Origin of the sequence: Streptomyces griseus subsp. griseus (genome assembly GCF_003610995.1) — a bacterium.
Taxonomy (GTDB): domain Bacteria; phylum Actinomycetota; class Actinomycetes; order Streptomycetales; family Streptomycetaceae; genus Streptomyces.
This window is the reverse complement of the sequence record NZ_CP032543.1, coordinates 6817549-6931076: the sequence shown is the minus strand read 5'-3', so window position 1 is coordinate 6931076 and position 113528 is coordinate 6817549. Positions and strand designations below refer to the sequence as shown.

95 protein-coding genes and 8 pseudogenes (2 of these 103 only partly in view) are annotated in these 113528 nt (G+C 72.3%); 49 read left to right on the top strand and 54 right to left on the bottom strand.

Annotation, left to right across the window (positions count from 1 at the left end; genetic code table 11):
• Positions 1 to 897, bottom strand: partial view of an SCO0930 family lipoprotein gene (locus D6270_RS31025; protein ID WP_109162396.1) — the 5' portion only. It extends 63 nt beyond the left edge of the window; the window shows 897 of its 960 coding nt (coding positions 1-897); its start codon is at positions 895 to 897; its stop codon lies beyond the left edge, outside the window.
• Between the two features lie 423 nt (positions 898 to 1320).
• Positions 1321 to 1551 (bottom strand): hypothetical protein, encoded by a 231-nt coding sequence (locus D6270_RS33500; protein WP_204117030.1) that lies wholly within the window; start codon positions 1549 to 1551, stop codon positions 1321 to 1323.
• Between the two features lie 41 nt (positions 1552 to 1592).
• Here D6270_RS33500 and D6270_RS33745 point away from each other — a divergent pair, with 41 nt between their 5' ends.
• The 3 genes from D6270_RS33745 (at position 1593) to D6270_RS31010 (ending at position 3252) form a co-directional block, all read left to right on the top strand.
• Positions 1593 to 1727 carry a hypothetical protein gene (locus D6270_RS33745; RefSeq protein ID WP_018487417.1) on the top strand — a complete coding sequence of 45 codons (135 nt, stop codon included), beginning with the start codon at positions 1593 to 1595 and terminating at the stop codon, positions 1725 to 1727.
• Between the two features lie 13 nt (positions 1728 to 1740).
• Entirely contained in the window at positions 1741 to 2505 is a 765-nt protein-coding gene (locus tag D6270_RS31015; RefSeq protein WP_109162397.1) for a bestrophin-like domain, read from the top strand.
• 183 nt (positions 2506 to 2688) lie between these two features.
• Positions 2689 to 3252, top strand: a complete 564-nt coding sequence (locus D6270_RS31010; protein WP_109162398.1) for a hypothetical protein — start codon at positions 2689 to 2691, stop codon at positions 3250 to 3252.
• Between the two features lie 100 nt (positions 3253 to 3352).
• Here the strand turns inward: D6270_RS31010 and D6270_RS31005 are convergent, their stop codons facing one another.
• A complete protein-coding gene (locus D6270_RS31005; protein WP_109162399.1) occupies positions 3353 to 3835 on the bottom strand; it encodes a hypothetical protein in 483 nt (160 codons plus the stop codon).
• Between the two features lie 348 nt (positions 3836 to 4183).
• On the opposite strand from D6270_RS31005, the gene D6270_RS31000 reads away from it, so the two are divergent.
• Positions 4184 to 4846 carry a class F sortase gene (locus tag D6270_RS31000; RefSeq protein ID WP_109162400.1) on the top strand — a complete coding sequence of 221 codons (663 nt, stop codon included), beginning with the start codon at positions 4184 to 4186 and terminating at the stop codon, positions 4844 to 4846.
• A gap of 67 nt (positions 4847 to 4913) precedes the next feature.
• On the opposite strand, the gene D6270_RS30995 is transcribed toward D6270_RS31000, so the two are convergent.
• Positions 4914 to 5765, bottom strand: coding sequence for a polysaccharide deacetylase family protein (locus D6270_RS30995; protein ID WP_109162401.1), 852 nt, complete (start codon positions 5763 to 5765; stop codon positions 4914 to 4916).
• Between the two features lie 141 nt (positions 5766 to 5906).
• On the opposite strand from D6270_RS30995, the gene D6270_RS30990 reads away from it, so the two are divergent.
• Complete coding sequence (locus tag D6270_RS30990) at positions 5907 to 6368, top strand: universal stress protein (protein ID WP_109162402.1); 462 nt, start codon at positions 5907 to 5909, stop codon at positions 6366 to 6368.
• 63 nt (positions 6369 to 6431) lie between these two features.
• Here the strand turns inward: D6270_RS30990 and D6270_RS30985 are convergent, their stop codons facing one another.
• A complete protein-coding gene (locus D6270_RS30985; RefSeq protein ID WP_109162403.1) occupies positions 6432 to 7643 on the bottom strand; it encodes a CapA family protein in 1212 nt (403 codons plus the stop codon).
• Between the two features lie 268 nt (positions 7644 to 7911).
• Here D6270_RS30985 and D6270_RS30980 point away from each other — a divergent pair, with 268 nt between their 5' ends.
• On the top strand, positions 7912 to 8484 hold the full coding sequence (locus D6270_RS30980; RefSeq protein ID WP_109162404.1) for a sigma-70 family RNA polymerase sigma factor: 573 nt from the start codon (positions 7912 to 7914) through the stop codon (positions 8482 to 8484).
• On the opposite strand, the gene D6270_RS30975 is transcribed toward D6270_RS30980, so the two are convergent.
• Complete coding sequence (locus D6270_RS30975) at positions 8418 to 8615, bottom strand: zf-HC2 domain-containing protein (RefSeq protein ID WP_109162405.1); 198 nt, start codon at positions 8613 to 8615, stop codon at positions 8418 to 8420. The two genes, D6270_RS30980 and D6270_RS30975, sit on opposite strands and share 67 nt — an antisense overlap.
• A 112-nt stretch (positions 8616 to 8727) precedes the next feature.
• On the opposite strand from D6270_RS30975, the gene D6270_RS30970 reads away from it, so the two are divergent.
• Complete coding sequence (locus tag D6270_RS30970) at positions 8728 to 9249, top strand: hypothetical protein (protein WP_109162406.1); 522 nt, start codon at positions 8728 to 8730, stop codon at positions 9247 to 9249.
• A 35-nt stretch (positions 9250 to 9284) separates the two neighbouring features.
• Here D6270_RS30970 and D6270_RS30965 read toward each other — a convergent pair whose 3' ends face one another.
• From D6270_RS30965 to D6270_RS30950, 4 genes are all read right to left on the bottom strand, one after another.
• Positions 9285 to 10511, bottom strand: a complete 1227-nt coding sequence (locus D6270_RS30965) for a sensor histidine kinase (protein WP_109162407.1) — start codon at positions 10509 to 10511, stop codon at positions 9285 to 9287.
• Positions 10508 to 12010, bottom strand: coding sequence for a sodium/solute symporter (locus D6270_RS30960; protein ID WP_109162408.1), 1503 nt, complete (start codon positions 12008 to 12010; stop codon positions 10508 to 10510). Before D6270_RS30960 ends, D6270_RS30965 begins: the two co-directional genes overlap by 4 nt.
• Positions 12007 to 12369: a hypothetical protein gene (locus D6270_RS30955; protein ID WP_109162409.1), complete on the bottom strand. Its 363-nt coding sequence runs from the start codon at positions 12367 to 12369 to the stop codon at positions 12007 to 12009. Before D6270_RS30955 ends, D6270_RS30960 begins: the two co-directional genes overlap by 4 nt.
• A 62-nt stretch (positions 12370 to 12431) precedes the next feature.
• Positions 12432 to 13184 carry a LytR/AlgR family response regulator transcription factor gene (locus D6270_RS30950; protein ID WP_109162410.1) on the bottom strand — a complete coding sequence of 251 codons (753 nt, stop codon included), beginning with the start codon at positions 13182 to 13184 and terminating at the stop codon, positions 12432 to 12434.
• 71 nt (positions 13185 to 13255) lie between these two features.
• Here D6270_RS30950 and D6270_RS30945 point away from each other — a divergent pair, with 71 nt between their 5' ends.
• Positions 13256 to 13888, top strand: a complete 633-nt coding sequence (locus tag D6270_RS30945; protein WP_109162411.1) for a zf-HC2 domain-containing protein — start codon at positions 13256 to 13258, stop codon at positions 13886 to 13888.
• Between the two features lie 51 nt (positions 13889 to 13939).
• Here D6270_RS30945 and D6270_RS30940 read toward each other — a convergent pair whose 3' ends face one another.
• From D6270_RS30940 to D6270_RS30925, 4 genes and pseudogenes are all read right to left on the bottom strand, one after another.
• Positions 13940 to 14800: an Fpg/Nei family DNA glycosylase gene (locus tag D6270_RS30940; protein ID WP_109162412.1), complete on the bottom strand. Its 861-nt coding sequence runs from the start codon at positions 14798 to 14800 to the stop codon at positions 13940 to 13942.
• Between the two features lie 73 nt (positions 14801 to 14873).
• Positions 14874 to 16231, bottom strand: a pseudogene (locus D6270_RS30935) (wax ester/triacylglycerol synthase family O-acyltransferase).
• A gap of 116 nt (positions 16232 to 16347) precedes the next feature.
• Positions 16348 to 18414: a SpoIIE family protein phosphatase gene (locus D6270_RS30930; protein WP_109162414.1), complete on the bottom strand. Its 2067-nt coding sequence runs from the start codon at positions 18412 to 18414 to the stop codon at positions 16348 to 16350.
• Positions 18415 to 18514: 100 nt separating this feature from the next.
• A complete protein-coding gene (locus tag D6270_RS30925; RefSeq protein ID WP_109162415.1) occupies positions 18515 to 19648 on the bottom strand; it encodes a DUF6777 domain-containing protein in 1134 nt (377 codons plus the stop codon).
• A 170-nt stretch (positions 19649 to 19818) separates the two neighbouring features.
• Here D6270_RS30925 and D6270_RS30920 point away from each other — a divergent pair, with 170 nt between their 5' ends.
• The 3 genes and pseudogenes from D6270_RS30920 to D6270_RS30910 all read left to right on the top strand — a co-directional run.
• A complete protein-coding gene (locus D6270_RS30920; protein ID WP_109162416.1) occupies positions 19819 to 20655 on the top strand; it encodes a YndJ family protein in 837 nt (278 codons plus the stop codon).
• On the top strand, positions 20652 to 21164 hold the full coding sequence (locus D6270_RS30915; protein WP_109162417.1) for a DUF1990 domain-containing protein: 513 nt from the start codon (positions 20652 to 20654) through the stop codon (positions 21162 to 21164). Before D6270_RS30920 ends, D6270_RS30915 begins: the two co-directional genes overlap by 4 nt.
• A 29-nt stretch (positions 21165 to 21193) precedes the next feature.
• Positions 21194 to 22219 (top strand): annotated as a pseudogene (locus D6270_RS30910) (lipase maturation factor family protein); the annotation flags it as partial.
• 42 nt (positions 22220 to 22261) lie between these two features.
• Here the strand turns inward: D6270_RS30910 and D6270_RS33495 are convergent.
• Both D6270_RS33495 and D6270_RS30905 read right to left on the bottom strand, forming a co-directional pair.
• Positions 22262 to 22438 (bottom strand): hypothetical protein, encoded by a 177-nt coding sequence (locus D6270_RS33495; protein ID WP_202418667.1) that lies wholly within the window; start codon positions 22436 to 22438, stop codon positions 22262 to 22264.
• Between the two features lie 382 nt (positions 22439 to 22820).
• A complete protein-coding gene (locus D6270_RS30905; RefSeq protein WP_109162418.1) occupies positions 22821 to 24305 on the bottom strand; it encodes an SDR family NAD(P)-dependent oxidoreductase in 1485 nt (494 codons plus the stop codon).
• A gap of 236 nt (positions 24306 to 24541) precedes the next feature.
• Between D6270_RS30905 and D6270_RS30900 the strand changes: the two genes are divergently transcribed.
• The 5 genes from D6270_RS30900 (at position 24542) to D6270_RS30880 (ending at position 29537) form a co-directional block, all read left to right on the top strand.
• Positions 24542 to 25438: an RNA polymerase sigma factor SigF gene (locus tag D6270_RS30900; protein WP_109162419.1), complete on the top strand. Its 897-nt coding sequence runs from the start codon at positions 24542 to 24544 to the stop codon at positions 25436 to 25438.
• Positions 25439 to 25642: 204 nt separating this feature from the next.
• Entirely contained in the window at positions 25643 to 26896 is a 1254-nt protein-coding gene (locus D6270_RS30895; protein WP_225976997.1) for a PP2C family protein-serine/threonine phosphatase, read from the top strand.
• Positions 26893 to 28542: a sensor histidine kinase gene (locus tag D6270_RS30890; protein ID WP_109162421.1), complete on the top strand. Its 1650-nt coding sequence runs from the start codon at positions 26893 to 26895 to the stop codon at positions 28540 to 28542. Before D6270_RS30895 ends, D6270_RS30890 begins: the two co-directional genes overlap by 4 nt.
• Positions 28539 to 28982: a response regulator gene (locus D6270_RS30885; RefSeq protein WP_109162422.1), complete on the top strand. Its 444-nt coding sequence runs from the start codon at positions 28539 to 28541 to the stop codon at positions 28980 to 28982. The genes D6270_RS30890 and D6270_RS30885 overlap by 4 nt, the downstream gene beginning before the upstream one ends.
• A gap of 99 nt (positions 28983 to 29081) precedes the next feature.
• Positions 29082 to 29537, top strand: coding sequence for an ATP-binding protein (locus D6270_RS30880; protein ID WP_109162423.1), 456 nt, complete (start codon positions 29082 to 29084; stop codon positions 29535 to 29537).
• A gap of 81 nt (positions 29538 to 29618) precedes the next feature.
• Here the strand turns inward: D6270_RS30880 and D6270_RS30875 are convergent, their stop codons facing one another.
• Entirely contained in the window at positions 29619 to 30800 is a 1182-nt protein-coding gene (locus D6270_RS30875; protein ID WP_109162424.1) for a PP2C family protein-serine/threonine phosphatase, read from the bottom strand.
• A gap of 86 nt (positions 30801 to 30886) precedes the next feature.
• On the opposite strand from D6270_RS30875, the gene D6270_RS30870 reads away from it, so the two are divergent.
• Both D6270_RS30870 and D6270_RS30865 read left to right on the top strand, forming a co-directional pair.
• Complete coding sequence (locus D6270_RS30870) at positions 30887 to 31402, top strand: MarR family winged helix-turn-helix transcriptional regulator (protein ID WP_109162425.1); 516 nt, start codon at positions 30887 to 30889, stop codon at positions 31400 to 31402.
• A 222-nt stretch (positions 31403 to 31624) separates the two neighbouring features.
• Entirely contained in the window at positions 31625 to 31987 is a 363-nt protein-coding gene (locus tag D6270_RS30865; RefSeq protein ID WP_204117031.1) for an STAS domain-containing protein, read from the top strand.
• A gap of 55 nt (positions 31988 to 32042) precedes the next feature.
• Here D6270_RS30865 and D6270_RS30860 read toward each other — a convergent pair whose 3' ends face one another.
• Entirely contained in the window at positions 32043 to 32747 is a 705-nt protein-coding gene (locus tag D6270_RS30860; protein ID WP_109162426.1) for a (2Fe-2S)-binding protein, read from the bottom strand.
• Positions 32748 to 32990: 243 nt separating this feature from the next.
• Here D6270_RS30860 and D6270_RS30855 point away from each other — a divergent pair, with 243 nt between their 5' ends.
• Positions 32991 to 34127 carry a DMT family transporter gene (locus D6270_RS30855; RefSeq protein WP_225976996.1) on the top strand — a complete coding sequence of 379 codons (1137 nt, stop codon included), beginning with the start codon at positions 32991 to 32993 and terminating at the stop codon, positions 34125 to 34127.
• On the opposite strand, the gene D6270_RS30850 is transcribed toward D6270_RS30855, so the two are convergent.
• Positions 34097 to 35500 carry a peptidoglycan DD-metalloendopeptidase family protein gene (locus tag D6270_RS30850; RefSeq protein ID WP_109162428.1) on the bottom strand — a complete coding sequence of 468 codons (1404 nt, stop codon included), beginning with the start codon at positions 35498 to 35500 and terminating at the stop codon, positions 34097 to 34099. The two genes, D6270_RS30855 and D6270_RS30850, sit on opposite strands and share 31 nt — an antisense overlap.
• A 228-nt stretch (positions 35501 to 35728) precedes the next feature.
• Here D6270_RS30850 and D6270_RS30845 point away from each other — a divergent pair, with 228 nt between their 5' ends.
• Positions 35729 to 36811, top strand: coding sequence for a LacI family DNA-binding transcriptional regulator (locus D6270_RS30845; RefSeq protein WP_109162429.1), 1083 nt, complete (start codon positions 35729 to 35731; stop codon positions 36809 to 36811).
• A gap of 18 nt (positions 36812 to 36829) precedes the next feature.
• Here the strand turns inward: D6270_RS30845 and D6270_RS30840 are convergent.
• Positions 36830 to 38175 (bottom strand): annotated as a pseudogene (locus D6270_RS30840) (ROK family protein).
• A gap of 141 nt (positions 38176 to 38316) precedes the next feature.
• Here D6270_RS30840 and D6270_RS30835 point away from each other — a divergent pair.
• From D6270_RS30835 to D6270_RS30820, 4 genes and pseudogenes are all read left to right on the top strand, one after another.
• Positions 38317 to 39625, top strand: a pseudogene (locus D6270_RS30835) (ABC transporter substrate-binding protein).
• 11 nt (positions 39626 to 39636) lie between these two features.
• Entirely contained in the window at positions 39637 to 40647 is a 1011-nt protein-coding gene (locus tag D6270_RS30830; RefSeq protein WP_109162432.1) for a carbohydrate ABC transporter permease, read from the top strand.
• Positions 40640 to 41533 carry a carbohydrate ABC transporter permease gene (locus D6270_RS30825; RefSeq protein ID WP_109162433.1) on the top strand — a complete coding sequence of 298 codons (894 nt, stop codon included), beginning with the start codon at positions 40640 to 40642 and terminating at the stop codon, positions 41531 to 41533. Before D6270_RS30830 ends, D6270_RS30825 begins: the two co-directional genes overlap by 8 nt.
• A gap of 20 nt (positions 41534 to 41553) precedes the next feature.
• Positions 41554 to 42912: a GH1 family beta-glucosidase gene (locus D6270_RS30820; protein ID WP_151414742.1), complete on the top strand. Its 1359-nt coding sequence runs from the start codon at positions 41554 to 41556 to the stop codon at positions 42910 to 42912.
• Here D6270_RS30820 and D6270_RS33490 read toward each other — a convergent pair.
• From D6270_RS33490 to D6270_RS30800, 4 genes are all read right to left on the bottom strand, one after another.
• Positions 42816 to 43244: a hypothetical protein gene (locus D6270_RS33490; RefSeq protein WP_225976995.1), complete on the bottom strand. Its 429-nt coding sequence runs from the start codon at positions 43242 to 43244 to the stop codon at positions 42816 to 42818. The two genes, D6270_RS30820 and D6270_RS33490, sit on opposite strands and share 97 nt — an antisense overlap.
• Positions 43245 to 43945: 701 nt before the next feature.
• Positions 43946 to 45712 (bottom strand): discoidin domain-containing protein, encoded by a 1767-nt coding sequence (locus D6270_RS30810; protein ID WP_109162435.1) that lies wholly within the window; start codon positions 45710 to 45712, stop codon positions 43946 to 43948.
• 121 nt (positions 45713 to 45833) lie between these two features.
• A complete protein-coding gene (locus D6270_RS30805; protein WP_109167204.1) occupies positions 45834 to 46952 on the bottom strand; it encodes a DUF1996 domain-containing protein in 1119 nt (372 codons plus the stop codon).
• 390 nt (positions 46953 to 47342) lie between these two features.
• Complete coding sequence (locus D6270_RS30800) at positions 47343 to 48488, bottom strand: S1 family peptidase (RefSeq protein ID WP_109162436.1); 1146 nt, start codon at positions 48486 to 48488, stop codon at positions 47343 to 47345.
• A 285-nt stretch (positions 48489 to 48773) separates the two neighbouring features.
• On the opposite strand from D6270_RS30800, the gene D6270_RS30795 reads away from it, so the two are divergent.
• Complete coding sequence (locus tag D6270_RS30795) at positions 48774 to 49805, top strand: SCO7460 family lipoprotein (protein WP_109162437.1); 1032 nt, start codon at positions 48774 to 48776, stop codon at positions 49803 to 49805.
• A 6-nt stretch (positions 49806 to 49811) separates the two neighbouring features.
• On the opposite strand, the gene D6270_RS30790 is transcribed toward D6270_RS30795, so the two are convergent.
• From D6270_RS30790 to D6270_RS32625, 3 genes and pseudogenes are all read right to left on the bottom strand, one after another.
• Positions 49812 to 51326, bottom strand: coding sequence for a carboxylesterase/lipase family protein (locus D6270_RS30790; RefSeq protein ID WP_109162438.1), 1515 nt, complete (start codon positions 51324 to 51326; stop codon positions 49812 to 49814).
• 128 nt (positions 51327 to 51454) lie between these two features.
• Positions 51455 to 52929: pseudogene (locus D6270_RS30785) on the bottom strand (UDP-N-acetylmuramoyl-L-alanyl-D-glutamate--2,6-diaminopimelate ligase).
• A 296-nt stretch (positions 52930 to 53225) separates the two neighbouring features.
• Positions 53226 to 53366: a hypothetical protein gene (locus D6270_RS32625; RefSeq protein ID WP_158650559.1), complete on the bottom strand. Its 141-nt coding sequence runs from the start codon at positions 53364 to 53366 to the stop codon at positions 53226 to 53228.
• 282 nt (positions 53367 to 53648) lie between these two features.
• On the opposite strand from D6270_RS32625, the gene D6270_RS30780 reads away from it, so the two are divergent.
• From D6270_RS30780 to D6270_RS30750, 6 genes and pseudogenes are all read left to right on the top strand, one after another.
• On the top strand, positions 53649 to 54266 hold the full coding sequence (locus tag D6270_RS30780) for a DUF5709 domain-containing protein (RefSeq protein ID WP_109162440.1): 618 nt from the start codon (positions 53649 to 53651) through the stop codon (positions 54264 to 54266).
• 68 nt (positions 54267 to 54334) lie between these two features.
• Positions 54335 to 55777: an NADP-dependent phosphogluconate dehydrogenase gene (gene gndA, locus D6270_RS30775; RefSeq protein WP_109162441.1), complete on the top strand. Its 1443-nt coding sequence runs from the start codon at positions 54335 to 54337 to the stop codon at positions 55775 to 55777.
• Between the two features lie 276 nt (positions 55778 to 56053).
• Positions 56054 to 57124: a Dyp-type peroxidase gene (locus D6270_RS30770; protein ID WP_109162442.1), complete on the top strand. Its 1071-nt coding sequence runs from the start codon at positions 56054 to 56056 to the stop codon at positions 57122 to 57124.
• Positions 57124 to 57921 (top strand): family 1 encapsulin nanocompartment shell protein, encoded by a 798-nt coding sequence (locus tag D6270_RS30765; RefSeq protein WP_109162443.1) that lies wholly within the window; start codon positions 57124 to 57126, stop codon positions 57919 to 57921. Before D6270_RS30770 ends, D6270_RS30765 begins: the two co-directional genes overlap by 1 nt.
• A 51-nt stretch (positions 57922 to 57972) precedes the next feature.
• Positions 57973 to 59349 carry a type III PLP-dependent enzyme domain-containing protein gene (locus D6270_RS30760; RefSeq protein WP_109162444.1) on the top strand — a complete coding sequence of 459 codons (1377 nt, stop codon included), beginning with the start codon at positions 57973 to 57975 and terminating at the stop codon, positions 59347 to 59349.
• A 664-nt stretch (positions 59350 to 60013) separates the two neighbouring features.
• A pseudogene (locus D6270_RS30750) lies at positions 60014 to 60783 on the top strand (PIG-L family deacetylase).
• A 40-nt stretch (positions 60784 to 60823) separates the two neighbouring features.
• Here the strand turns inward: D6270_RS30750 and D6270_RS30745 are convergent.
• From D6270_RS30745 to D6270_RS30725, 5 genes are all read right to left on the bottom strand, one after another.
• Positions 60824 to 61177, bottom strand: a complete 354-nt coding sequence (locus tag D6270_RS30745; protein WP_109162446.1) for a GNAT family N-acetyltransferase — start codon at positions 61175 to 61177, stop codon at positions 60824 to 60826.
• Positions 61178 to 61219: 42 nt separating this feature from the next.
• The gene (gene panD, locus D6270_RS30740; protein ID WP_109162447.1) at positions 61220 to 61645 is read right to left on the bottom strand and encodes an aspartate 1-decarboxylase; all 426 of its coding nucleotides are present in this window, start codon (positions 61643 to 61645) and stop codon (positions 61220 to 61222) included.
• Between the two features lie 63 nt (positions 61646 to 61708).
• Positions 61709 to 62017 (bottom strand): nucleoside triphosphate pyrophosphohydrolase family protein, encoded by a 309-nt coding sequence (locus D6270_RS30735; RefSeq protein ID WP_225976994.1) that lies wholly within the window; start codon positions 62015 to 62017, stop codon positions 61709 to 61711.
• A gap of 32 nt (positions 62018 to 62049) precedes the next feature.
• Positions 62050 to 62409, bottom strand: a complete 360-nt coding sequence (locus D6270_RS30730; RefSeq protein ID WP_151414741.1) for a saccharopine dehydrogenase family protein — start codon at positions 62407 to 62409, stop codon at positions 62050 to 62052.
• Positions 62397 to 62681 carry a hypothetical protein gene (locus D6270_RS30725; protein WP_158650558.1) on the bottom strand — a complete coding sequence of 95 codons (285 nt, stop codon included), beginning with the start codon at positions 62679 to 62681 and terminating at the stop codon, positions 62397 to 62399. Before D6270_RS30725 ends, D6270_RS30730 begins: the two co-directional genes overlap by 13 nt.
• A 695-nt stretch (positions 62682 to 63376) precedes the next feature.
• On the opposite strand from D6270_RS30725, the gene D6270_RS30720 reads away from it, so the two are divergent.
• Entirely contained in the window at positions 63377 to 64402 is a 1026-nt protein-coding gene (locus tag D6270_RS30720; RefSeq protein WP_109162449.1) for a chitinase, read from the top strand.
• A gap of 196 nt (positions 64403 to 64598) precedes the next feature.
• Here D6270_RS30720 and D6270_RS30715 read toward each other — a convergent pair whose 3' ends face one another.
• Positions 64599 to 65012 (bottom strand): MarR family winged helix-turn-helix transcriptional regulator, encoded by a 414-nt coding sequence (locus tag D6270_RS30715; RefSeq protein ID WP_225976993.1) that lies wholly within the window; start codon positions 65010 to 65012, stop codon positions 64599 to 64601.
• Here D6270_RS30715 and D6270_RS30710 point away from each other — a divergent pair.
• Positions 64899 to 65369 carry a DUF1398 family protein gene (locus D6270_RS30710; RefSeq protein ID WP_318780035.1) on the top strand — a complete coding sequence of 157 codons (471 nt, stop codon included), beginning with the start codon at positions 64899 to 64901 and terminating at the stop codon, positions 65367 to 65369. The two genes, D6270_RS30715 and D6270_RS30710, sit on opposite strands and share 114 nt — an antisense overlap.
• A 270-nt stretch (positions 65370 to 65639) precedes the next feature.
• Here D6270_RS30710 and D6270_RS30705 read toward each other — a convergent pair whose 3' ends face one another.
• The gene (locus D6270_RS30705; RefSeq protein WP_109162451.1) at positions 65640 to 66830 is read right to left on the bottom strand and encodes a serine hydrolase domain-containing protein; all 1191 of its coding nucleotides are present in this window, start codon (positions 66828 to 66830) and stop codon (positions 65640 to 65642) included.
• A gap of 167 nt (positions 66831 to 66997) precedes the next feature.
• Here D6270_RS30705 and D6270_RS30700 point away from each other — a divergent pair, with 167 nt between their 5' ends.
• A complete protein-coding gene (locus D6270_RS30700) occupies positions 66998 to 67270 on the top strand; it encodes a DUF3253 domain-containing protein (protein WP_109162452.1) in 273 nt (90 codons plus the stop codon).
• A 19-nt stretch (positions 67271 to 67289) separates the two neighbouring features.
• Here the strand turns inward: D6270_RS30700 and D6270_RS30695 are convergent, their stop codons facing one another.
• From D6270_RS30695 to D6270_RS30680, 4 genes are read right to left on the bottom strand one after another with little or no spacing between them, the layout of a single operon-like run.
• Positions 67290 to 68420 (bottom strand): XdhC family protein, encoded by a 1131-nt coding sequence (locus D6270_RS30695; protein WP_109162453.1) that lies wholly within the window; start codon positions 68418 to 68420, stop codon positions 67290 to 67292.
• On the bottom strand, positions 68413 to 70569 hold the full coding sequence (locus tag D6270_RS30690) for a xanthine dehydrogenase family protein molybdopterin-binding subunit (protein ID WP_109162454.1): 2157 nt from the start codon (positions 70567 to 70569) through the stop codon (positions 68413 to 68415). The genes D6270_RS30695 and D6270_RS30690 overlap by 8 nt, the downstream gene beginning before the upstream one ends.
• Entirely contained in the window at positions 70566 to 71558 is a 993-nt protein-coding gene (locus D6270_RS30685; RefSeq protein ID WP_109162455.1) for an FAD binding domain-containing protein, read from the bottom strand. The genes D6270_RS30690 and D6270_RS30685 overlap by 4 nt, the downstream gene beginning before the upstream one ends.
• Complete coding sequence (locus tag D6270_RS30680; RefSeq protein ID WP_109167206.1) at positions 71555 to 72133, bottom strand: (2Fe-2S)-binding protein; 579 nt, start codon at positions 72131 to 72133, stop codon at positions 71555 to 71557. Before D6270_RS30680 ends, D6270_RS30685 begins: the two co-directional genes overlap by 4 nt.
• Positions 72134 to 72330: 197 nt before the next feature.
• On the opposite strand from D6270_RS30680, the gene D6270_RS30675 reads away from it, so the two are divergent.
• Positions 72331 to 72912: a TetR/AcrR family transcriptional regulator gene (locus tag D6270_RS30675; RefSeq protein ID WP_109162456.1), complete on the top strand. Its 582-nt coding sequence runs from the start codon at positions 72331 to 72333 to the stop codon at positions 72910 to 72912.
• 19 nt (positions 72913 to 72931) lie between these two features.
• On the opposite strand, the gene D6270_RS30670 is transcribed toward D6270_RS30675, so the two are convergent.
• Genes D6270_RS30670 through D6270_RS30660 form a run of 3 tightly spaced genes read right to left on the bottom strand, consistent with a single transcriptional unit; the run spans position 72932 to position 76452 of the window.
• Positions 72932 to 73732, bottom strand: coding sequence for a phosphatase PAP2 family protein (locus D6270_RS30670; RefSeq protein ID WP_109162457.1), 801 nt, complete (start codon positions 73730 to 73732; stop codon positions 72932 to 72934).
• A 1-nt stretch (position 73733) separates the two neighbouring features.
• A complete protein-coding gene (locus tag D6270_RS30665) occupies positions 73734 to 74687 on the bottom strand; it encodes a YihY/virulence factor BrkB family protein (RefSeq protein ID WP_109162458.1) in 954 nt (317 codons plus the stop codon).
• A 37-nt stretch (positions 74688 to 74724) separates the two neighbouring features.
• The gene (locus D6270_RS30660) at positions 74725 to 76452 is read right to left on the bottom strand and encodes a bifunctional phosphatase PAP2/diacylglycerol kinase family protein (protein WP_109162459.1); all 1728 of its coding nucleotides are present in this window, start codon (positions 76450 to 76452) and stop codon (positions 74725 to 74727) included.
• Between the two features lie 315 nt (positions 76453 to 76767).
• On the opposite strand from D6270_RS30660, the gene D6270_RS30655 reads away from it, so the two are divergent.
• Complete coding sequence (locus D6270_RS30655) at positions 76768 to 77481, top strand: hypothetical protein (RefSeq protein ID WP_109162460.1); 714 nt, start codon at positions 76768 to 76770, stop codon at positions 77479 to 77481.
• A gap of 10 nt (positions 77482 to 77491) precedes the next feature.
• On the opposite strand, the gene D6270_RS30650 is transcribed toward D6270_RS30655, so the two are convergent.
• The 6 genes and pseudogenes from D6270_RS30650 to D6270_RS30625 form a co-directional block, all read right to left on the bottom strand.
• Positions 77492 to 78676 carry a cytochrome P450 gene (locus tag D6270_RS30650; RefSeq protein WP_109162461.1) on the bottom strand — a complete coding sequence of 395 codons (1185 nt, stop codon included), beginning with the start codon at positions 78674 to 78676 and terminating at the stop codon, positions 77492 to 77494.
• A 44-nt stretch (positions 78677 to 78720) separates the two neighbouring features.
• Positions 78721 to 79776 carry an MDR family NADP-dependent oxidoreductase gene (locus D6270_RS30645; RefSeq protein WP_109162462.1) on the bottom strand — a complete coding sequence of 352 codons (1056 nt, stop codon included), beginning with the start codon at positions 79774 to 79776 and terminating at the stop codon, positions 78721 to 78723.
• Entirely contained in the window at positions 79773 to 81470 is a 1698-nt protein-coding gene (locus D6270_RS30640) for a phytoene desaturase family protein (RefSeq protein ID WP_109162463.1), read from the bottom strand. The genes D6270_RS30645 and D6270_RS30640 overlap by 4 nt, the downstream gene beginning before the upstream one ends.
• The gene (locus D6270_RS30635; protein WP_109162464.1) at positions 81467 to 83167 is read right to left on the bottom strand and encodes a phytoene desaturase family protein; all 1701 of its coding nucleotides are present in this window, start codon (positions 83165 to 83167) and stop codon (positions 81467 to 81469) included. Before D6270_RS30635 ends, D6270_RS30640 begins: the two co-directional genes overlap by 4 nt.
• Positions 83157 to 92529 (bottom strand): annotated as a pseudogene (locus D6270_RS30630) (amino acid adenylation domain-containing protein). Before D6270_RS30630 ends, D6270_RS30635 begins: the two are co-directional and overlap by 11 nt.
• Before the next feature lie 30 nt (positions 92530 to 92559).
• A complete protein-coding gene (locus D6270_RS30625; RefSeq protein WP_109162466.1) occupies positions 92560 to 93516 on the bottom strand; it encodes a sterol desaturase family protein in 957 nt (318 codons plus the stop codon).
• 611 nt (positions 93517 to 94127) lie between these two features.
• On the opposite strand from D6270_RS30625, the gene D6270_RS30620 reads away from it, so the two are divergent.
• Entirely contained in the window at positions 94128 to 95333 is a 1206-nt protein-coding gene (locus tag D6270_RS30620) for a cysteine desulfurase-like protein (protein ID WP_109162467.1), read from the top strand.
• 21 nt (positions 95334 to 95354) lie between these two features.
• On the opposite strand, the gene D6270_RS30615 is transcribed toward D6270_RS30620, so the two are convergent.
• Positions 95355 to 96374, bottom strand: a complete 1020-nt coding sequence (locus tag D6270_RS30615; protein ID WP_109162468.1) for a MerR family transcriptional regulator — start codon at positions 96372 to 96374, stop codon at positions 95355 to 95357.
• Between the two features lie 170 nt (positions 96375 to 96544).
• Here D6270_RS30615 and D6270_RS30610 point away from each other — a divergent pair, with 170 nt between their 5' ends.
• Positions 96545 to 97210: an RNA polymerase sigma factor gene (locus D6270_RS30610; RefSeq protein WP_109162469.1), complete on the top strand. Its 666-nt coding sequence runs from the start codon at positions 96545 to 96547 to the stop codon at positions 97208 to 97210.
• Positions 97211 to 97307: 97 nt separating this feature from the next.
• Positions 97308 to 97859: a DUF4383 domain-containing protein gene (locus D6270_RS30605; RefSeq protein WP_109162470.1), complete on the top strand. Its 552-nt coding sequence runs from the start codon at positions 97308 to 97310 to the stop codon at positions 97857 to 97859.
• A 4-nt stretch (positions 97860 to 97863) separates the two neighbouring features.
• On the opposite strand, the gene D6270_RS30600 is transcribed toward D6270_RS30605, so the two are convergent.
• Positions 97864 to 98706 carry a DUF1206 domain-containing protein gene (locus D6270_RS30600; protein ID WP_109162471.1) on the bottom strand — a complete coding sequence of 281 codons (843 nt, stop codon included), beginning with the start codon at positions 98704 to 98706 and terminating at the stop codon, positions 97864 to 97866.
• A gap of 531 nt (positions 98707 to 99237) precedes the next feature.
• Between D6270_RS30600 and D6270_RS30595 the strand changes: the two genes are divergently transcribed.
• The 3 genes from D6270_RS30595 (at position 99238) to D6270_RS30585 (ending at position 102812) form a co-directional block, all read left to right on the top strand.
• Positions 99238 to 99816: a fasciclin domain-containing protein gene (locus tag D6270_RS30595; RefSeq protein WP_109162472.1), complete on the top strand. Its 579-nt coding sequence runs from the start codon at positions 99238 to 99240 to the stop codon at positions 99814 to 99816.
• Between the two features lie 107 nt (positions 99817 to 99923).
• Positions 99924 to 100439 carry a MarR family winged helix-turn-helix transcriptional regulator gene (locus tag D6270_RS30590; protein WP_109162473.1) on the top strand — a complete coding sequence of 172 codons (516 nt, stop codon included), beginning with the start codon at positions 99924 to 99926 and terminating at the stop codon, positions 100437 to 100439.
• 249 nt (positions 100440 to 100688) lie between these two features.
• Positions 100689 to 102812, top strand: a complete 2124-nt coding sequence (locus tag D6270_RS30585; protein WP_109162474.1) for an MMPL family transporter — start codon at positions 100689 to 100691, stop codon at positions 102810 to 102812.
• Here D6270_RS30585 and D6270_RS30580 read toward each other — a convergent pair.
• Both D6270_RS30580 and D6270_RS30575 read right to left on the bottom strand, forming a co-directional pair.
• Complete coding sequence (locus tag D6270_RS30580) at positions 102776 to 103228, bottom strand: DUF7144 family membrane protein (protein WP_204117033.1); 453 nt, start codon at positions 103226 to 103228, stop codon at positions 102776 to 102778. The genes D6270_RS30585 and D6270_RS30580 overlap by 37 nt on opposite strands.
• A complete protein-coding gene (locus D6270_RS30575) occupies positions 103225 to 103755 on the bottom strand; it encodes a DoxX family protein (protein ID WP_109162475.1) in 531 nt (176 codons plus the stop codon). The genes D6270_RS30580 and D6270_RS30575 overlap by 4 nt, the downstream gene beginning before the upstream one ends.
• 216 nt (positions 103756 to 103971) lie before the next feature.
• Between D6270_RS30575 and D6270_RS30570 the strand changes: the two are divergent.
• Positions 103972 to 105986: pseudogene (locus D6270_RS30570) on the top strand (FAD-dependent oxidoreductase).
• Between the two features lie 78 nt (positions 105987 to 106064).
• Complete coding sequence (locus D6270_RS30565; protein WP_109162477.1) at positions 106065 to 106595, top strand: PadR family transcriptional regulator; 531 nt, start codon at positions 106065 to 106067, stop codon at positions 106593 to 106595.
• A gap of 215 nt (positions 106596 to 106810) precedes the next feature.
• On the opposite strand, the gene D6270_RS30560 is transcribed toward D6270_RS30565, so the two are convergent.
• Both D6270_RS30560 and D6270_RS30555 read right to left on the bottom strand, forming a co-directional pair.
• Positions 106811 to 107788 carry a DMT family protein gene (locus D6270_RS30560; protein WP_109162478.1) on the bottom strand — a complete coding sequence of 326 codons (978 nt, stop codon included), beginning with the start codon at positions 107786 to 107788 and terminating at the stop codon, positions 106811 to 106813.
• Positions 107785 to 108723, bottom strand: coding sequence for a phosphatase PAP2 family protein (locus tag D6270_RS30555; protein WP_109162479.1), 939 nt, complete (start codon positions 108721 to 108723; stop codon positions 107785 to 107787). Before D6270_RS30555 ends, D6270_RS30560 begins: the two co-directional genes overlap by 4 nt.
• Positions 108724 to 108882: 159 nt before the next feature.
• On the opposite strand from D6270_RS30555, the gene D6270_RS30550 reads away from it, so the two are divergent.
• The 5 genes from D6270_RS30550 to D6270_RS30530 all read left to right on the top strand — a co-directional run bounded on the left by D6270_RS30550 (position 108883) and on the right by D6270_RS30530 (position 113164).
• Positions 108883 to 109512, top strand: coding sequence for a TetR/AcrR family transcriptional regulator (locus tag D6270_RS30550; RefSeq protein WP_109162480.1), 630 nt, complete (start codon positions 108883 to 108885; stop codon positions 109510 to 109512).
• A 265-nt stretch (positions 109513 to 109777) separates the two neighbouring features.
• A complete protein-coding gene (locus D6270_RS30545; protein WP_109162481.1) occupies positions 109778 to 110578 on the top strand; it encodes an SDR family oxidoreductase in 801 nt (266 codons plus the stop codon).
• Between the two features lie 76 nt (positions 110579 to 110654).
• Positions 110655 to 111668, top strand: a complete 1014-nt coding sequence (locus tag D6270_RS30540) for an SPFH domain-containing protein (RefSeq protein ID WP_109162482.1) — start codon at positions 110655 to 110657, stop codon at positions 111666 to 111668.
• Positions 111665 to 112564 (top strand): hypothetical protein, encoded by a 900-nt coding sequence (locus D6270_RS30535; RefSeq protein ID WP_109162483.1) that lies wholly within the window; start codon positions 111665 to 111667, stop codon positions 112562 to 112564. Before D6270_RS30540 ends, D6270_RS30535 begins: the two co-directional genes overlap by 4 nt.
• 84 nt (positions 112565 to 112648) lie before the next feature.
• Positions 112649 to 113164: a nucleotide triphosphate diphosphatase NUDT15 gene (locus D6270_RS30530; protein ID WP_109162484.1), complete on the top strand. Its 516-nt coding sequence runs from the start codon at positions 112649 to 112651 to the stop codon at positions 113162 to 113164.
• A gap of 60 nt (positions 113165 to 113224) precedes the next feature.
• Here the strand turns inward: D6270_RS30530 and D6270_RS30525 are convergent, their stop codons facing one another.
• Positions 113225 to 113528, bottom strand: the end of a protein-coding gene (locus D6270_RS30525; RefSeq protein ID WP_109162485.1) for an ammonium transporter. 1052 nt of this gene lie beyond the right edge of the window; only the last 304 of its 1356 coding nucleotides appear in the window; its start codon lies off the right edge, out of view; it ends in the stop codon at positions 113225 to 113227.

Sequence of the window (113528 nt, the reverse complement as noted above, 5' to 3'; positions counted from 1 at the left end):
CTGGCCGTTCACGTCACCCGGCTTCTCGTCCCCGGCGAACGTATAGACCGGCCAGCAGTCGATGGTCTGCTGCTTGATCCCGTCAGGCCGGTCGAAAGTGACAAATCCCTTCTTCGTCACGCCTTCCACCGAGTTTTTGGACACAGGGGCGACTACCGGCCACTTCTTGAGGCACTCACCGGTGCAGGCCGTCTTCATCGGCCACGCGGAGTCCTTGGTGAACCGGTAAACCGTCATACCGCGCTTGTCCACCACGATGTCGCCGAGTTCCGGGTCCTCGCGGACCGAAAGCCCCGCCGCGTCGGCCGGTTCGGCGCCTTCCGTGCTGTCGGCGTTGGCCGCCGCCTTCTTCCCGTCGGGGGCGGCGGCGAACCACGTACCGCCGACGCCCTGGCCGCCTGTCTGCCCCGGCGAGGTGTCCTTGGCGAACCGGTACATCGGCCAGCCGCCGACGGTCAACTGCTTGGAGCCGTCGGTCCGCACGACCTCGCCGAGCAGCGAGGCATCGGTCCCGGCGGCGGCGGTGGCATCGTCGGCGGGCACCACGGGCCATGCTTTCTCGCACTCGCCGTCGCAGTTCGACTTCGGCGGCTTGGCGGTGTCCTTGTCGAAGCGGTAGAGGGTGAACCCCTCGCTGTCGGTGAGCACCTTCCCGAGCTTCTTGCTGTTCCGCACGGCGAGTTGACCCGCCGCCTTGGGGGCCGCGACATCCGCGCCGGAGCCGTAACCAGCGCCGTCCGAGCCGTAGCCGCCCTCCGCCGGCTGTTGCGCCGGGGCCGCGTTGCCGACCGCCTGGCCGTTGGGCGATGCCGTGCCCTGCTCCTGACCGCACGCCGTCATCAGCGTCAAAAGGGCCGCAGCGGTGACCGCGAGCGAGGCGTTGCGCCAGGTGTTCATGTCGACTCCCGTAGTACGTCGTCGTATCGCTCCGATGGCGGCGCGAGTCCGCGCCGTTCATGGCCCTAGGTACGCGGCGTCACGGGGGTGGCGTTCAACGCGGGCCGGGAAGAATTCGGCGGAGCGCGCACCGGGTCGAGGGCCGGCCATCTGCCGGAGCGTCAACCGTGCGCAAACATGAACGGCCCATTGTCCCACCATCAGGCGAATCCCCGCGGAGTCGCGCGTGTCGCCGGGCGGCGTCGATCAGGCTCCCGGTCGTGTACGGATCCCGCATCGGGCGGCTCTCGGCAGCCGCCGCACTCGTCTGGCTGATAGCCGTACCGCAGCCCGCGACCGCCGACGCCTGCGCGGTGGCCACCATCGGGCAGGACGACGGCAGCACGGCGGTCGCCGTGGCGGGCAGCGGAAACTGCGTGGCGGTCACCATTCCGGAGCCCCCACCACCCCCGCCGCCCCCGAAGCCACCACCTCCACCGGAGCCGCCGCCTCCACCAGCGCCTCCTCCCCCGCCGCCACCGGCGCCGGAACCGCCGCCACCATCTCCGCCACCGCCACCGCCACCTCCACCGGAGCCGCCGTCACCGCCGCCACCACCGCCCCCGCCGAAGGCCGCGCCCGCGCCCGCGCCCCAGCCGGTGCCGAAGCCGTCACCGAGCCCTTCGGTGCGGCCGAAGCCGCCGGAGGCCCGGCGCGTGGCGCTTCCGACGTACCGCAAAGCGACCCGCAAGGAGCCGCGGAGCGGACCCTCGCTGGTGTCCACGACCCTGCTGATCACCGCCCCGGCGGTGTTCGCCGTCGCCGTGCTGCGGCCCCGATCGTCCCGCTGACGAGGAGTCACCCATGTCCGAATGGCTCGTCCTGAGCATTGCCATGGCCTCGGCCTGCGCGGTCGTGCTCACCATCGCGGTCCTCAACAACCGCCGGATCGCCGATGACGACGATCCGTCCCAGACGCCCGACGTCATCGAGTACATGACGATGATGATCGGCGTGGTCTACGCGATCGTGCTGGGTCTGGCCATCGCCGGGGTCTGGGAGGGCCGCAGCGCCGCCCAGGAGTCCGTACGGCTGGAGGCGCAGGCGCTGCACGAGGTGCAGGCCCGCTCCTCCGTCTACCCGGCCGAGGTCCGCGACCGCATCCGCGCGGACGTGGACGCGTACGTCGCCCATGTCCTCGACGCCGAGTGGAAGGTGATGTCGGCGAAGGGCACCCTCACCGAACGCGGCACGGAGCTGCTCGACCGGGTGCGGGCGGACGTCACCGAGTTCGAACCCCGGACGGAACTGGAGGGACAGGCCTACCAGCCGCTGGTGGACCAGGTGGCGGCGGCGGACGACGCCCGCAGCTCACGGGGACAGAACGCGGGGGCGACGATGCCCGGGGTGGTGTGGTTCGGCCTGATCATCGGGGCGCTGGTGACGGTCGGGCTGATCTTCACCCTGCAGATCCGGAGAACGTTCCGGGAGCTGCTGCTGGCGGGGCTCTTCAGCGCGCTGATCGCCTTCCTGCTCTTCCTGATCTGGGACTTCGACGCGCCCTTCGGCCGGGGCATCTCGGCCACCGCCGAGCCCTTCCTCGACCTGTTCCCGCACGCCACCCGCTGATACCCGCTCCCCCGGCCGGTGGACCGCCGAGTGCGCCGGCCGGGGGACTGAATGACCCGTTCGCCGGACCCCGATAGCGGTCGGTCCGCACGCCTCCTAGCGTGTCGCGCATCGAGGTGCATTTTTCCTGCTATGTGGAAATTCATTCCGCAGCTGCCCCTCGGGGAACCCGGAGGACCCACCATGCGCGCGATACGTGTCGCACCCCTCGCACTCCTGGGCGCCACCGCCCTCACCCTGCTGGCTCCGTCCGCCGCCCACGCCGCGCCTGACGGGGCCATCAACACGTTCAACCCGACGATCTCCCCCTCGGTGATCGCTCCGGGGGGCCGGGTGACCCTCGGCGGTGGCGGGTGCACCGGCGAGACGACCGTCACCTCGGGCATCTTCGACACGACCGTCATCCCGAGCGGCAGCACCACCGCCACCGCCACCGTCGACACGGACGCCCGCCGGGGCGCGGTCTACGCGGTGACGTTCGCCTGCGGCTCCACCGGTACCACCCGCAACGTCAACCTCACCATCACCGGGGGCGCCACCACCACCCCGACGCCCACGACCGCTCCGACCACGACCCCGACCGTCAGCTCCACGGCGATCGCGCCCAGCGGGGTGCGCGGCGGGCTCGGCGGCAGCTCCGGCACCATGAACCCGGTGGAGGTCACGGCGGGCGCGGCCCTCGTGCTCGCGGCCGCCACCGGCACCCTCTACTTCGTACGCCGCCGCGGCACCGGCAGCCGGCACTGACGGCGCGAGGTCCGAGGTGGAACGCACGACAGTCGCCCCGGGTCCTGACCGCAGGACTCGGGGCGACGGGCGTATCGGGCCGGGCGGGAGGTCCGACGTCCTAGAAGGCCGCATGGCTCGTCCGCCGGCGCCGGACGAGGAAGACCGCGCCGCCGACGGCCGCAGCGGCCACCAGTCCGCCGCCGACCTGCATCTCGGTGGAGCTCGGGCCCATGGAGCCGCCGAGCCCGCCCTGCGCGCCGTTGCCGGCGAGCACGGTGAACTTGTGCGTCGCGATCCGGTCGTTGTCACTGCACTTCACGGAGAGGTGGTAGTGACCCGGCGTGGTGTTGTCGCGGACGCGGGCGTGGGCGTAGTTGGTGCCGTCACCCGCCGAGAGGCTGGTCGTCGGGAACGCGTTCGACCAGACCGTGCCGCCGTGACCGCAGCCGCGGGCGGTGATCTTCAGCGTGCCGCCCTGGTGGACCGACTGCGGGTTGACGGCGACATTGACCGGGCCGTTGGTGGCCGCGGCCAGGGGGGCAGCGAGCCCGACAGCCGCGAAAGCGGTGACAGTGACCGCGAGAGCGCGTGAAGCACGCATCGTGTGGACCTCCAGCGGGAAACGCCCCGGAGTCCTGTCCTCCGGGAATGGATCGACGTGAACGCCTCCCGTGACGAACACTCACCAGTCGTTCGACGGCTCGCACTTCGGCACTGCTCCACCCCGGTGACACGACACGCCGTACGAAAACCTCTGCGTCCCACGGAGCCGCAGGTCACAGGCCGCCAGAACTTTTATCCGCTCATTACTCCGAAGGGCAGTCACGCCCGGGGGCCTGCTGCGGCCCGCCCGAGGCCCTGATTCGGCCCACCACCCGTTCGCCTCTCCCTGATCGCCGCCCGGCCGCAGCGCCCCTAACGTTCCAAGCGTCGCGACGAAGGGAGCACCATGGGCCGGGACCACGCTGGCGCCGAGCGGACCAGACGCGTGCCGTGGGGTGCCGTCGCCCTGGTCATGCTCACGGGCCTCGCCCTGCTGCGCAACGGGGCGGAGTTCGGGGAGGAGGGCCCGCCGCAGCCCGCGGCCGCCGCCTCCCTGGACCTGAGCGGCGACACCGCCGGCCCGCCGGTGGAGGGCGAACCGGTGCAGCCGCTGCCGTACGCGCCCGCCTCCCGGGTGAAGATCCCGACCATCAAGGTGGACGCTCCGATCATCGACGTCAACCTGGACGCCGACGGCTGGATCGACGCCCCGCCGCCCGAGGACCCCAACCTCGCCGGCTGGTACCAGAACGGCATCGCCCCCGGGCAGCGCGGCACCTCCGTGGTGGTCGGCCATGTGGACAACAACTCCGGGCCCGCGGTCTTCTACGGCCTCGGCTCGCTCCGTAAAGGCCACCGCGTCGAGGTGGAGCGCTACGACGGCCGGGTCGGCGTCTTCGAGGTGTACGGGGTCGAGGTCTTCTCGAAGAACGACTTCCCCGGCGCCCGGGTCTACGGCGACACGGGCCACTCGGAGCTGCGGGTGATCACCTGCGGCGGGGGCTACTCGAAGGCGGGCGGCTACGACGGGAACGTGGTGGTCTTCGCCCGGCTCGTCGGGACCCGCTGACCGCAGCGGAGTCCGTACGAGAGTGCCCCCGGCGGACCGCCGGGGGCACCGTCGTACGCGCGAGGTCTCAGACCCGGTGCGGCACCGTGACGCGGTAGCCCTCGTCGAGCAGCCGGGGCAGATAGCGGCGCAGCGCCTCGACGCTCTGGGACCGGTTGCCGCCCGCGTCGTGCGAGAGGACGACGACACCGGGCGCCGCTCCGTCCAGGACCCGGCGGACGATGGTGCCGGTCCCCGGGGTGGTCCAGTCGAGGGTGTCGACGGTCCAGGCCATCGGCTCCATGCCAAGGTCGGCGCCGATCTCGAAGGAGTTGCGGTTCCACGCGCCGTACGGCGCCCGGTACCAGAGCGGCGCCGCGCCGAGCACCGTCTCGACCGTCTCGCTGGTGCGGCCGAGTTCGCTGCGGATCGCGGCGCGGGAGAGCCCCGGGACCAGCGGGTGCGACCAGGAGTGGTTGCCGATGACGTGGCCGTCGTCCGCCATCGCGCGCAGCAGGTCGGGGTTGGCGTCGGCCATCTCGCCGCAGACGAAGAACATCGCGCGGACCTGGTGCTTGCGCAGGGTGGCCAGGATGTCCGGGGTGTAGCGGGCGTCGGGGCCGTCGTCGAAGCTGAGCACGATCGAGTGGCCGAGGTCGGGGAGCTTCTCGAAGGGCCGGGTGCGCACCGGGGGCCTGGTCGGCCGGAAGCGGGGCGGGGAGCCCGCCGTCATGGGCTGGAGGCGGTACGCGGGCGGCCTGCCCGGTAGTCCGGCGGGCGGCCCGGCGGCCGCGGCGGGCGGGGTGCCCGCGGCCCGTGCGGGGCGGGTGGGCGTCGACGCCGGATCGGCGGCGATCAGATGCACGGCGGTGGCGGTCCCGAGGCCGAGGGCGACCTTCAGCAGGGTGCGGCGGTCGGGCCGGAGGTGATCACTTCTCATGGCCAACTGCTCGCACGGCCGAGCCCCCTCGTCGGCCGACGACACCGAGGCCTGACCGTTTTGTACCCATTCGACGCAGCGATCGGGCCGGGGTGCGGGCCCTCCTCCGCGGCCCTCGGGCCAGCCGATAGCCTCGGAGCCGTGACAGAGCAGCAGCCTCATCAGTTCGAACGCGGCACGGACGGGCCCAAGGTGATCGTCGCGGGACTCGACGGGTCCGACTCGTCCATGCGCGCGGCCGCCTACGCCGCCGGTCTCGCCCGGCGGCAGAACGCCATGCTGGCCCTCGTCTACGTCCAGCCCGTGATCCCCTCGGGGGCCGCGCTGGGCGTGCCCGTCGGCGACACGACGGGCGAGGTCGCCCAGGAGCTGGTGGACGAGATCCGGGAGTCGGCGGAGCGGCTCAAGGACACCTGGGACGTGCGCTGGGAGTTCCACACCTTCCGTGGCGACCCGTACAACGGGCTGGTGACGGCGGCCGACGAACTCACCGCCGACGCCGTGGTGGTGGGGGCGTCGGAGTCGGCGGGGCACCGGTTCATCGGTTCGGTGGCGGTCCGGCTGGTGAAGGCGGGGCGCTGGCCGGTCACGGTGGTGCCGTAGCCCCTCGTGCGGGCGGGGCGCCGATCGGTCACCGTTGTGCCGTAGCCCCTCGTGCGGCCAGGGCTACTCCCCCATCACGAGGCCGTCGGCCGCCGCGCCCCGGCCCAGCACCACGTCGCGGATCCGGTCGCGGACCTGGCGGTGGTGGTCGGCCCCGGCCTTGACGGAGGCGTTGAGGTCGACGACGCGCCCGGCGCCTGTGTCGTACCACTGCGGGACGAACTCGGCCTTCCGCACCGTCCAGCGCCCGCCCTCCCGCGCGGGCGGCGCGAAAGTGAAGCGGCCCATCGAACTCTGGTTGCCGCGCGGGTCCTGGACGCCCTGGTAGTTGATCATCGCGCCGGCGATCTGGTCGCCCATGCCGTAGATCACCCAGGTGCCGTTGACCTTCTCGTACGCCTGCGGGACGTGGGCGTGGGTGCCGATGATCAGGTCGATGTCGGGGCGGCCTCGGTCCTGCGAGGCGGTGAGCCGCCGGGCCAGGTCCAGCTGCCGGGCATCCGGTTCGTCCTGCCATTCGGTGCCCCAGTGCACGGAGAGTACGACGACGTCGGCGCCCGACCGCCGCGCCTTCCGCGATTCCGCCACGATCCTGCTCTCGTCGATCACGTTCACCGTCCACGGCTTCCCGGCGGGCAGCGGGATGTTGTTGGTGCCGTAGGTGTACGCGAGGTGGGCGACCTTGGCCGCCCGCTTGCCCGGGCCCGTCGGCAGGATCGTGGGACGGGCGGCCTCGGCCGCGGAACGGGCCGATCCGGCGTGGCGGATGCCGGCCGTGTCCAGGGCTCCGAGGGTCCGGCCGACGCCCGCGGCACCGGCGTCCAGAGTGTGGTTGGAGGCGGTGGAGCAGGAGTCGTAGCCGGTGGCGCGCAGGGCGGTGGCGACCTCGGGCGGTGACTTGAAGCTGGGGTAGCCGGTGTAGGGGCCACCGTCCTTCCCGTACACCGTCTCCATATGGCAGATGGCCAGGTCGGCGCGGGAGACGACCGGGGCGGCGCCCTTGAGCATCGGGGTGAAGTCGTACCCCTGCCCGCCCGCGTCGGCCGCCGCCCGGTCGATGACGGAGGAGTGCGGCAGGACGTCGCCGGAGGCGATGAGGGTGAAGGGGCGCGGTGCGTCGGCGTGCTGGGCGCCCGCACCCCGGGCGGCGCTCGGGGAGGCGGCGGGCGCGCTCGGGGCGGGCGCCTCGGGCGGCTGCCGGCCGGTGCAGCCGGTGGCCGCGGCGAGCAGGAGGGCGAGGGCGGCCACGGCGCCCGGTCGGATGCGCTGCGTCATCTGCTCGACTCCATGTTCGGATGATTACGACCATCCGACTACACATATCTTCATACCGCTGAAGCAAGGAGCATTGCCGCATACCTAGCTGAACTGGTCGTACCGTCCGACCCCGACGGCCCCTTGACCGTTCGCCGCACCATTCGCCGCACTGAGCGACCGCTCGTCGCACGCCTCGGTGCACCGCCTGTTCCTGCGCCTTGGAATGCGTTCGTATACGCCAGGCGGCAGCGAGGCCGTCGGGGGCCTCCCGCGGGAAAGGACGTTCATGAAGACCACGACGACGACCGATGAGCGGGCCATCGCGGAGTTGCAGCGGGAACACGGCCCCGCCCTCTTCCACTTCCTGCTGGGCCTGACCTTCGGGGACCGGCAGCGGGCCGAGGACCTGGTGCAGGAGACCCTGGTACGCGCCTGGCAGCACCCGGAGGCCTTCGACGCCCCCTACGACTCGATGCGGCCCTGGCTCTTCACCGTCGGCCGCCGCCTCGCCATCGACGCCCGGCGCTCCCGGCAGGCGCGCCCCACCGAGGTCAGCGATCTGGTGCTGGAGAGCACCCCGGCCGTCCAGGACACCGCCGACTCGGCCGTCCGTGCCCTGGACGTCCGCGAGGCGGTGCGCACGCTCAGCCCCGAACACCGTGCGGTGCTGGTGCAGATCTACTTCCGCGGGCTGAGCGTCGGCGAGACCGCCGAGGTGCTCGGCATCCCCGCCGGGACCGTCAAGTCCCGTTCGTACTACGCCCTGCGGCTGCTCTCGCGCAATCTGCCCGGCTACTCACGGAGGTCCTCCGCCCGCAACAGCGCGAGCAGGGCCGAGGCCTCCGCCACCGCCACGTAGTCCCGGGCACAGCCGTCGCAGAGCTGGAGGTGGCGGGCGACCCGCCAGGTCTCCCCCGCGTCCAGCGCGTCCAGGACGTACGCGCCCAGCAGCAGGCGCACATGCGGGTCGTCGCCGGGGTCGGCACTCATTCACAGCCTCGCATCTCCTGGGCGATCCTCCGCTTCTGCCCACGCGGGGCGTCCGCCCCCGGTTCAATGCTGCGTGAAGCCCGGTACCGAGCGAGGAAAGAGGCGAGACGGGATGCGTCCCGAGAATACGGATGGAACCGGTGGGGGCGGGCTGCCGGTGCCGATGGCCTGGCTGTACACCGAGTACATCGCGGACGAACTGTTACGCACCGGCGATCTGATGGAGCCGACGACCCTGGAGTTCCGGGCCGGGCGCGACGCGCTCGCGCTCACGATGTTCCTCTCCGGCCTGCTGAGGGAGACCCCGGTCCCCGGTGCCCTGTCCGAGGCACGGGTCGATGAGCTGCGGCTGCTCACGGCGTACGGCACGGCCTGGCGGAGCTGGGTCTGCGAGCGGCTGGCGGAGTCCGGGCGGCGGGCCGGGCCCGGCGACCCCGATCTGACGCTGGCCCGGGCGGCCTGGCGGTGGCTGGAGGAGACCGAGCTGCTCGCCGCGGACCTCGACGCGATCGTGCCCGCGCCCTGGGAGCCGGTGGCAGGGGGCCCGCACGAGGGAGAGGGCGAGGTCCAGGTGTGGACGCCCGCGTGGCAACTGGGCCTGCCCCTCGGACACTTGGCCGTCCATCTCTGCTGAAGCGGCCGGGCACGGGCCGGGATGGGGCCCGGGCTTCATGAACCGTGCACGCCCGCCCGGTACTTGGGCAGCCGGAGCGTGATCCTCATGCCCGCGCCGATCCCGGTCTCGATGACGAGCCCGTACCCGTCCCCGTAGACCTGGCGCAGCCGCTCGTCCACGTTGAGCAGGCCGATGCCGGTGGAGGGGGTGGTGGCCTCGCCGCGCAGGATGCGGCGCAGCCGTTCGGGGTCCATGCCGGTGCCGTTGTCCTCGATCACCACTTCCGCCTCCGAACCGGCGTCCAGCGCGCTGATGGTGATCCGGAAGGGGGCCGTCGCGTCCTCGGGCCGCGCCCCGGGCAGGGTGACCGCTCCCTCCAGGCCGTGCTTGACGGCGTTCTCCACCAGCGGCTGGAGGCAGAGGAACGGCAGGGCGACCGGCAGCACCTCGGGGGCGACCTGGAGGGTGACGGAGAGGCGCTTGCCGAAGCGGGCCCGGACCAGGGCCAGATACTGGTCGATGGAGTGGAGTTCATCGGCCAGGGTGGTGAACTCGCCGTGCCGCCGGAAGGAGTAGCGGGTGAAGTCGGCGAACTCCAGGAGCAGCTCGCGGGCCTGCTCGGGGTCGGTGCGGACGAACGAGGCGATGGCGGCGAGGGAGTTGAAGATGAAGTGCGGGGAGATCTGGGCCCGCAGCGCCTTGATCTCGGCCTCGATCAGCTGCGTACGGGAGCGGTCCAGCTCGGCCAGCTCCAGCTGTACGCAGACCCAGCGCGCGACCTCGCCCGCCGCCCGGGCCAGCACCGCCGACTCGCGCGGGGCGTAGGCGACGAGGGCGCCCAGGACCCGGTTCTCGACGGTGAGCGGGACGGCTACCGCCCAGCGCAGCGGGCAGTCCAGGTCGGCGCAGCCGCTGTCGAAGGCGGCGCCGCGCCCGCCCTCCAGCAGCTCCTGGATATGGTCCATCACATCCTTGCCGTGATGGTGTCCGGCGCCGTCCCAGACCAGGACACGTTCCCGGTCGGTGAGGCACAGGGCGTCGGTGCCGAGTAGGGAGCGCAGCCGGCGGGCCGAGCGCCGCGCGCTCTCCTCGGTGAGGCCGGCCCGCAGCGGGGGCGCGGCGAGGGAGGCGGTGTGCAGGGTCTCGAAGGTGGCGTGTTCGACGGGGGTGCCGACATCGCTGGGCCGCAGCGGACGGGCGGTGCGGCGCCCCACCAGGAACCCCGTGCCGAACAGCAGCGCCACCAGGACCACGAGCACGGCGGTCCCGGCCCCCGTCATCGCTCCCTCCCGGCGGCCCGTGCCGAGGTCAGCGCCTCGGGGAGGTGGAAGCGGGTCATGGCCGCGTTGGTGCCCGGCGGTATCCGCCCCGGCGTCGCGAGCGAGACGAGGATCATCGCGAGGAACCCCACGGGGACGGACCAGACGGCGGGCCAGGCGAGCAGGGCGTGCGGCCAGCCGGGCGGGCGTACGGCACCGCTCACCGTGATCGCGACGGCGAGCAGCGCCGAGCCGCCGCCGAGGAGGAGCCCCGCGATCGCCCCCGGCGGGGTGAGCCTCCGCCACCAGATGCCGAGGACGAGCAGCGGGCAGAAGGAGGACGCGGAGACGGCGAAGGCCATGCCCACCGCGTCGGCCACCGGCACCCGGCTGACCAGCAGCGAACCGGCGAGCGGCACGGCGATGGCGAGAACGGTGGCGAGCCGGAAGTAGCGTACGCCGCGCGAGGGCAGCACGTCCTGGGTGATGACCCCGGCGACGGCCATGGTGAGCCCGGAGGCGGTGGAGAGGAACGCGGCGAACGCCCCGCCCGCGATCAGCGCGCCCAGCAGATCGCCGCCGAGCCCGCCGATGACCCGGGCGGGCAGCAGCAGGACGGCCGCGTCCGCGTCGCCGCCGTGCCGCAGCTCGGGGGCGTACAGCCGGCCCAGCGCCCCGTAGATGGGCGGCAGCAGATAGAACAGGCCGACCAGGGCGAGGACGGCGACGGTGGTGCGGCGGGCGTCGCGGCCGTTGGGGCTGGTGTAGAAGCGGACGACGACATGCGGCAGGCCCATCGTGCCCAGGAAGGTCGCCACGATGAGCCCGTACGTCGCGTAGAGCGGGTGGTCGGCGCGGAAGACGGCGAACTGGTCGTCGAAGCTCACGCGGGGGCGGCCGTCGCCCTGCCAGGCGAGGACGAGGAAGAGGGCGGGGACGAGGAGCGCGGTCAGCTTCAGCCAGTACTGAAAGACCTGGACGAAGGTGATGGACCGCATCCCCCCCGCCGCCACGGCCACCATCACCACGGTCGCCACGAGGACGTCGCCGAACCAGCCGGGCGCCCCGGTGAGGATCTTCAGCGTCAGCCCGGCGCCCTGGAGCTGCGGGACGAGGTAGAGCCAGCCCGCACCGACCACCAGGACGCTGACCAGGCGCCGGACATGGAGCGATTCGAGCCGCCCCTCGGCGAAGTCCGGCAGGGTGTACGCCCCCGAGCGGCGCAGCGGTGCCGCGACGAAGACCAGCAGCACCAGATATCCGGCGGTGTAGCCGACCGGGTACCAGAGCATGTCCGGTCCGTGCAGCAGGACGAGGCCCGCGACGCCGAGGAAGGAGGCGGCGGAGAGGTATTCGCCGCTGATCGCGGCCGCGTTGAGCCGGGGCCGCACGGTGCGTGAGGCGACGTAGAAGTCGGAGGTCGTACGGGAGATGCGCAGGCCGAAGCCGCCGACGAGGACGGTGGCGAGGACGACGAGGGCGACCGCCACCCAGGACGCCGTGTGGTCGGGGGTGCTCACGGCGTCGGGCGGCCCTCCACCAGCCGGGCGAAGTCGCGCTCGTTGCGCTCGGCCCTGCGCACGTACCACCAGGCGGCCAGCGTCAGCGGCGGGTAGGTGGCGAAGCCGAGCACCGCCCAGACCAGGGCAGCGCTGTTCAGGGCGGCGAAGAGGAGCGGCAGGGTGCCCGTGACGAGGGCCAGCACGGCGAAGACGGTGAGCCCGGCGCGGAGCTGGCTGCGCATCAGCGAGCGGACGTAGGCGCCGCCGAGGGCGGTCTGCTCCTCGATCTCCGCCTGGGTGCGGTAGCGGGGCAGCGGACGCACCCGGCGGGGCTCTCCCGTGACGACTTCGCGCCGGGGTGCGGTCTCCTGGGACATGGGCTCGGAGTGTAGGCGGCGGGGGGTGGTGCTGGGAAGGTTTCCGGGCAGGATGCCCCAGGTCAGCGGCCGCCCTGGCGCATCAGCAGGTCGCGCAGGGCCCGGGTGTGGCGGCGGCTGACGGCCAGCTCCGCCTCCCCGATCCGTACGCTCATGCTCCCCGCGTCCAGCCGCAGCTCGTCGATCCGGCCCAGCGCCACGAGGTGGCGGCGGTGGATCCGGACGAAGCCGCGCGAGCGCCAGCGCTCCTCCAGGGTGGTGAGCGGGATGCGGACGAGGTGGCTGCCCGACGCGGTGTGCAGCCGGGCATAGTCGCCCTGTGCCTCGGCGTACGCGATCTCGTCGATCGGGATGAAGCGGATGACGCCGCCGAGCTCCACCGGGATCTGGTCGGTGGCGGTGTCGTTGAGCGGCGCGGCCCGCTCCCCCACCTGTTCGGCGACGCGGCGTACGGCCTCGGCGAGGCGTTCGCGGCGGACCGGTTTGAGGACGTAGTCGACGGCCTTGAGGTCGAAGGCGTGGACGGCGAAGCCCTCGTGCGCGGTGACGAAGACGATGAGCGGCGGCGAGGCGAATCCGGCGAGGAGCTGGGCGACGTCGAGACCGGTGAGCCCCGCCATGTGGATGTCGAGGAAGACGACGTCGATCGCGGACGGGTCGTCGGGGCCCGCGTCCACGGCGTTGCCGATGCGGCGCAGCGCCTCGGTCGCCCCAGTGGCACCTTCGGCGCTGTGGATACGGGGGTCGGCGCGCAGGAGGTAGAGGAGCTCCTCCAGGGCGGGTGGTTCGTCGTCGACGGCGAGTACGCGCAGCATGAGCCCGGAGTTTAGGTGCTCCGGGGGCCGATGGCTTGAGTGAATCCCGGCTTGTTCCCGTACCGCAGTACATGCAGACGACCGAGCCCCACATCCGGGTGGGGGCCTACGCCCTGGGCGTCCTCGGGAGGGCCGACGCCTTCCGGTTCGAGGAGCATCTGGAGGAGTGTCCGCAGTGCCGTGTCCGGGCGCGCGAGCTGGCCCCGGTGGCGGCCCGCCTGGCGGTGGCCGGGCCGGTGGTGCGGCCGTCGCCGGGGCTCGCGGACCGGCTCGTGGAGGCGGTAACGGCCGGGCGGCGCAGGTCGGGCCGGCGGCGGCTCGCCCTGGTGGCGGCGGCGGTGGTGCTGGCGGTGTGCGGCCCGTTGGCGGTGGCCGGATCGGCGGAGGGTCCGGGGCGTGTGGCGGTGCAGCGGTGGGTGGGGGCGGACCGGGCGTCGGGGGCGGCCGCGGTGGTGACGGCGGCGGGCCATGAGTGGGGTACGTCGGTGGCGCTGGAGGTCGTCCGGGTGCCGGCGGTCGGGGTGTGCGCGCTGATCGCGGTGGGCCGGGACGGCAGCGAGGAGACGGTGAGCAGCTGGTCGGCCGGGGGTGCGGGGGGCGGCCTGGTGGAGGTCTCCGGCGGGGCGGCGCTGCGGCCGGAGGGCATCGACCACTTCGAGGTGCGGACGGCGGACGGGCGGCGGCTGGTGACGGTGGAGCGGTGAGCACCCGGGGCCGGCTTCAGGAACGCGCGGGTCCCTGGTCCGGGGACGTCCCTACTTCAGGAACTTCGACGTTCTCCGGTCCGCCAGCGGTTTGCCGCCGGTCTGGCAGGTGGGGCAGTACTGGAGCGAGGAGTCGCTGAAGGAGACCTCCAGGATGGTGTCGCCGCAGACCGGGCACGCCTCGCCCGGCCGGCCGTGGACCCGCATCCCGCTCTTCTTCTCGGACTTGAGTTTTCCGGCCTCCACCCCGCTGGACCGCTCCACCGCGTCCTTGAGGGTGGTGCGCAGCGCGGTGTACAGGCGGGTGACGTCGTCCTCGTCGAGGTCGGCGGTCCGTTTGAACGGGGACATCTTCGCGACGTGCAGGATCTCGTCGCTGTAGGCGTTGCCGACGCCCGCGATGAGCGACTGGTCGCGCAGCGCGCCTTTGATCTGGCGGCGCGATCCGGCGACGATCGCGGCGAACGCGTCCCGGTCGAAGGTGTCGGCGAGCGGGTCGGGGCCGAGGCGGGCGATGCCCGGGACATCCATGGGGTCGCGGACGAGGTGGACGGAGAGCCGCTTCTTGGTGCCCATCTCGGTGAGGTCGAAGCCGTCGCCGTCGGAGGTCACCAGGCGCAGGGCGAGCGGGCCCTTGCCGGGGCGCGGCGGGGCGGCCGGGAAGGAGTCCTTCCAGCGGAGCCAGCCCGCGCGGGCCAGGTGGGTGCAGAGGTGCAGCCCGTCCGCCTCGATGTCGAGGAACTTGCCGTGGCGGGCCACCGAGGTGACGGTGGTGCCTTCGAGGGCGGCCGGCGGCGGGTCGTACGTCTTCAGGACGCTGATCGCCAGCGGGAGGACGCGGGCGATCTCCTTGCCGACCAGGTGGTCGTCGAGGAAGACCCGCAGGGCTTCGACTTCGGGCAGCTCGGGCATGGGTCCAGCCTGCCGCAGGGCGACCGCGGCTGCCCGTCAGGACGACCGGGCGACGGCGGGTCCCGGCGTCCGCTCAGAGCACCGGCGCGGGCACCCGGCCACCGGTCACCAGCTCCCGCAGCTCCTCGAACTCCTCCTCCACCGCCGCCGCCAGCCGCTCCAGGTCCGCCAGCGCCTTGCCGTCCGCCACCAGGCCCACATGCACCCGGCCGCCGTACGTCGACAGGGCGACGGCCAGCGACTGCCCCCGGGCCAGCGGCGCCATCGGGTACAGCGCGCTCAGCGGGCAGCCGCCGAGGGAGAGCGCGGTGCGCGGCAGGGGCACGCTGGTGACCAGCAGGTCGAAGAGCATCCGGGCGGCGTTCGCGGCGAGCGGTGCGCCGAACCGGTGGGCCAGCGGGTGCAGTTGGTCGGCGAGTACGGCCACGGCCCCGGCGCCCTTCAGCGGTCCGGCCGCCTTGTTACGGTCCATGGCGGCCCGGACCGTCCTGAGCCGCTCCCGGGGGTCGGCCGCGCCGACGGGCAGGTCGAGGAGGTAGGCGGAGAGCCGGTTCCCGTTCACCCCGCCGCCGGGCCTGCGCCGGGAGACGGGGACCAGGGCGCGCGGGTCGGTGGCGGGCGCCTCGCCGCGCCCGGCCATCCAGCGGCGCAGGGCCCCGGCGACGACGGCGAGCAGGATGTCGTTGGCGGTGGAGCCCTCGGCTCGCCGGATCCGCTGGAGGGCCGTGGCGTCGAGGTCCGCGGTGGCCAGCCGCCGGGTGCCGCTGGAGGGTGCGGTGAAGGCGGTGGAGCGCAGGTCTAGGCGGCCCGCGCGGACGACGGAGGCGCCGACGCCCAGGGCCCGGCCGACCTCGCCGATCCGGCCGAGCGCCATGCCCGCCATCTCGCGGGGGTCGGGGAGCCAGGAGCGGGGCGGGACGGCGGGACGGCCGCGGGTGACGGGCCGGGCCGTGGCGGCGGCGATCTCGTCGAAGATCCCGGCGCCGATGGCGACCGCCCGCATCCCGTCGGCCAGTGCGTGGTGCAGCTTGACCAGCACGGCGAAGGGCCCGTCGTCGGCGCCGCCGATCAGATACATCTGCCAGGGCGGCACCCCGCGCCCCAGCGGCTGTTCCATCAGCTCCCCGGCGAGCCGGGTGGCCCCCGCCATGAAGTCGCCGTCCTCCACAGCGACGCGGCGCACGTGCCTGTGGACGTCGAAGTCCTTGTCGACGGTCCAGGCCGCGCCGCCGACGGGCAGCAGGACGTCCCGGACGCACATCCGCAGCCGGGGATGGCGGCGGCCCGGGTGCGGAGGAGGTCCAGGATGTGCGGCGGGGTGGTGCCGGGGGCCGGGGTGAAGACGGCGAGCGCGCCCAGGTGCATGGGGTGGGCGTCGGATTCGAGGTGCCAGAAGGCCAGATCGAGAGGGGCCAGGAGTTCGGTACCCAACAGGGGCCTCATGTCTTCGGGGGGGAACGGCCGTCCCCCCGCAGTCAATCGTTTGCGGTCGGTTACGGTCAAGCACGGACATGTTACGTACTGTTACAGCACGTGGCTCCCGCCCATCACGGCCGCTCGGGGATCAGGAACTCGCACCACACGCACTTGCCACTGCCCCGGGACTCCACGCCCCAGACGTCGGCCAGCCGGTCGACGAGCATCAGCCCGCGTCCGGAGACCCCGTCCTCCCCCGCGTCCCGGCGGCGGGGCAGGGCGCTGGAGCGGTCCTCCACGTCGACGCGCAGCCGGCGCTCGGAGCCGGCCAGCACCCGGATCGTCACGACGGCCCCGCCGTCGGTGTGCATCAGGGCGTTGGTGGTCAGCTCGTCGGCGGCCAGTTCGATCTCGTCGGCCCGCTCCTTCGCGCCCCAGGCGCGTACCGCCGCCCGGATCATGTGGCGGGCCGAGCTGAGCGCCTCGGGGTCGTTCTGGGCGACGTGCTGGCGGAGCCGGCCGCCGGGCTGGGGCGCGTGGGCGGCGCGGCGGCGGAGCAGCAGGAGCGCCACGTCGTCCTGGCCGCCGCGCACGTCGACGGCGTCGCAGAGTTCGTCGGCCAGTTTCTGGAGGCTCTGGGGGCCGTTGGAGACCAGCGTGGTGAGCAGCTGCATGCCCTCGTCGAGGTCGGCGCCCGGCATCTCCACCAGCCCGTCGGTGAACAGGATCATCGTCTGGCCCGGGTCCAGCTCCGCCGTGGAGACCGGGTACTCCAGCCGCCCGAACTCGGCGGAGAGCCCCAGCGGCAGTCCGCCCTCGGCCGGCATCCGGCGGCAGCTCCCGTCCACGTCGCGTACCAGCGGGTCGACATGGCCGGCCCGGACCGCCTGGATGACCCCGGTGGTGAGGTCGACCTCGGCGTAGGTGCAGGTGGCGAAGCGGTCGGTGTCCAGCTCGTGGAGGAAGACGGAGGCGCGGGCCATGACGGTGGCGGGGCTGTGCCCCTCGGCGGCGTAGGCGCGCAGCACGATGCGCAGCTGCCCCATGACGGCGGCGGCGTGGGTGTCGTGCCCCTGGACGTCCCCGATGACGGCGCCGACCCGGCCGCCGGGCAGCGGAATGAGGTCGTACCAGTCGCCGCCGATGTCCCGGCCTAGCCGGGCCGAGCGGTAGCGGACGGCGACCTGCGCGCCCGGCACGGCGGGGATCCGGCGCGGGAGCATCGCCTGCTGGAGCCCTTCGGCGAGGTCGTGCTCCTGCTCGTAGAGCATGGCCCGCTGGAGGCTCTGGGCGATCGAGGTGCCGAGCGCCATGAGGAGGTTGCGCTCGTCGGGGGTGAACCCCGCCTTGTCCCGGTAGAGCAGGCCGAGTGCGCCGATCGGGCGGGCCTGTGCGATCAGCGGCATGTAGGCGGCCGAGGTGATCCCGAGGTGGCTGATGTTGGGCCAGAGGATCGGGTAGGAGGTGGCGAAGTCCTCGGCGGACTCGATGAAGCGCGGGGTGAGGGTGCGGACGACCTCACTCATCGGATACTGCTCGTCCACCCGGGTGAACCGGGTGCCGGGGACGTACGCGCCCTCGGGGCCGTCGGCCACGAGGTGGATGCGGCCGGACTCCAGCAGCCCCATGACGAGGCTGGTGGCTCCCAGATGGGCGAGGCCCTGGGAGTCCTTGAGGACGGCGATGACGTCCTTGACCGTACGGGCGTGGGCCAGGGCCGCCGTGGTGCCCTCGACCAGGCTGGTGCGCTCGCGCCGCTCCAGGTCCAGCTCCTGCCGGGCCGCGGAGTCGGCCAGCTCCTGGGTGGCGTCGCGGACGATCCCGATGATGCGGCGGGGGCGGCCGGTCCCGTCCCGGCGGACGAAGCCCTGGGTGTGGGTCCAGCGCAGGGTGCCGTCGCGGCGCTGGATCCGGAAGTAGGCGCCGTAGTTGGTCAGACCGCTCTTGAGGGCCTGCGAGACCATCCCGTCCAGGCGTACGGCCTCGTCGGTCGGTACGCGCCGCGCGAGGGAGGCCGGCCGGTCGTCGTACTCCTCGGCGGCCAGGTCGAACACGTCGAGGGCGGCCCGGTCCATGTGCATGAGGCCGGTGTCCAGGTCCCAGTCGAAGCTGCCCATACGGTTCAGGGCGAGGCTGAGGTCCGGGTGGGCGGGCCAGTCGTCCGGGAGTGACAGGGCACCCGCTACCCGATCATCCATGTGGGCCACTCTGCCACCATTTGTCCGATTCTTCGAGTGGTTCGTTCCGCCGCCCGGAGCGGTCGCCGCACGGGCTGCAGGCACTCCGGGCGGCGGCCGGTCAGCCGGCGAACGGCTCCGGAACGCGGTCGTCCGCCGGCTCGTCGAGACCGTCGGGGTCACCCGGGAAGACCTGGGTCGGCTCCGGCACCACGCCGGACCCGTCCTCCTCCATCTCCCAGGGCTCGTCGGTCGGCGCGCCGTCGAAGTCGTCCGGCGCCTCGGTACCGGGGTCGGGCTCCATGGGCGGCGGGCAGCCGGGAGGCAGCTCGGCGGGGTCGCCCGAGGGGTCCGGGCACGGCGAGCCCTCCGGCTCGGCGGGGGCCGACGGGGCGGTCTCCGTGGGTCCAGGATCGGTGGGACGGGCCGGGGACGGGAAGAGCAGGTCCTCGCTCGGCTCGAAGGGCGGCGGGTCCTCCGGGTCGCGGTCGCGCGCGACGTCGTCGCCGACGGCCCGTTCGATCCAGGCGTTGTCGGCGGTGTCCACGATGATCAGGCTGCTCGCCGGCCGCGGGCTCGGGTCGACCGCCAGGATCCGTGCGGGGTCGTACCCGGCCCAGCGCTCGCCCCGGTGGGCGACCTGACCCTTCGCGACCACGGGCCGGTCCAGCGGGTTGCCGCAGGCGCAGCGGACCTTCGGCAGCCCCTTGCCGTCGACCAGGACGGCGGTGCCCGCCTGGAGCACGGCCTGGAAGGCGGTGGCGGAGCCGGAGCTGTAGCCGTGGTTGGTGACCTGGGTGTCGGCGCGCAGCACCACCGGGGTGAGCGAGCGCAGATAGCCCGGGATCTGCACGGCCTCGATGCCCGCCTTCTCCGCGAAGGCACGCGCCTTGTCCTGGTCCGCGGTGAGCAGGCGGGCCTGCTGCGCCACATCGCAGGACGCCTCGGACCGGACGCCGCCGTAGAGCCCGGGAACGGCACCCGAGACGCGGTGGACCGCCCGGGGGGCGGAGCCGTCGCCCTCCTGCGGCGAACGGGTGACCGACGGCGAGGGCGCCGGCCGTGCCGTCGGCTTCGTGAAGGGGCCGGGGCCGGGCTCGCCGAGCGGCTGAAGGAGGACGTCCTCGGCATCCGCGGTGCCGGTGGTGCCCTTCGTGGTGCGGTCGGCGGCGCTGTCGCAGCCGGCGGCGGCGAGCAGGACCCCGGCGGCCAGTGCGGCGAGCACAGCGCGTCGGAAACGTCGGGGTGAGCGCACAGAGCTCTCCTGCCTGTCCATGGCGAACGGATGGATCCGTCACCATCTGTGCCGCACCAAAGGACAACCCGCAAGCGGACACCGGACCGGCGAACCCTTCTTGAACACGTTCAAGAAAGCCTCTACTCTCTCCTCAGGAGTTGAACGCGTTCAAACTTAGGGGTGGGGCCGTGACCGTACTGGTCGATGTGATCGTGATGCTGGGCATGCTCCTGGTCGTCCCGGCCGGGCTACGGCTGACCGGGCTGCGGGAGCTGGACGGGATCCGGAGGCTCTGGCCCCTCTTCGCCGTGCCCGGTGCGGTGGCCCTATGGCTGCCGCGCGGCCCTGCCGCCACCGCGCTCGCCTCGTGCTACGCACTGGGAACCGTCCTCCTCGCCCTGCACGGCGCCCGCCGGGCGGTGCGGGACCGGGACCTCTCCCCCGCCGGGATCGCCCTGCTCACCGCGCTCGTCACCCCGGCCGTCGCCGGGCTCGCCCTGGTGGCGGAGCGGTGGGGCCACCAGCTGTTCGGCTTCGAGCTGGGCATCCTCGCCCTGACCGTGCCGCACTTCCACTTCGCCGGATTCGCCGCCGCCCTGGTAGCCGGGCTCGTCTGCCAGGTCACCGAGGGCCCCGCGGGCCGGTTCGCCGCCCTCAGCGTGCCGCTGGGCACCCTGCTCGTCCTCGTCGGCTACTTCATCGGGGACTGGGCCGAACTGGCCGGGGCCGTGGTCCTGACAGCCGGCATGTGGACCGTCGGCCTGCTCACCTGGCGCCTGGGGCGCGAGGAGGGCCGGGACCGGGCGACCCGGCTGCTGCTCCTCATCTCGGCCGGCGTCCTGGTGGCGACCATGCTCCTCGCCCTGAGCTGGGCCGTCGGCGAGGCGACCGGACTGCCCCACCCCACCCTGACCTGGATGGCCGCCACCCATGGCCTCGGCAACGCCCTGGGCTTCGCCCTGTGCGCACTCCTCGCCTGGCGGCGCATCCGCACCACCACCCACTCCGAAAGCAGGACCGCATGAGCACGCTCACCTACCCCGAGGTCGGCGCCACCCGCCTCGGCCCGCTCCCCCGGGGCTACCACCACCTGCACCACCGCACACAGGTCGGCCGGGGCCCGGACGACTTCGCGGCGGCGGGCGCGGCGGTGACCGAGTGGCGGATGCACCGCGCCTCGGGAGCCGGGATCGAGGCCTCGGCCGCACGCGCGGAGCCCGGAGCCTCCGTACGGGTGTCGCTCGGCGTGGGGCCGCTGCGCCTGGGCGTCCCGTGCGAGGTGATCTGGACGGCGTACGGGGAGGAGGGCCGCACCGGGTTCGGCTACGGCACCCTCACCGGCCATCCGGAGAACGGTGAGGAGTGCTTCGTCGTCGACCTGGCGGACGACGGCACGGTCTGGTTCACGGTCATGGCGTTCTCACGCCCCGCCGTCTGGTACGCACGGCTCGCTGGGCCGCTCGTGCCCCCCGTGCAGCGCTGGTACGCGCGCCGCCTGGGCCGGACGCTGCGTCGGCTCGTCGCGGCGGGCTGAACGCCGGCACCGGGCCGATACCGGCAGGGATGGAGTGGCTCTCCGCCGACGGCTACTGGCTGGGCAGGCTGGTCTTCCAGCGGACACCGGCCGTGATCTACCTGGTCGCCTTCCTCTCCGCTGCCCTCCAGTTCCGCGCGCTGATCGGCGAGCGCGGCATCCTGCCCGCACCGGAACAGCTCCGGCGCACGCCCTGGAAGGTGGCACCGGGGCTGTTCCGGCTGCCCTACTCCGACCACTTCTTCGCCGCCGTCGCCTGGGGCGGCTGCGCGCTCCCGGTGGCCTTGATCGCCGGGCTGGACAGCCACCTGCCGCTCTGGGCGGGATGCTGCTGTGGGCGCTGCCCTGGGTGCTGTCTTTGTCGGTCGTCCAGGTCGGGCAGGTCTGGTACGGATTCGGCTGGGAGTCGCTGCTCCTGGAGACCGGGTTCCTCGCGATCCTTCTCGGTACGGGGGACACCGCGCCGCCCGTCCTGGTGCTCTGGCTGCTGCGGTGGCTGCTGTTCCGGCTGGAGTCCGGCGCCGGGCTCATCAAGATGCGCGGCGACGCGTGCTGGTGGAAGCTCACCTGTCCGGATTGCCACCACGAGACCCAGCCGATGCCGGGGCCGCTCAGCTGGTTCTTCCACCATCCGCCCCGGCCGGTCCACCGGGTCGATGTGGCCGCCAACCACATCACCCAGCTGCTGGTGCCCTTTCCTCGGCAAACCGGGCGATGAGCGGCGGCTGCCGCGCCCGTTCGCCCCGTACCACCTGCGACTGGACTGGATGATGTGGTTCGCGGCGCTCTCCCCCGCGTACGCGCGCTCCTGGTTCGGCCCGTTCACCGACCGGCTGCTGCGTGGCGACCGGGACACGCTCCGGCTGCTCGCGCACAACCCGTTCCCGGACGCCCCGCCCCTGCATGTGCGCGCCCGGGTCTTCCACTACCGGTTCACCGGTCTCCGGCGGCTGCGGGCCACCGGCGCCCGGTGGGACCGCACCTACGTCCGGGAGTTCATGCGGCCCGTGTCCCGGCCGCTCCCGCCGGAGCGGGAGGACCGGGACACGGGCCGTGGTCGTGCTGAGCCAGCCTGCGGTAGAGGCGTGCCGAATCGGTCAGTCGATGCCTGGCAGGATGTGCGGCTCGGCGAGGTCGTCCTCGTAGCCGGCCAGCCGGATCGGCGCGGACCTGGCCCACACCTCGATGTTCCGGAGCTTCTCGGGCCGTGCGGTCCGTTCCCCGTACCGTTCGGCGGGGCGCTTCTCGCGCCTGGTCAGTTCTGGTGTCGTCACCGCGCACTCCTCTGTGTCGCGTCACCCGGGGCGGAGCCGACGCTCCGGCTGCGGCGCCGGAGATCGACCGCCCCGGAGTGGGGCAGGGACTTGAGATATGTCGGTCGCGGTGGCGCCGGGTCGGGGCGGGACGGCGGTCGGGTTGCAGACCTGTCCCGGGACGGTCGGGGAACCTTCGTGGGCTCCTCGATGGCGTCCGTTCGCCTCAGAGTAACCAAATGAGCGGCTCCGCGCTCTATAGAACGTGTGCAGTGGGTCACTTTCGGCCACTTCGGGCAACAGAGAACCCGGCCCAGAATCCATCCTGGGCCGGGTTCTCGGCCGCCGCACGGAAGATGCGGTTCCGGTTGGTCCGGCTGGGTTACGCCGATCGAGGCCGGGTCTACCAGTTCGCGGGAGCGTAGTCCTTGAGGAAGCAGCCGTAGAGCGCCTCGCCGCCCTCGCCGCGCACGATCGGGTCGTAGACCCGGGCCGCGCCGTCGACGAGGTCCAGCGGGGCGTGGAAACCCTCCTCGGCCAGCCGCATCTTGTCCGGGTGCGGCCGCTCGTCCGTGATCCAGCCGGTGTCCACGGCCGTCATCAGGATGCCGTCCTTCTCGAACATCTCCTGGGCGCTGGTGCGCGTGAGCATGTTGAGCGCGGCCTTGGCCATGTTGGTGTGCGGGTGGCCCGCACCCTTGTAACCCCGGCTGAAGACGCCTTCCATCGCGGAGACGTTGACCACGTACGCGTGCTTCGCGGCGGTCGCGGCCATCGCCGGGCGGAGCCGGCTGATCAGGATGAACGGCGCGGTGGAGTTGCAGAGCTGGACCTCCAGCAACTCGATCGGCTCCACGTCCTCCACCGTCTGGACCCAGCTGTTGGTGTCGTGCAGGTCGGGGACGAGCCCGCCCGCGTCGATCGCGGTGCCCGCGGCGATCCGGGCCGGGGAGGCGGAGCCGGTGACCAGCGCGAGGTCGGTGACCTCCTGGGCGCTGAGGCCTTCCTTGCGGGCGGCGGGCAGGGCGGCCACCCGGTCGACCGTGCCGCTGCCGAAGGTGCCGATGACCTCGGCGGCGGGCAGCTCGCCCGTCGGCAGCGGTGCGGACTCGGCGGCCACGAGCTCACTGTAGGCCCCCGGTGAACGGCGCACCGTCTGGGCCGCGTTGTTGATCAGGATGTCCAGCGGGCCCTCGGCGGCGACGGAGTCGGCCAGCGCGACGACCTGGGCCGGGTCACGGAGGTCGATGCCGACGATCTTCAGCCGGTGGATCCACTCGTCGCTGTCCTCCATCGCCTTGAAGCGGCGGATCGCGTCGTTGGGGAAGCGGGTGGTGATGGTGGTGTGCGCCCCGTCGCGCAGGAGGCGCAGCGCGATGTACATGCCGATCTTCGCCCGGCCGCCGGTGAGCAGTGCCCGGCGTCCGGTGAGGTCGGTGCGGGCGTCGCGGCGGGCGCGGTTCTCCTGGGCGCAGGGCCGGCAGAGCTGGTGGTAGAACGCGTCCACCTCGACGTACCGGGTCTTGCAGATGTAGCAGGAGCGGGGGCGCTGGAGTATCCCCGCGATCTCGGCCTGCGCGGAGGAGGAGGGCAGGACGCCCTGGGTCTCGTCGTCGATGCGCTCGGCCGAGCCGGTCGCGGTCGCCTCGGTGACGGCCCGGTCATGGGCGGTCTTGGCGGCGCGGCGCTCCTGGCGGCGGCGCTGCTTCACCGTGCGGTAGATCCCGGCGGTGGCCCGGCGTACGGCGATGGCGTCCGGGTGGTCGACCTCGATGCGGTCGAGTTCGTCCAGCACGCTCAGGCAGACGGCCAGCCGCTCCGGGTCGATACCGGGACCGAACTCGTCGATTCCGGGAGCGAGCTCCGGGCTGTCCTCTGTCACCGTCATTGCCGTTCCTCTGTCACCTGTCATTGCCGCGGGTCAGGGGTCACCGCGGGCCGAAACACCCCGCTCAAGTTTGCCATGCGCGCGAGGCTGCTCCGTTCGGGCGGGCCGGGCGGGCGACGGCCCGGACGAGGACCCGAAAACAGGCGCCGGAAAACTTTCTCGAAAAGGCAGGCATGACTTCGGAACGACCGGGAAGGCGACGGTCCGACACATTGGGTGACAGGGAGGGTGACACCATGACGGCGATGTCTGTGCGAGCCACCGGAGCGACGGCGCCTCTGAGCGACGACCTGGTCGGCGCGCGGACCGACGTCGGCGCCGAGGAACTGCCCTGGGTCGAGGACGCCGGAAAGGTCGCCCCCAAGGACGCGCGGGCCCTGTCCAAGGTCTTCTTCGACCGCCTCCAGGTTCTGGAGGAGGGCACCCACGAGTACCAGTACGCCCGCAACACCCTGATCGAGATGAACCTCTCGCTGGTCCGCTTCGCCGCGTCCCGGTTCCGCAACCGCGGTGGCGATGACACCGAGGACATCATCCAGGTCGGCACGATCGGGCTGATCAAGGCGATCGACCGCTTCGACCTGTCGCGCGAGGTCGAGTTCGCGACCTTCGCCGTCCCTTACATCGTGGGCGAGATCAAGCGCTTCTTCCGGGACACCACCTGGTCCGTGCACGTCCCGCGCCGCCTCCAGGAGCTGCGGGTCGACCTCGCCAAGGCGAAGGAGCAGCTCTCCGCCGAGCTGGACCGCGACCCCACGGTCAAGGAGCTCGCCGCCCACCTCGACCTGCCGGAGGAGGAGATCATCGAGGGGCTGGTGGCCGCCAACGGCTACTCCGCCGGCTCCCTCGACACCCCCTCGGCCGACAGCGACTCCGGGCAGGAGCAGCGCGCGTACGCCGATGTGCTCGGCGAGCCCGACCCGGCCATGGAGACCGTGGAGAACCTGCACACCCTGGCACCGCTGCTGGAACAGCTGGACGACCGGGAGCGCCGGATCGTGCAGATGCGGTTCGGGGCCGAGATGACCCAGGCGCAGATCGGCGCGGAGCTGGGTGTCTCCCAGATGCATGTGTCGCGACTGCTGACCCGGATCGTCAAGCAGCTGCGCAAGGGCATGAGCGTCGAGGCGTGAGTCCGCTCACTTCCTGACCTGATCGGGGTTTCCCCGGCACCCGCCGTTCGTCCGGTCGGGCACCTCCTGGGTGCCCGGCCGCTTCCTGTCAGAGCGGCGGCCGCGGCATCTGCCGGGGCCGCCGATCACATATGCTTCCCGACGATCGGCCGGATGGTCTGATGCTGGTCGTCCGAGGGGGTGGAGGGGTTGGCCGAGTCACCCATGGGCATGTCTCTGAAACCTGTGGGCACCGTCGGCATCCCCGCCCAGCAGGACATCACCGGCGACCCCTCCCCCAGCAGCCTCCTGTGGAGCGTCGACGCCACCATCCTCCTGGTGGAGGACGACGCGGGCGACGCGCTGCTGGTCGAGGAGATGCTCACCGACAGCGAGCTGGACTTCGCCCTCACGTGGCGCAAGACCCTCTCCGAGGCCCGCGCTTTCCTGCGCACCTGCACCACCCCCGTCTGTGTGCTCCTGGACCTGCACCTCCCGGACGTCCACGGCCTGGACGCCGTACGCCAGATCCTGGAGTCCGACAGCGACGCCGCGATCGTCGTGCTGACCGGTCTCGACGAGTCCGGCACCGGGCTGCGCGCGGTCGCCGGTGGCGCCCAGGACTACCTGGTCAAGGGGCGGCTGGACCCCGAGGTGCTCTCCCGGGCGATCCGCTACGCCCTTCAGCGCAAGGCGGTGGAGCGGGCGGCCGCCGCACTGCGGTCCAATCAGCTGATCGCCCAGGAAAACGCCCGGCTGGAGCGCGGCCTGCTGCCCGTGCCGCTGCTGCGGGACGACCGGTTCCAGGCGCGCGCCCGGTACGAGCCGGGGCGCGTCCACGGGCTGCTGAGCGGTGACTTCTACGACGTCGTGCAGACCGCCGACGGCGCGGTCCACGCGGTGATCGGCGATGTCTCGGGGCACGGTGCGGCGGAGGCCGCGCTGGGTGTCTGTCTGCGGGTGGCGTGGCGGACCGCCGTGCTGTGCGGCACCCCGCACCTGGAGCAGATCGAGCTGCTGGAGGAGATCCTGGTCGCCGAGCGCTCGGACTCGCATGTCTTCGCCACGATGACCTCCCTGTCCTTCGCACCCGACGGACGGAGTGTGCAGATCGTCCGGGCGGGCCACCCGGGCCTGCTGCTGCGCCGGGGCGAGGAGGTCCACTGGGTGGAGCCGGAGGGCGGTATGGCGCTCGGGCTGCTGCCCGGGATGGGCCGGTGGCACACGGTCGACCTGCCGCTGGCACCCGGTGACGGTCTCGTACTCTTCACCGACGGACTCTTCGAAGGGCGCACCGGCCCCGACAGCCGCCTCGGTGAGGAAGGGCTGCTGGAGATGGCGCGGGCGCACGGGCGGCTGCCTGGCCGAAGATTCGTCGACGCGCTGGTGGGCGGAGCCGCCGAGGGAGCCGCCCCCTACGGCGGTCTTGCGGACGATGTGGCCGTCCTGCATCTGGGCTGGGGATCGGAACTTTCATGAGCACGGAACAGTCCACGCGTACGGACACGAGGAAGGCCCCGGCACGCTCCGGAGCGGCCGCCCGGCTCACGGTGCAGAACTGGGTGCACCTGATCCTCGCCGGCTTCATCCTGGTCGTCTGCGGCTGCCTCGTCGTCGGCGGGCTGGTGCTGGCCCGGATGTCCGACCACACCACCGATCTGGTCGACCGAATACAGCCCGCGCGATCGGTCTCCTTCCAGTTGCAGAACGCGCTGCTGGACCAGGAGACCGGGGTCCGCGGTTTCGCCCTGACCGGCGACGACTCGTTCCTCGAACCGTACGAGGCCGGCCAGGCCGCCGAGCGGGAGCGGCTGGCCCGCGCCCGGCAGCTGATCGGCGGACAGAAGCGGTTCGCCGACGATCTCGACGCGATCGAGACCGCCGCACGGCAGTGGCGTGAGGGCAAGGCCGAGCCGCTGCTGAAGCTGGTCCGTGAGCAGGGGCCGAACGAGGCCGGCGCCTCGGCGCAGCTACAGAGCAGCAAGGCGGGTTTCGACGCGTTGCGGCGGGCCTACGGCGCCCAGCAGGACCACCTCTCCGAGGCCCGGGACACCGTGCGGGCCGACCTGAACGACGCCCGCACCACCCGAGACCAGGTGCTGTTCGCCCTGGTGGCCGTCTTCATCCTGACCGTGGTGGCGCTCAGCGTGCTGCTCCACCGGGTGGTGGGCATTCCGCTGAACCGGCTGCGCACCGCCTCGGACCGCGTACGGACGGGCGCCTTCGCCCTGCGGATCGAGGCGAAGGGACCCTCCGACGTCCAGGCCGTGGCCGAGGCCGTGGAGGACATGCGGCAGCGGCTGGTCGACGAGCTGGACGCGGCGCAGGGCCGTGAGGCGTTGCTCGCCGCGCAGACGCAGGAGCTGCGCCGCTCCAACTCCGAGCTGGAGCAGTTCGCGTACGTCGCCTCGCACGACCTCCAGGAGCCGCTGCGCAAGGTCGCCTCCTTCTGCCAGCTGCTGGAGAAGCGGTACGGCAAGGAGCTGGACGACCGGGGCAAGCAGTACATCGCCTTCGCGGTGGACGGCGCCAAGCGGATGCAGGTGCTCATCAACGACCTGCTGACCTTCTCGCGGGTGGGCCGGGTCCACGACAGCTGGAAGCCGGTCGATCTGGGCCGCTCCCTGGACCGCGCGCTGGGCAACCTGACCGTGGCGATCGAGGAGTCCGGGACCGTGGTCGAGCGGCCCGAGGAGCTGCCCGAACTGCTGGGCGACGGTACGGCGCTCACGATGGTCTGGCAGAACCTCATCGGCAACGCGGTCAAGTTCCGCCGGCCGGACGTCGAGTGCCGCATCACCGTCACCTGCGAGCGCGAGGACGAGAGCTGGCACCTGACCGTCGCGGACAACGGGATCGGGATCGCGCCGGAGTTCGCGGACAAGGTTTTCGTGATCTTCCAGCGGCTGCACGCGCGCGACGAGTACGACGGAACGGGCATCGGTCTGGCGCTCTGCCGGAAGATCGTAGAATTCCACGGTGGCCGGATCTGGCTGGACGCCCAGCCGGATGAGGGCACCCGCATACACTTCACCCTGCCTGCAGCGCCGGAGGCACCTCAGCACACCACGGCGGAGTTCCCCGCTCCGGCCCTGACCGCCAGCCAGCCGGGAGACCCTTCGTGAACAGCCCCGTACAGCCCATCGAGGTCCTTCTGGTCGAGGACGATCCCGGCGACGAGCTCATGACCCGTGAGGCGTTCGAGGACAACAAGATCCGCAACACCCTCCACGTCGTGCGCGACGGCCAGGAGGCGCTGGACTTCCTCTACCGGCGCGGCGAGTACACCGACGCGCCCCGCCCCGACCTGGTGCTCCTCGACCTGAACCTGCCCAAGTACGACGGGCGGCAGGTCCTGGAGCAGATCAAGGGCGACCCCGAGCTCGCGCTCATCCCGGTGGTCGTCCTCACCACCTCCTCGGCCGAGGAGGACATCCTGCGCAGCTACAAGCTGCACGCCAACGCCTATGTGACCAAGCCGGTGGACCTGGATCAGTTCATCGCGGCGGTGCGGCAGATCGACGAATTCTTCGTGACGGTGGTACGGCTGCCCGGTCGTGCGTAGGATCGGTCCTGATCGCCTGGAGTGGGATCTCTCGACTCGGGTAGACGAATGGCGGAATAGGGTCCTCGACGACCTTACAGCGGCGCCTGGCTGGAGCACATGAACAAAGAGGTCACCTCACCACCGGAGGACCCCGACCAGGGTCTGCGGTCTCCTGAGGTACTGCTCAGCGCCGAGGTCTTCGACGGCGAACCGGGCTGCATCGCGCTCGCCCGCGCCCTGGCGGACCGTTTCCTCACGCGACTCGCGGTGGAGTGCCTGGCCCCGATCAGTGAGCACACCCGCAGCGATCTGATGCTGGCCGTCAGCGAGCTGGTCACCAACGCCGACCGCTACAGCCACGGTCCGTACCTCCTGGAGCTGGAGGGCAACGCACAGACCATGAGCGTCACGGTGTACGACAGCAGTACGGCGATGCCCGTGCTCTACGGCCCCGACCCGTCCCGGCTGGGCGGGCACGGCATGGAGATCGTGGTGGCCCTGTGCGACCGGCTCACGGCCGAGCGGGTGCCGGTCGGCAAGCGGATTCGTGCGGAGTTCCAGCTCTCCACCTGACCCGGACACGACGATGCTCCCGGGGGCACTTCACGCGCCCCCGGGAGCATCGTGTCTCCCGGCCTCGACGGTGCTCCGGTCTCAGCCGTCGCCGTCGTCGGCCTGGCGGCCGAACCAGTCCAGGCAGACCACCAACGCGTCGTCGAGTGTCTCCGTGACGCGGTATTCGGCCAACTCGCCGAGGATGGCGCGCGGCACGGTAGCGGCCGGAAGCAGCCGCGTCGACTGGATGGCCCGGGCCAGCGCCTTCTCCCCGTACGTCTCCCCCGCCGGGGACACCGCCTCGTACACGCCGTCGCTGAGCAGCAGCAGCCGGTCGCCGGGCTCCACATGGAACTCCTGGACCGTGTAGTGCGACTCCTCGAACATGCCCAGCGGGAGCTGCGCGTCCAGCTCCATGCGCCGGACCGTGCGGCCGCGCTGGAGCCACAGCTGCGGCGATCCGGCGTCGACGACACCGACCCGGCCGGTCGCCAGCTCGAAGCGGAGCAGCAGCGTGGAGACGTGCGAGGCACCCCGGTGCTGGTCGTACAGCGCCTGGTCGGCCAGGGCCGCCTGGTCCGCGATGCCGATGCCGGCCCGGCGGGCGTTGCGCAGGGCGTTCACCGCGAGGTTGGTCAGCAGCGAGGCCTGTATGCCCTCGCCCATGCCGTTGGTCACCGCGAGCGTGAGCTCTTCGGCGTCGGCCGCCCAGTCGAAGTTGTCGCCGTGTATCGAGTACGCCGGCTCCAACTGGGCTCCGATGGCGAACTCGGCGGCGGTGCAGGCCCGGGCGGGCAGCAGTTGCCACTGCATCTCGGCGGCCAGCGTGAGCCGGGTGGTGCGCCGGGCGCGCTGGTAGACGTCGGTGTCCCGTTCGGCGACCAGGATCTCGTGGCCCAGCAGATCGGCCACATGGGTCAGCTCGCCCACCATGTCCGGGGTCGACCGGGCGGCGGGCAGCCGGACGGTGAGGATGCCGAGGCGCTCGCCGCGCACCGTCACCGGGAGGTAGTGGTCGACCGCGTCGCCGTGCCGGACCTGCTGCTCGCGGGGCTCCTGGCTGCCGAAGGCCCGGCCCTCCGCGCTGTTGTGCAGGGAGAGCGGCTCCTCCTCGCCGTCCGGGTGGTCGAGGCGCTTGAGGACCCTCAGACCGTAGTCGGCGAGATGCAGCTCCACCGCCAGCGCCCCGTAGGCGTCGGCGAGCAGGGTGCGCAGCGTGGTCAGCAGCGCGTGCGGAGCGGCGGCCCTGACGGCCGTCTCGATGTCCGGTCTTCTGTTCACGGTCTCTCGTGCATTCTTCGTCCTGCGACGTGGTAGGGGCCGAAGCCGGGCTGACAAGTAGGGCTGGCGGATGACAGAGTGGACGGATGCCCCACCGTGCCCGCCGCCCGCGCACCCGCGCAGAGGTGTCCGCCGACGCCTCCGCAGCCTCGGAGCTGCTGGAGGTGCTCTGGGGCCGTGGTCAGGAAGCGGCCGCTTCCGGAACGGTATCCCCCTCCCAGCTCCGGGCCCTGCTCGTGATCGAGAAGCAGGAGGGCACCAATCTGCGCTCGCTGGGCGAGGCGTTGGGCTCGCGTGCGCCGTCGGTCAGCCGGCTGTGCGACCGCATGGAGGCGATGGGGCTCGTGCAGCGCGCACCGAGCCCGACGAGCCGACGGGAGGTCGTGCTGCGGCTGAGTCTGCGCGGCCGGGCCCTCCTTGAAGAGTACCGGGCGCTGCGTGCCCGGGAGCTGAGCGCCGTGCTGGAACGGATGGAACCGGCCGCCGTGGCCGCGCTGGCGGAGGGCCTGACGGCCTTCCACGTGGCCGCTTCGGAGAGGCTCTCGCCGGAAACGGGTGCGGCGGACCCCCTGCTCCGCGATGATGTCGCCGACAGCGCCTAGCCTCATCCAGCCCCTGCTTCCGCTTCTCTCGGTACGTCACCGTCGACGGCTGATCCTTCAACCGTTGCGGATCAGATTGTTACCCAATGGAGAATGTTGTCAAATGGCAACTGTTCCTTCTATCGTTATCCTCGTACCCCGCCGTGAGCAGGGACGGAACGAGGCCGACCCGTCCGACATACCGGCTCATGACGTCCGCCCGAACCGCCCGAGGTGCCTTCCGTGCAACCACCGCCCAACGAAGACAGAGCAGTCAGAATCATCACCCGTCAGGAACGGGGTGCTCTGGTCCTCACCGTGTCGGGTGACCTCGATATCGACAGCGTGCCGCCGCTCGGCCGGGCACTCGACGCAGCGACCACGGAAGGCTTCGGCCCCGTCGTCGTGGACCTCTCCGGGGTGGGCTTCGCGGACTCCACCACGGTCAATGTGCTGCTCCAGGGTCAGGCCGCGCTGGGCGGCCGGCTGCGGATCGCCGCGCCCTCCCCGTTCGTCCAGCGGCTGATCGGGATGATCGGCCTCGACAGCGCGATCCCGGTCCTGCTGGATGTCGACGAGGCCATAGACGCGGCCCTGCCCTCCTGACACCCCCGGCCCGGTGACCACGCGGGGTGCGGCCGGGCCGGACCGGCCCCGTCGGCTACCGGGCCGCCCCGGCCGCACCCGGCGGATGGTCGAAGACGCAGTCGCCGCAGAGCCCGCCGCCCGGACAGCGCCAGTACAGGCAACAGCTCCGCCGTCGGAACGCCGGGCCGTGCGGGGTGCCGGTGGAGCGCAGGTCGGGGTGGTCGAACAGCTCGGCCCCCAGGGCGCGGGCCCGCCGCGCCACATCCGGGCGGCCCTGCCCGCGCGACCAGGTGACCAGCTCGCGTACGGCCCCGGCGAGCGCCGACCCGGCGTTGCCCCACAGCAGCTGCGGGGAGATGTTGCCGTCGCGCCGGACGGCCTCGGCCAGCGGCACCAGATGCCCGTACTGGACCTGCTCGCGGATCAGGCCGGCCGTCCCGGGCAGCTCCTCGGGGTCCGCGAGCCACAGATCGTCCGGCGAGGTGCTGAGCGGGTCCCAGTGCAGGGTGTCCGGTGCGAGGCCGGGGAACCGCCCGAAGAGCGCGGCCGGGCCCAGCGCGATCGACCAGAGCCGGGCCGCGAGGCCGAGGTGGGCGATGGAGGCGGCGACCCGGCGTTCGGGGGCGCCCAGCCTCTCCGCGACCCTGTCGACCCGGGCGGTCAGGGGCGCCGTACCGCCCGCGTAAAGCTCCGCCAGCGGCCGGTGGCCGCCCCCGGGGCCCGGCGTCGTCCGCAGCGCGAAGAAGCCTCCCACCGACGCCGCCTGTGCCAGGTCCATGCCCCGCTCCTCACTCACCGCGGTCACCGGGTCGGCGCCGGGGCGCGGCCGGGTCCCGGCGACCGCGCGTACCGGCCTCGCGGCTCACCGTATCCGCCGGTCCACAACTTCTGACGCCCGGGCCCGGCAGGACTACCGTCGAGGGGAGGACCTCGGTCCGACGTCCGTACTACTGGGGCAGTACGCGCAAGTGACCTCTCAAGGACGATGACGCGGCACCCGGACAGGGACAGGGTGGTGTACATGAGCTCCCTCGCGCTGTCTGTGCTGCTGTCACTGATCTCCGCGGTCGCGTACGCGGCCGGGGCGATCGTCCAGGAGCGGGTGGCCGCGCGCCGCGACAACTCCCCGCACGCCCTGGTGCGCAACGCGGTCTGGTGGGTGGCCGTGCTGCTCAACGGGGTCGGCGCGGTCCTGCACGTGGTGGCCCTCGCCTACGGCCCCCTCAGCCTCGTCCAGCCCCTCGGCGCGCTCACCATCGTCTTCGCCCTGCCGATGGCCGCCCTCTTCGTCGGACGCCGGGCCGGGGCGACGGCCTGGCGCGGTGCGCTCATGGCAACGGCCGGTCTCGTCGGGCTGCTGGCCCTCACGGGCAGCACCGACCCGCACACCCTGCGCGGCCCCGAGCAGCTGGCCCTGGCCACGGTGACGTTCGGGGCGGTGGGCGCGCTCATGCTGCTGGCCCGGGCGCTGCGCCGTCCGGTGCTGCGGAGCGCGGTGCTCGCCACGGCCGCCGGTGGGGCGTTCGGTATGGCCTCGGTGTTCACCAAGACCGTGGCCATGGAGTGGACGTCCGGCTCGGTGCGCTCGGGGCTGCCGACGCTGCTGGTGATCGCCGGCCTCGCGGCGGCGGGCCTGCTGCTCTCCCAGGCCGCCTACCGGGGCGCGGGGCTCGCCGCCCCGCTGGCGACGGTGACGGTGGTCAACCCCGTGGTGGCCGCCGCGATCGGGATCACGCTCTTCGGCGAGCACTTCCGCCACGGCGTGGCGGGCGCGGTCCTGGCGCTCTTCTGCGGGGCGCTGGCGGCGGCCGGCCTGGTCCTGCTGACGAGGGAGCGGCTGAGCGCGGAGCAGACCGGGGAGGGGCGCCTGAGGCGCCGGGGCCCGGTGGCCCCGGCACCGGGGGACGGCGGCGGTACGGAGGGCACGACCGCGCGGCCCGACGGGGCACCGGTCGGGCTCGGTTCGCCCCGGGAGGCACCGGTCGCGGTCGGGGCGACGTACGTTCCGCCGCGGCCCCTCGTGCCGGGTGACGCCGTGCCGCGCGTGGGGTTCGGCGGTCCTCGGCGGGCCGGGCACGACCGGCGGGGTGCGGCGTCAGCCGCGGCCCCCCGGTCGGACCGGACGGTTCAGACGCTGACGCCGCCTGCCCTGAGGTAGGCCAGCGGGTCGATGTCCGACCCGTAGCCGGGGCCGAGGCGGACCTCGAAGTGCAGGTGCGGGCCGGTGCTGTTGCCGGTGGAGCCGGAGCGGGCGATCCGCTGGCCCCCGGAGACCGACTGCCCCTCCTTCACATGGAGCGCGGAGAGGTGCGCGTACTGGCTGTACCTGCCGTCCTCGTGGCGGATGACGACCTCGTAGCCGTACGCCCCCGCCCAGCCGGCCGAGACGATCCGGCCCGCGGCCACGGCCTTCACCGAGGTCCCGGTGGGCACGGGGAAGTCGACGCCCGTGTGGTAGCCGCTGGACCAGGAGCCGGCCTGGCGGTAGGCGGTGCCGGTGGAGGCGGCGACGGGGGCGCTCATGCCGGAGTGCTTCACGGCGCGTTCCGCCGATGCCTGCTTCTGCTGGGCCTTCTTCTCCTCGGCCCGCTTCTGCTCGGCCTTCCTCTGCTCCGCCCGCTTCTCCTCGGCCCGCTTCTGCTCGGCCCGCTTCTGCTCGGCCCGCTTCAGTTCGGCCCGCTTCAGTTCGGCCTTCGACGCGGCCGCCAGCTGCTCGGCCTTGCGCTGCTCGGCCTTCTTCGCCTCATCGGCACGGGACCCCGCGGCCTGCCGCTCGGAAGGTTCGGGCCGGGGGGCGGCCTGCCGCTTCTGCGGCTCGGGCGGCGGTGCGGGCTTGCGGGCACTCGCCCCGTCCCCGCCACGCGGCACGAGGCTCAGCCGCTGGCCGGGGAAGATCAGATCGGGGTTGTCGCCGACGACCGCGCGGTTGGCCGCGTAGAGCTTCTGCCAGCCGCCTCGCACCCGCTGGGCGTCGGCGATGCCGGAGAGCGAGTCGCCGCTCGTGACGGTGTACGCGTCGCGTTTTCCCGGTACGTGCGTCGGTGTCGCCGCGGCGGGTAACGTCCTCGGCTGCCGGGGCGGGGCGCTCTGCGGCGCCGGGGCCTGGACAGGCCGGCTGCCCGCGCTCTGCGGGGCGGTGCCGGGCGTCTCCCCGCCCCGGGTGAGACCCGCCTTCACGGAGCAGGCGGGCCACGCTCCGGGGCCCTGGCCGTCGAGGACCCGCTCGGCGATGGCGATCTGCTGGTCCCGGGTGGCGAGGTCGGCGCGCGGCGCGTACTGCGTACCGCCGAAGGCCGCCCAGGTCGGTCCGCTGAACTGCAGTCCGCCGTAGTAACCGTTGCCCGTGTTGACGGCCCAGTCGGCGCTGGACTCACAGGCGGCGACCTTCTCCCACACCTCCCCCGGGGCGGCTCCCGCCGAGGCCGCGGTGATGAGCGGGAGCGCTATGCCCGCACCGCCCGCGGTCACCGTGAGCGAGGCACGGTTGATCCGGCTGGGCTGGTATCTGCGATGCCGACCGTTTGCGGCCATGACTGGGCTCCCCCACTGGCGTTGGGACACGTCGCAAGCGGCAAACGTAGGTCGGCGCGAACGCTGATCACAAGGGAATCGGGAGAGTCGGCCGCCTTGGCCGGGTCTGTGGCCGGATTCCGCCCCCTGAGCCCAACCGGCCGCGCTCTCCCGCCCCTTGGGCAAGGGGCGGGAGAGCGCGGCCGGTTGCGATGGAGAGCGCTCTCCGCAAGTGCTATAAAGGCGCTCATGACGGATGATCTGCGGTCGGCCGGAGCACCAACCCTGGAGGACGTGGCACGGGCGGCCGGTGTCTCGCGCGCCACCGTCTCACGGGTCATCAACGGTGTGCGCAACGTCGATCCGGCGATCCAGGAGGTCGTGCGGCAGGCGGTCTCCGTCACGGGGTACGCGCCCAACCGGGCGGCCCGCTCCCTGGTCACCCGGCGGGCGGACGCCGTGGCGCTGGTGGTGTCGGGGGCGGGCGTCGAGCCGGGGCAGGGGGGCTCGGGCTCACAGGCGGCCGGGGACGACGGCTCGTTCACCGCGCAGGTCTTCGCCGACCCGTTCTTCGGCCGGGTGGTGACCGGGGTGGTCAACTACCTGCGGCCGCGCGGGATGCATCCGGTGCTGATGTTCGCGGAGACCTCGCGGGCCCGCGACGAGGTGGTGGCGTACCTCCGGCAGGGCAGTGCGGACGGGGCGCTCGTGGTCTCCACACACGCCGAGGACCCGTTGCCCGGCCTGCTCACGGAGGCGGGGCTCGCGGCGGTGCTCTACGCGCGCCCCGCGCGCCCCGTCCCCATCAGCTACGTCGACCTCGCCCACCAGGACGGCGCGCGACTGGCGGCCGAGCATCTGCTGGCCCGGGACTGCCGCCGGATCGCGACGATCAGCGGCCCGCTGGACGTGCCGGCGGGCCAGGCGCGACTGGCCGGTTTCCGGGACACCATGGCGCGCCACGGGCACCCGTACACCCCCATCGTCGAGGGGCAGTTCACCCAGGAGAGCGGTGAGGCGGCGATGGAGCGGCTGCTGGCGGAGCACCCGGATCTGGACGGGGTCTTCGCCGCCAACGACCTGATGGCGATGGGGGCCTGCCATGTGCTGCGGGAGCACGGCCGCCGGGTGCCCGAGGACGTGGCGGTGGTCGGCTTCGACGACAGCAGCGCGGCCCTGGCGTGCCGCCCGCCGCTGACCACGGTCCGCCAGCCGGTGGAGGAGATGGCCGCCGAGATGACCCGGCTGCTCCTGGACCGGATGGCCCGCCCGTCCTCCCCCGCCACCTCGGTCATCTTCGAACCGGCTCTGGTGGTGCGGGGGTCCGCGTAGCGGCGGGGTCTTCCGTGCTCAACCCGCCTTCGTACGGCTGCGGTTGCGTACGGTCTCGGTCGCCGTCCGGGGTGGTGTGCCGGTGCCGTCCGGCCGGGTGCCGGGGGCCGGGCGGCTGCCGCCCCGGGTCAGGAAGTCGGCCAGCGGGAGCGTGGCGGCGCCGACCGTGACCGCGTCCGGGCCGAGGCGGCCCATCTCGATGGTGGTGCGGGCCGCCGCGTGGCGCAGCGCGTACTCGCCGGCGTACCGGCGGATCTCGGGGAGCAGGTGGGGGCCGAGCAGCAGACCCGCCCAGCCGCCGAGCAGGATGCGTTCGGGCAGGAAGAGGTTGACCAGGTCGGCGAGGGCGGCGCCCAGGCATTCGGCGGTCTCGTCGAGGAGGGAGAGCGCGATCCGGTCCGGGGCGGGCCCGCCGGGCGGGGGGTAGGCGGCGGCCAGGAGGGCGGCCAGCGCGGTCTCGTCGTCGGCGTCCTCGGGAGCGGGCCGCCCGCCTCGCGCCAGCGCTCGCGGAGCGCCTCCGCGCCGGCGTACGCCTCCAGGCAGCCGATGGAGCCGCAGCGGCACCGGCGTCCGCGCAGCTGGATGGTGGTGTGGCCCCATTCGAGGGCGAGGCTGGTGCGGTCCTCGGCGAGGATGTCGCCGTGGTCGACACAGGCCCCGACCCCGGAGCCGATGAGCGCGATGGCGGCGGCGCCCGCGCCCCGCCCGCCGCCGAACCACATCTCGGCGCGGCCGAGCGTCTTGGCGCCGTTGTCGATGAAGAGCGGCACCTCGGGCGGTACGTCGACGGCCTCACGCAGCAGCTGCTCGAAGGGGACCGCCTGCCAGCCGATGGTCTGGCCGTGGACGACGGCGGTGCGCCTTCCGTCGGGACCTTCGGGGCCTTCGCGTTCGATGATGCCGGGGACCCCGACGCCGATACCGAGCAGCCGGTGCGGGTCGGCGCCCGCGTCGCGCAGGACGTCGGCGACGCCCGTACGGACGTGGGCGACGATGCGGTCGACGTCGTACCCGTGCTGGGCCAGCAGCCTTTCGGTGCGGGCCAGTTCGGTCAGGGAGAGGTCGAAGAGCTCCACCCGTACCCGGGTCTCCCCGATGTCGATGCCGATCAACAGGCCGCCGTCCGGGGCGACTCTCAGCAGCGTACGGGGGCGGCCGCCGTCGGAGTCGACGATGCCGGCCTCCTGAAGGAGCCCCTCCGCGGCCAGTTCGGCGACGACGTTGCTGATGGAGCCCGAACTCAGCCCGGTGGCGGGTCCGAGCTCCTGGCGGCTCAGCGGACCGTCGAAATACAACCGTTGCAATACCCTCGCCCGGTTGCCCCGTCGCAGGTCACGCACGGTTCGTCTGTTGCGCTCGGCCATGGTGCTCCTTCCCGTCCAGGAACATACCCGGTCGCAGGCCTTGACGCGACCTTCCCTCACCTCTTAAATCACGGCATAAATTAAGTCATGGAGGCCGTTCGGTTCCCGAACGCAGCCACCCCCGGAAAGGGGCCACCTCTCATGCGTCACCTCAGAGCCGCAAGCGCCGTCACCCTCGCCATCGCCATCACCGCAGCCGCCACCGGCTGTGGCGGCGGGTCGACCGACTCGGGCGGCAACGGGTCCCGAAGACCCTCACCTACTGGGCGTCCAACCAGGGCCCCAGCATCGAGGCCGACAAGAAGATCCTCACTCCCGAGCTGAAGAAGTTCGAGAAGGAGACCGGGATCAAGGTGAAGCTGGAGGTCGTGCCGTGGGCCGACCTGCTGAACCGGATCCTCGCCGCCACCGCGTCCGGTCAGGGCCCGGACGTCCTGAACATCGGCAACACCTGGTCGGCCTCGCTCCAGGCGACCGGCGCGCTCCTGCCGTGGGACGACAAGAACTTCGAGGCGATCGGCGGCCGGGACCGCTTCGTCGACTCGGCGGTCGCCTCGGCCGGCAAGGAGGGCGAACCGCCAGCCGCCGTGCCGCTGTACTCGCTGGCGTACGCCCTCTACTACAACAAGAAGATGTTCGCCGAGGCGGGCATCGACGGGCCGCCGGCGACCTGGGACGACCTCGTCGCGACCGGCAAGAAGGTCTCCAAGGACGGCAAGTGGGGCCTTGGCGCCGAGGGCGGCAACCTCTCCAACAACATCCACCAGACCTTCGTGCTGGGACAGCAGCACGGCGCCGACTTCTTCGACAAGGACGGCAAGGCGACCTTCACCTCGGACGGTGCCGTCGCCGCCGTGAAGCAGTACATCGACTTCATGGCCAAGGACAAGATCATCGCTCCGGGCAACGCGGAGTACGCCCAGAACCAGTCCCTCACCGACTTCGCCAAGGGCAAGACCGCGATGGTCCTGTGGCAGGCGGCCGCCTCCACCTTCGCCGCCCAGGGCATGAAGCCGGAGGACTGGGGCGCGGCCCCGGTGCCGGTCCCTCGGGCACCCCGGGTACGGGCAAGCAGGTCAACTCGATGGTCGCGGGCATCAACATCGCGGTGTTCAAGAACAGCAAGAACCTGGACGGCGCGAAGCAGTTCGTGAAGTTCATGACCAGCGACGCGGAGCAGAAGCACCTCAACAAGACCTACGGGTCGATCCCGCCGGTCAAGGAGGCCCAGGCCGACGAGGCCTTCGGCGCCCCCGACCTGAAGGTGCTGCGCGACACCCTGGCCACCAGCGCCGCCCCGCTCCCCCAGGTCCCCAACGAGTCGCAGTTCGAGACGGCCGTGGGCACCGCGGTCAAGGAGCTGTGGGCGGACGCCGCCGCCGGACGTCCGGTGACGGAGGCATCCGTCAAGGAACGCCTCGAAAAGGCCCAGCAGACGATGCAGCAGTGAGGCCCTGACCCATGACCGCCACCGTCACCAGCCCCGAGGCCGAGCAGTCGGCCGACGGGGGTACGAGCCGGGGCACCGGGGGTGCGCGCAGGAGACTGCCGCGCATCCCCGACCGGATCCGCCAAGGCGGACTGCCCTATCTCCTGCTCCTGCCCGCCGTGCTGCTGGAACTCCTCATCCACATCATCCCGATGGTCATCGGGATCGTGATGAGCTTCCGTCAGCTCACGCAGTTCTTCATCAACAACTGGGGTGCGGCGCCCTGGATCGGCCTCGACAACTACCGCATCGCCGTCGACATCGACGCGCCGATCGGCGAGGCCCTGCTCCACTCCTTCTTCGTGACCTGTGTGTTCACGTTCTTCTCGGTCGGGTTCGCCTGGCTGCTGGGGACGGCGGCGGCGATCCTCCTCCAGGAGAGCTTCCGGGGCCGGGGCATCCTGCGGGCGATCTTCCTCGTGCCGTACGCCCTGCCGGTCTACGCCGCCGTCATCACCTGGGCGTTCATGTTCCAGCGGGACAACGGCCTGATCAACCATGTGCTCCACGACCAGCTGGGGATCACCGACGAGCCCTCCTTCTGGCTGATCGGCGACAACAGCATCTACACGCTGATCATCGTCTCGGTCTGGAAGGGCTGGCCGTTCGCCTTCCTCATGCTGATGGCGGGCCTTCAGAACATCCCGCGTGAACTGTACGAGGCCGCCTCGATCGACGGCGCCGGCATCTGGCAGCAGATCCGCAAGATCACGCTGCCCTCGCTGCGCCCGGTCAACCAGGTGCTGGTCCTCGTGCTCTTCCTCTGGACGTTCAACGACTTCAACACCCCGTACGTCCTGTTCGGGAAGTCGGCACCGGAGAGCGCGGACCTCATCTCGATCCACATCTACCAGTCCTCGTTCGTCACCTGGAACTTCGGCACCGGCTCGGCGATGTCCGTCCTGCTGCTGCTCTTCCTGCTGCTGGTGACGGCCGTCTATCTGATCCTCACCTCGCGCGGAAGGAAGGGCGCCGATGTCTAGCCTCACGCGGACCCCGGGCGCCGCCCGCTCGCGCTCCCGCTCCCCCATGGCCGCCCCGCAGTCCTTCCTGTGGACCCGCCGCGTCGTCCTCACGCTGCTGGCCGGCTTCGTCCTGCTGCCGGTCTACGTGATGGTCAGCAGTTCGCTGAAGCCGCTCCAGGACGTGTCGGGGAAGTTCCAGTGGTTCCCCTCCACCCTGACGGTCCAGCCGTACTTCGACATCTGGAAGACCGTTCCGCTCGCCAAGTACTTCGTCAACTCGCTGATCGTGGCGAGTTCGGCGACGGTGCTGTCGGTGACGATCGCGGTGTTCTCCGCCTACGCGGTGAGCCGCTACAAGTTCCGGGGCAAGCGGGTCTTCACCGTCACGGTGCTCTCCACGCAGATGTTCCCGGGCATCCTCTTCCTGCTGCCGCTGTTCCTCATCTTCGTCAACATCGGCAGCTCCACCGGCGTAGCCCTCTACGGTTCACGCGGCGGCCTGATCCTCACCTATCTGACGTTCTCGCTGCCGTTCTCCATCTGGATGCTGATCGGGTACTTCGACTCCATCCCCAGGGACCTCGACGAGGCCGCCCTGGTGGACGGCTGCGGACCGGTCGGCGCCCTCTTCCGCGTCGTCGTGCCGGCCGCCGTGCCGGGCATCGTCGCCGTCTCCGTCTACTCGTTCATGACGGCCTGGGGCGAAGTCCTCTTCGCCTCCGTGATGACCAACGACGCGACCCGCACCCTCTCCGTCGGCCTCCAGGGGTACGCGACGCAGAACGACGTCTACTGGAACCAGGTCATGGCCGCCTCGCTCGTGGTGAGCGTGCCGATCGTCGCCGGGTTCCTCCTCCTCCAGCGCTACCTCGTCGCCGGACTCACCGCGGGAGCCGTCAAGTGACCCCCGCAGAAAGGCAGCACGTGACCGACCTCGACTCCCTCCCGGCCGACTTCACCTGGGGCGTCGCCACCGCCTCGTACCAGATCGAGGGAGCCGTGGCCGAGGACGGCCGCTCCCCCTCCATCTGGGACACGTTCTCGCACACCCCGGGCAAGATCGACGGTGGTGACACCGGCGATGTGGCCTGCGACCACTATCACCGGGTCCCCAAGGACATCGGCCTGATCAAGCAGGTCGGCGCCGGTGCCTACCGGTTCTCGGTCGCCTGGCCGCGCGTCGTGCCGGGTGGCGACGGGCCCGTCAACAAGGCGGGGCTGGACTTCTACGACCGGCTGGTGGACGGGCTCCTGGAGGCCGGGGTCACCCCGTTCGCCACGCTCTACCACTGGGACCTGCCGCAGGTGCTCCAGGACCGGGGCGGCTGGACCGTACGGGAGACCTCGGAGCACTTCGCCGCGTACGCCGCCCAGGTCGTCGACCGCCTGGGCGACCGGGTCAAGGACTGGGCGACGCTCAACGAGCCGCTCTGCTCGGCGTGGATCGGGCACCTGGAGGGCCGGATGGCCCCGGGGCTCACCGACCTCACCGCCGCCGTGCGCGCCTCGTACCACCTGCACCTGGGCCACGGCCTGGCCGTGCGGGCGATCCGCGCGGCCTCCTCGGACGCCCGGGTCGGCATCGTGAACAACCTCAGCCCGATCGTGCCGGCGAGCACGAGCGAGGCCGACCTGGCCGCCGCCCGCCGCGCCGACGGCCACATCAACCGCTGGTGGCTGGACCCGGTCCTCGGGCGCGGCTACCCGCAGGACATGGTCGAGACGTACGGGGTCGAACTCCCGGTGCGGCCGGGCGACCTGGAGACCATCGCGGCGCCGCTGGACTGGCTGGGGCTCAACTACTACTTCCGCCAGATCGTCACCGCCGATCCGTCCGGCCAGGCGCCGGGCTTCACGCAGGTCCCCGTGGCCGACGGGCGCCACACGTACATGGACTGGGAGGTGTACGCGGACGGGCTGGAGCAGCTGCTGCTGCGGCTCACCGAGGAGTACGGCGTGGAGCGCATCTATGTCACCGAGAACGGCTCGGCCTACCAGGACACCGTGGCGGCCGACGGCTCGGTCCACGACCCGGAGCGTGTGCGCTACCTGGAGGAGCACCTCGCCGCCTGCGCCCGTGCGGTCGCCAAGGGCGCACCGCTGGCCGGATACTTCGCCTGGTCGCTGCTGGACAACTTCGAGTGGGCGTACGGCTACGACAAGCGGTTCGGCCTGGTCCACGTGGACTACGCGACCCAGCGCCGTACGGTCAAGAGCAGCGGTCGCCGGTACGCGGCGCTGATCCGGGAGCACGCGGGACGCCGCGCGGGGCTGGCCGTCTGAACCCACTCCCCGCACGCGAAGGCTCCCGGCCGTGGTGGTAAGCCGCCACGGCCGGGAGCCTTTTCACCGGGCGAGGAGCACGTCCCGCAGCCGGGCGCCGAACGCCCGGGGTCCTCGGTGAGGCCGATGTGCCCGCCGGGGACCTCCACCACCTCGGCGTCCACGTTCCGGGCCAGCCGCTCGGCCGCGACGGCGGGCAGGAGGGCACGGGAGTCCCGGCCGACGCCGACGACCAGCCGGGCGGAGGCGGCTCTGAGGGCCACGAGGTCGGGGACGTAACCGCTGAACGGACAGAGGACGTGCTCCAGGAAGACGGGCAGGTTGGCGTGCATCCGGCGGAAGGTGGCGGCCTGGGCGGGGGGTTGGGGGCTTTCCCCTCTCGGCCGCCCGCTCCGGGTCAGGGCTCTGCTCCCGGGTGGCGGCCTGTTCCGCGTTCCGCTCCGGGGTGCGAGCCTCCTCCGCGGTGGCGGCGGCCTGCTCCCGGTCCGGGGCCGCCCGCTCAGGACCTGGGGGCGCCGGCTCAGGGCCTGGGGCCGCCTGCCCCTCCTCCGGCGCGAGCCCCGCCGCCATCGTGGCCATCGCCGCCGGCACCCCGTCCCGCCGGAACGCCTCCCGTACGGCCGCGAAGAGCGCGCGACCCGCGTCCGGGACCGGCGGCTGCGCGACCACGGGCGGTTCGTGTGCGACGACCCGGCTCGGCCGGCCGGGGTGGCGGGCCAGGGCCGCCGGCGCGACGACGGCGCTCGAACTGGAGCCGAAGAGCGCGGCGGGAGCCCCGTCCGGCGACAGCAGGTCGACCAGCCGGACGATGTCGTCCGCGTGTGTCGCGGGCGACTGGTCCGTCACCGGGCCCCGTCCAGCAAGCTGCGCGAGCAGCCGCGAGGGTCGTAGGTGGCCACCGTCCAGCGGCCGGAAGGGGCCACGCTACGAGGGGGAAGGCCGTGGCGGCCACGGATTTCCGTGGCCGCCACGGCCTGTCCCACCGCACCGGCAGCGGGGAGAAACGGTGCGGCAGGTCTCGCCGTCCGGCGGGTCAGCTGCGGTAGACGCCGAACTCGTAGAGCGAGTTGCCCCACGGCGTGCCGCGTTCGGAGGTGTGCACGCGGACGTACCGTCCGCTCCCGGCGACCTCGATGTCATCGATGCCGCCGTTGCCCGCCGTCTCGGTGTGGACGGTGGTCCAGTCCTCGCCGTTGTCCGAGGTCTGGACCGTGTAGCCCTTGGCGTAGGCGGCCTCCCAGGCCAGCTGTACGTGGTCGAAGGAGGTGGTGGCGCCCAGGTCGACCTGGATCCACTGCTGGTCGGCCCACTCACTGGCCCAGCGGGTGTCGAAGGACCCGTCGACGGCGTTGGCCGCCGGGCAGGGGCAGCCGGTGCTGTCCGCCTGGAAGGTCGAGGCCGTGGCGGTCCTGCCGAGCGCCAGGTTGACCCCGTCGACCTGCGGCGGCACCACCTTGAGGGACGTGGTCTCGATGCCGACGTTGCCCTGGCCGTCGGTCGACTTGAGGTAGACCTTCCAGACGCCGAGCCGGTCCGGGGCGGTCACGTCGAAGGTGCCGTCGCCCCGGTCGGTGAACTCCGCCTCCGTCAGGCTGCCGTTGCCGTCGACGTACTTGGAGCTGAACAGCACCTGGTGGCTGAGCGCGTCGCCGTCCGGGTCGGTGACGGAGGCGCTCACCCGGAAGGTCCGGCCGGCCGGCACGGCGGTGGCGTTGTCGACGGTGAACCCGCTGATGACGGGCGGGGTGTTGTCACCGGAGGTGGAGGCGCCGTACGCCTCCTTCACCGCGTAGTACGAGAGCCGCTTCTGGCCCGCGGGGAGCAGGTTGAACCAGACACCCCCGAAGTCGTACTCGGTGCCGTAGTGGAAGAGCGTCGCCCCGAGCGAGACCCCCGGGTGGCCCTGGACGCAGCCCCAGGCGCTCTTGTACCCCGCCGCCTTCTCCACGTCGGTGGGCTCCTCCGGTACGCCGTTGGCGTCGTCCGGCACCTCCCACTCACCGGCGGGCCCGCCCTCGGTGACGATGTAGGGCTTGTCGTACCCGCCTTGCTCCCAGGTGGAGCGGATGTCGCAGACGGCGTCGTAGGAGTTCACGGCGTACAGGTCGAGGTCGGGCGCGTTCTTCTTGTAGTACGGCCAGGCCCCGGTCCAGGCGTCGGTCGAGGTGACCGGGTGGTTCGGGTCGACGTCATGGATCTTCTTGGCGATCTCGTTGACGAACGAGGTGTAGGCGTCGCGCTGCTGCTCCAGGGCCTCACCGCTGTAGCAGTTCTGGAGGCCGAGCACCGACTCGTTGCCCACGTTCCACATGAGGACGCCCTCATGGTCCTTGTAGGTCTCCACCCACTTCGGGAACTCGGCGAGCATGTCGTTCCTGTAGGCGGTGTCCGTCAGGTAGTTCACGCAGCCGCCGCTGCCGGGGCCGCCGCCGGGCTGGAGCCAGAATCCGGCGATCACCTTGATCCCGTTGGCCGCAGCACTGTCGAGGAGGGGCTTCGTGGTGGCGTCGGTGCCCCACGTACGGATGGTGTTGACGCCCATCGACTTCACATCGGGCATGTACTGCCCGGCGTCCGCGACGGACGGGCCCCAGGTCAGGCCCTTCACGGTGTACGGCGAACCGTCCACGGTCAACTGCCAGTCGCCCTGGGTTCCGGTCACCTTGACGACACTTCCCGCCGCGTGGGCGGCGGGCGCCGGAAGGGCGGCCACGGCCCCGGCCAGAAGCGCGGCCGCGGCGAGGCGCGCGGTGGCCCGGCGCCGTGTGTGGGGGGAGCGTCGGAGAGGGGGGAGGTTCATGGGGGGAGAGCTCCTCAGTGGGGAGAGGACAGGGAGAGCACAATGGGAGAGCGCTCTCCCTCGTAAGCGGACTGCACCCACGGGGGAGAGCGCCCAACGGTCGGTCAGGCGGCCACGCCGGTCAGCGCCGCAGCCGGTAGTTCTCGTCCAGGACGGAGCCCCGGCCCGGGTTGTTCTGGTCGTAACCACGCGGGTCGCACTGGAGGCCGCCGACGACACAGTGGTCGACCATGGCCTTCAGCGTGGCGTTGTCCCAGGCGTTGAAGAAGTCGTAGTGGAAGGAGTAGCCCCTCCCACTGGCCAGTCTCACCTTCGACATGTCTCCGTTGACCGGCCACGCCATCTTGAACTCGATCATCGGCAGGGCGACCGGGTGGCTCGCCGGGCAGACGTCCTGGTTGGCACCCGTCACGATCGGATAGGCCATGTGGGCCTTGTGGTCCGGGGTGTCCAGGTACTTCCCGTCCCAGCAGCTGGGCGCCTGCATCCGCAGGTTGAGCTGGGTGTCCCGGCTGGTGGGGCAGGTCGCCGGGATGTCGTAGTTGTGGAAGCTCTCACCGCACTCGAACCCCTCGACCGTGCCGGGGTGGTCGCGGAACTGCTCCTTGGTCTGGGTCGGGCTGCCGACGACGAACCGCAGCCCCTTGGGGAAGGGCCGCACCGTGCGGTAGTCGGTGACTCCGGCCTTGTAGTAGATCACCTGCGGTCCGGTCGGGCGGATCTCCTGGTTCCCGTTGTAGAGGGTCGGCATCCAGTACGCGGAGAGGTCGCCCACCGCCAGACAGGCCGTACCGCCCGCGCTCAGCGAGGCGGTGGTGCTGCTGGCGTTGGTGGTCCTGTTCCCCATGAACGTGTGGTCGTGCGAGGCGCCGGCCTGCCCCGGGTAGACGATCGGGTCGTCCGGGGCGGTGTGGGTGGCCGAGCAATTCGCCTGGAACTCGTGGAAGTAGCGGTGCGGCGGTATCTCCCGGGACGGCGTCACACCGGTGACCGGGGGATTCGCGGGGATGTAGCCGTCGCCGTCGGGGTCGTCCCCGAAGGCCACCGGCTTGGCGGGCGCCATCTTGTGCCCCTGCATCACGTGGGACGCGGCAGCGGGGGGATCGGCCGCGGCCGGGGAGGCCGCGGCCGTGCCGGCCCCGGCGTTCGTGATCACGCTCAGCCCCAGGGCCACCAGGGCCAGGGCGGTCGCCACGATCAGCGCGGACACCAGGGTCGTTCTGTTGAGTCTTGTCACCATGCGGACCTCCATACCGCTCTGCATCCATGCACATCGGGTGCATGGTGGGGGGAGAGTTGAGCTGGTGGTGCAGCCGGGAAGGGCCACCGCCCCAGAGCGTCCACGAGGCCGGAAAGCGGCCGGAGACTGTCTGGGAGAGCGCTCTCCAAGGCGCTGTCAGTGTTGCGTCGAGGCTGAGAGGGTGTCAATAGCTTGTGAACGATGCGCCGCGCAAAGGGCGTTGAGGTAACGGGCCAATGCGACGGCGGGTGGCGAATCGCCCGGAAGGCGGGTACGCGTGCGGGCGGCCACCGGCACACGGAAGCGGCCCCACCCGTGGGCGGGGCCGCTCGGGCACCTGTCGTACGCGTTCACCTCGCCCACGGGAGCCGGCCGTGCGGCTCCCCCGGATCAGGCGGTGTGCAGCCTCAGCCCGTACCGGTTGAGGATCTCGTTGATCGGCTGGTACCAGGTCTCACCGCCGCTGGAGCAGTTGCCCCAGCCGCCCGAGGTGACACCCTGGGCCTGGTCGCCGCTGATGAACGACCCACCGGAGTCGCCGCCCTCGGCGCAGACGCTGGTCTTGGTCATCTGGTGCACGGCGCCCTGGCTGTAGTTGACGGTCTCGTTCTTGGCGAGGACCCGGCCGCAGTGCCAGCGCGTGGTGGAGCCGGAGCGGCAGATCGAGGCGCCGATCGGGGCCTCGTTCGAGCCGCGCACCAGTTGGTCGGAGACGGTGCCCCAGCCGAGGACGACCGGGACGGTCCACCAGCCGCTGCCGACGTTCACCCAGGCGTAGTCGTCGCCGGGGAAGGACGAGCCCTGGAAGTTGCCGATGTAGGAGTTGTCCCAGCCACGGACCTGCTGCCCGGCGCGTCCGCAGTGACCGGCGGTGACGAAGCCGCCGTGCACCGAGAAGCCGATCGAACAGCGGACGTTGCCGGTGTAGTACGGGTCGCCGCCGACGGTTCCGGCGGCGAAGGTCTGCGGGGCCCCGGCCGTCCGCTCCACGGTGACGGGCCCGGCCTTGCGGGCCTTGGCGACGAAGGCGCGGACATCGTTGTCACCCTGCGCGGAGTCGACGACGTTCACGACGACACGGCTGGTGGCGGGGTCGACGCGCCAGCTGGCCACCCCGTCGGGCGCGCTCAGGGCGTCGATGCGCTTCATGGTGGCGTCGAGTCGGGCCGCCGAGTTCTCGACGATCCGGGTCTGCGCGCCGGCGGCCCGTACGGCACCGGCCTTGGCGGCGTCCGTGACCGCCACGGTCAGCTTGCCGGTCGCCGGGTCGAACCACGACCCGGCGTAGGCGGAGCCCGCGGCGCGCTGCGCCTTCGGCTCCAGGGCCGTCGCCGCCTTCTCCTCGGCCAGCCGCGTACGGGCCTGACCCTCGGTCAGGCCGAGGTCGCGCTGCATGGCGGAGAGCAGGGCCGCGGAGGCGGGGAGCTCCGCGGAGTCGGTGGGGGCGGCGGAGGCGGTCGACGGGCCGACGGCGGTCCAGGCACCGAGGACCAGGAGCGCGGACAGGCCGGTCCGCAGAACGGTTGCGTGTCTCAAGGGAGTGACCCTTCCTGTTGTTCCAGCGACGTGGGGGTGGAACGGGAGGCATCCGGGAGTACATCCGGATCGAGTTTTTGAGAGCGCTCTCAGATGCGTCGTCCCGGACTGTAGCGGAGTTCTATAGGCAGGTCCATGCCAATGACGAGAGGTGGTACGGAGACCTTCCCACCCGGTCGCGAGAAGACCGCGTACCGGGTTTGAGTAGGCGTACTCATCCGGCCTCACGGCTTCCGGTCCTACTGTCACAGGAACACAGGGCAGCACCACTCCGAGGAGCAGACCATGGCCGGATCACGCCGCAGACAGTGGAGAGCCGCCGCCACCTGTGTACTGGCAGGTTCGCTGGTGGCCCTGGTGAGCGCCTGCGGGGTGGTCACCACCAAGGAGGACCGCCGGGCGGCGGAGGAGCTGGCCGACAAGCACTTCCCCGGGCAGATCAAGGCGATCGGGGCCCGCACCCTCTTCCCGGGCACCGGCGGCTCCGAGGTCACCTTCGCGGTGGCCGACGACCGGGACGCCGTGGTCCGGCTGCGCATCAACGCCGAGAAGGGCACCTGCGACGGCAAGGAGTGCGCCGGGGTGCTCAAGGAGGCCGTGGCGCGCGGACGGGCGGAAGCGGACGCCTACCGGATCCTGCGGGACGCGTTCGACGCGTGCGGCTACGAGGTCATCGCCCTCGGCTCCCCCGGCCCGGCACCGTACGTGGTGGCCGAGCTGACCAACGCCACCGTACAGCGGGAGCTGGCCGGCATCGGCGGCTGCGTGCAGCGCTGGGTCGCGGCGAGCGGAGCCGACAGCCCGCTCGCGAAGGCGAAGGCCTCGTACGTGAACGTGGTCTCCCCCGCCGTCGCCGAGAAGCGCAACCGGGGCAAGGAGTCCTGGCCCACCATGATGCGGCTGACCCGCGGCAACCTGATCGCCTCCCTCACCAAGCACACGCACCACGCGGCCAGTTACGACATCGTGGACGGCCAGGTGGACACGGCGGGCAGAGCCCGCGTGATCCGGCCCTTCAAGGAGAGCCAGGCGTTCGGGAAGACGGTCCAGGACGCCGTGCGGGAGGAGCTGCGCGCCACCTACCCGAACGTGGTCATGACCACCTATCAGTGGGTGTGGCGCCTGGAGCCGGGCCGGGTCGACCGGCAGACCGGCTATCTGCTCTTCTGCCCCGAGCCGGACGAGCGGGGTCGCTGCGTCAACAGCGACGACGCGGTCCTGGTCACGGCGGACGAGCACGGCAACCCGGTCGGGAAGATCCGTATCGTGCACGACGTACGCGAGGGTACGGGGGCGCTGCGGCTGCCGCCGTACTAGGCCGTGTCACGGGGCCAGCAGGGGCAGCCCCGCCGCGTCCCACGGACCACGGAACGCGTCGGTCTCCCGGGCTTCCTCCCCGGCCGCACGCCACACCCGCACCGCACTCCCCTCTCCGCCGCCGCCCAGAGGAGCCCAGCCCGGGTCCCCGTGGGCGGCGAACCCGGCCCAGGCGCCCGCCATGCGGTGCGACAGCTCGTGGTCGGCCGGGCCGGGCGGGCCGCCCATCAGGAAGTGGAGGTTCTCGTCGTGGAGGTTCCCGAAGGCGAAGGGGATGTCCGCGCAGTGCCAGGCCCGCACCCGTCCGCCGTCCCCGCCGCGTCGGCGGTCGAAGCGGGAGAGGAAGGTCCGTCCGCCTGACCGGGCGTGGGCCTCGGCGAGCCGGCTGCTGTACTCGGCGAAGAGCAGGTCTCCGTACAGGGCGAGATAGACGTCGAGGGCGGGAGCGGGGCCCGGCAGGCGGTCGCGGTAGGCGTCGACGAGCTGCCGTGACAGGCCGAAGTCTGCGGCGAACGTGCCGAGTTGCTGTTCCGTGGTGACCTTGGCGCTGCTGCCCACCGCGTCCAGGAGCCAGTATTCCTCCGTCGTGTGGCAGACCAGCAGCTCCACCTCCGCCCCCTCGGCGGCCGACGCGTCCAGCGGGTCGGAGGGCAGGAGAACCCCGTCGGCGACCGGGCCGTAGATCGCCGGATCGTAGTGGCGCTGCCCGGAACCGGGATCCTGCCGGTAGCGGTGGGCGACCTGGTCCGAGGCGGTCACCAGCGTCCGCGGTGCGGCGGCGAGCAGCCCCGCACGGGTGGCGGGCACCCCGGCCGCAGCCGCGACCTCGGCGGTGGTGCGGGCGGCCTGTCCGACCGTGGCGCAGGCGTTGACGGCGCTGTGCACGATGGCTCGGTGGAAGAGCCCGCGCGCCCGGTCGGCCGCCATCAGGCAGGCCACGGAGGTGGCCCCGGAGGACTGTCCGGCCAGGGTGACGCGCCCGGGTGAGCCGCCGAAGGCGGCGATGTTGTCCCGTACCCATTCCAGGGCGGCGATCTGGTCCAGCAGCCCCCGGTTGTCGGGGCAGGCGGGCCCCTCGTCGTCGGCGGGGACGTGGCCGAACCCCTCGAAGCCCAGGCGGTAGTTGAGCGTGACGACGACGAGCCCCCGGGCGGCGAGGGCGGTGCCCTCGAAGTCGGGCTGGGCGGAGGAGCCGAAGACGTACGCCCCGCCGTGGATCCACACGAGCACCGGCAGACCGCCGGACCCGTGGGCAGGCGCCCAGAGATTCAGCGTGAGGACGTCCTCGTCCCCGGGCGACCAGACCGGGGAGCCGGGCAGTTCGGCGGACTGGGGCGCCACGGGGCCGTACGCGGTGCACTCCCGTACGCCGTCCCAGGCCCGCGCCGGACGTGGCTCCCGGAACCGGTCGGCGCCGAACGGCGGTGCGGCGTAAGGGAGTCCGCGTACGGTCACGATCCCCGGGTCCCGCTCGGAGCGCCGCCCCCGCACCCGTCCCGCCCGCGTGGTGAACACATCCACGGCTGCCGCTCCCCCGCCCTGCTCCGCCCGCCCGGCGTTCGGGCGCGCGGTGGCAAGGATGTCAGCCGGGCCGCCCGGCGACCAACGCCATTTCGCAGGTGGGCGGGGTGGGCCCGGGACCCGGTCGCCTACTGGCCGATCAGTTCGCGCACCGTGGCCATGTCGCTGAAGGGCAGCAGCTCGTCCCCGACGATCTGGTGGGGCTCGCTCCCCTTGCCCGCGATGAGCACGATGTCGGCCGGTCCCGCCGAGGCGAGGGCGCAGGCGATGGCCGCACGGCGGTCCGTGAACCGTTCGAACGGCGTCCCGGTGGCCGTGATGCCCGGTGCGATCTGGTCGAGGATCGCCTCGGGGTCCTCGTGGCGGGGATTGTCCGAGGTGAGGACGCACAGGTCGGAGTGGGTACCGGCGATGGTGCCCATCTCGGCGCGCTTGGTGGTGTCGCGGTCGCCGCCGCAGCCGAAGACGGTGATGATCCGCCCCTTGGCGAAGCCCCGGACCGTGGTCAGGACCTTGTTGAGGGAGTCCGGAGAATGGGCGTAGTCCACGATCACCGAGGTTCCCCCGGGGTGTGGAGGCGCTCGAAGCGGCCGGGGATCTGCGGCATCCGGTCCAGCGCGTCGACCAGTCCGGCCAGGCCGTGGCCGAGCAGATGGCAGGCGGCCACCGTCGCCAGGGCGTTGGAGACCGAGAACCGGCCCGGGGACGGGATCGCCGCCGGGTACTTCCGGCCGTCGTGGTGCAGGGTGAACCGGGTCCCCGCGGCGTCCACCACCAGATCGGTCGCGCGGTAGTCCGCCGGGCCGTCCAGCGCGTACGTGGTCACAGCGTCGGGCATCAGCTCCCGGATGCCGGCACCGACCGGGTCGTCCGCGTTGATGACCGCGCGCCGGCACAGCCCCTGGAAGAGGCGGAGTTTGGCGTCCCGGTAGTGCTCCATGGTGCCGTGGTCGTCGAGGTGGTCCTGCGACAGATTGGTGAAGACGCCCACGTCGACGAAGGTCCGGTCCAGACGGTGGGTCAGCAGGCCCATCGAGGTGGCTTCCAGGACCACGCTGCCGGCCGCGCTGTCCCGCATCCGGCTCAGCAGGTACTGGAGGTCGGGCGATTCGGGGGTGGAGAGCGCGGAGGGCGGCATCGGGATCGGTTCGTCCCCGATCCGGCTCCCCGCCGTGCCGATCACCCCGACCCGGGCGCCCTCGGCGAGCCGCAGCACCGACTCGACCATGTACGAGACGGAGGTCTTGCCGTTGGTCCCGGTGATCGCGATCAGGTCCATCGCACGGCCCGGCTCACCGAAGTAGCGCGAGGCGATGACGGCCGCGGCCTTGCGGGCGTCCGGCACCCGGATCGCGCACACGTCGCCCGCCGACGCGGGGAGAGGTGGGGCCTGGGCGTCGACGACGACGGCTGCCGCGCCGCGGGCGACGGCCGGTGCGACGGCGTCGGGACCGCCGGCCGCGTGGCCGGGGACCGCCACGAAGACCGAGCCGGGGGTGACCCGGTCCGCGTCGAACGTCGTACCGGCGGTGATCCGCGTGCGCTCGGGACTTCCCTGCAGTACGTGGTGGTCCTGCCCGGCCAGTAGGTCGCTCAGCTTCACGGTGGTCCCTTCGAGTGCGGCTCGGCCCGTCTCAGCGGCCGTCGCCGGGCGGCGGCACGGGCGGAGGCGCCGTGTGCCGCGTGATGCGTGATGCGTGATGCGTGATGCGTGATGCGTGATGCGTGACGTAATCAGTCAGGTGTGGTGCGCGTGATCGGTGTGCCGAGCCGGGGGCCGATCGCGCATCCGGCGCGGGCCGGGGGCGGCGGCTCGCTCCGGCGCGGAGAGGCCGGAGTCGTTCGTGGGAGGGGCGACGGACCGGGGTGTCGGCCCGGGTCCGCGGAGGCCGAAGACCGCTAGCCGTGGCCGTGCAGCGCGGTACGGCCCGTTCCGGGCGCCGCGTCGGCGGGCACCGGTGCGGCGGCGGGGGGCCCGTCCGGGGGCAGCGCGGAGGCGGCCCGGTGCGGGCTCTTCCTCGGTTCGGCGCTACGACCCATGAGCCGAGTGTACGTCCGGCCCGACGTGCCCCGGTCCGCTCGGGCCGGACCGGGGCACCCCCTCGGGGCGGAGCGGGCCACGTCCTCGCGCCGGACCAGGGCCCCTCAAGGCGCGTCAGGGCCGTCGGCGGGCGGGAGGAGCAGGGGTGCGGGTTCCGTGCGGACCCGGTGGGCGCGCCACGGCGGAGTGCCGGATTCCGATCTTCCCTTTGCGGCCGGAGCGGTACCGGAGTGGAATTGCGTACAGGGGACAGTGGTTCTCTCCCGAGGAAAGGACGCGCCATGAGCGACACCGACCGGGGGGACGACGTCTACCAGCCCCAGGAGCCGGAGGCTTCCGACCCCGATGAACAGCTCGGCGCCGAGGACACGCTGCTGGACCCCTCAGGCACCGGCGACCCCCTCGACGAGGGCTACTCACCGCCGGACCGGCCCTGGGTGGTCGATGGACTCGGCACCACAGCCGCCGAAAGCCTCACGGGCGAGTCGCTGGAGGCGCGGCTGACCAGGGAACTTCCCGAGGCGCCCGGGTTCACCGGCGACGGCGTGGGAGACCTGGCGGGCGGGGACGGCGAGCTCTGGGACGGCAAGGTCGGCGTCGCCCGCGCCGGGCGGCTGACCCAGCAGGCGGAGGGCAGCGTCCCGGCCACGCTCACCGCCAGCGATGTGGGCATCGACGGCGCGGCGGCGTCGGCCGAGGAGGCCGCGATGCATGTGATCCCCGAGGACGGGGACGACGACGCCCTGCTGGACGGTTCGCTGCCGGACGGCGCGCTCGTCGACGGGGCTTCCGAGGACGGCGGCCCCCGTGTGGACGGTTCTCATGCCGACACCTCCCGGGTCGACGGCTCTCATGGCGACAGCTCCCCCGTCGAAGGCTCCGCCGCCGACGGCACGTGAACGCGGCCGTCCCCCGTCCCGTACCCCCCTGACCGAACGAACGTCCCCGGAAGCGCAGGAGCACACAGATGAACGGCACCGCCCAGATCGGCGTCACCGGACTCGCGGTCATGGGCCGCAACCTGGCCCGGAACTTCGCCCGCAACGGTTTCACCGTCGCCGTGCACAACCGCACGACCTCCCGCACCGACGCCCTGGTGAAGGAGTTCGGCGACGAGGGCACGTTCGTCGCCGCGCGCACCCCCGAGGAGTTCGTCGCGGCTCTGGAGCGGCCCAGGCGCCTGGTGATCATGGTCAAGGCCGGGGACCCCACGGACGCGGTGATCCAGGAGTTCGCGCCGCTCCTGGAGGACGGCGACGTCATCATCGACGGCGGCAACGCCCACTTCGAGGACACCCGCCGCCGGGAGAAGGAGCTGCGCGAGCGCGGGATCCACTTCGTCGGTGCGGGCATCTCCGGCGGCGAGGAGGGCGCGCTCCACGGCCCGAGCATCATGCCGGGCGGATCGGCCGAGTCGTACGAGTCGCTGGGCCCGATGCTGGAGAGGATCGCCGCCAAGGCGAAGGACGGCACCCCGTGCACCGCGCACATCGGCCCGGACGGCGCCGGGCACTTCGTGAAGATGGTGCACAACGGCATCGAGTACGCGGACATGCAGCTCATCGCGGAGGCGTACGACCTGCTGCGCCGGGTCGCCGGGTACTCCCCCGCGCGGATCGCCGACACGTTCCGCGACTGGAACACGGGGCGGCTGGATTCGTATCTGATCGAGATCACCGCCGAGGTCCTGGCGCACACGGACGCGGCCACCGGCAAGCCGTTCGTCGACATCGTGCAGGACCGGGCGGAACAGAAGGGCACCGGGCGGTGGACCGTGCAGATCGCGCTGGACCTGGGCGTTCCGGTCTCCGGGATCGCCGAGGCGGTCTTCGCCCGCTCGCTGTCGGGCCACGCGGACCTGCGCGAGGCGTCACGGGAGCTGCCGGGCCCGGTGGCGAAGCCGCTGGAGGGGGCGGACGCGTCGGCGTTCGCGGACCGGGTCGAACAGGCCCTGTACGCCTCGAAGATCGTCTCGTACACGCAGGGCTTCCACCAGATCCGGGCCGGCAGCGAGGCGTACGGCTGGGACATCGACCTCGGTTCCGTGGCCGCGATCTGGCGGGCGGGCTGCATCATCCGGGCGGCGTTCCTGGACCGGATCAGAGCCGCCTACGGTTCCCGGCCCGAGCTGGTGAGCCTGCTGTCCGACGAGGAGTTCGGGCGGGAGATCGGGGCCGCGCAGGACGACTGGCGGGCGGTGGTGGCGGAGGCGGCGCGCCAGGGTGTGCCGACGCCGGGTTTCGCCGCCGCGCTCTCCTACTACGACGGGCTGCGCGCGGACCGGCTGCCCGCGGCGCTCACGCAGGGGCAGCGGGACTTCTTCGGGGCACACACGTATCGGCGTACGGACCGGGAGGGTTCGTTCCACACGCTGTGGGGCGGGGACCGGTCCGAGGCCGAGGCCGGCTGAGTCGCACGCGCCGGAGGCGGGGGCGGGGCGAGCCCTGAGGGGGCGGCGCACGGGGCGGTGCGAGTCGGCGGGACCAACCCCGGCACGGTCCCAGCCGGCCGAGGCCACCCCGGGACCCTCCCAGTCGGCCTGCGCCTGGGGCGGCCCGGACGGTGTCAGCCGGCCGGGCCACCCCGGGTGCGGGCGTCCGCAGGGCATGGCTTAGTGGGCTACGAGCCCTGTGCACGCGATCCCACGCGAACGCGCACGATCCATCCGACGCCTGGAGTGCCGCGCATGTCCGCAGCCGTCCCCGACCCCGTCTCCGTCCAGCCCGTCGTGGCCCCGCTGACCAGCGCGGCGCTCTTCCTGGTCGGCACGATCGAGCCGGGTGGGGAGGACGCGGTGCGAGAGGTGCTGCCGGACCTGGCGGCCGTCGCCCGCTCCCTCGGCTTCCGCTACCCGGACGCCGGACTCGCCTGTGTGACGGGGTTCGGCTCCACCGCCTGGGACCGGCTGTTCGCCGGGGAGCGCCCCGCCCACCTCCACCCGTTCCCGGAGCTCCGCGGCCGGCTGCACCATGCCCCGTCGACCCCGGGCGATGTGCTGCTGCACATCCGGGCCGATCGGATGGACGTCTGCTACGAGTGGGCGGCGCAGCTGCTCACCAGGCTCGGCGGGGCGCTGCGGATCGTGGACGAGACGCACGGTTTCCGCTATCTCGACCACCGCGACCTGCTGGGCTTCGTGGACGGGACGGAGAATCCGGTGGGCGACGACGCCCGCGCGGCAGCGCTCGTGGGTGCGGAGGACCCGGAGTTCGAGGGCGGCAGCTATGTCGTCGTACAGAAATATCTGCACGACCTGACCTCGTGGAACGCGCTCTCCGTGGAGGAGCAGGAGCGCGCCATCGGCCGCACCAAGCTGAACGACGTGGAGTTCCCCGACGAGGAGAAGCCCGCCGACTCCCATCTCGCGCTCAACACCATCACCGACCCGGACGGCACCGAACGCGACATCCTGCGGGCGAACATGCCTTTCGGCAACTTCGGCCAGGGCGAGTTCGGCACGTACTTCATCGGGTACGCCGCCGACCCCGACGTCACCGAACGCATGCTCCGCAACATGTTCCTCGGCGATCCGCCCGGCACGCACGACCGCATCCTCGACTTCTCCACGGCGGTCACCGGCTCCCTCTTCTTCGCCCCCCGCGCCGACTTCCTCGACGGCCCGCCGCCCCCGCCCGACCAGGTCCGTGCCGGGGACCGGCCGGAACCGGTGCCCGCACCGGTCCGGCAGGGGCCCGTCGCCGCCGGGTCGGACCACGGTTCGCTGCGCATCGGCAGCCTGCAAGAAAGCGCCCAGTGATGAACAATCTGCACCGCGAACTCGCACCGGTCACCCCCGCCGCCTGGGAAGAGATCGAGGAGGAGGCCCGGCGTACGTTCCGCCGCCATGTGGCGGGCCGGCGGGTCGTCGATGTCTCCGATCCGGACGGCCCGACGCTGGCCGCGGTCGGTGACGGGCATCTCCGGGACATCGACCCGCCCACCCCGGACGTGGTGGCCCGGGCGCGTACGTCGATGCCGGTCATCGAGTGGCAGGTGCCGTTCACGGTGAGCAGGCAGGCCGTGGACGATGTGGAGCGCGGCTCCGCCGACAGCGACTGGCAGCCCGTCAAGGACGCCGCGCGCACCTGCGCGTTCGCCGAGGACATGGCGGTCATCGACGGCTACGCGGCAGCCGGGATCACCGGTCTGCGGGACGGCTCCTCGCACGAACCGCTGCCGCTGCCCGCCGACGCCCGGGACTATCCGGTGGCGGTCAGCCAGGCGGTGACGCGGCTGCGGCTGGCCGGGGTCGACGGACCGTACCGGCTGCTGCTCGGCGCGGACGCGTTCACCGAGGCCGCGGAGACCTCCGATCACGGGTATCCGGTCAAGACCCACCTGGCGCGTATCGTGGACGACGAGATCCTGTGGGCGCCCGCGGTGAAGGGCGGGGTGCTGCTCTCGACGCGGGGCGGTGACTTCGAACTCTGCCTGGGCCAGGACCTGTCGATCGGCTACGCGGACCACGACGCCACCAGCGTCCACCTGTACTTCCAGCAGGCGTTCACGTTCCGGATGCTGACGCCGGAGGCGGTGGTCGCGCTCATCGCCTGAGGGGCGGGCCGTTCCCGAGCCGTCCGCCGAAGAGCCGAAGGGCCGAGACCCGTGGGGGCAGCCATCACCGACTCCGGCCGTACGACCCAGCCACCCGCGCCGCCCATCGCACGCCCCGCCGTCCGCTTCGACGCGGCCGTCCGGGCGGCCGTCGGGCAGGGGCTGCTGAGCGAGTCCCGGCCGGTCGCCGGGTTCATCCACACGGACGGGGTGCGCTCGTCCGTCGCCGGGCTGCGGGAGGCGTTCGCCCACAGCCCCGGGGTGCTGCACACCTTCGCGGCCAAGGCCTCCTCCCTCGTCCCGGTCCTGCGGCTGCTCGCCGACTGCGGGATGGGGTGCGAGGTGGCGAGCCCGGGTGAGCTGCGGCTCGCCGTCGAGGCCGGTTTCGCGCCGGGGACGATCGTCCTGGACTCCCCCGCCAAGACCCGCGAGGAGATCCGGCTGGCGCTCGCCCTCGGGGTGGCCGTCAACGCCGACAGCATCGACGAACTCCGCCGTATCGACACTCTGCGGCACCGCGATGCCCCCTCCGTCCTCGGGCTGCGAGTCAATCCGCAGGTGGGCGGCGGGGCGATCGGGCCGATGTCCACGGCCACGGACACCTCGAAGTTCGGCGTGGCGCTGCGCGACCCGGGTGCCCGGGAGGCGGTCGTACAGGCCTTCCAGGCGCGCCCGTGGCTGACCCGTCTGCACGCCCATGTCGGCTCCCAGGGCTGCCCGTTGGAGCTGATCGCGGCGGGCGTGGCGCGGACGTACGAGCTGGCCGAGGAGATCAACGAACGCCTCGGCACCCGCCAGGTGACCAGCCTGGACATCGGCGGCGGACTGCCGGTCAACTTCACGGACGACACCACGCACCCGACCTACTCCGCGTACGTGGCCGCGCTGACGGCGGCCGCTCCGGGACTGTTCTCCGGCCGGTACGGACTCGTGACGGAGTTCGGCCGGTCGCTGCTCGCGAAGAACGGCTTCATCGGGGCGCGGGTGGAGTACACGAAGGACGCGGGCGGACGCCGGATCGCACTCACCCACGCGGGGGCGCAGACCGCCACCCGTACCGTCTTCATGCCCGACTCCTGGCCGCTGCGCATCGGTACGTTCACGGAGGACGGCTCACCCAGACAGGGACCGGCGCTGGCGCAGGACATCGCGGGGCCCTGCTGCTTCGCGGGCGATGTGGTGGCACACGGCCGGGAGCTGCCGGAGCTGGCCGAGGGTGACTACGTCGTCCTCTACGACACCGGGGCGTACTACTTCTCCACCCCTTGGGCGTACAACAGCCTGCCGCGCCCGGCGGTGTACGGCTTCCGCTCCACGGCACCGGCCGGCGAGGTGGTGTTCGCGACGGTGCGGGAGGCCCAGACGATGGACGCGATCGCCGCGGAGAGCGGCCTGGCGCACGCGAACGCGCTGACGGGCCTCGGCTGAGCCTCCCGCCCGCCGTCGGCGCGGGGACGCGCGTGCGAGCGACCTCGACGGCCGCCCCCACGCACCTCCCTACGCCCCCTCCGCTCCCGCTACGACCCGGCGGGCTCGGGCTGCGGCTCCGGGTCCGGTACGGGGTCCGGGCCGGGCGCCGGGGGCTGCGGGATCGGGTCCGGGGCCGGGCCGGGAGGCACCGGGGCGGGGCCCGGCGGCACGGGCGGCGGGCTCGGCACGGGGGTGGGCGGACCAGGCACGGGCGGAGGCGTCGGCGACGGCGGTACGGGGTCGGGGTACGGGTGGGTCATTTCGATCCTCCACAACGACATGAAACGGACAGATGGAGCTTTCCTCCACCGTCTCCCGGTGCGGCTGCCCGCGCCTGTCGAGTCCACACGTACAACGCATGAGGGAGTACGGGTTCCGGCTCGGCCGAGATGTCCCACGCGCGTATCCTGCTGCGGGAGTTGCCGGTCACCAGGGCAGCCGGACACGGTTTCGCCGACGGGCGCCTGCTGTGCGCCACAGCGACGATGCCGGCTTCGAGCCGCTGACCCGCCGGTCCCGCTGAGACCCGGAGATCCGCACGGCGGGATGGGCCCGGGGGTGTGGGACACCCGGCCCCACCGCACCGCCCGCTCTCCCGTACACCGACAGGAAGGCGCCCGCCATGTCCCTGCCGAGCCTGCTCGCCGTCCACGCCCACCCGGACGACGAGTCCATCTTCTCGGGCGGCGTACTGGCCCAGCACGCGGCGGCCGGAGCGCGGACCGCCGTGGTCACCGCGACCTGGGTGGGGGGAAGCCACCGGGCGGCCGAGCTGGCCCGGGCCCTGGAGATCCTGGGGGCGGGAGCGCCCCGGCTCCTCGGCTACGCGGACGCACGCGTTCCGGAGTCCGCCCCTGGCCGGCCCAGGTTCCTGGACGCGCCGCTGGACGAGGCGGTGGGCGCCGTCGTGGGCCACATCCGTGCCGTACGCCCGCGGGTAGTGATCGCCCCGGACCCCTACGGCGGCATGACCGGCCACCCCGACCACGTACACACCCACCGGGTCACCTCACTGGCCGTCCGGGCGGCGGGGCTGGCCAGGCTCTTCCCCGAAGCGGGTGCCCCGTGGCAGCCGAGCGCCCTCTACCTGGCCACGCACCCGCGTTCGGCCGTGGAGGAGGTGGGCAGGCGCCTGGGCCGGCCGGGCACCCCCACCGACGCCTTCTACGTCTCCGACGACGCATGGATCACCGCAACGGTCGACGTCGCCCCTGGGTCCCGCAGAAGCTGGCGGCGATCCTCGCCCACCGCAGCGAGGTGGAACGGGGAGCCGCCCCCGGCCGGATCGCCGCTCTGCCACCGGACGTTCGGCACCAGGTACTGGGCACCGAGTGGTACATCCGCCAGGACCTCGTCCCCCGGGGCGCGGCAGACACCTCACTGAGCGCGTGAGCCGGCGGACGCCCGGCCGGTCCCGGGCGTCCGCCGCTCCTCAGAGCAGCTCGGGATGGTCCTTGAGCTGCCGCTCCGCCTCCCGTACGAGCTCCTCCGGAGCCGCGGGCGCCTCGTCTGGGTGGCGCTGCGCCCACTTCGCCGCATACGGGCACAGGGGCACCACGGGGACGCCCTCCTGAGCGGCGAGGCCGTAGAACTTCCGGACGAGCGCACCGGCGATGCCCTTGCCCTCGTACTCGGGCCGGACGACCGTGTGGACGGCCACGAGCGCGCCCGGAGCGGGCTCCATGACGAAGTACGCGACCGTTCCGGCGGCCTTCCCGTCCTCGTAGGCCGTGAGCACGCCACGCTCCCGGTCGTCGCTGATCTCTACAGCAGCGTTCTCCGCCATGGGCTTCCGCTCTCCTCGTTCCGTAGGGTGCGAGCGGCAGACTCAGCCGCCCGCGACGACCGCCTGCGGGCTCCGCTCCGTACGGCTCCCGGGCACCGGCGCCGACGCATCGCTCCCGAGCGCCACGATCCGGTTGTCCGCGTCGACATGGACGACCTTCGGGGTGAGCGCCCGCGCCTCCGCGTCCTCGACCTGCGCATAGCTGATCAGGATGACCAGGTCACCGGGGTGCACGAGGTGTGCGGCGGCGCCGTTGATCCCGATGACCCCGGAGCCGCGCTCCCCTTCGATGACGTACGTCTCCAGGCGGGCGCCGTTGTCGATGTCAACGATATGGACCAACTCACCGGCCAGCAGGTCGGCGGCGTCCATCAGGTCGGCGTCGACCGTCACGGAACCGACGTAGTGCAGGTCGGCCTGGGTGACGGTGGCCCGGTGGATCTTGGACTTGAACATGGTGCGCATCACTGCGGTACTCCTGGGCTAGGCTCCCCGCCTGCGTTTTTGCAGGTCAAGTGCTGTTTCCCCACTCTACAACGAGTCGCGTGCCCGGGCGGTGCTCCCCAGGTTCCTCAGGACTCGTGCTGACCACGTGCCGACTCTGCTGACGCCTCGCCGGATGACACCGGGAGGGCCACTCACCCCCGTACCCTCGGCCGCCGGGACCAGCCGGCCGACACAGGCGGTGTCGCGGGTGAACCCGACCGCCAGCTCGGGCAGGGTCCAGGTCCGGCCGAGCACCTGCTGCTCGACCTGTTCGCAGAGAGCGCGGACCTGCAGTGCGCGGCTGTTCGCCGCGTCGAGTGCGCTGTGCTCGGGTGCGGCCTCGTTGTCACTCATGGGTGGCGACTCCTGGGTGTGCGGGTGGGGGTTCACAGGTCGGTGCCGTGGCTGTCGGCGATGGCGAGGACGAGCTCGGGTCCGTAGGCGGAGACCGGGGACCGGAAGCCGGGGGCGTGGTCATCCACGAGTACCCGGCGGGCGATCTCGACGGCGGAGAGCTCGGTGAAGCGGTAGCCGGTCGGGGTGTCGACGAGGGTGCGGGCCACGGTGCCGTCGCGCCCCGTCGCCTCGGCGAGGATCTTGCTCCGGCCCACCTCACGCTCCGCCGGCGTGGGTCCCTCAGGCAGGCTGTCGAGATCCAGGCCGAGCGGGAGCGGCGGACCGCTCTGCACGTATACCTCGATGGAGGGTGCTCCGGTGGAGACGTGGCTGGTAATCAGGTCACCCATCGGGCGGACAGGCACGCCTCCGGGCCGCCGTCGCCGAAATCGAACGAGGCGCTCCTGGGCGCCGGGAGCGCCACGATCCGGCCCTCAGCTCGGATCAGCTCGCCCACCTCGTGTCCCAGGCTTGCCGTCGCGCTGGCGACGGAGCTGCGGGAGAAGAGGTTCAGGCCGGCGGCCTCCTGCTGTGTGGCACTCAGCAGCTTGAGGGCGATCCTCAGCCGGACGGGGCCGGTGACCCGGGAAGCGGCGCGGGCGGCGGCGCAGTCGCTGGGCACGACGTCCCACCCCATAGCGTCTGAGTGGTGAAGGGGTCAAGGCTGACCTCACGGTGCGGACCGGCGCGGCGCAGCCCTCTTTCACGCGCGAAGGCGCCCAGGCGAGCGAGCGTCTCGTACTCGTTACCGAAGGGCCCGTGGTGCATCACTTGCACCACAGGACCCCCGAGTGAGGTGATCACCTCGATCTCGTCACCGGGGTCCTCTGCCCCGACCGCGATCGCGCCGCGGGCTGCGGGCTGCGGGCTGCGGGCTGCGGGCTGCGGGCTGCGGGCTGCGGTGATCGCCTGCGGGCCGATCCCCGTCGGCCACGCGCGTGGCGATGCGGTTTTCGAGGAGATCGATGCTGTTGCCGGTATAGAAATCCTCGATCTCCACGGCTGCGGCGCCCGGACCAGTTCCAGGAGGTCCCCAGCAGCAAGATGATCCCGCACCATCCTGGCGAGCGGCGCCCGAGGCGAACGTTCTGCGTGGACAGCCAGGTCATCGTCAAAGCCGGTCACCCCGCACGCACCGCGGCGCGTGGGAATGCGTGTGTAAGGAGTGAAGGTGCGACGGCGAAAGCGCACATAAACGAGGACCGCGACGATACGGGTTGACATGAGCATTGGTATGAACCAATCTCCTGCACCAGGTCGGTGGCCACCGATGTCCCCCTCGTTCGCGAACTCCCCCCACGCACCAGGAGATTTCCCGTGGACCGGACACATCACAAGAAGCGCAGCAACAGGCTCCTGAGCGGCAGTGCCGCCCTCGTCCTCGCCGCCGGCGGGCTCATGGCGGCCACCACGCTCGGCAGCACCGCCGGCGCGGCCGAGAGCGCACAGGCCCGTGCGGCCGTGCCGGCCCATGCCGTCACCGGCTACTGGCAGAACTTCGACAACGGCGCAACCGTCCAGAAGCTGGGTGACGTTCAGGACGGCTACGACATCATCGCGGTCGCCTTCGCCGACGCCACCGGCACCGACGGCCAGATCGAGTTCAACCTCGACCCAGCGGTCGGCTACTCCTCCGAGGACGACTTCAAGGCCGACATCGCCGCCAAGCAGAAGGCCGGCAAGTCCGTCATCATCTCCGTCGGCGGCGAGCTCGGGAACGTGACGGTCAACGACTCCGAGTCGGCCCAGCAGTTCGCCGACAGCACGTACGCCCTCATGGAGGAGTACGGCTTCGACGGCGTCGACATCGACCTGGAGCACGGCATCAACGCCCAGTACATGGGCCAGGCGCTGAAGTCGCTGTCCGAGAAGGCTGGTGGTGACCTGGTCCTCACGATGGCGCCGCAGACGCTGGACATGCAGAGCCCCGACTCCGAGTACTTCAAGCTGGCGCTCGACGTGAAGGACATCCTGACCGTCGTCAACATGCAGTACTACAACAGCGGTTCGATGGCCGGCTGCGACGGCAACGTCTACGCCCAGGGCACGGTCGACTTCCTGACCGCGCTGGCCTGCATCCAACTGGAGAACGGCCTCGACGCCGACCAGGTCGGCATCGGCACCCCCGCCTCTCCCAAGGGCGCCGGCTCCGGCTACGTCGAACCGGCGATCGTGAACGACGCCCTGGACTGCCTGACCAAGGGTGAGAACTGCGGCGCGTTCAAGCCCGAGAAGACCTACCCGGGGCTGCGCGGCGCAATGACCTGGTCCACCAACTGGGACGCGGCGAACGGCGACAACTGGGTCAACACCGTGGCACCGCACGTCGGCGGGCTCTCGTAGCACCCCCCGCCGACCGCACGAGCCTGGCACGCCGCATCCACGGCGGGCCAGGCTCGCGGCATGAACGCCCACCGACCGTCTTGATCGCCACCGCGATCCTTGTCGGCCGGGTCCCCGAGCGTGGCGTCAGCAGCCATGACGATCGCCCGGCCGCGCGAGGTGGGGCCCGCGGCCCAGTTCGACGCCGCGTCCGAGTTCACGGCGCGCCTGTCCAGATGTCCGTCTGCTGGGTCAGCCGCTGCAGGACGGAGCGCGCGGCCGCCAAGTCGTCCACCGAAATGCCCTCCCCCATCACCTGGTGCGCAGGGGCGGCCCGGACGGTGATCGCCCCCAGGACCCGCTGCCCGGCATCGGTGAGGGTGAGCAGTGGCGAGGTGAGGTGGTCAGGGTTGCCCTGGAACTCCGCGAGACCGTCGCGGACGAGATTCACGGCGATACGCTGCACGCCCTGGCGTGCGACTCCTAGGCGGCGCGCGGCGCGAGCCACCGACAGCGGCTGCTCACTGACCACGCTCATCAGCTGCCAACGAGCCTGCGTCTGGCCCTCCGCTCCAGCCAGCGCCTCGCCGGCACGGCGCAACGCGCCTGCGGCCGCATAGACGTCAGCCACAAGGTCGGCGGCTCTCCCTACCTTGCCGAGAGCCTGCGTCAGGCCGGTGTCTCCCACTGCCGCATGGCCGTCCCGGCCAACGCCTTCCTGTACCTCACCGAGCACGGCAACGTAGCGGTCCAGGGTGAGCCGCTGATCACTGGGTTCGCATCCGCCCCGCCATTCGACGAGGCCGCCTTGGTCGCGGCTCTGCGCGCCGATCAGGCCGGAGAGACGGCATTCCCCGACTTCGTCCGTGGCTGTTGGGACGCCGGTGTCGTCTGGTACGACGTCGACACCACAGCTCGCACCTGCGCCTACTACGGCGCGGACGGCGGGTCCTACACCGAGGACTACCCGTCCGTCACCCTCCCGTGAGTGCCGAGTCCCGGAACGCTCATTCCGTCGCACCACGAGGTGTTCACCTGGCACCGACGGGTCCGGGTGGGGGGCCGCACGGCATACCGCCGCCTCATGCCGTGCGGGCCCCCACACCGTCCGGCACGGAGGCCGAGCCGCCCGGCCAAGACCCTGCGGCGGTCGCCGTCGTGGCCGCGGCCTTGGCTCCACGTGCCCCGCGTCGCCCGGCTTCCCGGTGACCGGTCGGCCGTGGCCGGTCAGCCGGTCAGCACTCCGCAGAGCGTCGGGTCACGTGCAGAACGCCGTGTCCGTGGCCGACATGACCGCCAGCGCCCCCTTCTCCGCGTCGCCGAACGTACCGGGCAGAGCCGTCACGGCGACCCCGACCGAGCGGCCGTCGTCGGTGGCGCCGCCCCGTGTCTCGTAGCCGTCGATGTCCCCGCCGTGGCCCCAGTAGACCCCTCCGCAGCTCAGCGGGATGCTGAACACACCGAGCCCGTACCGCCAGCCGGGCAGCAGCGGGGCGTCCACGGTCTTGCGCATCTCGGCCAGTTGGCGAGGCGGAAGCAGCTTGCCGTCCAGCAGGACGCGGGCGAACTTGGCCAGATCGCTCGGGGTCGAGATCATCTGTCCGGCCGCCCCGCCCCAGGACGGGTCCATGGTGGTCGCGTCGATGACCTTCCCGTTCTCCGTGCTGCTGAGCGCGTAGCCGTGCGGGTGCGGCGCACGGAGGGTGCGGTCGCCCGGCTGGGGCCAGTAGGTGTGGCGCAGGCCCGCCTTCTTGATCACGCGTCGCGTTATCTCCTCCTGGACCGGACGCTCCGTCACCCTCTCGATCAGCAGGCCGGCGAGGAGGTAGTTGGTGTTGCTGTACTCCCACTTGGCGCCGGGGGCGAACTTCGCCGGATGGGCGAGCGCGGCTTCCAGCAGGTCGTGGGGGTGGAAGAACTTGTGCTGGATCTTCGCGAAGTCCTCCAGGCCGATGTGCTCGGTGTAGTTGGGCAGGCCGCTGGTGTGCTGGAGCAGCTGGCGGACGGTGATCCGGCGGCCGTCTATGCCGTCGCCGCGCACGAGGCCGGGCAGATAGGTCTCCACCGGCTCGTCCAGCCGGACCTTGCCCTCGGCCACCAGTTGCAGGACGACGATGGCGGTGAAGGTCTTCGTGTTGCTCCCGGCCCGGACCTGCCCGTCGCGGGGCACCGGGACCTGCCTGCCCAGCCGGGACGAGCCGGCGACCAGGGAGGCCGACCGGCCGTTCTTGTTCACATGGGCGAGCGCGGCCGGAAACTTCTCCTGGCCGACCAGGGCGTCCAGGCTCCTCTGGAGAGACGTCGGCTTGCTCTGGGGCGCGGAGGCGGCCGTGGTCTCCACCGGCGACTGGGCCAGCGCCACGTTGGTCACGAGGGCCCCCGCGAGCCCTGTCACCGTCGCGGCCAGCAGGCCCCTGCGCAGCTTCGTAGAGATCTTCTTCCGGTGCATCGGTGCACTCCTTCGGCTTGCGGATCGACACCACAACGATGCCGGGATCCGGCGCGAAGATCACTGGGGCTTGCCTCCGAGTCACAGGTGGGCCTGGCACCACCATGCGAGGCGGCTCCCGAGCCCCACGAAGCGGAATATTCCGACACGGATGCGACACTGGCGGCATGAGCGGAACCGAGCAGCAGCAGGACCAGCAGCTCGAAGCGGCCATCCTGGAGCTGCTGGACGGGCGCGCGCCCGCCGCGACCATCTGCCCTTCCAACGCCGCACGAGCCGTCCACGACGGGGACGACGACGGCTGGCGCGCGCTGATGGATCCGGCACGTCGGGCGGCGCGGCGGCTGGTGGCGGCCGGAGAGGTGGAGATCACCCAGGGCGGCCGGCCCGTCGATCCGGACGAGGTGCGGGGGCCGATCCGTATTCGCCGCTCCCGCTGAGACCGGCCAGGAGCGGCCCTCAGGCCGCCGACCGCGCCAGGTCCCGGTGGATGGGCTGCGCCCCGCCGGTCAGCGGCAGACCCGTCCCGCCACGCCTCGCCGCGACGATCTCCGCCGCGATGGACAGAGCCGTCTCCTCGGGCGTACGGGCTCCGAGGTCCAGGCCGATGGGCGACCGCAGCCGCGCCAGCTCGTGTTCGTCGAGTCCCGCATCGCGCAGCCGCCGCAGCCGGTCCTCGTGGGTCCGGCGTGAACCCATCGCGCCGACGAACGCGGCCGGCCTCCGCAGCGCCTCCGTGAGCAGCGGCACGTCGAAGCGGGCCTCGTGGGTGAGGACGCACACCACCGTGCGCCCGTCGGTCCGGGTGCTCCGCAGATAGCGGTGCGGCCAGTCGACGACGACCTCGTCCGCCTCGGGGAAGCGGGCTCGGGTGGCGAAGACGGGCCGGGCGTCGCACACCGTGACGTGGTGGCCCAGGAACTTGCCGGCCCGTACCAGGGCCGCGGCGAAGTCGACGGCACCGAACACGATCATGCGGGGCGGCTCCACGCTGGACTCGACGAGCAGGGTGAGCCCGCCGGGGCAGTGCGAGCCGTCCTCGGAGAGGGTGACGGTGCCCGTCCGGCCGGTGTCCAGGAAGGCCCGCACCTCGGCCGTCGCCGTACGGTCCAGCTCCGCGTGGCCGCCGAGCCCGCCCTCGCCGCTGCCGTCGGGGCGGACCAGCAGAGCCCGCCCCAGCAGCTCCGCCGGGCCGCGTACGACCCGGGCGAGCGCCGCCGCCTCTCCGGAGGTGGCGGCGGCCAGTGCGGCCGCCAGGACGGCCCGCTCCGGCGTATCCACACGGACCGGTGTGACCAGGATGTCCAGGACCCCACCGCAGGTCAGGCCGACCGCGAAGGCGTCCTCGTCGCTGTAGCCGAAGCGCTCGCGGACAGGCCTCCCGTCCTCCAGGGCCTGGGCGCACAGTTCGTAGACCGCGCCCTCCACGCAGCCGCCGGAGACCGAGCCGATCGCCGTGCCCTCGCTGTCGACGGCCAGGGCGGCACCGGGCCCGCGCGGGGCGCTGCCGTCGACGGAGACAACGGTGGCGACCGCGAACTCCCGGCCCTCGGCCGTCCAGCGGTGCAGCGCGTCGGCGATGTCAAGCATCCGCCGCTCCCCCGGCCCCGGACGGCGATGCGGATGCCGTGAGGATGCGGTCGGGGCGGATCGGCAGGTGCCGATGGCGTACGCCGGTGGCGTGCCAGACCGCGTTGGCGACGGCCGCCGCCGCTCCCACGATGCCGATCTCCCCGACGCCCTTGATGCCGACCGGGTCGTCCGGGTCGTGGTCGTCCACCCAGTCCGCCTCGATGTCCGGGACGTCGGCGTGCGTGGCCACGTGGTAGCCGGCCAGGTCGGGGCTGTAGTGGCGGCCGGTGTTCCGGTCGCGGACCGCCTCCTCGTGCAGGGCCATGGAGATGCCCCAGGTCATCCCGCCGACGAGCTGGTTGCGGGCGGTGAGCGGGTTGACGATCCGGCCCGCGGCGAAGATGCCCAGCATGCGGCGGACCCGGACCTCACCGGTGGCGGTGTCCACGGCGACCTCCGCGAACTGGGCGCCGAACGAGTGGCGTTCCTTCTGTGCGAGGGCGCCGAGGGCCTCGGTGGTGTCGGAGCGCACGGTGATTCCCTCCGGCGGGATGTCCGGGGCAGCCGCGAGCCGCTCCCGGAGTTCGGCGGCTGCCGCCGTGACCGCCCAGGCCCAGGAGCGGGTGCCCATGGAGCCGCCGGCGATCATCGCGGGGCCGAAGTCGCTGTCGCCGATGCGGACACGGACCCGTTCCGGCGTGGTCTCCAGGGCATCGGCGGCGATGAGGGTGAGCGCGGTGCGGGCGCCGGTGCCGATGTCGGCGGCGGCGATCCGTACGGTGTACGAGCCGTCCGCCTCCGCCGTGACCAGGGCCGTGGAGGGCATGGCCCCGGCGCCGAACGAGGCCGACGCCATGCCGGTGCCGAGCAGCCAGCGGCCGTCGCGGCGGATGCCGGGGCGCGGGTCGCGGTCCGCCCAGCCGAACCTGCGGGCGCCCTCGCGGAGGCAGACGGCCAGGTTGTTGCTGCTGAAGGGGAGGCCGGAGACGGGGCCCGCCTCGGGCTCGTTGCGCAGGCGGAGTTCGACCGGGTCGAGACCGGCGCGTTCGGCGAGTTCGTCGAGGGCGGCCTCGATCGCGAAGGACCCGGGCGCCTCCCCCGGGGCTCGCATCCAGGTGGGGGACGGCACGTCGAGGCGTACGACGTGGTTGGCCGTGCGGTGGGCGTCGGCGTCGTACAGGACCCGGGCGACGCCCGCGCTCGGCTCCACGAACTCGTACACGGTCGAGGTCTGGTTGAGCGAGCGGTGCTCCAGGGCGCGGAGCCTGCCGTCGGGGCCCGCACCGAGCCTGACCCGCTGGGCGGTGGGGCTGCGGTAGCCGGCCAGCGAAAAGGTCTGACGCCTCGTCATGACCACCCGTACCGGCCGCTGGAGAGCGGTGGCGGCCATGACGGCGGCGACCTGGTGGGCGCGCAGGCCCTTGCTGCCGAACCCGCCGCCGATGTGTTCGGAGCGCACGCGTACCGAGGACGCGTCGAGGGAGAACAAGGTGGCCAGCTCGGACTGGACCCAGACGGCACCCTGGTTGGAGTCGACGACCTCCAGCCGTCCGCCGTCCCACAGGGCGGTCGCCGCATGCGGCTCCATCATGCTGTGCTGCTCCTCGGGAGTGGTGTACTCCTCGTCCAGCACGATGGCGGCGGCGGCGAGTTGGGCCGCCAGGTCGCCCTTCTCCGTCTCGGCGGGCATGTGGCCGGCGGCCGGGTAGGCGCCGGGGTCGTCCGCGGCCAGCACGGTGGTGTGCGGCTCCTCGTCGTACGTCACCGCCAGCGCCTCGGCCGCTTCCCTGGCCTCCTCGGGGGTCTCGGCGACGACCAGGGCGACCGGCCAGCCGGCGAACGGCACCTCGTCGTGCTGGAAGACGGTGGCGGCAGGGTCCGGCGGGGTGCCCAGCATGCCGACGTAATCGGTGTGCAGGCGTGGGGCGTTGCCGTGGTGGAGCACGGTGAGGACGCCCGGCATGGCGAGGACCGGAGCGGTGTCGACCGTACGGATGCGGCCTCGGGTCACGGTGGAGAGCACCAGCCAGCCGTGGGCCAGGCCGGCGAAGGGGATCTCGCCCGCGTAGCGCGCGGCGCCGGTGACCTTCTCGCGGCCCTCGACCCGGGTGCGGGCGGTGCCGACGGCCGCGTGCAGCGCCCGGGGGCCCGGTGTGGTGGTGGTCATCGGGCGTCCCTTTCCGCCAGTTCGGTGAGGACGGAGACCACGAGGTTGCGCATGAGGGTCACCTTGTATCCGTTGTCGGGCAGCGGCCTGGCCGCTGCGAGTTCGGCGTCCGCGGCGGCGGCGAAGGTCGCGCCGGTGGCCGGTGCGCCGGTCAGGACGGCTTCGGCGGCGCGGGCGCGCCAGGGCCGGGAGGCGACGGCTCCGAGGGCGAGCCGGGCTTCGCGCACGCGCCCGTCCTCGATGTCCAGCGCGGCGGCGACGGAGCCGATGGCGAAGGCGTACGAGGCGCGCTCGCGCACCTTGCGGTAGCGGGAGTTGGCGGCGACGGGCGCGGCGGGCAGCGTGATGTGGGTGATCAACGCGCCGGGTGGCAGGGCGGTTTCGCGGTGCGGCGTATCGCCCACGGGGAGGTAGAGGTCGGTGAGCGGGACCTCGCCCGGCCCGTCGAGGGTCTCGTACCCGACCTGGGCGTCGAAGGCCGTCAGCGCCACGCCCATGTCGGAGGGGTGCACGGCCACACAGTGGTCGGTGGCGCCGAGGACCGCGTGGTTGTGGTGCTCACCGGCGACGGCCGGGCAACCGCTGCCGGGGACGCGTTTGTTGCACGGTCCGCTGACGTCGGAGAAGTAGCCGCAGCGGGTGCGCTGGAGCAGATTGCCGCCGACGGTGGCCATGTTGCGCAGCTGTCCGGAGGCGCCGGCCAGGACCGCCTGGGTCAACGCCGGGTAGCGGCGACGGACTTCAGGGTGGGCGGCGAGGTCGCTGTTGGTGACGGTCGCCCCGATGCGCAGGCCGCCGTCGGTGGTGGACTCGACCCGGTCCAGGGGCAGTTCGCGTACGTCGACGAGGAGGGCCGGCCGTTCGACGCCGGTCTTCATCAGGTCGACGAGGTTGGTGCCGCCGCCGAGGAACCGTGCGTCCGGCTCGGCCGCGAGCAGGGCGACGGCGCCGGTGACGTCATGGGCGCGCCGGTAGTCGAACTCTTTCATGCGGCGGCCTCCTCGGCTGCTGTCGTACGGGCCTCTTCATGGGCCCGGGCGCCACGGGAGACGGCCTGGACGATCGAGACGTACGCGCCGCAGCGGCACAGGTTGCCGCTCATCCGTTCGCGGATCTCCTCGGGCGTCAGGGGTGGTGGCACCGGTCCGGGGCGTACGTCGTCGGTGGCGGCGCTCGGCCAGCCGGCCGCGTGCTCCTCGATGACGGCGATGGCCGAGCAGATCTGGCCGGGTGTGCAGTAGCCGCACTGGTAGCCGTCGAGGTCGAGGAAGGCCCGCTGGACGGGGTGCAGGTCGTCACCGTCGGCGATGCCTTCGATGGTGGTGATCTCGCGCCCCTCGGCCGCCACCGCGAGGTTGAGGCAGGAGACGACGCGGCGCCGGTCGACCAGGACGGTGCAGGCCCCGCACTGTCCCTGGTCGCAGCCCTTCTTGGTGCCGGTGAGGTCGAGGCGTTCGCGCAGGGCGTCGAGGAGCGTGGTGCGGTGGTCGACGGACAGGTGGTGCTTCTCGCCGTTGATGTTCAGGGTGATCGCGCTGGTGGTCGACGAGGATGCTGGGGCCATCATCAGCCTTCTTCGGTGTCCGGTGACAGGAGACAGGCGCTGAGGCAGGAGTCCGGGGTCCGCGACCGGTGCGTGGGGGTGCCGGGCCGCGCTAAGGTAGACCTAACCGGACTGCTGTCCGCTTCACTGAACAACGTAACGGACAGTTGTCCGCTTAACAAGGACGGGATTCGGCCACGAACCCGTGAGGAGGATGTGTGTCCCAGCCGAAGAAGGACACGCCCGCGCGTTCGGACGCGGTGCGCAACCGTGAGCGCATCCTGCACGTGGCCATGGCCGAACTGACGGTGCGCCCGGACGTCCCGCTGAGCACGATCGCCAGGAAGGCGGGGGTCGGGCAGGGCACCTTCTACCGCAACTTCCCGCACCGCGAAGCGCTCGTCCTGGAGATCTACCGCTACGAGATGCGGCAGGTGGCCGACGCGGCGGCCGAGCTGTTGTGCACCCGCGCGCCCGAGGCGGCCCTGCGCGAGTGGATGGACCGGCTCGCCGGGTTCGCCATGACCAAGGCGGGGCTGGCGGACGCGATCCGGCTGGTCACCAGCGCGCCGGGCGGCCCGGCCAAGCCCGGCCCCGCGCCGGTGATGGAGGCCGCCGGGACCCTGCTCCGCGCCAATGAGGAGGCCGGCACCATCCGGCCGGGGGTGACGCCGGACGACTTCTTCCTGGCCATCGCCGGTCTCTGGCAGCTGGATCCGCGGGAGGACTGGCAGCCGAGGGCCGCCCGGCTGCTGGACTTCGTGATGGACGGGCTGCGCGCGGGGGCGCCGGGCCGCTGAGCGGTACGGTCCCGTGGACTCACCCGTGACGGGCGGCCGGGTCCGACGGCTCCGGTTCCTCGTCGGTGAGTTCGGGCTCCAGGCCCTCGGCCACGCCGGTTCGGCGGCGGCCCGAATCCGCTCGCCATGCCTCGAAGGCCCAGCCGGTCAGGACCACCACGGCGGCGCCCAGCAGCCAGCCGCCGATGACGTCGCTGAACCAGTGCACACCCAGCGCGATCCGGGTGAAGCCCACGCCCAGGACCGATGCCCCGGCCACACCCCAGCAGAGCGCACGCCAGGAGCGCGGCACCATCGGCAGCAGCACCAGGAGCAGCACGGCGAACGAGGTGGTCGCCGTCATCGCGTGGCCGGAGGGGAAGGAGTAGCCGGGCGCCTGGGCGACCGGGTCCTCCAGCGACGGCCTCGCCCGCTCCACGACCAGCTTGACGAGCACACCGGTCAGGGCTCCCCCGGTGGCCGTCACCGCCGCCCAGGCCGCGAGCCGCCAGGCCCGCCGGTACAGGAGCCAGAGCGTGAGCAGCGCCACGGCGATCCGCAGCGTCGCCGGGTCCCACACCCAGTCGGACAGGACGCGCAACGTACCGGTCCACGCCGGGTGTTCGAGGGCGACCTCGTGCAGGCGGCGGGCCGCCCCCGCGTCGACGCGCCGCAGTGGTGGCCAGTTCGCCTCCACGAGGACGAGCAACAGGGCGAAGGGGATCGCGGCAGCGGTGGCGACGGCCACGGCTGCCGGCAGGCGGATGCCGAACCGGCGGTCGGCGCGGCGGGTGCGCCGCTCCCGGGCGTCGGGGGTGGGGGTGGGGGTGCGTGTCGGCATGTCAGGTTCCTGGATCGGCGGTGATCGGGCCGGGCTTGCGCGCGCGTACGGCTTCCAGCTGGGCGGCGAAGGACAGTCCGAGGAAGAGGGACAGGGAGGTCAGGTAGGACCACAGGAGCAGGGCCATGAAGAGGCTCAGCGGTCCGTAGACCGTGTCGAAGGAGCCGCTGAGTTCGAGGTAGAGGCCGAGCAGCCAGGTCAGCAGGGTCCACAGCACCAGGTAGACGGCGGCGCCGAAGGCTAGCCAGGTGTACCCGGGCTGCCGGCGGCGCGGCGAGCGCCGGAAGATCGCGCTGGCGGAGATCAGGACCAGCAGCAGGCCGAGCGGGACGCGGATCAGGTCCAGGGCGGTCCGTGCGCCGTCGCCGAGTCCGTAGACGGTGGTGGCGGCCGTGACGAAGTCCCCGCCGGCCACGATCATGATCGAGGCGATGCCGAGCGGCAGGCCGGCGCTCAACGACATGACCAGGCCCCGCAGATACTTGAGGTGGAAGACCCGGTCCCGCTCCACACCGTAGATCCGGTTGGCTCCGCGCTCTATCTGGCACATCGCCGTCGTGACGTTGACCAGGGAGAAGAGCAGGCCGAACCAGAGGGCGATCTCGGCCCCGTCGCCGCCGCCTTGCCGGCTGCGGTTCAGAGCCTCGTCCACCACCGGGGCGCTCGGTCCTTCGCTCAGACTGTGGATCGTCAGCTGGGCGAGTCTTCCGATGTTCTCGGTGTGCAGCGCGGCGGAGAGTCCGACGAACGCGATCACCAGGGGGATGATCGCCAGGATCGTCTGGAGGGCCAGTGCTCGGGAGTGGCTGAAGCCGTCGGCGTAGCGGAAGCGTACGAAGGCGTCGCGCAGCAGCGGCCAGCGGCCGTACCGGCGCAGCGCCACGAGGGCTTCGTCGGCGGAGAGTTCGTCGCCGGTCATGTCCTTGGTGACCGGCACCCGGGTCGCGGTTCCCATCACTTCCCCCGTACGGGCGGCAGGGCGGTGGTTCCCATCACTTCTCCCCGGCGGGCAGCAGGACGGTGAGGGCGCCGGGCCTGACCTCGGCGATGATCCGGCGGCCGGGGGCCACCGGGTCGCCGTCCACTTCGCGGGGCTGGGGCCGGGTGAAGGTGAGTTCGGCGTGGCGGAAGGTGAAGAACTCGACCGGGCCCCCGTGCGCACCGGCGGCGGTGCCGCCCCCGGCGGGCCGCGAGCCGCGCAGCAGCACGCCCGCCGCCCGCAGCCAGCCGCCCACGCCCCGGGGGTCGAAGAGGGCGAGGTCCAGCAGCCCGTCGTCGGGCCGGGCGCCGGGGACCAGGGCCGTACCGCCCTGGACGGTGCCGATGTTGGCGACGAGGACCAGGCGGGCGGTGCGGTGCAGCACCGGTCCGCCGTCGAGTGCGACCGCCAACCGGAGCCGGGGTGCTCGCAGTTGGCCGAGCCCGGCCAGGACGTAGGCGGGCCAGCCGAGCGCCGACTTGGCGCGGTCCGAGGTGGACTCCATCACCGTCGCGTCGAGTCCGGCTCCCGCCATGGCCGTGAAGTGCGTACGGGCGATCCCGTCGCCGCTGATGGCGCCGAGGTCCAGCGCGCGGCGTTCGCCGGTGAGTCCGGCGGCCAGCGCGTCGGCGGGCGCGAGGGGCAGCCCGAGGCTCCGGGCCAGGAGGTTGCCCGTACCGCAGGGCACGACGGCCAGCGCGACACCGGTTCCGGCCAGTGCGTCGGCGACCGCGCGGATGGTGCCGTCGCCGCCGCACGCCACCACGAGGCCCGCTCCGCCGCGTACCGCGTCGGCCGCCTGGCCACCCCCGGTGTCGCGCTCGGTGGTCTCCACGAACGCCACGTCCTTGTGGCCCCGTTGGGCGAGGACGAGCCGCAGCCGGTCACGGGTGGCGGTGTCGGTGACGGTCGGGTTGACGATCACCACGGCGGACTCGCGCCCCGGGCCGGGCCGGCTCTCGGCGGCGGCCACGGCGATGTCGACCGCGTCTGCCGGGGGCCGTGCGGCCCAGGCGTCGTCGGCGAGCACGGCACGCCCGACGACGAACAGCGAGAGCGCGCCGTTGAGCAGCCCGCCCACGACGTCGCTGGGGTGGTGCATGCCGCGGTACAGCCTGGCCAGGCCCACCAGGAGCGGAATCAGCAGCAGGAGGGCGCCGACGGCCCTGCCCCAGCGGTTGCGGACCCTGGACAGCACCAGGACGGCCAGCCCGGCGTAGAGCGCGGTGGCCGCTCCGGTGTGACCGGAGGTGTAACTGGACGTCGGCGGTGAGGCGTCCAGGCGCTCCACGTCCGGACGCATCCGGTCCACGGACTCGGTGATGACGAGGAAGACCACGGACTGGAGCCAGACGCCCAGGGCCAGGAAGAGCGCCGCGCGCCACCGGGGGAACGGCGGCACCACGAGGAGGGCCAGGCAGGCCAGGACGGTGAGGCCGACGACGGTGGAGGTGTCCCCCGCGCCGGAGGCGACCGCCGATGCGGTGGTCAGCGTATCCGTACGTACGCGTTCGAAGGCCTCGTTCAGCGCGTCCTCGGCGGAGAGCGGCCAGATGTTCCGCGCGGGCCCGGTGATCAGCAGTCCGAGGCCCGCGATCATCGCCGCCTGGCAGACCGCGAAGGCCGCGATCCGGGCCACCGCGCGGCCGGCGCCGCTGCTCAGGGCGGGTGAGTGGCCCAGGCGTGGCGGTGCCGGAATTCCGGACGGGTCGGTCGCTCTCGCGGGCGTGGTGGTCGGCATCGGGTCCCCCGGGTCCTCCGCCTCACGGCGGCGCCGGAGGAGCCTGTTCTCCTCCGGCGTTACGCCGTCTGCCCACACAGCCGCCGGACAGACCTGCCGGATGGCGGCAGGGACCGGGCGGTGGTGCCCCGGGCGTCACAGTCGCGCTACGACCCCTTCTCGTCTGGGCCACCGTCAGGTGCCTGTGGGGCGGGTGGGGCGCTGCGAAGTGGAAGGATTCCCTCCACAATGTCCGGTTTTCGAAGGGAGCCCGGGCCGCCTCCGCCCCCTTCCGCAGGCCCCGGAGCAGTCCGTGGCGACTTTTAGGCTGCGCTTATGCACTACACCAAGAAGATCATCGGACTGGCCGCCGTCGGCATCCTCGCGGTCGGCTGCGGCTCCGGGGACTCCTCCGGCACGGCCGCGACCCCCGCCGCCGACTCCAAGCCCGACACCGTGAAGAAGACGACCGCCGCCCCGCAGGCCGCGGCGCTGCCCGTGGCCGTGGACGGCCCGCAGAAGGACGTACTCGACAGCTCCTCTGACGGGCAGCTCAAGGTCCTGCCGAAGCCGGAGAACAGCGCCCCGTTCGCCGAGCGGGTGGAGCACAAGCTCCAGGAGCAGGTGCTCGGCCGGGTCAAGGTGCCCGGCAAGACCAGCGCCGAGTGCCCGGACGGGGTGACGCAGAAGGCTGGGGCCGTCAGCACCTGCAACGTCACCTACGAGGGCGCTGTCATCCCGTACGAGGTCAAGATCAGCGACTCGTACAAGGAGGGCAGCTTCATGACCTTCTACAACGCCAAGCCCCTCAAGGGACTGATCGTCGCGAAGGTCGTCTACAACCAGCTGTTCGAGCAGTACGGCAGCCGCTCCGACGCGTCCAAGCTCGCCTGCGAGGAGTTCCCCGCCGCCACAGCCGTCGACTTCGACGCCGACTCCGGTCTGACCTGCCAGTACTGGAGCAAGTACGGCAACCAGGGCGACGGCGGGTACGAGACGCTGCGCGTCAAGGCCGGCAACTACGGCCCGAGCTTCGAGCAGGTCCGCTAGCACCACCGCCTCACCAGCTCACCAGGAGCCTCCGCGGACTGCGCGATGTCGTTCCGGTCCGCCAGAGCACCGCGTCCGGGGGCTCCGCCAGGCGCAGCTCCGGGAGGCGGGCGGCCAGTAGGTGCAGGGCGGTCCGGAGCTCCGTACGGGCCAGCCAGGCGCCCAGGCAGTAGTGGGCCCCGGCACCGAAGGAGAGGGTGGGGGCCTCCAGCGGGGCGAACAGGTCGTCGCGGGTGTGGCGGGGGAAGACCTCCGGGTCCCGGTTGGCGGCGCCGCAGTCCGCCAGGGCGACCGCGCCGGCCGGGATCACCACCCCGCCGACCTCGACGTCCTCGGCCGCGTGGCGTGCCGTTCCCCGGTCGTCGCCCAGTGGGACGAGGTGGATGAGCCGGTCCGCCACCCTGCCGGCTGCCTCCTCGTCCGCGCCGATCCGGGGCCAGCTCTCCGGGCGTTCGCCGAGGAGGTAGAGCAGCGCGTTGCCCAGCATGGTCATCGTGCTGTCGTGGCCGCCGACGACGAGCCCGCACACCAGGCTCACCAACTGCGCCTCGGGGAGCCCGCCCTCCTCGTCGGCGGCCCGCACCAGGCTGCTGATCAGGTCGTCACCGGGGGCGCGCCGCCGCTCGGCGAGGAGTTCGGCGCCGAACGCGCCGAACTCCTTCAGCACGGACTCCACCTCGCCCCCGGGGTGGGAGCCGTCGGAGAAGGCGTGCTCGCTCCAGTGGCGCAGCCGGCCGTGAGCGGACGCGTCCAGGCCCATCAGCCGGCTGATCACCGCCACGGGGAGGGGCAGCGTGAACTCCTCGACCGCGTCGACGGGTCCGCGCCGTCCCTCAAGCCGGTCCAGCAGCCCCTCCACGATGGCGGCGATCCACGGCTGCCAGCGGGCGACGGCTCTCGGCGTGAACGCGCGGCGCAGGGTCCGGCGCAGCCGCAGGTGGTCGGGGCCGTCCTGGTTGAACATCAGGTCGGGGTTGTTCACGAGGTCCGGTACGACGGAGAGCGCGGGTGCGTCGTCGGCGTACAGCCGGGCCCGGCCGAAGCGGGGGTCGGAGAGCACCTGGCGGACGTCGGCGTACCGGCTGACCAGCCAGGCGGGGGCTCCGCCCGGCAGTTCACCGAGGCGGGGCGGGCCCGGTTCCTCGAAGTGCAGCCGGTGCAGGGGGACCAGGGACGGCGGTTCGGTGACGGCCATCGTGAACTCCTTCGGCAGAGCGGGTGGTTGGGCCTCCGCGGTCCTCACAGCGCGACCAGCACCTTGCCCCGGTGGTCCGACGGGTCGCGGTAGAGGCTTCCGTACGCGGTGGGGATGGCGTCGAAGCCGTGGTGGAGGGTGTGGTCGCAGACGACCTCTCCGCGCCGGACCCGCCCGCCCAGCTCCGTGTGGAGGTCCTTCCAGTTCTGCTCGGTGAACCACTCCAGCGAGAAGATCCCCCGGACCGTGGCGCGCGGGAACATCAGATAGGGCAACAGGCGCGGGCCGGTGTCCTCGTTGCCGACCTGGGTCGCCCACTGCCAGCACACCGCGACCTGACTGCCGACGTTGAGCATGGAGAACACCACGTCGGTGACCGTGCCGCCGAGGTTGTCGAAGTAACGGTCGACCCCGTGGGGGGCCGCCCGGGTCAGCGCCTCGCGGACGGTGCCGGCGCTGTCGGTGTGCCGGTAGACGACGACCGTGTCGAAGCCGAGGCCGAGGAGGTACTCGGCCTTCTCCGGGGACGAGGTCGTGCCGATGACGCGGGCGCCCGCGAGTGCGGCGAGCTGGCCGACGAGCGCGCCGACCGCGCCGGAGGCCCCGCTGATGACGAAGGTGTCCCCGGGCGTCACCGTCATGTACTTGGCGAGGGTGCCCCAGGCCGTCATGCCCGGGCCGCCCATCACGCTCAGCGCGGTCGGGAGCGGCAGGGCGTCGTCGTACCACCGGGGGTCCAGCCTGCGGTAGGCCGGGAAGACCATGGGGAACGTGCCGGTCTGCCAGAGCTCGGCCTCCCCGGTGGAGACGACATGGGAGCGCCAGCCGCCGAAGCCCTGGACGAGGTCGCCGACGCGGTGGGCGGCGCGTGGTCCGGCCTCGACGACCTCCATGATCGAGTCGGCGCCCATATGGGCCCCGATCGGGGTGTCGAGGGCGATGCCCTGGAGGTAGGGGTCGACGGAGACGTACAGCGTGCGCAGGAGCATCTCGTCGGGGGCCAGGGTCACGTCGACGTTCTCGACGACCTTCTCGTAGACGCGGTCCACGTCGGGGACGCCCTCGACGTGCTCGCGGACCACCCATTTCTCGATCTTCATGTGTTCTTCCCTGACGTCGGTACGGGGATGACGCGGTGGGTCGGCGGGGGCGCGGTGAGGTCGACCGACGCCGTGAAGGGCCTGCCGTCGTCGCGGCAGACGAACTGCATGACGTGGCGTCCGGCGGCGGCCGCCCGGATCAGCCCCCCGGTGGTGGCCCAGACACCGGACTGGTAGAAGTCCGCCAGGCCCGGCAGCCCCGGGCCGTACTTCTTGACCAGCTCTTCGAGGGTCTCGCCGCTCTCCACGAACGGCTGCCAGCCCAGCACCGTGCCGTCGTAGTTGCCGGTGTAGCGGACCTGGGTGAGCGGGCTGGAGACATCGCGTACGACGATGGCGTCGCGGATGCCCGGGAAGCGCTGCTCCAGGAAGTCGACGAGCGTCTCGCGGGCCCGCCGTTTGGCCGCGTAGTAGCCGCGGCCGTGGCGGACGGGCAGGGTGTGCAGCTCCTGGCCGCCGCGCGTGCGGGTGACCTGCTCGGGGCCTTCGTCCAGGGCCCGCCAGGGGGCGATGTCGCAGAAGTAGGTGGCGTAGACGACGGTGGTGCCGTCCGGGGAGAGTTCGGGGTAATGCCGGTTGCGGAACTGGACGTTGATGCTGGCGTGGCGGATCCCGGTGAGCTTCGCGGCCGTCGCTTCGTCGAGGAGGTACGTCGTGCAGGGGTCCCCTTCCGGAAAGGGGCGGGAGAGGCCGAGGAAGAGGGTGAAGTAGCCGGGGAAGACCATGCCGGGCTCGTGGATGGTGCGCGTGTAGAGCTTGCGGTACTCCTCGCCCAGGTATCGGCCCTCCAGGAACTTCATGGTCGTCGTGTAGCCGTCGCAGGCCGACACCACGATGTCGGCGCGCAGTTCACTGCCGTCGCTGAGCCGGACGCCCACCGCGCGGTCGTCCTCGACGATCACCGTCTCGACCTTGGTGTTGTACGAGATCTCCCCGCCGAGCCGGCGGTAGCGGGCCTCGATCGACCGGGCGAGGCCGAGAGAGCCGCCTTCGGGGACTCCCGCCGAGAGGTTGGCGTGGGAGGCGAGTTGGAAGTGGAAGGGCAGGACGGGGAAGTTCGGGTGCTTCTCGTACAGGATGAAGTTGAAGGCCTCCCGCAGGAGCGGGTCCTTGAACCTCGCCGAGTAGTCGGCCATCAGGACGGTGATCGTGGTGCGGACGGCGTTGAAGTACGGGAGGAAGGAGGCGAGCATCCGCGCCCGCTCCACCCGTCCCATCAGCCCGACGGGTTTGAGGAACGGGTAGACGGCAAGAGCCTTGCGGAAGCTGCGCAGTTGGGCGCAGAACCTACGTACGGTACGGGCGTCGACGGGCGAGATCCCGATGAGGTGGGCCTCCAGCCGGTCCGGGTCGGAATAGAAATGGACGGCCCGCCCGTCCTGTCCCCGCACGATGTTGAACACGTCGAAGTGGCGGATCTCCTTGCCCTGCAACGCGCCCAGCTCCAGCCAGATCTGGTGCATCTCGTTGCCGGGGCCGCTGCCGAGGAGCCAGCTGACGCAGGCGTCCAGGGTGAAGCCGCCGCGCTCCCAGGCGGTGCAGCAGCCGCCGGGCAGTTCGTGCATCTCCAGGATGTGGGTGCGGTATCCGTTCATCCGGGCGTAGCAGCCGGTGGAGAGGCCGCCGAGGCCTCCCCCGATGATGATCATCGACTCGCGGGGCCGACGGGTCCTGCCGGTCGTGGAGCTGGTCATGGGCTGGTGTCCTCCCGTGCTGACCACCGGTCCAGCTGGGGCAGTCGGCCCAGCTTGCCGGTGTGCCAGGGCTCGGTGGCCTCGCTCTCCCACGCCCGGAATTCCAGGCCGAGTTCGCGGCAGAGGTACTGGACGGCGAAGCGGCCGGTGGAGGCGGCGCGGATCAGGCCGCCCATGCCGACCCACTGCCCGGCCATGGAGAAGCCGGTGAGGCCGGGGAGCCGCATCCGGTCCTTCCCGACCAGTCGGGCCGAGACGTCGTCGGCGTCGGAGAACGCCTTCCAGGCGAGGATGGAGCCGTTGTGGTTGCCGGTGTACCGGTGGGTGGTGGCGGGCGAGGCCACGTCGACCAGGTCGATGCGGTCGGTGATGCCCGGGGAGCGGCGCTCCAGGAAGGTGCGGACGAAGTCGGCGACCTCGTGTTTGCGTTCCCGGTACTCCTTGCGGTTCCGGGTGCGCAGCTCCTTCCAGTAGGCGTAGTCGCTGAAGTAGGTGCAGTGCAGGACGGAGCGGCCCGGAGGCGCGAAGCCGTCGGAGTAGCGGGAGCGCGCCTGGACGACCAGGCTGTTCTGCAGGGCGCCGGGGAGCCGCTTGCCGTCCTCCTCCGGGAGGAGGTGGGTGGTGCTGTGGGCCTCGCCCGGGTCGAAGTCGCCGCGCAGGCCGACGAAGGCGGAGACGACCGCGGGGAAGAGGGTGCCGGGGCGCTGGATGAGGTCGGTGTAGAGCTTGTCGATCCTGGGGCCGGTGTATCGGCCGCCGAGCAGTTCGTGGACGGTGGTGTGTCCGTCGGCGGCGGAGACGATGTGCTCGGCGAAGTAGCGCTTGCCGTTGCGGAGTTCGACGCCGATCGCCCGGTCGTTCTCGACCAGGATCTTCTCGGTACGGGCCCGGTAGGTGACCTGCCCGCCCAGGCCGAGGTAGCGCTCCTCGACGGAGCGCGAGAGGCCGAGTGAACCACCCTGCGGGAAGCCGGCGTTGAGGTGGTACGCCGCGGCCATGTTGAACAGGTACGGCAGGAGCGGGAAGCCCTCCGGGTCCTGGAAGAAGATGTTGCGGAAGGCCCGGCGCAGCAGCGGGTCCTGGAACTTGTCGGCGAAGACGTGCATCGGGGTGGCGGCCGTCCGCCAGAAGAGCCGGAAGGCCGGCAGCACCGTGCGCAGGGTCGCCGCCCGCTCCCGTACGGTCCGCAGGGCCGGTGCCGTCAGGAACGGGTAGAGGTCGATGGCGATGAACCGCTTCAGGTCGCGGGTGAAGGCCCGGATCAGGGGCGCGTCGGCGGGTGAGATCGCCAGCAGGTGGGCTTCGAGCCGGTCCGGGTCGTTGTAGAAGGTGACCGAGCGGCCGTTCTCGTCCTCGACCTTGTTGAACAGCTCGAAGTTGGTGACGGTCTTGCCGTCGAGGGCGCCCAGCTCCCGCCAGACCTGGTGGGCGTCGTTGCCGGGGGCGGTGCCGATCAGCCACTCGATGCAGTAGTCGAAGAGGTAGCCGTCCCGCGACCAGGCGGTGCAGCAGCCGCCGGGCAGGACGTGCTTCTCGAAGATCCGGGTCCTGGCGCCGCTCATCTGGGCGTAGCAGCCGGTGGAGAGGCCGGCCACACCCGCGCCGACGACGATCACGCGGGGTGGGGTGCCGGGGGTGCGCTCGCGGCTGCTCCAGTCGTCGGGCGCGGTTCGGGCCGTGCTCGGATCATCCGCCATGGGCCGCGTCTCCCGTCAGTACGGTGCGGACCAGGGCGGCGTTACGGGGCAGGTGCTTGGGGTCCAGCATGTCGGCGTGGACGCCGGAGCCGCGCAGGACGACGGTGGTGGCGGTGGAGCTGCCGTGCCAGGTGCCGTGCTCGCCGGCCGCGTACAGGGCGGTCTTCTCCTCGTCCGTGATCACGGTGACCGGCGCGTCCACCGTTCCGGTGTTGGGGGTGCGGCCGCAGAAGGTGAGGTACTCCGCGGCGTGCGCGAGGGTCTCCTGGGCGACGGCGTCCGACCCGGTGTGTTTGCGCAGGTGGTCGGCGAGTTCGGCCTCGAAGACCCGGATCCCCTCGTCCCCGGGCTCGTAACGCTCCATGATGCGGCGGGAGTCGAGGATGACGACATGGCCCACCCGCCGCCCGCGGCGCTCCAGCTCCTTCGCCGTCTCGAAGGCGAGGTTGCCACCGAGGGAGTAACCGAGGAGCAGGCAGGCCCCCACGGGCCGGGCCGCCTCGATCAGGTCGGCGTAGCGGGCCACCTTGTCCTCGCCCGGAAGGTAGTTGAAGCCGATGACGGCGTACTCCGGGAGCTGGGCGGCGAGGCCCCGGTAGACGAGTCCGTGGCCGCCGGCGGGCGGGAAGCAGAAGAGGTGCGGGGACTGACCGGAGTTGAAGGTGAGGTACGGCAGTTCGTCGGCGCTGGTGCTGTGCAGGACCTCCTGGACGGTAGCGGCCATGCCGTGGAGGGTGGTGACCTGGTAGAGGCGGCTGACGGGGACGCTGACGCCGAACTCTGTCCGCAGCTGGTGGAGGAGTTCGATGAGCTTGATGGAGGAGCCGCCGACTTCGAAGAAGTCGTCCTCCAGGCCTACCTGTTCGAGCTTCAGCAGCGCCTTCCAGTGCCGGGCCACGCTGATCTCGTAGAGCGTCACCGGCTCCTCGTGGGGGCGTTCGCCGGTCTCGGCCCGGGGGGCGGGCAGGGCTGCGGTGTCGATCTTGCCGCTGGCGGTGAGGGGCAGGGCGGTCAGTTCGACGAAGTACGACGGGATCATGTACGAGGGCAGCGAGCCGGCCAGGTGGCGGCGCAGGGCCCGCCGGTCGAGTGCGGTGCCGGGCGCCGCCGGTACGCAGTAGGCGCAGAGCGCCGCCTCTCCCCCGGTGTCGGTGGTGACGGTGACGACGGCCCGGGCGAGCGGGGGCCACTGGGCGAGGTGGGCCTCGATCTCGCCGATCTCGATGCGGTGGCCGCGCAGTTTGACCTGGCCGTCGGTGCGGCCGAGCAGATGGACGCGGCCGTGGGCGTCCCAGCGGGCGATGTCGCCGGTCCGGTAGAGCCGTTCGGGCCAGGCGCCCGGTGTCCTGCCGAGCGTACGGGTGACGAAGCGGTCCGCCGTCTGCTCGGGGTCCCCCGCATAGCCGAGTGCGACACCGTCGCCGCCGATCCAGAGCTCGCCGGGGACGCCGGGCGGGACGGGCTCGCCGTGGGCGTCCAGGATGTGGAGGGTGCTGTTGGGCAGGGGGCGGCCGATCGGGACCATCAGGCCCGGTTCCAGGTCATCGACGGGCCCCTCGAAGAAGGCGCTGTCGATGGTCGCCTCGGTGAGGCCGTAGGAGTTGACGAGCCGGGTCGCCGGACCGCACAGCTCGCTCAGCCTCTGGTATTCCCCCACCTTCCAGGCGTCCGATCCGACCACCAGCAGCCGCAGGAAGTCCAGCCGCAGCCGCTCCCGTACGCAGTGGTCCATCAGCCCCCGCACCACCGCCGGTACGAACTCCGCGCAGTCGACGCGCTCCTGACGCATCGTCCGGTACAGGCGTGCGGTGTCGAAGAGCAGGTCGCGGTCGGCCAGGACGAGGTTGCCGCCCGAGCAGAGCGCGCGGACCAGGTCGCCGGTGAACACGTCGAACGACGGCTCGGCCATCTGGAGGTGCACCCGGACATCGCTCTCCAGCCGGTACTCCTGACGCCACGCCCCGTAGGCGGAGGCGAGGTTGCGGTGGCTTACCCGGACGGCCTTGGGGCTGCCGGTGGAGCCGGAGGTGGTGATGACGTACGCGGTCGAGTCCGGGTCCACCTCCCGCCGGGGGCCGTCCGGGTGCGGCTCGGTGGCGCGGAGGGCGTCGAGGGTCAGGGTGATCACCGGCAGAGCTGCGGTCCCCTGGCGCGCGGGCTCACCGGAGACGATGACGAGGCCCGCCCCGGTGGCCCGGACGAGGTGGGCGATGCGGTCGGCGGGCTGGTCGGGCCGCAGCGGCAGATAGGCGCCGCCCGCCTTGAGCACGGCGAGCAGGGTGACGATCAGCTCCGGCGACTTGTCCAGGCAGACGACGACCACCGACCCGGCCGTGACGCCCAGGGTGCGCAGCCGGGCGGCCCCCTCGGCGGCCCGCCGCTCCAGCTCGCCGTAGGTCAGCCGGCGTGCGCCGCCGCCGGGAGCGGCATGGTCACCGCCACCGAAGAGGGGTGGGCGGCGGCGACCTCACCGACCAGCTCGTGCACCGGGGTGAGCGGCGCATCCGCGGCGGCCGCGGGCAGGGCGGGCCGGCTCCACTCCCCCACCAGCTGTTCCCGTTCCTCCTCGCCCAGCATCTCCAGCCGTGAGGCGGGGTGATCGCCGGGGGCCCGGGTCATGTGGTCGAGGAGGCGGGTGTAGTGGGCGGCCATGCGGCGCATGGTCTGCGGGAGGAAGAGGTCGGTGTTGTACTTGAGGACGCAGTGGAAGCGGCGCTCGGCCTCGTCCTCGTAGGCGGAGAGCGTGACGTCGAACTGGCCTTCCTCCTCCGGCAGTTCGATGTACTCCAGCCGGTAGCCGTACTGCTCGGTGGCGACCTTGTGGGTGAGCAGGATGAACATCGCCTGGAAGACGGCCGAGCGGCCGGGGTCGTGCTGGAGGCCCAGCTCGTCGACGAGCAGGACGAACGGGTACTCCTGGTTGTCCAGGCCGCCCAGGACGGTCCGGCGGACCTGCTCCAGGAGTTCGGCGACCGTGGGTTCGCCGGTCAGGTCGGCGTGGAGCGGGAGCGGGTTGACGAAGTAGCCGTAGACGGAGGCGAAGTCCTGCCGGGTCCGGCCGGTCACCGGGGAGCCGACGACGATGTGGTCCTGGCCCGAGTAGCGGTGGAGCAGCAGGTAGTACGCGCTCAGCAGGACCATGAACGGCGTGACGTCGTGAGCCCGGGCCAACGCGTGCACGCGGGAGCTGAGTTCGTCGTCCAACGCGAAGAACTCGGAGGCGCCGTTGTGGGTCTGGACGGCCGGGCGCGGCTTGTCGGTGGGGAGGTCGAGGAGGGGGACCTCGGCGGGGAGGTGGGAGCGCCAGTGGTCCAGCATCCCGGCGGCCTCACGCCCGGCGAGAAACGTGTTCTGCTGGTTGAGGAAGTCGAGGTAGCGGGCTTCCACAGGCGGCAGCTGGGGTTCCAGTCCCTGCCGCAGCGCCTCGTAGACCTGGAAGAGCTCCTCGATGAAGGTGAACGTGGAGATGGCGTCCGAGACGATGTGGTGGACGGCCTTCATGATGACCCAGCGGTCGTGGCCGCGCTTGAAGAGGCGGAAGCGGACCAGCGGGTCGTGGGCGAGGTCGTAGGGCTTGCGGTACTCGGCGACGATGGTGGCGTGGATGGTCTCCCACTCCTCGCCCTGGACGTCGAAGAGGGCGAGGTCGGGTTCGGTGTCCTCGGAGACCCTTTGCACGGCCTGTCCGTCCTCCAGCAGGATATTGGTGCGCAGAGCGGGGTGGCGGGCGATGAGGTGGCGGACGGCCTCGAACATCAGGTCCGGTTCGAGGGCGACGTTCACCTCGACGGCTCCGCCGATGTTGTAGGCGTACCCGTCGGGGTTGAGGTGCTTGAGGAACCAGAGCGCCTTCTGGTTCTGGGTCAGCGGGTAGCACGCGGGGTCGTCGTGGAGGGTGACGGCCTCGTCGGTGGTGTCGGCCCCGCCGGTCGAGGCCAGTTCCGCCAGGCCGTCATGGAGCTGGGCGGACAGCTCTCCGGCAGGGGTTCCGCTGAGCAGGGCGACCACAGGCAGGGCGACGCCCAGTTCGGCGTGGATGCGGGCGCGCAGCTCCATGGCGAGCAGGGAGTCCAGCCCGAGGTGGCCGAGGCCTTCGGCAGGATCGATGCGCTCGGTGCCGGTGCGCAGGACGGCGGCGGAGAGGGCGGCGAAGCGCTCGGCCACCAGGGAGCGGCGGGTCTCCTCGTCGGCGGTACGGAAGGTGTCGAGGAAGCCGTTGCCCTGCTCTGCGGCGGTGGGCGGGGCGGCCGCCGCGGCCAGGGCGGTGACGAGCGGGGGCGGGGAGGGGTACCAGGCCAGGAAGGTGGGCCAGTTGACGACGGTGGCGACGACCAGCTGGGCGTGGTCCTGGCCGATGACGCGTTCCAGGACGGCCATGCCGGCGTCGGGGGCCAGGGAGCTCATGCCCCGGCTGTGCAAGTAGTGGTCGACCAGGCCGAGTTCCTCGATCATGCCGGTGGCCCAGGGGCCCCAGTCCAGGCTGAGCGCGGGCAGGCCCTGGGCCCGGCGGTGGTGGGCCAGCGCGTCCAGGAAGGCGTTGCCCGCCGCGTAGTTGGTCTGCCCGGCGGTGGTGAGGAGGGAGGCGATGGAGGCGAAGAGGACGAAGTGGTCGAGGGGCTCGTCCGCAGGTGCCGGTGGAGGAGGTAGGCGCCGACGGTCTTGGGGTCGTGGACGGCGTCGAAGGCGGGCCGGTCCAGGTCGGTGACCAGGGTGTCGCGGACCTGTCCGGCGAGATGGAACACTCCGCGCACAGGCGGGGAGCCGGTGCGCCGGTAGGCGTCCAGCCAAGTGGTCAGGGCGTCCTCGTCGGTGATGTCGAGGGGGGCCGGGACGGCCTGCGCGCCGAGCGCCTCCAGCTCGCGGAGGAGGCCCACCGCACGGCCTTCGGCGGTGGCGGGGTCGGTGGAGCCCCACTTCTCGCGGGCGGGCACCGGCGTACGCCCCACCAGGATGAGCCTGCGGGCCCCTCGCCGGACGAGAGTGCGGCAGAGCAGCCGGCCGAGCGCGCCGAAGGCCCCGGTCACCAGGTAGCTGCCGTCGGCCCGCAGCCGCAGGGGCAGCGGCCGGGTGAGGCCCTCGGCCGGCCGGAGGCGGCTGGCGCGCCGTACGCCCTCGCGTAGGGCGATCTCCTCCTCGTCGTCGGCCAGCACCTCACGCAGGAGCGCCTCCGCCTCGGCGAGGGCTCCTTCCGGGCCGGGCCGTCGCTCGGGGTCGAGGTCGATCAACTTGCCGGGGTGGTCGGTGAGTTCCTGGTGGCGCAGGACGCGGCCGATGCCCCAGGCGGGGGCCCCGAGGGGTTCGACGGGCTCGTCGGGCAGGACGGGCTGGGCGCCCCGGGTGACGATGTGCAGCCTGCCGCCGATGCCTCGGGCGAGCAGGGTCCTGGCCAGGGCGATCAGGGAGTACGAGCCGGGGCCCGCGTGGTCGCGGACGGTCTGCCGGTCGCAGGCGGCGAGGGCGGGCCGGTCGAGGTTCCACAGATGGAGAACGGCCCCGCGGAACGGTTCGCCGGCCCGGTCCAGGTCGGCGAGGAGGCGCTCCAGGTCGGCGGCGGACCCGGGGTTCACGGTGTACGAGCCGTCCGGGCCCGCTCCGGCGTACGCCTCGCCCCGGCGCACCAGGTGGCAGCGCTCGCCCCGGGCGGCGGCGAGGGTGGAGAAGGCATCGGCGACGCCTTGGGTGTCGGCGAGGACCAGCCAGCCGTGGTCCCGGGCCGCTATGACCTCGGGCGCGAGCGGGTCCTCCTCCCCCAGCTCCGGGCGCTCCGCCCAGGCCGTCTCGGCGAGCCAGGAGTCGATGGTGGTCCGGGCGACGGCGGTCGCCGCCTTCTCCACGTCGGCCGCCCGGAACCCCTCGATCCGGCCCAGTGGGGTGCCGTCGTCGGCGTACAGGGCGATGTCCCCGAGCGTCGTGTCCGCGTCGGCGGGGCGCACCGTGGCGTGTACCCAGATCGGCTGGTCACCGACCGGTTCGAGGGCGACCTCGTCCAGCGAGAGCGGCAGCCTGATTCCCGCCCCCGGTGCCGGGTCCCGGAGGAGCTGCGGGGTCAGCAGCGCTTGGAAGCAGGCGTCGAGGAGGACCGGGTGGAGGTGGTGGCCCGCCGCGTCGGCCCCTTCGGGCGGGCGGATCCGGGCGAGGACCTCCCCGGCGCCGATCCACACCTCCTCGATGGCCCGGAAGGCGGGGCCGTAGTGGTAGCCGAGACCGGCCAGCGCGGTGTAGCAGTCGGGGCCGGCGAGTCGGCGCACGGTACGGGCCCGGACCGCGGTGGCGTCGAGAGGAGCGCCGGTCCTGCGGCGCTGCCCGGTGCGGACGATCCCGGCCGCGTGGACGGTCCGCTCCCCGTCGTCCCCGGTGGCGGGCGAGGCGATCGTGAAGGCCGCGTCCTCCAGGGAGAGCGACACCTCCACGGTCCGGTCCTCGCCGTCCGGCAGGAAGAGCGCCTTGCGGAGGTCGATGTCGGCGAGGACGGCGGTGGTGCCACCGGTGAGCCGCAGGACGGCCTGGGTCGCCATCTCGATGTAGCCGGCGGCGGGGAACACGACGGTGTCCTGGATGCGGTGGTCGGCCAGGTAGGGCAGGGACTCGGTGTCCAGGCGGGCCCGCCAGGCCGGTTCGGCGCGGTCGGTGCGGCGGCCGAGGAGCGGGTGGTCGACATGGCCCAGCCGGATCTGGGCGACGGCCGGGGGTTCGGTCCAGTGCCGGTCGCGGCGGAAGGGGTGAGGGGGCAGGGTGACGGGTCGGCCGGAGGGCTGGAGGAGGTCCCAGTCGATGTCGGCGCCCAGGTTGTGGAGGGAGGCGAGGGAGAGCGCGAACCGCTCGCTCTCGTCCTCCTGGCGCCGGATCGAGGGCAGTGTCAGCCCGGTCGCCCCGGTGGCCTCCAGGCACTCGCGGATGGCGTGGCCGAGAACCGGGTGGGGCCCGATCTCCAGGAACACCTGGTGCCCGTCGCCCGCGAGGCGGTCCACGGCGGCCCGGAACCGTACCCGGTCACGGACGTTCTTCCACCAGTAGGCGGCGTCCAACTCGGGGCCTCGGGCGACTCCTTCGGCTCCCGTGAGGTAGAGCGGGAGCTGAGCCGGGCGCGGCTCCAAGGGGGCGAGTTCCGCGAGCAGTTCGTCCTTGATCCGCTCCATTCCGACGCTGTGGTAAGGCACTTGTACGGTGAGGAACTTGGCGAACAGCTGCTCGGCCCGCAGCTCATCGGCCAGCAGGCCAAGGGCCTCCGTCTCCCCGGCCAGCGTGACGGAGGTGGGACTGTTGACGGCGGCGACCGAGACCCGGTCCCGGTAGGGGCGCACCCGGCGCTCCGCCTCCTCCTCCGTCAGGCTCACCGCGAGCATGGTGCCCGTCCCGGCCAGGGTCTGCTGGAGGCGGCTGCGGTGCACCGCGACGCGGGCCGCGTCCCGGAGGGAGTAGACGCCTGCCTCGTGGAAGGCGGCGATCTCGCCGGTGCTGTGTCCGACGACGGCGTCCGGGCGCACGCCGTACGACCTCCACAGGGCGGCGAGACCGACCTGGAGGGCGAAGTTGGCGGGCTGGGCGAGCCAGGTTGCGGCCATGCGGGAGGCGGATTCCTCGGCGGTCAGCTCCTCGATCAGCGACCAGTCGGCGAACTCCCTCAGGGCGTCGTCACATGCGGTGACCGCCTCTCGGAACACCGGCTCGTCGCGGAGGAGTTGGCGGCCCATGCCCCACCACTGGGGGCCCATACCGGTGAAGACCCAGACCAGGCGCCGCGCTTCGGCGTCCCGCGCGCGGTCCTGGACGGCCCGGGGGTGGGTCTCGCCGCGCTGGAGGGCGGCGAGCGCCTCGTCGAGGGAGGCGCGGGAGGTGTGGACGACGGAGAGCCGGTGCGGGAGGTGCTGGCGGCGGTGGGCGAGGGTGTGGCCGAGGTCGGGCAGGGTCACGGCCGGGCCCCTCTCGCCGGCCAGTTCGGCACGGATTCCGGCCGCCAGCTCCGGGAGGGCGTCCGGGTGCCGGGCGCTCAACGGAAGGACGCTCCAGGCCCGCTCGGCGGAGGGGGCGCTCTCCCGCGGAAGGAACGGGGCCTCCTCCAGGACGACGTGGGCGTTGGTGCCGCCGAACCCGAACGAGTTGACGCCCGCCCGGGCCGGTCCGTCGTGCTCGGGCCAGGGGGTCGGGCCGGTGGGGATCTCGTACGGCAGTGAGGCCTGGTCGATCGCGGGGTTGAGGCGCTCCAGGTTGATGTGGGGCGGGATGTGGCGGTGTTTGAGGCAGAGGACGGTCTTGATCAGCCCGGCGATCCCGGCGGCGGACTCGGTGTGCCCGATGTTGGTCTTCACGGAGCCGACGTACGCGCGGGTGCCCGGCTTGCGTCCGATGGCCAGGGCGCGGGCCAGGGCGCCCGCCTCGATCGGGTCGCCGACCGGGGTGGAGGTGCCGTGCGCCTCCATGTACTGGAGCTCGCCGGGGGCGATGCCCGCCTCGGCGCAGACGCGGCGGATGAGGGAGACCTGGGCGTCGGGGTTGGGCACGGTGATGCCGTTGGTGTGGCCGTCCTGGTTGACCCCGCTGCCCAGGACGACCGCGTGGATGCGGTCCCCGTCGCGGACGGCGTCCTCCAGCCGCTTCAGCGCGACCAGGCCGACGCCCTCGGCCCGCACATAGCCGTCGGCGCTCGCGTCGAACGTACGGGAGCGGCCCCCGGGCGACAGGAATCCGCCCTTCGTCTCGGCGATCGTGTACTGCGGGGCCAGGTTCAGCAGGGTGCCGCCGGCGAGCGCGAGATCGGTCTCGCCCCGGCCGAGGGCCTGGCAGGCGAGGTGGACGGCGACCAGGGAGGAGCTGCACGCGGTGTCGATGGAGAGGCTGGGACCGCGGAAGTCGAAGCAGTACGAGATCCGGTTCGACACCATCGTCATCATGGTGCCGGTCGCGGTGTGCGCGGCCAGCGAGGTGAAGCCCAGGTCCGCGAACTGGAGGATCTTGTAGTCCAGGGTGAACGCGCCGACGTAGACGGCGACGTTCTCCCCGGCCAGGTCGGCGGGGCGCTGGCCGCCGTCCTCCAGCGTCTCCCAGGCAACCTCCAGGAGCTTTCGCTGCTGGGGGTCCATGTGGTCGGCCTCGCGGGGGCTGATGCCGAAGAACGCGGGGTCGAACTCGTCGAAGCCGTCGATGTATCCGCCGCGGCCGCCGACGAGGCGCCCGGGTTTGTCGCGGAACCGGCTGCCGAGGGTGGTCACGTCGTACCGGTCGGGCGGGGTGGGGGTGATGCAGTCCTTGCCCGCCATCAGGTTGCGCCAGAACGTCCGGTGGTCCGAGGCGCCGCCGGGGAGGCGGCAGCCCATGCCGATGATCGCCACCTTGTCGCGTAACGCCCGGTTGTTCGCGTCGGCCATGGTCGAAACTCCTCAGGTCGTGGTGGAGCGTCAGGTGGTGGCGTCCGGTGCGGCCGGGGTTTCCGGCTCCGGCCGGCGCCGCCACGGGTGCAGGAACCCCGCGACGATCTCCCCGGTGCCGGGGAAGGAGGCCGGGTCGTGGAGACCGACGGCGGCGGGTTCGCGGCCGGGGTGCCAGGTGAAGCTGCCGAAGAGGTGGTCCCAGCACGAGAGGTCGGAGCCGTAGTGGCCGGCTTCGGACAGGTCGGTGCTGTGGTGCAGGCGGTGCTGTTCGGGACTGGCCAGCAGATGGTTGAACCGGCCGATGCGGACGTCGATGTTGGCGTGGACGAAGTACCCCTGGGCGACGACGAAGAGCCCGGTGACCAGCACGGCCGAGCGGGAGAAGCCGGCCAGGGCCAGAGTCAGCTGGACGAGGCTCTGGGCGAGCACGATGTCCAGCACGTGGTTGACGCCGTTGTTGGCGACGTTGACCTTGTCCGGGACGTGGTGCACCCCGTGCAGGCGCCACAGGAGGGCGCTGGTGTGGCCGAGGCGGTGCACCAGGTAGCTGACGAGTGATCCGGCCAGCAGGGCGCCCGGGATCTCGGCCCAGAGGTGGTGGCTCCGCTCTTCGGCAGAGATCCACCCCACGGCGGCGGTGACCAGAAGTTGTGCCAGCCCACTTCCGGCCATGGTGAGCAGGAAGTAGACGCCGTACCAGCGCCACTCGTCCTTTCCCGGGTGCCAGCTCCGGGCATAGGGAATCAGTTGTTCGAGAAGGGCCAGATACGCGAGAGTACCGATGAGGAAAAGCGGGCTCACGATGGCCGGATCCCAGCGCAGAACCAATGCTGACGCGCCGACAAGGACGACGGCCAGCAAGAGGAGTGGATAGGCGGCCGCACGGAGGACGGAAGCCGGGGAGATTCCGACCGCACTCTTTCCGCCGTCCGCATATCCAGACGAATTGATCTCGCCATCGGCGGACCGTTCGCACTCGTCCATCCGTGACCCTCCACAGGAGATGGGATCTAGGAGAGAACATCGCATCGGTGCAGCTCAAGGGCGGCCGAGGGGTCGATGGGCACCCCGGGGTGCGAGCGGATCACTCATGCACCGATCAATTCCGGACACCCGGCTCCGGCGAAACGGGCCGTGGCGTGAACCGATGCCCCCCAGCTCCATCGGCCCAGATCATTCATTTCCGAATCCCACGGCTTTAACCACCACCTCGCCATCGAATTGGCGGCCTCTTCACGGGCGTTCGCCGCACACCACGGGTGAACACGTTTCCCAAGGCGTGGAGAATGCGGGAAATCCGCCATGACAGCTGCGCGAGTCAATTTGTACGAGGAATTTCCTCATAGGATCATCCCTGTGCCGTGTGACGGGCGCATGAATACGCGCCGTGATGTGCATGCGTACGCGGCGGCGCACTCCGGGCCAGAGGCCGTGCGCCCGCGTACGGGTCGGCGTGAGGCGTCCTTTCACGGGTGGGGACACCCTGCGATGATCGGCGCCGAACCGCGAGCCCGCCCCGGGCGGGTGCCGCGGTGACGGACTGTCGGCGCCACGACCGTGACCCGGGCCGGGCGCCCACGAGCGAGGGAGTCTCCTTGAGTTACGACGTCAGCACGGTGCGCGCGCAGTTTCCCGCCCTCCAGGCCGGTACGGCCCACTTCGACGGCCCCGGCGGCACACAGACCCCCGCGCCCGTCATCGCGGCCTTCACCGAGGCGCTGAGCCGGCCGCTGTCGATCCGGGGCACCACCCTGCCCGGCGAGGTGCACGCGGAGACGATCGTCGGCGAGTTCAGACAGGCGCTGGCGGATCTGCTGGGCGCGGACCCGGGCGGGATCGTCCACGGACGCAGCTCCACCCAGCTGACGTACGACATCTCCCGTGCTCTGTCGCGGAGTTGGGCGCCGGGCGACGAGGTGGTGGTCAGCCGGCTGGACCATGACGCCAACATCCGCCCCTGGGTGCAGGCGGCCGAGCGGGCCGGTGCGGTGGTGCGGTGGGCGGAGTTCGACCCGGCCACCGGGGAGCTGCCCACGGAGGCCGTCGGCGCGCTGCTCACCGAGCGGACCCGGCTGGTGGCGGTCACCGGGGCCTCCAACCTGATCGGCACCCGGCCCGATGTCGCCGCGATCGGTGAGCTGGTCCACCGGGCCGGTGCGCTGTTCCATGTCGACGGGGTGCATCTGACGGCGCACGACTTCGTGGATGTGGAGCGGCTGGGCGCCGACTTCTTCGTCTGCTCGCCGTACAAGTTCTTCGGCCCCCACCACGGTGTGCTCGCCGCCCGCCCGGAGCTGCTGGAGGCCCTGCGGCCGGACAAGCTGGTGCCGTCCAGCGACGCCGTCCCCGAGCGCTTCGAGCTCGGCACCCTCCCGTACGAGTCGCTGGCGGCGACCCGGGCCGCCGTCGACTTCATCGCGGACCTGGGTCCCGGCGGCGCGGCGGGGGGCCGGCGGGACCGGCTGCGGTCCGCCTACGCGGCGATCGAGGCCCATGAGAGCGCCCTGCTGGAGGTGGCCGAGAAGGCGCTGGGCGAGCTCGGCGGGGTGACGGTGCACTCCCGGGCGGCCCAGCGGACGCCCACGCTGCTGCTCACCTTCGAGGGCCGGGACGCCTCGGACGCCTACCGCTTCCTCGCCCGGTCCGGCGTCCACGCCCCGGCCGGTTCCTTCTACGCCCTGGAGGCCTCCCGGCACCTGGGCCTCGGCGACGCGGGCGGTCTGCGGGTGGGGCTGTCCCCGTACAACGACGCGGACGATGTGGAGCGGCTGCTGACGGGGCTGGCGGACTTCCTGCGCTGAGGGGCGGGCGCCCGCCGGAGGTCAGCGGCGGCCGATGGCCGCGAGGGCGTCCACCGCCTCGGCGAGACCGGACGGATGGCGGGCACCGGGCGGCAGCTGCCCGGCCCAGCCCGGTCCGGCGGCCAGCACGACCGGCCGCCGGCGGGCGCCCCGCACGCCCCACTCGATGGACTCCACCCGCGCCACCAGCGCTCGGCTCGCGGTGGACCGGGACTGGGCCCAGAGCACGACGGCGGCGGGCCCGGTGCGCCGTACCGCCTCCTCCATCGCCTCCACCGGCAGGGCCGCGCCGAACATCCTTACCGGCAGGCCCTGTTGGGCCAGTCCGGCGGCGAGCGCCTCCAGGGCCAGCGTATGGCTCTCGCCCGGGGTGCAGGCCAGGAGCGAGACGCCTGAGCCGGCCACGGGCGGGCGCTGCGACGCGACCCTGCGCAGCGCGCTGGAGACATGCCAGGACAGGAGGTGTTCGACCTCGATGTAACGCTCCCCCGCCGTCTCCCATTTGCGGCCGACGGCGTGCAGCGTCGGCATGATGACCGACTCCCACGCGGCGAGCAGCCCGTGCCGGTCGATCGCCTCGGCCAGCAGGTCGTCCATGGCCTGCGCGTCGAGGCGGACGGCCGCCCTGGCGAGGCCTCGGCACTCCCGGCGGGCCCGGCCGACCGGGAGCGCCCCGGGGGTGTGGGAGGCGGGCCACCGGTCGCGGCTCCTCTGCTCGTCCCCGGTCTCCCGCCCATCGCGGCTCCTCTGCCCGTCCGGCCGCGCGGGAGCCTCCCGGGAGGTGCTCGCCAGGGCCGCGCGGGCGGCTTCGGCCGGGGGCATTCCCGCGCTCGTCAGGCCGCACATGCACTCCAACAGCCGAACGTCGGCCGCCGTCCACCGCCGGTGCCTGCCACCCTCGCGCGAGGCGGGGCCGATCCCGTAACGGCGGTCCCACGAGCGCAGCGTCGTCGGCGCCACCCCCAGCAGCCGGGCCACCGCCCCGGTGGTCAGGCCACCGACGGCGGGGTCTCTGGTGAGGGTGGAGACCGCATCGTCCATACAACCCACCATACGACGCAGAAACGATGCATGTTGCCCGGTGGCTCCCCGGCCGGTTGGCTGATGATCAGTGGGACGACGGCCGCGTCCGGAGGGCGCCGCGGCCTGCGCGGCGACCGCGCGCGGGCCGCCGCAACACGAGCGGCGGACGTGCGGCGGAGAGGACGGACATGACGGCACTCCTGAGCCCGGCCGGCACGGTGGCCGCGCTGCCCGCCCCGGCCGGGAACCGGCACGAGGACCGGCCCGAGGACCGGGTCGAGGGCCCTCCAGCGGACCGGATCGAGGCCGAACGGCTGGCCGCCGGGTTCGTACGCGGCGACGAGGACAGCTTCGCCCTCGTGTACCGCCGCTGGGGCGCCCTGGTGTACTCGCTGGCGGCGCGGTCCCTGGGGGACGCCCGGGAGGCCGAGGACGTGGCGCAGCAGACGTTCCTCGCCGCGTGGCGGGGCCGCCACGGCTACCACGCGGTGCGCGGACCGCTGCCGGGCTGGCTGGTCGGCATCGCCCGCCGCAAGATCGCCGACGCCCATGCGGCCCGTTCCCGGCGCACGGAGCTGGCGGCCGCCCACGCGGCGCGCGAGGGGTCCGACGCCCCCGGAACGGCCGAGCGGCCGGAGGCGGCGCTGGACCGGGTGCTGGTGACGCAGGAGCTGCGCAAGCTGCCCCCGGTCCAGCGTCGCATCCTCTGTCTGGCGTTCTTCGACGACCTCACCCACGTCCAGATCGCCGAGCGGACCGGCCTGCCGCTGGGCACAGTGAAGAGTCACGCCCGGCGCGCGATATTGCGCATCCGGCGCTCCGTCGCGGAGGGCTGTCCCGACGGAGTGGCGTGACGGGAGGGGGTGGGCCGCAGGCGGAAGGGGCGCAGGAAGGGGGCGCACGATCAGGGCCCGCCCGGGTCCCCTCACCAGGCACCGACAGGAGACGGCAATGAAACTGAGCGACGAACTCCCCGTGGACCACCGGCTCGCGACCGTTTACCGGATCGGAGCGGGACTCTGCGGGGTCATCCTTCTGGTCTTCGGCATCCTCGGCTTCACCAACCAGCTCGGCTTCTTCGAAACGAGCGGCGCTCAGGTCGCCGGGCTCTCCACCAACGGCCTGCTGAGCCTGATCTCCGTCGTGGTCGGCCTGGTGCTGATCGCCGGGGCGTCGATCGGCGGGAACGTCGCCTCGATGGTGAACATGACGGTCGGCACGCTCTTCCTGCTCAGCGGGTTCGTCCACATCTTCATCCTGGACAAGGGCGCCAACATCCTGGACTTCGGCATGTCCAACGTGATCTTCAGCTTCGTGATGGGGCTGCTCATCCTGACGTTCGGGATGTACGGCCGGGTCACCGGCGGGCTGCCGCACGACAACCCGTACTGGCGCAGCAGGCACCCCGAGCAGGCCGCCCGTGAGGACGCGACCCGCCGGGGTGCGACGGCGGCCGGGCCGCCCCGGGTGACCGGGGGCGGCGCCGGACGCACCGTGCGGTAGCCGGTCAGACCTTGCGGTAGCGGGCGTTGAACCAGGAGAAGACACCGAAGGCGACCAGGCCGAGGGCGATGATCACCAGGAGCCACGGGCCGACGGGGGTGTCGGTGAAGGAGCGCAGGGTGTCGTCCATCCCCTTGGTCTGGTCGGGGTCGTGGCTGATCGCCGCGGCGATGGCGAAGCCGCCCGCGGTGGCGAACACGGCACCGCGCGCCGAGCCGCCGAACACTCCGGTGAAGTCCACCGCGCGGCGCACCTTCTTCGACATCTCCGCCATCCTCAGGTGCTTGTGGTACTTCCGCATGATGGCCCGGACCGCGATCCAGATACCGGCACCGGCGACCCCCGCACCGCCGATGGCGACGATCCACTGGCCTCCGGGCCAGCCCAGCGCCATGGCGGTGACGTCCTGGGACCGCTCGTCGGACGAACCGCTGCCGCTGTCGGAGTCGCCTGCGGCGAAGGAGAGGACGGAGTAGGCGACGAAGCAGTAGAAGACGAAGCGTCCCCCGGCCATGGCCCGCTTGGTCGGCTTGTCGCCGTCGGGGCCGGCCGAGCCGAAGAGGGCCTCGGACAGCCGCCAGAGCGCCATGCCCACCAGGGCTATGCCCAGCAGCCACAACACGATCTTGCCGAACGGCTTCTCGGCTATCTCCGCGATCGCGCCACCCCGGTCCGCCTGCTTGCCGCCGCCTCCGGAGAGCGCGATCTGCAGGGCGAGGGCGCCCACGAGGACGTAGATGACTCCGCGGGCGCCGAACCCGGCACGGGCTCCGACCTCCACGGCGGTGCTGTTGGCGGCTCGCTGTGCCTGGCCGCGCCCCTGAGCTGCTGCTGAACGGGTATTCATGTCATGCCGGTTGCCCCGGTCCGGCGGATCAACTCCTGCCGGGTCAGGGCGGGGCCGCGGGGTCAGGGCCCGTGGACCCCGCGACGAGGGCGCATCCGCGGAATGCGCTCCGGGCAGACAAACAATCCGCACACCTTCCCATAAACGCGCGAATTACTTCTCCGCCGGTCGACTCATAGTCAACCGATCAACAGTTTCCGACAGCGGACAGTGAATTTCTTCTGCTCACGACAGAAAAGATTGTCCCGACTATCGTGAAGCATGTTGCTCCGCCGGTCCCGACGCGTCGGTTCTGCGTCGAAACCGACCACACCCGCACGTGGAGCGGGCGGTGGGCGCCGGGGCAGCGACGCCGACCTCCCCCTTGAGCTTTTCCGGCGACGCTTTCCCAGGCCTCACGAAATCGCCCGCCCAATTCTCTCTCCAGGGCTCTGCATTTGACCCGGAACCCCTTCTATGGGCTACTGGTTCCACGGCCTCCTATGACCGTACGGCGCGAATATCCCACCCCCACCCGCCGGAGGAGACACCATGACCATCACCCGCCTTCAGCGCACCGTCGCGGCCGCCGCCGCGCTCGCCCTGCCCGCCTCCATCGCGTTCTTCGCGCCGCAGGCGCAGGCGCAGGCTCCGGCTGAACCGTTCGGTCCGGCTTGCGCGTCCGTCCCCAAGGAGGGGGCGGGTAGCCTTGAGGGCATGGCGAAGGATCCGGTCGCCACCGCCGCCTCCAACAACCCCGAACTCTCCACCCTCGTCAGCGCCCTCCAGAAGGCCGGCCTGGTGGACACCCTCAACAACGCCAAGAACATCACGGTGTTCGCGCCGACGAACGACGCCTTCAAGAAGATCCCGCAGGCCGACCTCAACGCGCTCCTCAACAACAAGGAGGAGCTCACCAAGGTGCTGACGTACCACGTGGTGGGCGAGAAGCTCACGACGAAGCAGCTCGAGGACGGCACCTACAAGACCCTTCAGGGCACCGATCTCACGGTGAAGGGGTCCGGTTCCGACTTCACGGTGAACGACTCCTCGAAGATCGTCTGTGGCAATGTGCCGACGGCCAACGCCACGGTCAACCTGGTCGACACGGTGCTCATGCCGACGTCGTGACCGCAGCCGGGCAGCCGTCGTGACGGCGCCCACGAGGCAGGGCCGGTGCCCGGACCGCGTGACGGTCCGGGCACCGGCCCTCTGCGTGGGTTCTATACGCTGAGTACGTGACCAGCGCTGACAGCCGACAGACCCGGAGCGGCGCCTCGGACCCCGCCGCTCCCCCGGAACCCGGGCCCACGGCCGATCTCCAGGCGTTCGCGGTCGAACTCCGCCGGATGAACGGCGAGATCAACCGGATGACCCACGGCTTCGCGGCGCACCAGCAGCTCCACCCCACGGATGTCTCCGCCCTGGCGGCCATCCTCGACGCGCCCGCCCCTCTGACGCCGGGCGCGCTGCGCGAGCATCTGGGGCTCACGTCGGGCGCGGTGACCGCCTGCCTCGACCGGCTGGAGCGGGCCGGACACATCCGGCGGGCCCGCGAGAGCGCCGATCGCCGGGTGGTGCACATCCACTACGAGGCGAGCGCCCGGATGGCCGCCCGCGACTACTTCATGCCGCTCGCCGAGGCCACGGCCCGGGCGCGGGCACGCTTCGGCGAGGCGGAGCTCACGACCGTCCTGCGCTTCCTCGCGGCGATGAACGAGGAGCTGTCCGAGGCTCCCCCGGCTGGCCACTGAGCCCTTTCGACGCGCCACGCGACGGTCTGTCCGGCCGCCGCACCGTCCGCACTCTCCGCGGCGGGGCGCTGAGGTTTTCCCCCGCCGGCCGCATCCATGAGGGGACGGCCCGCCGAATCCCTCCCCGTACGCTCCCCGGCATGTGCCCTAGAGGAGGCCCGGCCGACTCCCGGCACGAGGCCTCCGCTAATGTATTTCAACGATTGAGATTGTTCACCGTTGAGGCACTTCTCGCACCCCGGGAGAGGCATGTTCACCCCTGCACGGTCGGCCCGCTGGCTGATCCCTGTCGTCCTGCTGATCGCCTGGTTCGGTATCGGCGGCGGGCTCGGTCCGTACGCGGGCAAGCTCGGCGAGGTCGCCACCAACGACCAGGCATCCTTCCTGCCCCAGAATGCCGAGTCCACGCAAGTCATCGACGCGCAGAAGGCGTTCCAGCAGGACGAGAGCCTCCCCGTCATCCTCGTATGGACGTCGAAGGACGAGGGCACTCCGGTGGGCGAGGCCCAGCGGGAAGCGGCCACCGGCGCTCTGGCCTCGCTCGCGGGCACCGAGGGCGTCGTGGGGAAGGCGTCCCCCGCGCTGCCCTCCGAGGACGGCCTCGCGCTCCAGGGCATCGTGCAGCTGAGCCCCGGCCTCGGGGACGAGCTGCCGACGGTGCTGGCGGAGGTCGAGAAGGCCGGTGCGGGCGTACCCGGCACCACCGTGCAGCTCGCGGGCCCCGCCGCGAGTCAGGCCGATCTCTCCGACGCCTTCGCGGGCATCGACGGGCTGCTCCTCGGGGTGGCCCTGATCACCGTGCTGGTCATCCTGCTGCTGGTGTACCGCAGTGTGCTGCTGCCCTTCCTCATCATCCTGGGTGCGGTCTTCGCCCTGGGACTGGCCTGCGCGATCGTCTATGTGCTCGCCGACCACGACATCGTGCGGGTGGACGGCCAGGTACAGGGCATCCTGTCGATCCTGGTGATCGGCGCCGCGACGGACTACGCACTGCTGCTGACCGCCCGCTTCCGGGAGGAACTGGCCGTCCAGGGCGACCGGTTCGCCGCGATGCGGGTGGCACTGCGTGAGTCCTTCGGCCCGATCACGGCCAGCGCCGCGACGGTGGCCGTGGGGCTGCTCGCCCTGCTGCTCAGCGACCTCACCAACAACCGGGCGCTCGGTCCGGTGGGCGCGATCGGCATCGTCTGCTCGGTCCTGAGCGCCCTCACCTTCCTGCCCGCCGCCCTGGTGCTGCTGGGCCGCAGGGCGTACTGGCCGGCGAAGCCCAAACCGGCCGAGGACGGGATCGGCGGCCACGGCATCTGGAGCAAGGTCGCCGCACTGGTCGACCGGGCTCCCCGCAAGGTCTGGGCGATCACTCTCGGCGTCCTGATCGCCTGTGCCGCGTTCGCCCCCACGCTCACCTCCAAGGGCGTGCCGCTGGACGAGATCTTCGTCAACGACGCCCCGTCCGTGGCCGCCCAGCAGACGCTGGGCGAGCACTTCCCCGGCGGCTCCGGCAACCCGGCGGTGATCATCGCGGCGGCCGACAGGCTGGACCAGGTGAGCGAGGCCGCGAGCCGCACCGACGGGGTGGCCTCGGTCGCCCCGGTGAGCGAGGGCGGCCGGCCCGGCGGCGAGCCCTTGATCGTCGACGGCAAGGTACGGATCGACGCGACCCTGAAGGCGGCGGCCGACAGCGACGCCGCCAAGGAGACGGTCGCCGCCCTGCGCGAGGCGGTGCACGAGGTGCCGGGCTCGGACGCCCTGGTCGGCGGCTACACGGCGCAGCAGTACGACACCCAGCGCACGGCCGAGGACGACCGGACGCTGATCGTGCCGGTGGTGCTGGCGATCATCCTGGTGATCCTGGTCTTCCTGCTCCGTTCGCTGCTGATGCCCGTGCTGCTGGTGACCACGGTCGCGCTGAACTTCCTGGCCACGCTGGGGATCTCGTCGCTGGTCTTCACCCATGTGTTCGGCTTCAGCGGTACGGATTCCTCGGTGCCGCTGTACGGGTTCGTGTTCCTGGTCGCCCTCGGCGTCGACTACAACATCTTCCTGATGTCCCGGGTCCGCGAGGAGTCCTTGCGGCACGGCACCCGGGAGGGCATCCTGCGCGGGCTGACCACGACCGGCGGGGTCATCACGTCGGCCGGGGTCGTCCTCGCGGCCACGTTCGCCGCCCTGGGCGTCATTCCGCTGGCGTTCCTCGTCCAGATCGCCTTCATCGTCGCCTTCGGTGTCCTGCTGGACACCCTGGTCGTCCGCTCGCTCCTCGTCCCGGCGCTGGTGCGGGACATCGGGCCGAAGGCGTGGTGGCCGGGGGTGCTGAGCCGCGAGAGCGCGGACGGTCAGCGCGGAGCGACGCCGGGGGCCGTGGGGCGGTAGGCGCTCAACGCCCAGATCACGAAGATGTCCACCCCGATCATGAGCACCGACCACACCGGCGCGTAGGGCAGGAAGAGGAACTGCGCGAACAGGGCGAGGGAGGCGAAGACGATACCGGCCACCCGGGCCCATCCCGCGCCCTTGAGGAGCCCGGCGCCGGTGATCGCGGCGCAGACGCCGAGCACCAGGTGGATCCAGCCCCAGCTGGTGAGGCTGAACCGGTAGAGGTAGTCGCCGACGGTGCCGTAGACGTCGCTGTCACCCAGGGCCGCGATGCCCTGGAGCGCCGCGACGACACCCTGGCAGAGCATCAGCACCCCGGCGAACAGCACCCCTCCGGTGACCCAGGCGCTCCCCGGGTCGGGCACCGGAGGAGGACCGGAGGAACCGTCGTACAGCCGCGGGTCCTCGCTCATCGCGCTGTCTCCCGCTCCTCGTCGGCCTGCCCCTTGGCGCGCTTGCCGACCACCGCGGCAGCGGCGGCCGCGCTGCCCGCGAAGGCGAGGGCGACCATCCAGGGCCGGTCGAAGATGTGGCACGTGACGTGGTCCACCGAGTAGCGGCCGGGGCCGGTCAGCCCGATGGCGGCCGCGGTGAAGCCGAGGAACGCCGGGTACTCGTAGCCGCCGCCCTGCGCGAAGAAGCCCGCGGGCGCGTGCACGGCCACCGCTCCGGCCATCGCCCCGGCGGCCGCGGCCCCGGCGGCGGGGGTGGCGAGCCCGAGGGCCAGCAGCGCCCCGCCGCCCGCCTCGCCGAGACCGGCCGCCACGGCGCTGTGCTTGGGCGGATGGAAGCCCATGGCTTCCATCGCGGCCGTGGTGCCCTGGATACCTCCGCCGCCGAACCAGCCGGCCAGCTTCTGGCTGCCGTGGGCGGCGAGCACCGCGCCGGTACCGACGCGCAGGGCGAGCAGGCCGAGATCACGCCGGTTGACGCAGACCATGGGAACTCCCGGGGTGAGGGGTTTGGCTGTGGATCCCACTCTCGTCGGCCGGTGCGGGGCGGGCCCGGCCGAGTACGCCGAACGGGTCACGGGCCGGGCGCCACAAGGCCGGGCGGGAGGGGCGGGCATGCGACGCAGATCATTGTGCAACTTGTTGCATAGGCGCATCGCCGTGGTCTACAACTGACGCGACGACCCTGTGCGGAGGAGACCCGGATGAGCCTGTACCCGACCTTGCTGAGCCCGCTGGACCTCGGGTTCACCACCCTCCCCAACCGGGTGCTCATGGGTCCATGCACATCGGCCTGGAGGAGGCAGAGCGCGGCTTCGAGCGGATGGCGGCCTTCTACGCGGAGCGCGCCCGGGGCGGTGTCGGTCTGATGGTCACCGGCGGCATCGCCCCCAGCGAGCGGGCCTGCTCCTTCCCCGGCGGGGCGAAGATGACGACCGAGGCGGAGGCGGAGCAGCACCGGGAGATCACCTCGGCGGTCCATGCGGCGGGCGGCCGGATCGCGATGCAGATCCTGCACTTCGGACGGTACGCACACCACCCGGACCTGGTGGCACCGAGCGCGCTCAAGGCGCCCATCAGCGGGTTCACCCCGAACGCCCTGACGGACGCCGAGGTCGAGGAGACCGTCGAGGAGTTCGCCCGGGCGGCGGAGCTGGCACAGCTCGCCGGGTACGACGGCGTCGAGATCATGGGGTCCGAGGGCTACCTGATCAACGAGTTCATCGTCTCCGCCACCAACCACCGCACCGACCGCTGGGGCGGCTCGTACGAGAACCGCATCCGGTTCCCCGTCGAGATCGTGCGCCGGGTGCGCGAGCGGGTCGGCAGCGACTTCATCCTGATCTACCGCCTCTCCATGCTGGACCTGGTGCCGGGCGGCTCCACACTGGAGGAGGTCGTGACGCTGGCCAAGGAGATCGAGGCGGCGGGCGCGACGATCATCAACACCGGCATCGGCTGGCACGAGGCGCGCATCCCCACCATCGCCACCTCCGTGCCGCGCGCGGCCTTCACCTGGGTGACCGAGAAGGTGCGCGGGGCCGTCTCCGTACCGCTGGTGACGAGCAACCGCATCAACACCCCCGAGGTCGCCGAGGAGGTCCTCGCCTCGGGCCGGGCGGACATGGTCTCGATGGCGCGGCCCTTCCTCGCCGATCCGGAGTTCGTCGCCAAGGCGGCGGCGGGCCGGGCGGACGCGATCAACACCTGCATCGGCTGCAACCAGGCCTGCCTGGACCACATCTTCAGCCTCCAGATCACCTCCTGCCTGGTCAACCCGCGCGCCTGCCATGAGACCGAGCTGGTCCTGAGCCCCACCCGGACCCGCAAACGCGTCGCCGTGGTCGGTGCCGGTCCGGCGGGCCTCGCCTGCTCGGTGACGGCGGCCGAGCGGGGGCACGCGGTGACGCTGTTCGACTCGGCGGACGAGATCGGCGGGCAGCTCAACGTGGCCCGCCGGGTGCCGGGCAAGGAAGAGTTCAACGAGACCCTGCGCTACTTCCGTACGCGACTGGCCGAGCTGGACGTCGAGGTGCGCCTGTCCACCTGGGCGGACGCCGGAACGCTGGACGGCTTCGACGAGATCGTGCTCGCCACCGGGGTGGAGCCGCGCATCCCCGCGATCCCCGGCACGGACCACCCCGATGTGGTCAGCTATCTGGACGTGCTGCGGGACGGGGTTCCGGTCGGCGACCGGGTCGCGATCGTGGGCGCGGGCGGCATCGGCTTCGACGTCGCGGAGTTCCTCACCGACGGCGGCGACGCGGCGAGCCTGGACGCGGAGACGTTCTTCCGGCAGTGGGGCGTGGACACGGCCTACGAGGAGCGCGGCGGCCTGCGCGCCCCCGAGCGCCTCAAGACGCCCCGTACCGTCCACCTCGTCCAGCGCAAGACCACCAAGGTCGGAGCGGGCCTCGGCAAGACGACCGGCTGGATCCACCGCACCGAACTGCGCCACCGGGGCGTCGAGATGATCGCCGGCGCCTCCTACGACCTCATCGACGACGAAGGCCTCCACCTCACCATCGACGGCGAGCGGCGGGTGCTGGCGGTGGACACCGTGGTGCTCTGCGCGGGCCAGGAACCGCGCCGCGAGCTGTACGAGGAGCTGCGCGCGGCGGGCGGCCCGGTCCATCTGATCGGCGGCGCGGACGTGGCGGCCGAGCTGGACGCGAAGCGGGCGATCCGCCAGGGCACGGAGCTGGCCGCGGCGCTGTGAGTACGCGTCCTGCTGTGAGCCCGTTCTTGGCTGTGAGTACGCGTCCCGCTGTGCGCTCCCGTCCTTAGGATGCACGTCATGTCACTGCCGCACGCGATTCTCACCGCCCTGCTGGAGAAGCCGTCCTCCGGTCTGGAGCTGACCCGCAGGTTCGACCGGTCGATCGGCTACTTCTGGTCCTCCACGCACCAGCAGATCTATCGCGAGCTGGGAAGACTGGAGCAGGCGGGACGGATCAGGGCGCTGCCCGCGACGGCTCCGGCCCGGGGGCAGAAGAAGGAGTACGAGGTGCTGCCCGCCGGCCGCGAGGAGTTGGCGGCCTGGGTGGCGTCCCCCGAGGACCCGCGCCCGGTGCGCGATCCGCTGCTCCTGCGGATGCGGGCTGCGGCGGTCGTCGGGGTGAACGGGATGGGGGCGGAGCTGCGCCGCCATCTGGCTTTGCACGAGCGGCAGTTGGCGGAGTACCGCGCGATCGAGGAGCGGGACTTCACTCCGGCGCCCGAGGCCGACGCGGACCGGCTGCGCCATCTGGTGCTGCGGGGCGGCATCGATCTGGAGACGTTCTGGATCAGCTGGCTGACGCGCGCCACCGGTGACCTGGACGACTGAGCGTCGCGGGTGGGGCCGCCGGGTCGCGCTACGGGCGGGAGCCGAGGGCTGCGCGTAGCCGGAGGCGGCCGTTCGTTCGGATGGGGCCGAAAGCCGCGCGTGACGGGCGGGGCGGAAGGCCGTGCGTTACGGCGCCGCCGACGGCCGCCCGTCGCGGGGAGCGGCCCGCGCGTGACGGCCCGGAGCCGACGGCCGCCCGTGGCCGGGGCCGCTCGTCACGGGTGGGGGCGGCCGCCCGCCGGTACGGCGAAGGGTTCCGCGCCGAGCTCTGTGGCGTCCACACGCCGTGGGCTGCCGATGACCACCCGGGAACGGACCGGGCCCACCACCGGCTCAGCGGCCGCGACCACGTCACCCGGGTCCGCGCGGCGCGCCTGGGCCCGGCTCAGCAGGATCACCCCGCGTACGGCGGCGGCCGTACCGAGCAGCGCCAGGACCAGGCTGACGGGCCCGCTCTGGAGGCGTTCGCCGAGGAGGGCCAGGCCGATCGCGGCGGCGGCCACCGGGTTGGCGAGGGTGACGACGGCGAGCGGCGCGCCGAGGCCGCCCCGGTAGGCGGTCTGCGACAGCAGCAGGCCGCCCATCGCGAAGGCGGAGACGAGCAGCGCCACCGTCAGCAGCCGCCAGCTGAACAGCGGGCCGCCGGAGTGGTCGGTGACGGCGACCGTCAGGGTCTGGGTCAGCGCGGAGGCGACGCCCGACGTGATGCCGGAGGCCGCCGCGTGCCGCAGCCCCGGCCGGGCGCCCGGCCGGCTGAGCCCGGCGACGACCGCCATGGTGGCGGCGCCGACGCCGAGGGCCTCGGGAAGGGTGAGGGTCTCGTGCGGGGCGGAGCCGCCCGCCGTCAGGAGCAGCGCGCCGAGGCCGAGCAGGGTGAGGACCGTGCCCCGCCACTCGGTGCGCCCGACCCGGCGTCCGGCGGCGCGCGCGCCGAGCGGTACGGCGGCGACGAGCGTGAGCGCGCCGAGCGGCTGGACGAGGGTGAGCGGGCCGTAGTTGAGCGCGGCGACATGGAGGAGCGCTCCCCCGGCGTTGAGGCCGACCGCCGACCACCAGGCGCCCCGGCCGAGCAGGCGCAGAACACCGGTGGAGGGCTCGGTGCGCCCGGCCAGCCGGGACTGGGCGACGGCGGCGGCCGCGTAGGCACCGGCGGAGACGAGGGAGAGCGCGACGGCGATCAGCGTGGCGTTCATCGGCCGGCTCCGGACCCGGCGGGGGTGCGTGCGGGGTGCGCGTCCCCGACGACGTACGGCTCAGTCCCCGCACCGGCACCGGGGGCGGGGGCGTACGAGCGCACCGTCGCACCCGCGCCCGGGACGGCGTAGGCCGGTACGCGCGCACCCTCTCCGCGCACCACACCGGCGCCCGCCGTCCACGGCAGGTGCGCCGGTACGTCACGGGCCGCGAGGGGCAACCGGAGCGCGGCGAGCGCCACCGCGAGCAACGCCACGACCACGATCGCGTCCAGCCAGTAGTGGTTGGCGGTGCCCACGACGACGAGCAGCGTGACCGCCGGGTGCAGCAGCCAGAGCCAGCGCCACCGGGAGCGGGTGGCGACGATCAGCCCGACGGCCACCATCACGGCCCAGCCGACGTGCAGCGAGGGCATCGCGGCGAACTGGTTGGCCATCGTGTCGGTCGCGGGCGTGGCGCCGTACACCGTCGGCCCGTAGACCTGGCCGGTGTCGACCAGCGCGGCGGCCGGGAGCATCCGGGGCGGGGCGAGCGGGAGGAGCAGGTGGAGCGCGAGGGCGGAGCCGGTGAGCACCGCGAGGACGCGCCGCGACCAGAGGTAGTGGAGCGGGCGGCGCCAGTAGAGCCAGACCAGGAAGAGGACCGTGGCGGGGAAGTGCACGGTGGCGTAGTACGTGTTCGCGGCGTGGATCAGTGTCCGGCTGTGCAGCAGCACACCCTGGACGACACCTTCGCCCGGGAGGTGCAGCCCTCGTTCGAGGTCCCAGACGTGCCCGGCGTTGCGGAACGCCTCCTCGACGTGGCCGTTGGCCGCCCGGCGGCCGAACTTGTAGGCCAGGAAGAGTCCGGCCACGAGAAGGAACTCGCGGACGAGGGGCGGTCGGGCACGTATGTCCGGCTCCTGGTCCGTGGGCTCGGTGCGGGCGTACGTCACCCGGTGCCCCCTTGGATGCGAAGCGGTGTCAGGACGGCATGGCGAACCCATGCCGAATCGATACGCCAGTGTACCGATACGTCGGCGTATCGGTACACGCACGTATCGGTACACTGGCGTACCGAGAGCCTCGCCGCACCGCCGCAGGAGGGACCGTCCATGCCGTCGCCCGATTCCGTACAGGAGTCAGCCCTCGCTTCCCGCCGGTCGAAGATCACGCCGGAGCGCGCGCAGGAGCTCTACACGGCGGTGCTGGACCTCCTGCGGGAGAGCGGTTACGAGTCGCTGACCATGGAGGGCGTCGCCGCCCGCACGCGGTGCGGCAAGTCGACGCTGTACCGGCAGTGGGGATCGAAGCCGGAGCTGGTCGTGGCCGCGCTGCACGGCACCCGGCGGATGCGACTGCCGGACATCGACACCGGGACGCTGGCCGGGGACCTCCTGGAGGCGGCCCGGGCGATCGGCGAGGCTTCGGAGCGTGACACCCCGCTGATGCACGCGCTCAGCCATGCGGCGCTCCAGAGCCCCGAGCTGCTGTGCGCCCTGCGCGAGGCGCTGATCGTGCCGGAGATCGCGGCGATCGACGCGATGGTCCGGCGGGCCCAGGCCCGCGGCGAGATCGCGGCGGACCTGCCGGGCGCGGAGTACGTGGCGGCCCAGCTGCTCGGCGTGATGCGTGCGCGGCCGCTGCTGGAGGGGCGGTACGCGGACGCGGCATACCTCACCGGGTTCGTCGAGAAGGCGATCCTGCCCGGACTCGGACTCACGGCGGGGACGCCGGAGCCCTGACAGACACGGACTCGGGTACGCCCGGGACCGGAGAGACACGGACTCGGATACGCCCGGGTCCTGACAGACGTGGACCGTCCGTCCCAGCGGATGGGGGCGGTCCACCCGGCGCCGCACCGTGGGGACGGGGGCGGCGCAACGCCCGGCCGGCCGGTGAACTCTTCGGAGCTCACCGGCCGCCCGTGTTTCCGGGCAGTCGCCGGCCCGCTGTCACCCATGACAAGCGATTGGTAGATTCCGCGTCCACGCACGCGGGAGGCGGACCATGGAGCTGGGCAATCCGATCGACTTCAACGGGCGGGTGGCGATCGTCACCGGCGGCACCCAGGGCATCGGTGCCGTGATCGCGGAGGCCTTCCTCGCGGCGGGCGCGGAGGTCATGGTCTGCGCCCGCACCACCCCTGCCGCACTGCCGTCCTCCGGCGGCCGGCACGCCGCCTTCCACCCCACGGACGTCCGGGACCCGGCGGCGGCAGCCCGACTGGTGGCCGCCACAGCCGAAGAGTTCGGCCGACTCGACATCCTCGTCAACAACGCCGGCGGCTCCCCCGACGCCGACGCGGCCACCGTCTCCCCCCGCTTCGTCGAGAAGGTCGTCGCCCTCAATCTCCTCGCCCCCTTCTACGTGGCCCAGGCCGCCAACCTGGCCATGCGGGAACAGCCCGAGGGCGGCTGCGTGATCAACATCGGCAGCGTCTCGGCCCATGACCCGCAGCCGGGCACCGCCGCCTACTCGGCGGCGAAGGCGGGACTGCTCGGCCTCACCCGGGCCCTGGCCCTGGAGTGGGCGCCGAAGGTCCGGGTGAACCACATCACCGCGGGGCTCATCCGCACCGCGAGCGCCGCCGAGCTCTACGGCGAGGACTCGGGCGCCACGGTGGCGGGCATCGTCCCGATGCGGCGGCTGGCGGTTCCGGCGGACGTGGCGCACGCCTGCCTCTGGCTCGCCGGGCCGCATTCCTCGTACGTCAACGGGGCCGACCTGGCCGTGCACGGCGGTGGCGAGATCCCGGCCAGGGACCTGGCCCGCAGGAACACCGGCCCAGCCCCCTTCTCGTCACCTTGACCATATAGGCCATCACCCTTAATCGTCGCAGTGACGAGATCACGTACGAGTCCGCGTACGAGCCCTAGGGGACCCCATGGCCGACATCACCCGCCGCTTCGGCTGGCGCCATCTGCGCTCCGCGCCCACCGCCCACATCCGCCACCACAAGCGCGGCGAGCTCGCCCACGACGGGCGTGGCCTCAGCTTCTGGTACCGGTCGCTGTCGGCGGCGCTCTCCGAGGTGCCGGTCGACGACCGGGAGCTGGCCATGGCGTTCCACGCCCGTACGGCGGACTTCCAGGACGTCACCGTGCAGGCCACCGTCACCTACCGGGTCAGCGACCCGGCCCTGGCGGCCGACCGGCTGGACTTCTCCGTGGACCCGGACACCGGGAGCTGGCGCAGTGCGCCCCTGGAGCAGATCGCCACCCTGCTCACCGAGACCGCGCAGCAGCACACGCTGGACGTCCTGGCCCGTACCCCGCTCGCGCAGGCCCTGGTGGACGGGGTCGCCTCGGTACGGGAACGGGTCGCCACCGGCCTCGCCGCCGAGCCGCGACTGCCCGCCACCGGCATCGACGTGGTCGCCGTGCGGGTCGTCGCGATCCGCCCCGAGGCCGAGGTGGAGCGCGCCCTGCGCACCCCGGCACGTGAGCAGATCCAGCAGGAGGCGGACCGGGCCACCTACGAGCGGCGGGCGGTGGCCGTGGAGCGCGAGCGCGCCATCGCCGAGAACGAGCTGGCGAGCCAGATCGAACTGGCCCGGCGCGAAGAACAGCTGGTCGACCAGCGCGGCACCAACGCGCGCCGGGAGGCGGAGGAGAAGGCCGCGGCCGACGGCGTACGGACGGAGGCCGAGGCGTCCCGCAAGGTGCGGCTGGCCCGGGCGGACGCCGAGGCGGCACGCGAGACGGGTTCGGCGCGCGCCGAGGCCCAGGCCGCCTGGCTGCGGGTGCACGGCGAGGTCGACCCGGCCACGCTGCACGCCCTGGCGGCGACCCGGCTCGCGGAGAACGTGCCGCGCATCGAGAGCCTCACCCTCTCCCCCGACATCCTCACCGGGCTCCTCGCCAAGCTCGGCCGCGCGGAGGGCGGTGCGGGAGCGTGAGCCTGGCGCCGCGGGCGGTGCTCGTCCACCGCAGGACGGAGTACGAGGAGCTGCTCGCCCGGCACGGCACACACGGGCAGGCCGCGTTCTTCCTGTCCAGCCGGGGCCGCGCGATCGACGAGGTGGCCCGGCGCCATGAACGTACGCGGCAGGCCCTGCGGGACGTGGCGGCGGCCGTGCCGCTGACCTGGCGCTCCACCCGGGTGGAGCGGGCGGATCTGGACCGGTTCCTGTTCGCCCCCGAGGACGTGGTGGTCGTGGTGGGCCAGGACGGGCTGGTCGCCAACGCCGCAAAGTACCTGTCCGGGCAGCCGGTGGTGGGCATCGACACCGACCCCGGGCGCAACCCCGGTGTCCTGGTCCGCCACCGCTGCGCCGACGCGGCGGCCCTGCTCCGCGCGGCGACGGCCGCCGGGTCCGCCGTCGACGCGCTGACCATGGTCGAGGCGGTCGCCGACGACACGCAGCGGCTGCTCGCGCTCAACGAGATCTACCTGGGCCCGCCCGGCCACCAGACGGCCCGCTACCGCCTGGGCCCCGACGGCGATCCGGCCCCCGGCGAGGCGCAGGCCTCCTCCGGGGTCCTGGTCGGCACGGGCACCGGTGCCACCGGCTGGCTGCGCTCGCTCTGGCTGGAGCGCGGCAGCACCACCCCGCTGCCCGCGCCGAGCGACCCCCGGCTCCTCTGGTTCGTCCGCGAGGCCTGGCCCTCACCCGCCACCGGCACCTCGCTGGTCTCCGGCGAACTGGGCCCGCGTCAGGGGCTGCGGCTGACCGTGGAGTCGGACCGGATCGTGGTCTTCGGGGACGGGATGGAGTCGGACGCGCTGGAGCTGACCTGGGGTCAGAGCGTACGGCTGGGCATCTCGGCGACCGCGCTGCGGCTGGTGGTCTGAGCGGGGCCGGGGCCTGGATGTCGTTACGGTGTTCCGTACCCGACGGCCCCGTAGAAGCCCCCCGGAGAGCGGAGATCCAGCACCATGCCCACCGAGACCCCCGATTCCCTCACCGGCCCCGCCCGCAACACGCGTCCGCCCACGGCACAGGCGGCCCTCGGGGTCGGCGTGATCGTCGAGGACGGCCGGGGACGCGTGCTGCTGGGGCGCCACCACAGCGGTACCTGGGAGCTGCCCGGCGGCAAGGTCGACCCGACGCACGAGTCGGTCGCGGCGGCCGCCGCGCGTGAGCTGCGCGAGGAGACCGGTCTCACCGTGGACGAGGGCGCGGTGGACGTCTTCGCGATGCTCCACGACGTGATCGGCGGGATCAACCGGATCAGCATGGGCGCTCTCGTACGCCTGAACTCCGGGCTGCCCGAGGTCACCGAGCCACACCTGATCAGCGCCTGGCGGTGGACCGCCCCCGAGGAGCTGCCCGCACCGCTGTTCGACCCGTCGGCTCAGATCCTGGCGGCTTGGCGCCCGGACCTCGGCCTCACCCACCCGCCCGCGCACCTGCTGCGGATCACCGGCGCCGAGGAGCCCTCGGGGCGGTGAGGGGCCGCGGAGCCTGTGAAGAGCCCACCGGGCCGATGGGCTTCATCGTCGGCGGCCCGGTCAGCGCGATGCCTCCCGGTCCCGCAGCAGCCTGGTGATCTGCTGGACGATCTCCTTGTCGCTCGCGGCGGCTCCGGCCTTGCCGGAAACGAGGTCGTGGAGCCGTTCGGTGGTCAGGAAGTCGTAGGCGCGCTCCGCCTCCCGGCCGGGCACCTTGTCGTACTGTTCGGAGGCCCGGAATCCGACGGTCAGGTCGACGGCCTTGGCGATGAGCCACGTCAGGACGAACGAGAACGCCATCACGGCGACGATCGCCACGAGCTGTTTGCCGAGCAGAGCCCAGCCACCGCCCTCGAGAAGCCCC

Excerpts from the sequence above, each read along its gene's own strand:
- D6270_RS30650 (WP_109162461.1), bottom strand. The coding sequence starts at position 78,676 with ATGGCCGTCACCGAACCGCCGTCCCTGGTCCCCCTGCACCGGCTGCAC.
- D6270_RS30625 (WP_109162466.1), bottom strand. The coding sequence starts at position 93,516 with ATGGACGAGTGCGAACGGTCCGCCGATGGCGAGATCAATTCGTCTGGA.
- D6270_RS30830 (WP_109162432.1), top strand. The coding sequence starts at position 39,637 with ATGACCGCCACCGTCACCAGCCCCGAGGCCGAGCAGTCGGCCGACGGG.
- gndA (WP_109162441.1), top strand. The coding sequence starts at position 54,335 with ATGAACGGCACCGCCCAGATCGGCGTCACCGGACTCGCGGTCATGGGC.
- D6270_RS30900 (WP_109162419.1), top strand. The coding sequence starts at position 24,542 with ATGACGGCGATGTCTGTGCGAGCCACCGGAGCGACGGCGCCTCTGAGC.
- D6270_RS30635 (WP_109162464.1), bottom strand. The coding sequence starts at position 83,167 with ATGGCGGATGATCCGAGCACGGCCCGAACCGCGCCCGACGACTGGAGC.
- D6270_RS30610 (WP_109162469.1), top strand. The coding sequence starts at position 96,545 with ATGACGGCACTCCTGAGCCCGGCCGGCACGGTGGCCGCGCTGCCCGCC.
- D6270_RS30855 (WP_225976996.1), top strand. The coding sequence starts at position 32,991 with ATGAGCTCCCTCGCGCTGTCTGTGCTGCTGTCACTGATCTCCGCGGTC.
- D6270_RS30655 (WP_109162460.1), top strand. The coding sequence starts at position 76,768 with ATGCACTACACCAAGAAGATCATCGGACTGGCCGCCGTCGGCATCCTC.
- D6270_RS31000 (WP_109162400.1), top strand. The coding sequence starts at position 4,184 with ATGGGCCGGGACCACGCTGGCGCCGAGCGGACCAGACGCGTGCCGTGG.
- D6270_RS30640 (WP_109162463.1), bottom strand. The coding sequence starts at position 81,470 with ATGACCAGCTCCACGACCGGCAGGACCCGTCGGCCCCGCGAGTCGATG.
- D6270_RS30940 (WP_109162412.1), bottom strand. The coding sequence starts at position 14,800 with ATGCCCGAGCTGCCCGAAGTCGAAGCCCTGCGGGTCTTCCTCGACGAC.
- D6270_RS32625 (WP_158650559.1), bottom strand. The coding sequence starts at position 53,366 with ATGGGTCGTAGCGCCGAACCGAGGAAGAGCCCGCACCGGGCCGCCTCC.
- D6270_RS30595 (WP_109162472.1), top strand. The coding sequence starts at position 99,238 with ATGACCATCACCCGCCTTCAGCGCACCGTCGCGGCCGCCGCCGCGCTC.
- D6270_RS30850 (WP_109162428.1), bottom strand. The coding sequence starts at position 35,500 with ATGGCCGCAAACGGTCGGCATCGCAGATACCAGCCCAGCCGGATCAAC.
- D6270_RS30945 (WP_109162411.1), top strand. The coding sequence starts at position 13,256 with ATGCAGACGACCGAGCCCCACATCCGGGTGGGGGCCTACGCCCTGGGC.
- D6270_RS30810 (WP_109162435.1), bottom strand. The coding sequence starts at position 45,712 with ATGAACCTCCCCCCTCTCCGACGCTCCCCCCACACACGGCGCCGGGCC.
- D6270_RS30965 (WP_109162407.1), bottom strand. The coding sequence starts at position 10,511 with ATGACGGGGGCCGGGACCGCCGTGCTCGTGGTCCTGGTGGCGCTGCTG.
- D6270_RS30685 (WP_109162455.1), bottom strand. The coding sequence starts at position 71,558 with ATGAAAGAGTTCGACTACCGGCGCGCCCATGACGTCACCGGCGCCGTC.
- D6270_RS30930 (WP_109162414.1), bottom strand. The coding sequence starts at position 18,414 with ATGGATGATCGGGTAGCGGGTGCCCTGTCACTCCCGGACGACTGGCCC.
- D6270_RS30680 (WP_109167206.1), bottom strand. The coding sequence starts at position 72,133 with ATGGCCCCAGCATCCTCGTCGACCACCAGCGCGATCACCCTGAACATC.
- D6270_RS31005 (WP_109162399.1), bottom strand. The coding sequence starts at position 3,835 with ATGCGTGCTTCACGCGCTCTCGCGGTCACTGTCACCGCTTTCGCGGCT.
- D6270_RS30870 (WP_109162425.1), top strand. The coding sequence starts at position 30,887 with ATGCCCCACCGTGCCCGCCGCCCGCGCACCCGCGCAGAGGTGTCCGCC.
- D6270_RS30605 (WP_109162470.1), top strand. The coding sequence starts at position 97,308 with ATGAAACTGAGCGACGAACTCCCCGTGGACCACCGGCTCGCGACCGTT.
- D6270_RS30545 (WP_109162481.1), top strand. The coding sequence starts at position 109,778 with ATGGAGCTGGGCAATCCGATCGACTTCAACGGGCGGGTGGCGATCGTC.
- D6270_RS30670 (WP_109162457.1), bottom strand. The coding sequence starts at position 73,732 with ATGCCGACACGCACCCCCACCCCCACCCCCGACGCCCGGGAGCGGCGC.
- D6270_RS30690 (WP_109162454.1), bottom strand. The coding sequence starts at position 70,569 with ATGACCACCACCACACCGGGCCCCCGGGCGCTGCACGCGGCCGTCGGC.
- D6270_RS30895 (WP_225976997.1), top strand. The coding sequence starts at position 25,643 with ATGGGCATGTCTCTGAAACCTGTGGGCACCGTCGGCATCCCCGCCCAG.
- D6270_RS30540 (WP_109162482.1), top strand. The coding sequence starts at position 110,655 with ATGGCCGACATCACCCGCCGCTTCGGCTGGCGCCATCTGCGCTCCGCG.
- D6270_RS30745 (WP_109162446.1), bottom strand. The coding sequence starts at position 61,177 with ATGGCGGAGAACGCTGCTGTAGAGATCAGCGACGACCGGGAGCGTGGC.
- D6270_RS30955 (WP_109162409.1), bottom strand. The coding sequence starts at position 12,369 with ATGTCCCAGGAGACCGCACCCCGGCGCGAAGTCGTCACGGGAGAGCCC.
- D6270_RS30645 (WP_109162462.1), bottom strand. The coding sequence starts at position 79,776 with ATGAAGATCGAGAAATGGGTGGTCCGCGAGCACGTCGAGGGCGTCCCC.
- D6270_RS30765 (WP_109162443.1), top strand. The coding sequence starts at position 57,124 with ATGAACAATCTGCACCGCGAACTCGCACCGGTCACCCCCGCCGCCTGG.
- D6270_RS30975 (WP_109162405.1), bottom strand. The coding sequence starts at position 8,615 with ATGAGTGCCGACCCCGGCGACGACCCGCATGTGCGCCTGCTGCTGGGC.
- D6270_RS30880 (WP_109162423.1), top strand. The coding sequence starts at position 29,082 with ATGAACAAAGAGGTCACCTCACCACCGGAGGACCCCGACCAGGGTCTG.
- D6270_RS30730 (WP_151414741.1), bottom strand. The coding sequence starts at position 62,409 with ATGGGTGACCTGATTACCAGCCACGTCTCCACCGGAGCACCCTCCATC.
- D6270_RS30665 (WP_109162458.1), bottom strand. The coding sequence starts at position 74,687 with ATGGGAACCGCGACCCGGGTGCCGGTCACCAAGGACATGACCGGCGAC.
- D6270_RS30550 (WP_109162480.1), top strand. The coding sequence starts at position 108,883 with ATGCCGTCGCCCGATTCCGTACAGGAGTCAGCCCTCGCTTCCCGCCGG.
- D6270_RS30580 (WP_204117033.1), bottom strand. The coding sequence starts at position 103,228 with ATGAGCGAGGACCCGCGGCTGTACGACGGTTCCTCCGGTCCTCCTCCG.
- D6270_RS30585 (WP_109162474.1), top strand. The coding sequence starts at position 100,689 with ATGTTCACCCCTGCACGGTCGGCCCGCTGGCTGATCCCTGTCGTCCTG.
- D6270_RS30795 (WP_109162437.1), top strand. The coding sequence starts at position 48,774 with ATGGCCGGATCACGCCGCAGACAGTGGAGAGCCGCCGCCACCTGTGTA.
- D6270_RS30530 (WP_109162484.1), top strand. The coding sequence starts at position 112,649 with ATGCCCACCGAGACCCCCGATTCCCTCACCGGCCCCGCCCGCAACACG.
- D6270_RS30905 (WP_109162418.1), bottom strand. The coding sequence starts at position 24,305 with ATGACGGTGACAGAGGACAGCCCGGAGCTCGCTCCCGGAATCGACGAG.
- D6270_RS30995 (WP_109162401.1), bottom strand. The coding sequence starts at position 5,765 with ATGAGAAGTGATCACCTCCGGCCCGACCGCCGCACCCTGCTGAAGGTC.
- D6270_RS30600 (WP_109162471.1), bottom strand. The coding sequence starts at position 98,706 with ATGAATACCCGTTCAGCAGCAGCTCAGGGGCGCGGCCAGGCACAGCGA.
- D6270_RS30825 (WP_109162433.1), top strand. The coding sequence starts at position 40,640 with ATGTCTAGCCTCACGCGGACCCCGGGCGCCGCCCGCTCGCGCTCCCGC.
- D6270_RS33490 (WP_225976995.1), bottom strand. The coding sequence starts at position 43,244 with ATGCACGCCAACCTGCCCGTCTTCCTGGAGCACGTCCTCTGTCCGTTC.
- D6270_RS30805 (WP_109167204.1), bottom strand. The coding sequence starts at position 46,952 with ATGGTGACAAGACTCAACAGAACGACCCTGGTGTCCGCGCTGATCGTG.
- D6270_RS30695 (WP_109162453.1), bottom strand. The coding sequence starts at position 68,420 with ATGCTTGACATCGCCGACGCGCTGCACCGCTGGACGGCCGAGGGCCGG.
- D6270_RS30780 (WP_109162440.1), top strand. The coding sequence starts at position 53,649 with ATGAGCGACACCGACCGGGGGGACGACGTCTACCAGCCCCAGGAGCCG.
- D6270_RS30700 (WP_109162452.1), top strand. The coding sequence starts at position 66,998 with ATGAGCGGAACCGAGCAGCAGCAGGACCAGCAGCTCGAAGCGGCCATC.
- D6270_RS30950 (WP_109162410.1), bottom strand. The coding sequence starts at position 13,184 with ATGCTGCGCGTACTCGCCGTCGACGACGAACCACCCGCCCTGGAGGAG.
- D6270_RS31010 (WP_109162398.1), top strand. The coding sequence starts at position 2,689 with ATGCGCGCGATACGTGTCGCACCCCTCGCACTCCTGGGCGCCACCGCC.
- D6270_RS30860 (WP_109162426.1), bottom strand. The coding sequence starts at position 32,747 with ATGGACCTGGCACAGGCGGCGTCGGTGGGAGGCTTCTTCGCGCTGCGG.
- D6270_RS30575 (WP_109162475.1), bottom strand. The coding sequence starts at position 103,755 with ATGGTCTGCGTCAACCGGCGTGATCTCGGCCTGCTCGCCCTGCGCGTC.
- D6270_RS30985 (WP_109162403.1), bottom strand. The coding sequence starts at position 7,643 with ATGACGCAGCGCATCCGACCGGGCGCCGTGGCCGCCCTCGCCCTCCTG.
- D6270_RS30560 (WP_109162478.1), bottom strand. The coding sequence starts at position 107,788 with ATGAACGCCACGCTGATCGCCGTCGCGCTCTCCCTCGTCTCCGCCGGT.
- D6270_RS30770 (WP_109162442.1), top strand. The coding sequence starts at position 56,054 with ATGTCCGCAGCCGTCCCCGACCCCGTCTCCGTCCAGCCCGTCGTGGCC.
- D6270_RS30615 (WP_109162468.1), bottom strand. The coding sequence starts at position 96,374 with ATGGACGATGCGGTCTCCACCCTCACCAGAGACCCCGCCGTCGGTGGC.
- D6270_RS30565 (WP_109162477.1), top strand. The coding sequence starts at position 106,065 with ATGTCACTGCCGCACGCGATTCTCACCGCCCTGCTGGAGAAGCCGTCC.
- D6270_RS30705 (WP_109162451.1), bottom strand. The coding sequence starts at position 66,830 with ATGCACCGGAAGAAGATCTCTACGAAGCTGCGCAGGGGCCTGCTGGCC.
- D6270_RS30915 (WP_109162417.1), top strand. The coding sequence starts at position 20,652 with ATGAGCACGCTCACCTACCCCGAGGTCGGCGCCACCCGCCTCGGCCCG.
- D6270_RS30845 (WP_109162429.1), top strand. The coding sequence starts at position 35,729 with ATGACGGATGATCTGCGGTCGGCCGGAGCACCAACCCTGGAGGACGTG.
- D6270_RS30980 (WP_109162404.1), top strand. The coding sequence starts at position 7,912 with ATGAAGACCACGACGACGACCGATGAGCGGGCCATCGCGGAGTTGCAG.
- D6270_RS30735 (WP_225976994.1), bottom strand. The coding sequence starts at position 62,017 with ATGAGTGACAACGAGGCCGCACCCGAGCACAGCGCACTCGACGCGGCG.
- D6270_RS30660 (WP_109162459.1), bottom strand. The coding sequence starts at position 76,452 with ATGCCGACCACCACGCCCGCGAGAGCGACCGACCCGTCCGGAATTCCG.
- D6270_RS30890 (WP_109162421.1), top strand. The coding sequence starts at position 26,893 with ATGAGCACGGAACAGTCCACGCGTACGGACACGAGGAAGGCCCCGGCA.
- D6270_RS30970 (WP_109162406.1), top strand. The coding sequence starts at position 8,728 with ATGCGTCCCGAGAATACGGATGGAACCGGTGGGGGCGGGCTGCCGGTG.
- D6270_RS31015 (WP_109162397.1), top strand. The coding sequence starts at position 1,741 with ATGTCCGAATGGCTCGTCCTGAGCATTGCCATGGCCTCGGCCTGCGCG.